The sequence below is a fragment of the Mycobacterium sp. NGS64 genome (assembly GCF_059812245.1).
Genome location: NZ_JCALCI010000003.1, coordinates 676187 through 788167 on the forward strand (window position 1 = coordinate 676187; position 111981 = coordinate 788167).

The window sequence follows — 111981 nt, forward strand, 5'->3', positions numbered from 1 at the left end:
TGATCGACAAAGGCGTCGCCTTCGCGCTGAGCCGCCTCGGCGAGGGTCCAGCCGCCCCGGCGGGTCCCGCGGCGCCGACGACGGTCGTCGCGTCGCCGAGCGGCGGGGGCTTCGGCAGCTGAGCGGACCGGGATTAGTCCCTGACAAATCCCTTGTTGCGCATCAGGAAATCGGCCAGAAACCCGTCGTGCGGGATTTCGGGGGCCGCGTAGAAGGTCGGGTGGTGCCCGGCGTAGACGTTGGCGACCGTCGGTTCGGCGAGCAGCTCGTCGACGAGCCGCTCGTCGTCGGTGATGGCGGTGACCACCAGTGAATGCCGCAGCGGCGCGATGCCCGCGGCGCGCGGCCACGGCGCCACCCACACGCACGGAAACGGCAACTCGGTGTTGATCTTGTCGCTGAGCTGGCCGGAGCCGGGTTCGGTCAGCAGGTGCACCGCCGGACGCAGCGCCGCGCAGCCGTCGCCGATCGGGGCGACCACCTGATCGGCGCCCAGCAGCGGCGTCGTTCCGGCGGCCTTGGCGGCCAGATAGGCCGCAAGCGCCTGAGCCTTTTCCAGGGGCTGGGTGGGCAGGATCGCGCGCTCGTCCTCGCTGGGCAGCGGCTCGATGGCGGCCAACCGCTCGGCGATGGCGTGCGCCAACGGGGCGGGGTCGCCCTCGTAGAGCACCGCGGTGGCGTTGACACACGCCATCCCACCCAGGTTGGCGATCGAGTCGACGATGAGGTCGAGGTGGTCGCGCCAGTCCCGGTCCGCCGTGATGAGGATCTTCGTGCGGCCGGGACCGTTCACCATCACGGCGGGATCGTCGGCGTACTTGTCCACCACGTCCTGGCCGCCGTACACCATCGCCAGGTCGGCCGAGCGGATGATCTCGTCGGCGCCGCCGTGGTCGGTAGGCAGATAGGCCACATCTTCGGCACGAAATCCCGCCTGGCGCAGGGCATTCACCAGCCGGTGTCCGGTCAGCGGCTCACGGCGCGACGGGCGCACCGCCACCCGGTATCCCAGCGCGAGCGCTTGGGGCCACAGGGCATGCACCCCCGGGCCGTTGCCCGCCGCGTGCACCGCGAACACCTCCCCGCGCCGCGCCCACACCGCACCGCCGCGGCGGATGCGCTCCTCGCGCCAGTCGAGGGTGGCGCCGGCGGGCCGAGCCGCGCGCACCGCGTCGAAGGCCGAGGCGACGGCGTCGGCCACCCCCCGTGCCCCGGCCCGGGCGACCGCGATCGGCAGGCCGGAAATGCCACTGGCCAGCCGCACGTACTCCTCGAAGTGCAGCCCGCCGATGACCGCGTTGGCAAACAGACGGGCCGCGTCGGCCAGCGCCGCTTCGCGCTGCCCGGCGGGCAGCGGCGCGGCCTTCCGCTGGGCGCCGATGGTGCGCGAAACATACAGCGGCGGAACGATGCTCAGCTCGGCTACGGGGGCGCCCGCGGTGTTCATGATGACCTCGCGGTTGCGGGTGCGATACTCGCCGCCGGGACCGAGCGCGTCGAGTTGCGCCAAATCGGTTGTGAGGCCGGAACTTTGCCCTCCCACGGTCAGTACACGCCTTCGATGACGGCCTCGCCCTCGAAGGTGGTGACGGGCCGCACCTCGCTGACGGAATCGCTGCGTTCGCCCGCCGGCCCCGGCATCCGGATGGCCAGGTCCCGCTCCAGGTTGTTGGGGATGAACATGCCCCGGCTGATGTGGTTCATCACTACCTGGCCTCGTTGCCCGTACGGCACTCGCTCTCCGGTGTCGGGATCGACGACCCAGAACACGACATACGGTGTGCGCGGGTCGAAGACGAACGAGTCGCCGTCGGTGGTGCGGGTGACCGCTTGGGAGAGCACCATGGTGCTGCCGAAGGCCATGGTGATGGTCGTGTCGGGGAAGATGTCGCGCAGCAGGTCGAGCGTGTCGGCGTCCACGTGGGCACCGCTGAGCAACAAATAGCGGACCTTGTCGTTGACCAGGTCGACCACGCGGTCGTCTCGGGCGATGGCCTCGAGTAGTGGCGGGGTGGTGTGCAGATTGGCGACGTTCTGGGTCTGCAGCACGAACACCGCCTGCTCGACGACGTGGTCGATGTAGGCGGCAACTTCATCGGCGGCGTTGCGGGCCGCGAGCTTCTTCACCCAGCGGGGGTCGATGTCGATCGCGTGAAAGACCGCGCCCAGCCGTTGGGAGACCAAGCGGGAGAAGTAGCCCACCCCGTGCGGCCCGCTCGGCATCAGGCACAAAAAGCCCCGGTCCCGAACAAAGCCGCCCCCCGCGAAGTCCTCGGTTTGCCATTCGACGACCTGCGCGACCCAATCCGGCATCTGCACAGTGCGTTTCGGTGCGCCGGTGGTGCCGCCGGACTCGAATATCTGGGGCAGCGGCGCGGGCGACCCGTAACCGCGCGGGATGAGGTCCTCGACCGGCGTGACGCGCAACTCGTTGACGAGGTTGGGGAACAGGCGCAAGTCCGCAAAGCTTTTCACGTCGGTCAACGGGTCGAAGTTCAGCGTCCGGGCGGTTCGCAACCAGAAGCGGGAACCGGTGTCCTCGCCGAAGTGCCACGCCATGGCGGCGCGCAGGTACGCCTCGGGGTCGGCGACCGGAGCCGATCGGGGAACATCCAACAGCGAAAAGTCGCCCATGCCGTCGATCCTGTCGCATCGCTGACCCGCCCGACAACCGTGCCGGAGCGCGCCGGGCATACGGGCGTTGAACGTTGCCCGATCCCGCGGCGAACTCTTTGTGACCGGCCCGTTTTCAGCCGTTCCGCGATTGAGCGACGGCCGCCACCATCGCCTCGTTCAGGGCGGCAAAGGTGTCCGGATAGACGCCGTCGCGCTCTGCGCAGCGGAACGGCCTGACACGCTCGACGATGATCTCGTCGGCCTCCGGTTGCGTCTCCAACAGCTTTATCGTCTCGGCGATGTATTCGTCCAAGGGCATCGCCCTGGGGTCGCTGGTGTCGAATCCCCGGCCGCGCTGCAGCTCCGTCTGCACGTGCGGCGGGATTATCTCGATCACCTGGACCGCGGTTCCGCGGAGCTGGAAGCGCAGCGACTCGGTGTAGGAATGCAGCGCCGCTTTGGTGGCGCAATACGTCGGCGTCACGGCGCTGGGGACGAAGGCGAGGCCCGAGGTGACGTTGAGGATGGCGGCCCGCGGCTTCTTCAGCAGCGACGGCAGCAACGCCGCCGTCAGCCGGATCGGACCCAGCAGGTTGATGGCGACCGTCAGCTCCGCCACGCTGGGGCCGGTCGTGGTGAGGTTCTCGAAGCGCTGGACGCCGGCGTTGTTGACGACGACGTTGACGTCCCGGTAGTGGTCGGTCAGCTCGGTGGCGAACCGGCGGATGTCGGCGGGATCGCCCTGATCCAGCGACAACGTCCGAATGCCCGGGTTGGCCTTCGCGACGTCCTGCAGCAGCTCACGGCGCCGTCCGGCGATGACAACCGTATTTCCGAGTCGGTGAAACGCCTCGGCAAGGCCGCGACCGATCCCGCTGCCGCCTCCGGTTACCAGCACCGTGTTGCCCGTCATCTGCATGGCCGCTCCCCTCCTTCGGTTTCGCCTACCCCCTCACTTTCGTGCTTTCGGGCACCGATGGGTAGACCCCAGGGCGGATTGGCGCGCAGACCGCGCAATACTGCACGTCATGCCCGACCACGGATGAGGGAGGCCGATGCGTTACATCGCGTTGGAGGAAGCGTTTTTCGTCACCGAACTGGCCGACCTGCAGCCGGCCCATCAACGACTGATGCAGCTGCTGAAACCCGAATTCGCCGAGCGGTACGAACGCCGGCTGCCCGACTTCACCGAATACCGGCTGGCGGAGATGGACGAGGCCGGCATCGACATGCAGGTCTTGTCGCTGACATCCCCGGGCCTGCAGGTCGACATCGACGCCGAGCGGGCGCGCACCAACGCCCGGTTCGCCAACGACTACCTGGCGAAAGTCATTGCCCAGCATCCCGATCGGTTCCGCGGCTTCGCCGCCTTGCCGCTACAGGACCCGGCGGCCGCGGCGGCGGAACTGGAGCGCGCCGTCGCCGAGGACGGGTTGTGCGGTGCACTGGTCAACGATTGCATCAGCGGGCCCGGCGGGCGGTATCTGGACGCGCCCGAATACGACGAGTTGTGGTCCGCGGTGGAATCCCTTGGGGTGCCGATGTATTTGCACCCGGGCGCACCGCAGGCGGATCGCTGGCGCGTGATCGACGGGCGCCCGGAACTGTACGGCGCGACCTGGAGCTGGGCCGCCGAGGTCAGCGGGCACGCGCTGCGGCTGGTGTTCGGCGGGGTGTTCGACCGGCATCCAGGAGCGACGCTGATCCTGGGGCACATGGGTGAGTTCCTGCCGTTTCAGCGCAGCCGGCTGGACTCCCGCTACGCCACGATCGCGACGACGAATCCGCTGCAGCGCCCGCCGTCGGCGTACCTCGGCACCAACATCGTCTTCACCAACAGCGGGGTGTTCTCCCCGGCGGTGATGCTGGGAGCGGTGCTGGAGGTCGGCGCCGACGCCGTGATGTTCTCGGTCGACTATCCCTACGAGTCGTCCCGGGAGGCGGTCCAGGGATTCGAGCGGACGACGCTGTCCGCGGCCGACCGGGAGAAGATCGCTCACGGCAACGCCGAACGGCTGCTGCGCCTCGGTTAAGCCGCCCGTTCGGAAGGGAAATTGTGTAGCTTGCGCGGGTCGACGCCCGCGCGGCGCCACGCCGCGGCCGCCCACGGCAGGTAGATGAACGACACGGGCAGCCTGTTGATCAGCGGATTGAGTGCGCGTACCGCGGCGGCGAACCGCTGAAATCGCTTCTCCTTCTTGGCATCCCACTGCAGCCGGCACACCTCGCGCATCTGCGGCGGCAGGGTGCCGACGAGCACCAGTCGGGTGTAGGCGTTGAGCGGCGCTGACAACACCTTCCAGACCGGCTTGGGAATCCAGCGCGGACCCGGGATCCCCTTGCGGATGTAACCCGTGCCGTACAAGACGGTCTTGTGCGGGACGAACCGCTCGAGCATCTCGTCCCAATAGGCGACGAACTCGTCGTACGTCTGCGGCTGGCCGCGGTCGCTCACCCCGTACAGGCCGTACCAGACCTTGCCCTCGTTGAAGATCTGCTCCTTCTCCGCGCGGGACAACCGGCGGATGAACGTGTCGGCCGTGTAGATGACCTGATCGACGAAGGTGGCGTGCGCCCAATAGAACAGTTCCGGGTTGAGCGCGTGATATCTCGAGCCGTCGCTGATGGTGCCCTTGATCGGCTTGTGGAAGTCCCGGACCTTGCGGCCCCACTCGTGCGGGTCGGCGGAGTAGACGGTCTTCATCAGGGGCGGCGCCGTCCGCTTGGCCCGGCCCAACGTGTCGCTGAAGATCACCGAGTGATCGAGCACGCCCTGAGCGAGCTGCTCGATGCAGTTCTCCACGCCGGCCGTGCGCTGAAACCCGAAGAACTGGGTGCGGTGATCACCGTAGAACTTCCACGTCAACGACTCTGGCCCGAGGCGGGGAGCCGAGTCGGCGACGTCGTCGTCGACCGGCATGGGCACCGCCTCGCGTACGCCGGCGTCGAAATCCTGCTCGGCCCATTGCGCCGTCATCCCGACCTCCTCGCCCCCAAAAAATCGGGTTGTGAACCACAGAAACAAATGCGTATCTTTGTGTCACGCTAGCACGCTCCGCCGAGATCGCCCTGGGGGTCGTCATTGATGCAGAATCACGTCCGCGACGGCAATCTCGGCGAGCTCACCGACGTCGACCGCACCATCCTGGAGACCGCGCGAACGGTCTTCGAGACCTACGGCGTGCGCCGGGCCAACATCGAAGACGTCGCGGCCCGCGCCGGAGTCAGCCGCAGCACCATCTACCGGCGCTTTCCGACCAAGGACGACCTGTTCGAACACGTCGTGCGGCGCGAGGCCGAAACCTTCTTCGGCACGCTCCACCGGGCGACCGAGGGCTGCACACCGCAAGAGGCCGTGATCGAGGCGTTCACGCTCGGGGTGCGCCTCGTCGGAGACTCCCGCCTCTATTCGCGGATCGTCGACAGCGAGCCCGAGCTGCTCGGCCTGTTTTCCCGGTCCCACGTGTTCCCGATTCGCCAATTCGCCGACGGGATCGCGCACACGCTGCGCCGTTGCGGGGCCGAGATCCCCGACGCCGAGCTGGCCGACATCGCCGACGTCCTGCTGCGCGTCGCCCTGGGCATCATCGTGTTCCCGACCGACCGGCTCGACACCTCGGACCAGACGGCCGTGCGCGACTACGCCGCCCGCTACCTGGTCCCGATCATCGGCCGCTAGCGGGGCCAGCTCTTGTCGGTGGCTTGCACTAGCCTTTGAATCGTGGCTGGGTTTCCTGGGGCACCACGAACCCGGTACGCCAGTTGCGGCGACACGGACATCGCCTATCAGGTGTTCGGCGATGGACCGATCGACCTGCTGCTGCTTCCGGGGCCCTCGATTCCGATCGACTCGGTCGACGTCGAGCCGTCGATGTACCGCTTCCATCGACGGCTGGCGGCATTCGCCCGGGTGATCCGGCTCGACCAGCGCGGGATCGGGCTGTCGTCGCGCGTGCCGTCGATCGACGAGATCGGGCCGCAGTTCTGGGCGAAGGACGTCGTCGCGGTGATGAACGCGGTGGGATGCGAGCGGGCCGCCATCGTGGCGCCGAGCTTCACGTCGATGACCGGGTTGACGCTGGCGGCCGAGTACCCGGAACGGGTGAGCAGCCTGGTGATCGTCAACGGCGCGGCCCGCACCCTGTACGCCCCTGACTACCCGATCGGCGCCAAGATCGAGGACCTCGACCCGTATACGACCCTCGCGATCGACCCGGACGCCGTCGAGCAGGGCTTCGACATGCTCGGCATGATCGCGCCCAGCGTCGCGCGCGACGACGCCTTCCGGGCCTGGTGGGACGCCGCCGGCAACCGGGCCGCCTCGCCCAGCATGGCCCGCGCGATGATCCTGGCCATCCGCAAGGCCGACGTGCGCGACGCGCTGCCGCGCATCACCGCGCCGACGCTGATCCTGCATCGCGTCGACTCCGAGTTCACCCCGGTGGCGCACGGCCGGTACCTGGCCGACAACATCGCCGGTTCGCGCTTCGTGGAGCTACCGGGCGAAGACACCCTGTACTGGGTCGGCGAGACCGCCACGATGCTCGACGAGATCGAGGAGTTCATCACCGGGATGCGGGGCGGTTCGGAAGCCGAGCGCCTGCTGACCACCATCGTGTTCACCGACATCGTCGGCTCGACCGAGCGGGCCGCGCTGCTCGGCGACGGCCGCTGGCGCGACCTGCTGGACAACCACGACACCATCATTCGGCACGAGCTGCAGCGGTTCGGGGGGCGTGAGGTCAACACCGCCGGCGACGGGTTCGTCGCCACCTTCTCCAGCCCCAGCGCCGCGCTCGCCTGCGCCGACGAAATCGTCGACGCGGTACGGGTGCTGGGCATCGAGGTGCGGGTGGGCATTCACGCCGGCGAGGTCGAGGTGCGCGGGTCGGACGTCGCCGGCATGGCGGTGCACATCGGTGCGCGGGTGGCGGCGCACGCCGAAGCCAGCGAGGTGCTGGTGTCCTCGACCGTGCGCGACATCGTCACCGGCTCGCGCCACAGGTTCGCCGACCGCGGCGCAGGCGAGCTCAAAGGCGTGCCGGGCCGGTGGCAGCTCTGTGCCCTGGTGCGCGAGCGCACCCCGGCCCGGCGGTAACGAAACCCACATCCCGAGCGGTCGAGGCGCCCCTCGGCTCGGCGTAGGCTCGCCAGCGAGCCCCGAATTCGATTCCCGCTGCGGGGCTTTGATTATTGATCGAAGGAGTACGCGTGACCGACGTGCACGTCTCGCTGCCGCCCGCGCTGCGCCGCGCGCTGGATCTACTCGCCGATCCGCCCGCGGACCCGGACGTCAGCAGGGGCTACCTGGATCTGCTCGGCGCCGGATCGGCCGAGGACGACGCCGTCGAAAAGAACACCGGCCCGATACAGGCGGCCTGGGCATCACCCATCGGGTCGATGCTGTATGACAACGCACAAGCCCTGTCGCGCCGGCTGATCAGCGCGTGGCAACTGCCCATCGACTGGTTGAGCATCCCGCCGGGCGGAGTGGCGCTCGACGTCGGTTCGGGCCCGGGCAACGTCACCGCGTCGCTGGCGCGCGCGGCCGGTCCCGAGGGACTGGCCCTGGGTGTCGACATCTCCGAGGCGATGCTGGCCCGCGCCGTCCGCAACGAAGCCGGGCCGCAGGTCGGCTTCATCAAGGCCGACGCGCAACGACTTCCGCTGCGCGACAACGTCGTTGACGCAGTGGTTTCGATGGCCGTGCTGCAGCTGGTTCCGAATCCGGCGGCGGCACTGGCCGAGATGGCCCGGGTGTTGCGGCCGGGCGCCCGGCTGGCCATCATGGTGCCCACCGTCGGGCAGGCCGCCAGGTTTTGGCAAAAGCTGCCGAACGTGGGGGCGCACGTGTTCGACGACGACGAAATCGGCGACATCCTGGAGGACAACGGATTCGTCAGCGTGCGGGTCAAGAACTACGGCACGTTCCAGTGGGTGCGCGGCAAGAACGGCTGAGCCTCAGCCCCGTTTGAAGGCCGGATGCCCGCGCCTCAGCACCGGCAGCAGCAGCTCGGGGGGCGCGACCCGGAAGAAGGCGGACGCCACCCGGTTGACTCGGCCGGGCACAACGACGGCCTTGCCGGCCGCGAGCCCATCGATTCCGGCCTGGGCCACCTTGTCGGCGGGCACCCACATCACCCGCGGCAGCGCCGATTCGGCCTCCTCCTTGGAGAAACCGGCCGCCTCGCCGAATCCGGTGTCCACCGGCCCCGGGCACAGCGCCGTCGCGCCGACCCCGGTGCCGCGCAACTCACCGCGCAGGCTGTGGGTGTAGGACAACACGAACGCCTTGGCGGCGCCGTACGCCGCCTGGCCCGGCAGCGGACCGAACCCGGCCACCGATGCCACGTTCAGCACGGCGCCCCGATGGCGCTCGACCATTCCGGGCAGGAGCCGGCTGCACAGGTCCACCACCGCGGCGACGTCGACCTCGACGAGGTTGAGTTCTTGCTCCGGAACGGATTTCGCGACCAGACCGAGCGTCGAGAGGCCGGCGTTGTTGACCAGGATGTCCGGAATCAGACCGAGGGCCGCGATGCGGTCTGGCAGGGCAGCCCGTTCGCTTCGATCGGACAGGTTCGCCGGCAGCGGGTGCGCCTGCGCGCCCAACTGCGCGGCCAGCGCCTCGAGACGGTCGGCCCTGCGGGCCACCAGCACCACCTGATAGCCGCGCCGCGCGAGTATCCCGGCGAACTGTTCGCCGATACCCGACGATGCGCCGGTGACGATCGCGGCGCTGTCGGCGCCCGGCGGCGGGAGGGCCATGTCAGCCGTCGCTTGCCTGGGCGAGCGTGGCGAGCCGGTCGATCGACTCGCGCAGCATGTCGGAAGTCGTCGAGCTCGCCCTCTCGATCCGGGCGCGGTCGGTCAGCTCCGTCCAGTCGTAGGTGTGCGTCACGCTGGTGAGCGTCGCGTTGATCGGCTGCAGTTCCCAGCGCCACAGGTGGCCGGGCGGCAGCTTCTTGGGTTCCGCTGGACGCCAGGCGATTTTCGTGCCTTCGATGAACTCCACCACGTGGTTCTCCCGCACGGCGCCGTTGGTCAGCGTCATCTTGAACACGTCGCCGACCTGGCGGACCCGTTGACCGGGGGCGGCCGAGGCGAGGTTGTTGTTACCGTCCCAGCTCGGCTGCTGAGCGGGATCGGCGATCAGTTCGAAAATCCGCTCGGCGCTCGCCGATATCACGCGGGTTGCGCTCACGATGCGTTCCGGTTCCATGTCGCCATCCAAACATGCCCGCCCGGGCGGAGTGGATGTGACTTTCGGCCGGCCGCCTTCGGGACCTTCGGCCGTCGTGGCGCTAGCGGTTGGGCTGACATCGTGATCGGTGCCGGGACAACCCGGTGGCCTGTCCGAAGTGCAGCAAGCCCATTTTTGGGTGAGGCCCCCACGGCCTGCTTGACCCACCGTCACAAGACGGGGATCTGCCTTCGGACAGGCCATTTACGCGCCCGCCTCGGTTAGCCGACCCGGAGCGCCTCGACCGGTCCGGACAGCGCCGCCTTCATGTAACGGGTGTCGTCGTCGGCCAGCACCTCTGCGTCGCCCCGCTCGATACCGTCGACGATCTGCCGCGCGACGTCGCGTGGGTCGTTCTTCGGCGCGTCGAAGCCGGCGGCCATGTCGGTGTCGGTGAAGCTCAGGTGCGCGCCGGTGACCAGGGTTCCCTGCTTTTCCAGCTCGATGCGCAGCGAGTTCGTCGCCGCCCACAGGGCCGCCTTGGAGTCGCCGTAGCCGCCGAAGCCCGCGACCCAGGACAGGATCGAAAGGGTGTTGACCAGGGCTCCGCCGCCGTTGTCGGCCAGGATCGGGGCGAACGCCTTGGCGACCCGAAGGGCGCCGAAGTAATTCGTCTCGAACACCTCGCGCACCTCCTCGATGTCGCTGCCGAGCAACTTCGACGCACCGATGATTCCGGCGTTGTTGATGACGATGTCAGCGTCGGACGCCGTAGCAGCCAGCGCCGCAACGGAATCCGGCTTGGTGACGTCCAGCTCGAGGGCGACCACCCGCGGGTCCTCGCCGGGCTTGGGCGCCCTCGCCGTGGCGTACACCTTCGCCGCGCCCCGCTGCAGGAACTCCTCGACGATGGCCTTGCCAAGCCCGCGCTGCCCGCCGGTTACCACGACCGTCGAGCCATTGATGTTAACCATGATGCGTACTCCTTGACGTAGTTGAAAGCGTTTTGCCTCTGTCACCGTAGTTGACCATCTCGACATAGGCAAGTACCTTTTGAGTATGTCTACCGAATGGCGTGCATCACAGCGCTACCAGCTCGCTCCGGCGCCCGGCGGTCTGGGCCTGGTCCAGGACTTCCTCAACACGGTGGGCATCGGAGAATACGGCCCGGACCTGCTTGCCGACGCGGCCGTTGCGGGCGACTGGGCGGCCGGCGCCGTCCGGACATGGGCGACCGCGCGCGGGCTGGACGTGCAGCCGCCGCCGCTCGGCGACGCGGACGTGGCGAAGCTTCGCGCCCTGCGCGACACGATCGCGCGGCTGGTCGCGGGGGAGCCGCAGGCCGGACGTGCGGCGGGCGTGGCCTCGGCCTCGTTGACGCTGTCGGAGACCGGCGAGGTACGGCTCGAGCCCGCCGGAACCGGCTGGCGATGGCTGGCGTCGGCCCTGTGGGGAGAGATTCTGCTCAGCCAGCGCGACGGCACGTGGCGGCGGATCAAGCAATGCCACAACCCCGGCTGCGCGTCGACGTTTTACGACCGCTCGAAGAACAACAGCGGGGTGTGGCACGACGTGAAGACGTGCGGGAACGCCGCAAATTTGCGGGCTTCGCGGGCGCGCCGACGCGAACGGGATCGCGCCAACAGCTAGTCCAGTGCGCCGGCCCTCAGCAGCGCTCGACCCCCTTCGGCATGATCCGCGCGGGTGAACCCGCTTGGCGCGGCCTGCTTCTCAGCACCGCCTGCAGGGCGTCGCACGCCCGCGCCTTGATGGGGGTGACTACGTCGAGGCTGGTCGGGCTCCGGCTCATCCAGTGCTGCAGTGTTGGCACAGTTGCCGTCCTTGTCCGTCCCTTGTCCATTCGGCCAGTTGCCGACTCATTGAATTGCACCCCAGCGGTTTTACGGGCGCGCCGCGCCGCGGTAAACGTCGCGAAAAGCCGCGTTGTGGCGTGAGGCACATACGCAGTGCCGAAACGGGCACGTCACATGCCGGTCCTGAACCGCCGCAGATAGCCGAACAGCCGGCGCGCCGGCAGGGCCTTCGGCCAGTCGTCGGCGCGGAAGTACGCGTCGGTCCCGCCGTCGACGAAAACGATGCTGCCGCAAAGGAAGTCGGCCGAATCGGACAGCATGAAACGCATCCAGTCGGCCAACTGCCCGGCGTCTCCGAACCCGCCGACCGGCACCGGGAATGATCGGACCGCTTTGGCCTGTCTGGGGTCCGCCAGCTGCTCTCGCAGCATCGGCGTCTTGATGGCGCCCGGCGCCAGGGCATTCAGGCGCACCCCCGAGCCGGCCCACTCCCGCCTCACCGCGTGGCGTCGCACCCAACGTGCCACGGCGATTTTCGAGGCCGCATACATCATCGTCGGCGCGGCCGGCCCGAAGGGCCGCACGGATCGCACCGCCCGCTCGGCATCGTGCGCGAGCAATGCCCGTACGGTTCGCCCAGGCACTGCGGGCACCGTCGTCGTGGAATTGCTGGAGACCACGACGACCTTGGCGCGGTCAGCCGCGGCCAGCGCGGGGCGCAATGCGACGAGCAATTCCACCACGCCGAGGTAGTTGACCTGGGCGATCAGGCGGGCCCGATCACGGCCCCGGCTCGGGCCCAGGCCGGCGGCCAGCACGGCGCCCTCGAGCCTGCCGCCGCTGGCCGCCAGTATTCCGTCGGCGGCCGACTCGCGGCCGTGCGCCGTCGACAAGTCGGCGACGACGTCGGCGTCCTTCACGTCGACGCCGATCACGGTGTGCCCGTCGGCCCGGAGCCGCCGCGTGGCCTCGCGGCCCATCCCGGACGCCGATCCGGTGATCGCGTAGGTGCCCATTCAGGTCGCGGTGGCGGCGCGCTCGACGTCGAGCAGCTGCTCGCCGCGGCGCTCCTCGTCGTAGGCCTTGCGACCGCCCCGCAGGCCGAACAGCCGCTTCGACACCAGCAGATAGATCACGGCGGCCACGTTGATCGTGAAGGTGACCAGGCGGGTCATCGTGATGCCCTTGGTGAGGTCATGGATTTCCAAGGGCAAAAAGACCGAGGTGGCCACCACCGCGAAATACTCGCCCCAGCGCTTCAGCAACCAGAGGCCGACGCCCTCGATGACCTCGATCAGCGCGTAGCCCACCAGCATCAACGTCAGCAGCGCCAGGGTGGACGGCTTGGCGGCCAGCGCCTTTTCCAGCTCGTGCACGATCGTCATCTGATCGACCTTGAACCCGGCCGCGCGGAAGATCGGCAGGTCACGGTCCAGGGTGGCCTGGATGGCCCCGCGCGCGCCGCGGAATTTCCAGACGGCATACGCGGCCAGCGCGATCACCACGGCCCGGAACAGCCGTTCGACCGCGAGCGCGCGGATGATGATGGCCTGGCGTAAAGCCTTGCCGCGCATGATCATCGGGGCGTCGTCGGCGTGGCCGCGGCCGTGTGGTTCGCCGACGGTGAATTCACCGCAGCGCAGGCAACGCCAGACTTCGCCCAGTCCGGTGGTGCCGCTGAGCCGCTCAGCCAGCCCCTTCTCGTCCGGCGCGTACGTCACATGCCCCACGAGCGCGCAGGTGACCAGTTCCCACCGGTTGATGCCGCGATCTTTGCGCATGGCCGATCATTGAACGCCCGCAGCGGACCACGCAAGGGGACGCGCGCAGCGCGCGTCAGAAGCGTGCCCTGCTGCGGCGACGTCGGGCGCTCGGGCTGACCGCGCCGAGGAGGGCCGCGAACTCGGCGACGGGGATCTCGTCCAGGCGATCGACCGCGGCGACGATGTCGTCGCGCAGTGCCTCGTCGCAGAACGGCTCGGCGAGCCAACCGAACTTGTCGACGACACGCTGCCAGGACATCGGCCGGGTGGGCGATCCCTCGTAATCGCTCTGCTCGCGGCTGAATTCCCGCCCGTCGCGCGTGAGCACGTGCACGCGGGCCGCGGTGCGTTGCGGGTAGTCCGCGGTCAGGTCGGGCGCGGGCTTGACGTCGACCCGGGCCAGCAGGTCCTGAACGTCGCCGCGCAACAGGCGTTCCGACTCGATCTGTCCGGGACCGACGCCCCCGTCGAGCAGCGCAACCGCGCTCAGGTATTTCAGGTTGTAGTCGGCCTGTTCCTTGGTCAGCGGGTGGTCCTTCGCGCCGTACGCTCCCCCGCCGGCGAAGTCGTAGGCGCCCTGGAAGACCTCGAGCCTCACCCGCGCGACGTCCTCGCCGCGCAGGTCGTTATCGCCGCGGATCGCCAAGACCGCGTCAATGATGGCCTGCCCGTGGATAAGTGAGCAGTACTGCTTCAGGTAGGTCTGTTCGACGCAGGCGAGCGCGCGGTCGGCGGTGTGCAAGTCGATGGGCTGGTCGAAGAGCTGCACCAGGCCGTGCGGGCCCTCGAACAGCGATTTGGGCCCGGTGACGCCGCGGGCGGCCAACATCGTCGCGTACACCGCGCGCATGCCGGTGATGGCGGGCGAGATGCCCTTCCAGTTCGAGACCGGTTCGGCGTGCACGGCCGCCAGTGACACGTTGTCGGCGGTGGCGGCGGCGATCGCGTTGGCGGTTTGCTCGGCGTCGAGCCCCAACAGTTTGGCCGATCCCGCCGCGACCGACATCGCCAGTTGCAGTGCGTGATTGAGCCCGCGCGCCATCACGGGAACCTGGGCGCTGAACCGGCATTGGATCTCGTAGGCGACCGCGAGCGCCAGCAGGAAATCCGCCCCGGTGGCGTTGACATGCTCGGCCACCGCGAGGATCGCACCGAAGTTGTCGGCCGGATGGCACAGTCCGCCCACCGTCAGATAGGTGTCGAGCAGATCCGGGTAGCGCACCAGGACCGCGTTGAAGAACGCCGCCTGATCGACCGAGGCCCGGCCGCCACCGACGAGCGTCGCGGTGGGGACTCCGCTGAACTGGTCGGTGTGTTCGCGAATCGCGGTGATCAGCTCACCGTCCAGCGAGCCGACGGCGCAGGCAACGCTGTCCAGCACGTTGCGTTTCAGCAAGGCCCGGGGTTGCCCGCTCAGGTCCTCTTGTTGGGCGCCGACGACGAAGCCGGCGAGCTCGTCGACAATGTAGTTATGTGCCATGGGGTTTGGTCCTCCCGTCGTTGACTCCACTGAAACGCCGCAACGACACGGAAGTCCAGGACCGATCTCTTACCACTGGTCGACGGGAGTTCCTACCGCAGTTCGGCGCCCGAGGCGAGGGCGTCGCGGTGCGGGTCGTCGGCTGGAGCCCACCACCGGTCGGTGGGCGGGGTGAGCCAACCACGCCCGCGCGCGGTTGTCAGCAGCGCGTCCACCAGCCCACGCACACCGGCCCGATCATCGTCTTGGCGGTGCAACAACGACCACGTCCACAGGGGTGTCGGCGCGGCGACGGGACGCTCGCCCAGGCTGGGTGGAATGACCGCGGTATGTCGCTTCGGTGAAGCGAGCACCGGGGCGCCGATCCTGCGCACATGGGCGTAAAAGGCGTCACCGGTGACGCCGCCGTCGTCAATCCTGACGATCCGCGCACCCGTGTGGGCCGCGAACTCCTCGGCGAACCGATTCCACGACGACCATGCCGACTCGTCGGCGTCGACGAGGACCTTGACCCGTTGCGCGGCAATCGGTTCCGGCGATCCAACGCCGGGAAGCACGGCCTGCAGGGGTTCGGCACGCAGCAGGTGCGCCGTCAGCCCGCGTTGCTTGACCTGCTCGGCGGTCACCCACGCCAGTGCAACGTCGAGCGTGCCCTCCGCCACTCGGTCGGCCTGCGCGTGCGACGGCAGCACCCATTCATCGACTCGCAGCGCCACCTCGGGCCCGAGCAAGCTGGTGATGTCGTCGGGCAGCCAGCTGACGTAACCGAGCCGCACCGGCGTGCTTTCGGCCGCCGCCAGCTGCAGTCGACGCTTGGCGTCGTCGGCCAGGGCCAATATCCTGCGCGCGTCCGGCAGCAGGGTGCGTCCGGCTTCCGTGAGCCGGACGCTGCGCCGGTCTCGCGCGAACAGCTCGGCGCCCAACTCGCGCTCGAGGGCGATGATCTGTTGGGAGAGAGCCGGTCCCGAGATGTGTTTCCGCCTGGCGGCCCGACCGAAGTGCAACTCCTCGGCAACCGCCACGAAGTAGCCCAGCTGCCGCAGTTCCATGAGACGAGCTTAAGTGGCTCTACCTGCGGTAGGAAGCGTGACTTAGCACTGGTCGAAAGCTCGTCGTGGACACGTCGGCGTTCCGGGGATTGGCTGGGCTGAACGAGCCGCGATCACGTGAGGAGGGAGCCGGTGCGACTTCCGCTGTTGCCACCGAGCGGTTTGACCGCCGCACAGCAAGACCTGTATGTCGATATGCGCGCCGTCATCGACAGCGGCTTCGGTGAACTCATTGCCTACCGCGGCGACGGGGCGCTGGTCGGGCCGTTCAACGGTTGGCTCCATTTTCCCCAATTCGGCTCGCCGGCTTGGGCTCTCAACCGATCGCTGTGGGAGCATGCCCTGCTGCCCGGCAGCGTCCATCAATTGGTCATCCTGGTCACCGCCGCGAAGTTCGGGGCGCGGTACGAGATCTACGGACATGAGTACTTCGCACGCCGAGCGGGGCTGTCCGACGACAAGATCGCCACCGTCGCCGCCGGTGAGCGCCCCGCCGACCTGACCGGCGACGAACGCGTCGCGTACGACATGGCGGCCGCGCTCAACCGCGGCGGTGTCCTGCCCGAGAGCACCTATCGACGTGCCGTCGCGCGGTTCGGCGAGCAAGGGGCCGCCGAGATCGTTTTTCTGGTGGGCTGCTTCTCCATGGTTGCCGTGACGCTCAACGCCTTCGACGCGGGAGTTCCTGGCCGCGAGGAGATATAGCGCCCATCAGGCCGGGAGACAGCGGCTCGGCAGGCCGGGATGACGACGAGACGGGCTGTGCTGCAGGTGTTTTGGTGATGACGCTCTGATATCCGGATGGCGAACTTAGACGGCGCGATCCACCGCATGCCGTTGGGATCGCGTGATCGCCGCCGTTTCGTCGGTGAGCTTCTCGCCGATGAGCCGGATCTGCCGCGCGCTGAGCGGGCACAACGGATGCACGGCCAGCATCAGGGCGGCTTGCCCACGATGGTCGAAAACCGGCGCGGCGATCGTGACCACGGGTTGCTTGCGCCGGCCGGGGTTGTCGTCGGAGAGGAAGCCGATGGTGGTGAACTCGACCAGCAGCTGATCCAGGATGTGCCGCACGGGAGTCGGCATCTCGTGCTGGTCCAGCGTCCCGACCGCCTGGACGGCCTGCGCCAGTGCGGGCGTCGTCCAGTCGACGTCGAAGCCCCGCTCCCGCGTGTGCTCCAGGACGCGTTCGAGGCGCTGAGTGCGATCGACGTTGTCGCCGGCGCCGCGACGGATCCATGCCCGTTGCTCCTCCTCGCCGTCCCACGCCGCGAGGGCGACGCCGAACGGCGGGGCGTAGGGGATCCGATCGCCCGGGATGCCCGCGGGCTGCGTCGCGGGGTCGCCCTCGAAGGCGGTCACCACCAACGAGTCACCGAATCGCTCGACCACAGAACCGGCGTAGCCGACTTCACGGGAGAGTCGCAGCGCCGCGGAACGCGCGGCGTGCGCCAGGGGACGCGCGGTGTCGGTCCGCGCCGCCACCACGGCCAGCGCGGGACCCAGGGTGAACGTCTTCGTGACGGGGTCGCGGCTGACCCAGCCCCGGTCGCACAGCGTCTTGAGGATCGCGTGGGCCGTCGCCTGGGTGAGATCCAACTCGCGCACCACATCGGAGAAGCGCAGCGGCGCATCCGGGGACCGGGCCAGGAACTCGATTACGTCGAGCACGCGGGCGGTCGGCGCCGACGGCGATCCGCGAATGTCTTGACTCCTTTACGCCGGGGTTCATATGGTTACACCGATCATTCGAGACTCTATATCGATTATTCGAGAAAATAAACGAGGCTGATGCGTTGCGCGCCGTGGTGTTGAGGGACGGCCGGCTGCAGGTACGCGAAACGGCGGACCCGGCGCCGGGGCAGGGCGAGTTGTTGCTGCGCACACTGAGTACCGCGATCTGCGCGTCCGATGTGCATTTCATGGACCATCCGGAACTGGCCGTCGACGATCCGACCGGCCGTTCGCTCTACGATCCCGACCGCGACATCGTGCTCGGCCACGAGTTCGTCGGTGAGGTCATCGGGCACGGACCCGGCTGCACGGATCAGTTCGCCGTCGGCGACCGGGTGACGGCGATGCCGGTGCGCCTCGTCGACGGTGGCGCCGGCGGCATGCGCATCATCGGTCAGCACCCGGAGGCGCAGGGGAGTTTCGGTGAGCTGCTGGTGGTTTCGGAGGCGGCGGCGAAACCGGTCCCGGGCGACGTCGCCAGCGACGCGGTCGCGCTGACCGACGCGTTCGCCGTCGGTGAGTTCTACGTCAGGTCGGCGCAGATCCAACCGGGTGAAATCGCGATCGTGATCGGCGCGGGGGCGGTCGGGCTCTCGGCGGTCGCCGCCCTGGCCGCCCGCGGCGTCGAGCCGATCATCGTCGCCGACTACCAGCCCGAGCGCCGCAGGCTGGCCCGCGACCGCTTCGGGGCGCACGTCGTGGTCGATCCCGCCGAGAAGCCGTGGTTCGACGCGTTCCGCGAGGCTCGCGCGCAACGCGGATTGCCCGGCCCGGCCGTGGTGTTCGAGTGCGTCGGCGCCGCCGGGCTCATTCAGAGCATCATCGAATCGGCCGAGGTGGCCACCCGGATCTATTGCGCGGGCGGCTGGTACACCGGTGACACCCTGGACATCACCACCGCCACCCGGCAGGGCGTCACGATCCAGTTCGGCGGGGGCCCGCACCCGCAGGACTGGTACGGAACCCTCGACGCCATCGCGTCGGGGCGGCTGGACCCACTGCCGAGCGTCGGCAAGGTCATCGGCCTGGACGACGTCCCGGGGGCGCTCGAGTTGGCCCGCAAGTCCGACGGCCCACCACGCATCGTGGTTCACCCGAATGGAGACGTCCGATGACCGAAAACGGCGACCGGCAGGAGATTTCGGATCTGCTCGTTCGTTACGCGACGGGGATCGACCGACGCGACTGGCCGCTGTTTCGAACGGTGTTCACCGAGGACTGCCAGCTCTACTACGGCGAGATCGGCGCATGGAGCGGCGTTGACGCCGTCACGGACTTCATGGAGAAGACGCACGCCTTGGCGGGGCACACGCTGCACCGGTTGACCAACCAGGTCATCACGATCGACGGGGACAAGGCCACGGCGCGTACCTATGTCGATGCGCTGATCATGTTCGCCGACAACCAATCCGGTGCCAACGGGATCGGCTTTTACGACGACGACATGGTCCGCACCGCCGACGGATGGCGCATCGCGCGGCGGCGGTTCACCGTGGTGCGGGTGGCTACAGTGGGGAGCCCTTAGATGACATTCGCAACCAAGTACGGGCCGTGGGCGCTGGTCGCCGGGGCTTCCGACGGTCTGGGCGCCGCGTTCGCCGCGGGGCTCGCTGAGCGCGGCGTCAACGTCGTGCTGCTGGCCCGCCGCCAATCGGCATTGGATCACGTTGCGGCGGAGATCACTTCCAGGACGTCGGTCGAAACGCGCACCCTTGCGATCGACCTCGCGGGGCCGGGCGCGGCGTCGGCGATCGCGGCGGCGACCAGCGATCTGGAGATCGGCTTCCTCGTGTACTGCGCCGGTGCCGACCCGAATTATGAACCGTTCCTTGCCAACCCGATCGAGGCCGCCGAGGCGATGGTGCAACGCAACTGCATGGTGCCGATGCAGTTGTGTCACCACTTCGCGCCCGCCATGGTCGAGCGGGGCAGCGGCGGCATCGTCATCTTCGGGTCCGGCGCCGGGCTGGCCGGCGGGGCGAACATGGTCGCCTACGGCGCATCCAAGGCGTTCGACATGGTCTTCGCCGAGGCGTTGTGGGCCGAGTTGCACGACAAGGGCGTCGACGTGGTGGGCCTGATCCTCGGCAAGACCGACACGCCCGCGCTGCGCCGGCTCGAGCACAGCCGCGGCCAGATCAGTTCGCCCGACGAGACCCCACCGGGATCCGTCGCCGTGGAGGACGTGATCGCGGAGGCGTTCGACAACCTCGCGAACGGCCCAACCTGGTTCGTCGGCGACGTCATGCGCGCCGCCGAGCAGCTCACGAGTTCACTGACGCGCAAGCAGGCCGTCGAACTGTTCGCACAGGCCGCGGCCGCGGCGATGGGCCCGCCGGCCTAGCCGGGGGCGCGCCACAAGATCAGCACCCCGCACCCGACGTCGAGCACCCGTCGGGCTCCGCCGGGAACCTTGGACTCCAGCAACGCGTCGTAGTGAATATCGATGTTCCACGGCTGTCCGGCGGAGTGCACTTCCCCGAAGTTGATCGAGCTATCTGTGCACCCGTCGACACATCCGTGTCCGAGACGCACCCGCCCGCGGCGTAGGGCAACTCAAAACGGCACCACAACGCCCAAAAGGTTTGCCAAAGTTTCAGATCAGCCGGCCCGAACTTTCCCCCTCGAACGGCGTGGCCAGCGAAGACGGAATCGGTGGTACGGCTCCTTCGCCGATCCGGTCGCGTTGCTGGCCCATGGTTTCGCGGGTAGGTTTGGGAGCAGTTCGCCAGGGCATACGAGCCACGCACCCACCACTGATCGGCACCCCTCTTCGAGCTGAAGGATGACGATGCCGGCCACAGACTCACCCGCCGCCACGGTCGCGGCGTCATCGCGGGCGCGGCGGTTCACCCTGACCCGTTCGGCGCTGATCACCGCAATCTTCATCGCCCCGGCGGTCATCATCCGAATCATCGGCCTGCGGCTGGACCCGGTCGCCGCGCTGCTGATCTACGGGTCCGCGGTGGTCGCCGCCAGCTTCCTGCTCGCGTGGGCCGCCGAGACCGCGCAGATCGACGTCTCCGGCGGCCTGGCGATCGCGGTGCTGGCGCTGGTGGCGGTGCTGCCCGAATACGCCGTCGACCTCTACTACGCCTACGTGTCCGGCCACAATCCGGATTACACCCAGTACGCCGCCGCCAACATGACCGGGTCCAACCGGCTCCTGATGGGGCTGGGCTGGCCGGTCGTGGTACTGGTCAGCATCATGGTGGCGCGAAAAGCGGGCAGGCCCAAATCCCGCGGCGTGACCCTGGAGCCCGCCAATCGCGTCGAACTCGGCTTCCTGCTCGTCGCCGGGGTAGTCGCGTTCGTGATGCCCGCGACCGGCCAGATCCACCTGGCCCTTGGGCTGGTGCTGCTGGCCTGGTTCGGCTTTTACCTGTACAAGATCGGCCACGGCGACGTGGAGGAGCCCGATCTCATCGGTACCGCGGCCGCCCTCGGGGAGCTGCCCGACCGCACCCGACGCATCGCCGTGATCGGCCTGTTCGTCACGTCGGGCGCCGTGATCCTGCTGTGCGCCAAGCCCTTCGCCGACAACCTCGTCACGGCCGGCACCGAACTCGGCATCGACCGGTTCCTGCTCGTCCAGTGGCTCGCGCCGCTGGCCTCGGAGGCGCCCGAGTTCATCATCGCGGTCATCTTCGCCTCCCGCGGCAAGGGCACGGCGGCGATCGCCACGCTCATCTCCTCCAAGGTCAACCAGTGGACGCTGCTGATCGGATCGTTGCCCGTGGCCCACCTCCTCGGCGGCGGCGGGTTCGCGTTGGTGCTCGACTCCCGACAGGTCGAGGAAGTGCTGCTGACGGCCACCCAGACGCTGATGGGGGTGGCGCTGATATTGGGGCTGCGTTTCGGGCGGCTCGCGGCGTGCGCGCTGCTGGCGTTGTTCTTCGTCCAGTTCCCGTTGGTCTCGACACAGGAGCGGTTGCTGCTCTGCGGTGTCTATACCGCGATGGCGGTCGTCGGCCTGATCATCAACCGCAGCCACCTGATCGACACGTTCCGGGCGCCATTCGTCGGCCGGGCGATCCGCCACACCGGCCACCCCCATCATCAGGTGGAGCGCCCCACACTCCCGGGCTAGCGCGCGAATAACCCGGCTCGCGCCTGCAGCGCGCCGTGCGTATACGGTCCCCCTATGAATCGAGTGTCGGTAATCACGGGCGGCGCCGGTGGCATGGGTTTGCCCACGGCCAAGATCCTCGGCCGCGACCACACCGTGGTCCTCTGCGACGTGCGCCAGGACCGCCTGAAAGCCGCGACCGCGGCCCTGGAAGGCCTCGGGATGACTCCCACGGCCGTCCACTGCGACGTCACCGACCGGGGCGCGGTCGCCGACCTGCTCGACACCGCAACCAAGCTCGGGACGCTCGCCTCGGTCATCCACACCGCCGGGGTCAGTCCGAGCATGGGCGCCGCCGACTACGTCATGCGGACCAACGCGGTCGGCACGGTCAACGTCAACGAGGCGTTTTACACGATCGCCGGTGAGGGCGCGGTGATCGTCAACGTGGCGTCCATGTCGGCCTACATGCTCCCCGCGGAAATCGTTCCGGCACATCAATTTCCGCTGGCCCTGCAAGACCCCGAGGCCTTCATGGGGGCCATGCTGACGGCCTGCGACATCGCGCCCGAGGAGGCCCGGCCGGGCCTCGCCTACGCGCTGAGCAAAACCTTCGTCAAGTGGTACAGCCAGGCACAGGCGGAGCGATTCAATGCGCGCGGGCTGCGCATCGTCTCCGTCTCGCCGGGGTCGACCGACACCGAGATGGGCCGGCTGGAGGAGCAGGCCGGGGCCGGCGCCATGGTCGCGGATGCCGCCGTGCCGCGCTGGGGCAAGCCCGAGGAGATGGCGGAGCTACTCGCGTTCTGCGCCAGCGACAAGGCGGGTTACCTCACCGGGACGGACATCCTCAACGACGGCGGGGTGATCGCCTCGATGACCGAGCGAGCCAGGGTGGCCGCGGCCAAGGGCTGACGCTCAGACCAGGTAGTACAACTCGGCCGGCGGGGCCGGTTCCGCCAGCCCGCTGTGCGCATAGCGCACCGCTTTGAGCGTCGCGGAGTATTCCTCGTCTTCCTCGGGGAAGACGTGCTCTGCGGGGAACCAGCCTTGGAAGCCAACGTTTTTCAGCAGCGTGAGCGTATCGGCGCGCACTCCGGCGAGCAGGACGGTGACACCGCGCGCCGCCTCCTCGCGCAGGAAGTGCTCGATGCGCTCGATGCAGACGACATCGGGATGGCGCACCCGCTTGAGCCGCAACACCACGAACCGGATGTCGTCGCTCTCGACCCGCTGCCTGATCTCCGATAGGTAGCGATCCAATTCCGGTGCGGCGCCGAAGAACAGCTCGCCTTCCACGTCGTAGATGACGATCGAGGGATCGGCCGGGTCGCCGGGGATTCGTTCGCGGACCACGCGTTCGGGGGTCACGATCAGCTCTTTGGCCTTCAGCTTCGCCGCGCGGGGCACGAACAGCAGGATCGACAGGATCACGCCCAACAGAACCGACTTGTCGAGGTCGATCGCCACTCCCGTGAACGCGGTGACGAGCACCAGGCCGGCGTCATAGCGGGACGCCTTGAGCGTGTAGATCAGGCGCTTGAAGTCGACGAGCCGGGCGGCGGTGACTAGCAGCAGCCCAGCCAGCGCCGCCTGGGGCACATAGCGCAACAGCGGCGCAAACAACAGCAGTGCCGCGGCAACCGTTGCGGCCGAGACGATCCCGGAGAACCGGGTCAACCCGCCGGACTGGAAGTTGATCGCCGATCGCGACAGTGAGCCCGAGCCCGGCAGGCTCTGAAAGAAGCCGCCGGTGAGGTTGGCCAGACCCTCGGCCATGATCTGCCGGTTGTAGTCGATCTGCTGCTGCGTTTGGTAGGCAATGGCTTTGGCGATCGACAGTGCCTCGATGATGCCGACGAACGCGATCGCCAGCGCGCCGGATGACAGCTCGGGCAGCCAGTCGATGTGGACCTCCGGGATGTGCGGGGCGGGCAGGCTGCGCGGGATCTTCGCGGCCACCGCGACCGCGGTATGCCCGTTGGCGCCCGGAATCGACCACCCCGCCACGTAGGCGATCAGTGCGGTGACGATCAGCACGGCGAGCATGTCGACCTGCGGCCAGCCGTAGCGTCGGACCAGCTTGCGCAGCACGACCGCCAGGACCACCGCGGCGACGCTGAGCGTCAGGGCGCGGTAGTTGATCGCGTCGCCGTGGGTCAGGGTGAGCCAGACCCGGCGCAAGACCTGCATGTGCCCGTTTCCCTTGTCGCGCACCCCGAGTGCGTTGCCCAGCTGCCCGGCGGCGAGCAGAAACGCCGCCGCCGCCATGAAGCCGATGATCACCGACTCGGAGATGTAGCGGGTCAGGTTGCCGAGCTTGAACAGGCTGATCACGATCTGGAATCCGCCGACCAGCACGGCCAGCAGGAACAACCCCTCGAAGAGTTGGGTGCTGTTCTCCGAATCGATGAATGCCAGGGCGCCGAAGACCAGCAGCGAGATGGCGCTCGTCGGCCCGTTGATCAAATGCGACGACGAGCCGAAGATCGACGCGACGATCGTCACGACGATCGCCGAGTAGACCCCGAATCTCGGGTCCACGCCCGCGATCAACGCGTACGCCATCGCCTGGGGGAACGAGATGGCGGCGACGGTCAGGCCGGCGATCAGGTCGTGCCGGCCCTTCACCAGGTCGTAATTCAGCGCCAAGCCCACGGTGCGTTCGGTCTTTCCGTTAAGTGGCCGACGCCGCACCCGGCGGCGCGGAGATGGTGTCGAGGATTCCGTTGACGCCGAAGAACTGCTCGCGCGCGTCGCTCCAGTCCTTGGCGATGGCGGTGATCGGGAACAGCGTGAGCGGCGGCAGCCGGTCGGCATGTTTGGCCAGGATCTCCGGCTTGTACGGGCGGTAACCGTATTGCGCCACCTGTTCTTGCGCGGCGTCGGTGAACAGGTAGTCGACGTACGCCTTGGCGTAGGTCGCATTCTTCGGATCGGTGAGGTTCGCGTCGACCCAGGCCACGGCGGGTTCGGCGAGGATGCTGACCGGTGGATACACCAGCTGCAGTTCGTCTTTGTTGGCGGCGACCTCGCGCAGCGCCTCGTTCTCCCAGGTCAGCTGGACGTCGCCGATCTTCGCCAGGGTGAAGCTGTCGCCGGCACCGCGCGCCCCGGCGTCCGAGACCGCCACGTGGTGCAACAGCGAGCGCACGTAGTCGGTCGCCTGGGCCGCGCTGCCGCCCCGGGTGGTCACCGAGCCCCAGGCCGCGAGGACGCTGAGCTGGCCGTTGCCCGAGCTGCGCGGGTTGGGGCTCACCACGGACACGTCGCCCTTGATCAGGTCGGGCCAGTCGTGGATGGCCTTGGGATTGCCCTTGCGGACAACGAAGACGATGGTCGACGTGTACGGCACCGAGTTGTGCGGCAGCCGCCGTTGCCAGTCGGGCGCGACCAGCCCCCGCTTGCTCAGCGTCTCGACGTCGCTGATCAGCGCCAGCGACACCACGCTGGCCTTCTGGCTGCCGTCGAGGACGCTGCGCAGCTGGCGGCCCGAACCGCCGTGAGATTCCTTGATGTCCAAGCTGATTCCGGTGTGCGCGCGATATTGCGGGATGAATGCCTTGTCGATCGCCGCGTACAACTCACGCGTCGGGTCGTAGGAGACGTTGAGGATCTGGTTGGTTCCCGCCCCGGGAGCGTTCTTGACGACGATCGCGGTGGCGGCCAGGACGAGGGCAACCACCCCGACGACGTTGAGCCAGCCGATGCGCAACCGGGGGCGGAAACGCTCGAACGCCGGACGCGCTTTCAACATCCAGGCGTCCTCTCGCAGCAAACGCCGGACCATTTCGTCCGGCACCAATACGTTCAAGGATGTTAACGATCAGGCCACTTCGGCACAGCGTTGAGAATCACCCTGAAGCTAACTGCAAAACGTGCACCGTACCTATGCTGAGCAGATGCCGCAGCGGGCCTTGCGTGACCGCCTGATCGAACTGGAAGTGCCCAGCGAGGATGTGGCGCGCGGACGGGCGCTGCGCAAGACGGCTCCCCGGAGCGCTCTCGCCCAATTGACTCCGTCTCACCGAACGGCCACGGAAATTCTCGTCGAGCAAAACGCCGGCCGGCTGCCCGAACTCGTCCCCCTGCGTTTTGCCCGGATGCTCACCGACCCCTTCTCGTTCTATCGGGGTTCGGCGGCGGTCATGGCCGCCGACCTCGCCGCCAGCCCAACGAGCGGGATCGAAATCATGTGTTGCGGTGACGCGCACATCTCGAATTTCGGGGTATACGCCGCGCCCGATCGCTCAATAGTGTTCGACCTGAACGATTTTGACGAGGCCGCGGTGGCGCCGGCCGAGTGGGACGTCAAGCGCCTGATCACCAGCGCGATCGTCGGGGGGCGCCACGCCGGATACCCGGCCAAGGCGATCCGCCGTTGCGTCGAACAGGCGGTGGTGGGTTACCAAACCAGCCTGACGGCGATGCTCGAGGAGATGAACGTTCTGGACCGCTACTACCTGCGGGTGGAACCCGAGCACTACACCGGGAACGTGTCCAAGGGCCTGCAGGCGGTGATTCAGAAGACGATATCCCGGGCGCGCACCCGAACGTCGGCGCGAGTCTTCAAGCGGATCATGGAGATTGGGCCCGACGGAACACCGCGCCTGCGGGAGGCGCCCCCGGTGCTCCAACATGTCGACGAGGAGACCGAAGAGCCGTTGGTGGAGGCGGTTCAGGAGTATCTGACCGCCGTCCCGGCCGACGTTGCGCTGCTGCTGTCGCACTTCCGTATCACCGATGTCGCGCTGCGCGTGGTCGGTGTCGGCAGCGTCGGCACCCGGTGTTATCTGGTCATCCTGGTGGGGCCCGATGGCACGCCGCTGATCCTGCAGATCAAAGAGGCCACTCGATCGGTGCTCGAGGAGTACGGGCGGTGGGCTCAACCGGAGAGCCTCAACGCGGCCGTCGAGGCGAGCGGCCAGGGTTTGCGCGTCATCGATGGCCAGCAGATCCTGCAGGCGATGTCGGACGTGTTCCTCGGAACGACGCGCAAGGACGGCCGCGACTACTACGTGCGTCAATTCCACGACATGAAGGGCTCCGTCGAAACCGAAGGCATGTCGCCTTCGACGTTCAGCGACTATGTCAGTGCCTGCGCGGTGCTGCTGGCGCGGGCGCACTCGCAGAGCGCCAACGCGTCGATACTGCGCGGCTACGCGGGCACCGGCGACACCTTGCATCAGGCGGTCGCCGAGTGGAGCTACTCATACGCCGACAAGTCGCTCGACGACTTCCATCAACTGCGCGCGGCGGCCAAGGCCGGCGACATCGAGGTGGCCGACGATCCCGCCCGTTGAGCGGGCTCCAATTACGTTCCCCGGGCATCGGTCTCGGCATGCACGCGTTCCGCAGGGCGATAACCAACGTGGCGGGCTGGATCGGCGTGCCGACGAGGCCTCGGAAGCGGCGAAGCCGCTCTGGAGCGGTGCCACCAATCACGGGACCGCAGCCGCCAGGTGCGCCGCGCGTATTCCAGCTCGGTATAGGGCCATTGGGTCACGATGCGGCCGGTGGGAGATCGGAAGTAGCTGTCGCACTGGGTCCACACGGTGCGATCGAGATCCGCGGAAAGCGCTTCGTTGTAGCGCCTTTCGGCCTCCGGGCGCACGTCGACGTAGCCGCCCCGGCGCGCCACCCGGCTGACTGCGCTGGCCACCAGCCGCGCGCCCGCCTCCAGGATGTAGACGATCGAGTTGCCGCCCTGGTTGGTGTTAGGGCCGTAGAGCATGAAAAAGTTCGGGAAGCCCGCGACGGCCACCCCCAGATAGGCGCTCGGGTCGGCGCCCCAGTGCTCGTGCAGCCGTTGACCGTCGACGCCGACCACCTCGATCCCCGACAGGTAGCGCGACGTTTCGAAGCCGGTCGCCAGCACGATCGCGTCGACGTCGGCGGTCCGGCCGGCCGTGGTCAGCACCGACGTCTCGGTGACCCGCGCGATGGGATCGGTGACCAGCTCGACGTTGTCCGCCTGCAATGCGCGGTAATACTCGTCGCCCAGCAGCACCCGCTTGCAGCGGAATGGATAGTCCGGCGTCAGCGCGCGGCGCAGCCGCCCATCGGCCACGGTGCGCTCCAAGAACGACGTCGCGACGTGCGTGCGCGCGGCGACCACCGGGTCGTCGGCGAAGGTGGCGGTGTTGTCGTGCTGGAATTTCCAGATCTGCCAACGGGCGCGGCGCACCGCCAGGGGATCACGCCGAAAGCGCGCCAATTCGGCCGGGCTGTAAGGCCGGTCGTCCTTGGGCACCATCCAGGGCGGGGTCCGCTGGAACACCGTCACGCGTTCCGCGGTCTTCGCGAGCTCTGGGACCACCTGCACCCCGCTGGCGCCGGTGCCGATCACCGCCACCTTCTTGCCGGCCAGCTCGATGCCGTGATCCCACTGCGCGGTGTGCATCAGCGAGCCGCCGAAGTCGGTCAGCCCCGCGATGTCGGGACGCTTCGGCGATCCGAACAATCCGACCGCGCAGACGACGACGTCGGCGCTCAGCGTCTCGGCTTGCCCCGCGCGGTCCACTTCGCAGTCCCAGCACCACGCATCGGAATTCCATTGGACCGAACGCACCTTGGTGCCGAGCATGAGATGGCGGCGCAGGTCGAAGTCGTCGGCCACGGACTCGAGGTAGGCCAGGATCTCGGGCTGACGAGCGTAGGTGCGGCTCCAGGACTTGTTGGGCGCGAAGGAAAAGGAGTACAGGTGGCTCTGGATGTCGCAGGCGGCGCCGGGATAGGTGTTGCGTCGCCAGGTGCCGCCGACCCCGTCGCCGGCCTCGATGATGACCAGGTCGTCGAGGCCGGCGCGGCGTAGCGCCACCGCCGCGCCGAGGCCGCCGAAGCCGGCCCCGATGATCGCTACCTTGGGTGGGCGCCCGCGGCGCGTGGCCGCCCGCAGCCGCCCGACCGCATAGCGCCGGCGGGCGCCTCGGCTCGTCACGGCCCGGCCTTTCCGCCGCGGACCTCGTACCCTTCCAGGTCCCCCTTCGCCCGCCAGGCCTGCAGCAGGTCCGCGTACTCGGTCGGTGCGCCGATGAAGAAGCTGCCCTGCCGAGTCTTGGCGTCCGCCTTGCCTTCCCGGTTGTAGTAGCCGGGGGTGCAGGTCCTGGCCCGCTCGGCGGTCGCCGTCGAGCGGGCCACCACCAGGTCGACCCACGCGGCTTCGGCCTCGTGTGACGCCTCGATCTCGCTGACGCCGCGCTCCAGCGCCCACGCGATGATCCACGCGGCGTGGCTGGCCTGCACGTCCAGCAGATAGGGGAAGTTCACGGTGAGCCCCGCCTGGGCGATGCTTTCGATGAAGCAGTTCGGAAACCCGTTGGCGCACAAGCCCTGGAACGTGCGCACTCCGTCGCGCCACCGGTCGGTCAGCGTCACGCCGTCGCGGCCGATCAGCTCGAACCCGGTGCGCCGGCAGTAGTCGGTGCCGACCTCGAAACCGGTCGCGAAGATCAGGCAGTCGAGTTCGTACGTCGTTCCGTCGACGACAACGCCGGCCTCGGTGATGCGCTCGACCCCGCGGCCGCGGGTGTCGACCAGCGTGACGTTGTCGCGGTTGAAGGTCTGCAGATATTCGTCGTGGAAACACGGCCGCTTACAGAAGTAGCCGTACCACGGTTTGAGCGCCTCGGCGGTCGCGAGATCGATCACGATCTCGTCGACGCGCGCCCGGATCTCCTCCATCTTGGCGAAGTCGGCCAGTTCGATGTTCGGGGCGGGGCCGGCGCCGTCCTGGCGCATGACGGGAAGTTTGCGGGTGATGCTCGTCCACGCGTCGGCGACCAGATCCTCCTCGGCCTGACCGCCCGCCGTCAGGATCTGGAAGTTGCGGATGCGCTCGGCCTGCCAGCCCGGCTGTAATGCGTTGGCCCACTGCGGGTCCGTGGGCCGATTGGCCCGCACGTCGACGGATGACGGCGTGCGCTGGAACACGTAGAGATGCCGCGCCGCCGCGGCGAGGTGCGGCACGCACTGGATGGCGGTGGCGCCGGTGCCGATGATCCCGACGCGCTTTGTCGCCAGGTGCTCCAGCTTTTCGCCGGTGTAGCGGTAGTCCCACCGGCTGGTGTGGAAGGTCGGCCCGCGAAAACTGCCGAGGCCGGCGATCCCGGGCAGCTTGGGCTTGGCCTGGTAACCATTGGCCATGGAGACGAACTTGGCCCGCATCTCGTCCCCGTGGTTGGTCCGGATGATCCAGCGTGAAGCATTTGAATCCCAGCGGATCTCGTGTACGTCGGTTTGCAGGCAGGCGTCGCGGTAGAGGTCGTAGTGCTCGGCGATGCGCTGGCAATGGGCGAAGATCTCCGAACCCCGGGCGTACTTGTCCGCCGGAACGTAGCCGAGCTCCTCCAATAGCGGCATGTACACGTAGCTTTCGACGTCGCAGGCGATCCCCGGGTACCGGTTCCAGTACCAGGTGCCGCCCACGTCGGCTGCCCGGTCGATCAGCCGCACGCTTTGGACGCCGAGCTCGCGCAGCCGGGCGCCCGTCAACAGGCCGCCGAAGCCAGCACCGATGACCGCGACGTCGACGTCGTCGGTGAGCGGCTCGCGGGTGAACGTGCCGTCCACCCATGGGTCTTCGGCGAATCGCGCGAAGGCACCCGCCGTTTCCACGTACTGCGCGATTCCGTCCGGGCGCAGTCGCCGAGCCCGCTCTTCGGCGTATTTGCGGCGCAGCGCGTCGACGTCGAACGTCACCCCAACGGTCGCAGGCCTTGGCATCGGCTCCCTCATCGTGACTCCACGGGCGACTATATAATCAATCAGTTGATCATATCAATGGCTTCGCGTGGATCGCGCCTGCGCTCAGCGCGCGAATTGTGGCCGAGCCACGCTCTGGCCGCAGTCTCGATGCCGCCGGCCGCCCTCAGCGAAACAGCGTGCCCCTGATCAGGCGCTTGGCCGAACCCAGCGCCGCGTGGTAGTCCTCTGGCGGCAGCGTGGCCGCCAGCTCGGTCAGCCCGTAGATCAGCGAGTAGATGGCTTCCACCGAGCCCGGCTTGCCGGCGTCCGCCACGATGCCCTCGATGATCTCGCGGAAGGCCTGGAATCCGGTGCCGCCCTCCCGAGGGTCGATCGCACCTTCGGCGCGGAGCGCCCACTCGAAAGCGGCGAGGTCGGGGTATTCGCGCATCAACCGGCCCGATTCGTCGAGCACCGCTTCGATCCGGTCCGTGACGTCGCCGGGCCCCTCGGCGGCCTCACGCAGGCGCGGCAACGCGACGTCGGTTCTGGCCGCGACGGCGGCCTTAATCAGCTCCGACTTGTTGGGGAAGTAGTTGTACAGGCTTGCGCTGGTCACCTCCGCGGTGCGGGCGATCTCGCGGATGGTCGCGCGCGAATAGCCCGCCCTGGCCACGCAGCGCATGGTGGCGACGATGATCCGACGGCGGGTCTCCTCGCCGCTGGCGCCGACCGGGCGGCCTAGCATGCCGTCGAATATAATCGGCCGATCAATTTAGGTACCGGTTCCGTAGCGAGGCGCGCCGCATGAACGCCGCGCGGGCACAGTTGGGGCGCCCGGTGGGCGCCAGCGGCGAGCGGACCCGCGCTCGAATAATCGACGCGGCGATGCGCTGCGTGGCGGAGGTCGGGTATTCCCGCGCAAGCATTCGAGAGATCGCCAAGGCCGCCGAGATGACCAGCGGCAGCCTGTATCACTATTTTCCGAACAAGTGCGAACTGCTGACGGCCACCGTCACCGAAATCGACGAGATCGCGCTGCCACGGCTGCGTTCCGCCGCGGCCCGCTGCGACGACGTCGTCGATTGCCTCGAGGCGATGCTGGACGAGCTGGACAGGTTGCTGCGCGAGTATCCGCACCTGGCCGCGTTCGAGCGAGCCATGCGTGGGCGTGCCGGGCCAAAAGGGTTGCGCGACACCATCGACGAGATCGTCCGGGACGCCCAAGCGCGGGGAGCGCTGTCGCCCGATACCGACCCGGGCGCCGCGGTCAACGCGCTTTACGCGCTGGCTCGTGGGCTGACGGACCGGGCGGCCAACCTGACTCCGGATGCCTACGCCGCCACGCTGGCATCGGCCAAGGAATTGCTCAGGGGAACTCTTTTCGTGCCGCGAGCGAGTCGCCGCACGTCCACAGCGCAACGCCGATCAAAACCAGGTCCTTGAGCAGGAATTGGCCCGGCAGGGCGGACAACACCGGGATGCCGGCGGCGTGGGTCGAGACCACCCCGGGTGTGGTGAACAAGAAGCTCAGCGTTCCCATGAAGAGCACCACGGCAAGGGCGCTGCCCGCGGCGGACGCGCGCGGCCACACCGGTCGCAGCGCAATGAGAAGCGCCGCAACGATTTCCATCGTTCCCAGTCCGCGTGCCACCGTGGTGACGGAGGCCACGTGATAAATCCAGCTCATCAGCGGGCTGTGCTCGATGAGCACCCGGGATTCCATCTTCACGTACTTGCCGAATCCGATCCAGGCCAAGACCACGACCAGTCCGTAACGGCTGACCAGCTGTCCGGTGCGGGTCAGCAATCCGGCCACGCGGGGCGGCGTGATGGCGGGGGACAGGGTGCGGTCGATCATGCGGAGCGGATCCTTCCTTCGGAGCGGCGCGTTCCTCAGCAGGGTTAACGATTCGCCTCCCGATTGGGTTCAATGACCCAGTTCCTCGAGTCCGGCGACGATGAGTCGCAGCCCGTACGCGAATTCCTCTTCCAACGGAACGGGTAAATCGGCGGCGACCGCGACCGTCGCGGGATAGCGGGACGGATCAAGGTCATGGAACGCGGCCGTCAGTTCGTCATCCCGGGCAGTCGTCGATCCGGAGAGTTGAATCCCGAAGCCGAGGACATAACGCGCCAGTGTCGCGTAGGAGTGAGCGGCAACAACTGGGGAAAATCCGTTGGCGAGAAGGACCGACAGGACGAGCTCGCGCTGAGCAAGCGCATTGGGCCCCATCGGCACGTGCCCGATGAGTAGCGATGCAGCATTGCCATGTCGGGCCAGCGTGTCGAACATGTTCTGTGCGAACGATATACAGGTCCGCTGCCAGGGGAGTGTCGCGGCGGTTTTGGGATCGAACTCGATCTCACCGAGCAGGCGATCGACCATCATGGCCACCAGCTCCGACCGGTCGGCGAAGTGACGGTACAGGGTGGCGGTACCAGACCCCAGGCGCTGCGCCAGGGAACGCATTGACAGCGCATCGGCCCCGTGCTCGTCGACGAGCTCGATGGCCGCGGCGAGGATCCGGTCCAGCGGCACGGGCGGGCGCCCGCGGGCGCGTCCCGATGGCTGCTCGTTCGGCACTGTGCGCATCTCCGAAATGCCTAGGCGGCTCTATGGTTTGACAGCCGGACAATTTATGGGCACACTGTATCCATTAATTGAATCGGGGTCAACCTCCGGCAACAGACAAGGACGTCCGCCATGCTGCTTCCCTTGGCATCGACGCCGTACGTAACTCCCACCGACCGCGACATGCTTCCCTCCGAGCGTCGCGAATTCGTCCGTACGCATCGGACCTGTGTATACGGTTACCGCCGGCGGAAGGACGGCCCCGCGATGTCGATCGTCTACTACATCCCCACCGACACCGATGAACTGCTGGTGTCCACCATGGCCGGCCGCGGGAAGGCCCGAGTCATCGAACGCGACGGCAAGATCAGTCTGTGCGTCCTGGACGAACGGTGGCCGTTTGCCTACCTACAGGTGTACGCGGACGCGACGCTTGACGACGACCGTGACCTTGCCGTGGACGTCATGATGGCGGTCGCCTGGCGAATGTCAGGTCAACCGCTCGGCGAGGAGGCACGCCCGTTCGTCCAGGAGATGTGCGACCGGGAGAACCGCGTCGTCATCCGGTGCCGGCCTTACTCCACCTTCGCAACACCGCCGCGCCACCTGCACCGCAACGATGAGGTTGACCAGTTGAGCCATTGGGTGTCCGGCGTGATCCCGTGGGACGCGCCCGATCCGTCATGACGTCGCGTAGCGATCGCGCAGTTTGGCCAGCGTCGCCTCGATGCCTTCCGCGTTGGCTTTGCGGAAACCCATCCGCTCGTAGTACTTCAGCGCGTTCTTGATCGCGCCGGCCTCGCGGTAGTCGAACGTCTCGGTGACCCGCGTCCTCGTCGGTGACAGCGACTCGAATTCCCAGCGCCACCGGTGTCCTACGGGGTGGCGCCATTCGATCAGCTCGTTCGGCTTGAGGGCCGTCACCCTGCTGGTGATGCGGTACGGCACGCCGTACATCTTCATCTTCGTCGAAAACTTCGATCCGACAGCCATTTCCGCGGGGACACTGATGTTGTCGCCCACCGTGCCCGATCCGTCCAGTTCGTGGTGGCGCCGCGGGTCGGCGGCCATCGCGTACAGCTCGGCGGCCGGGGCGCCCACTTCGATCGAGCGGCTCACCTGTCGGGGACCCGCGTCGACATGGTTGACGGTCATGACGGTCTCCTTCCGGTGTCCGGCAGCGCGACGTCGACGCTACGCTTCGCCGGATTGAACTTTTATAACTGTTCGAACGACCTTCAGCGGGGAGCGGTTCGGTGAGCCAGTCGATACCGGGAAGGGTGGCCGGCGCTCGCCACATCATCGACGGGGGCCGCGGCGGCTCGATCATCCTCATCGGATCCGCCGCCGGCATCAACATGCAGTCGTTCATGATCCACTACACGGCGAGCAAACATGCCGTCGTCGGGATGGCGCGCGCCTTCGCCGCCGAACTCGGCCGCTACAACATCCGGGTCAACAGTTTGAACCCGGGAGCGGTCGCCACCCCGATGGGCACCGGCCGGATGCGCGACGCGCTTCGATCGGCCGCCGACAGCTACCCACACCTGCGGGGCATGCACAAACCGCTGCTGCCCGACGGCATCGCCCAGCCCGAAGACATTTCCGATGCGGTCGCGTGGCTGGTCTCCGACCAGTCCAGGCTGGTCACCGCCAGTCAGGTGTCGGTCGACATCGGCGTGGGCTACGTCTGATCGCAGCCGAGCCAGGTCCGCGCGCGCCCCATCCCGCCGTCCAGGCACAATCGTGTTGCCTCCTGCCTGACGGGGAATCCCCCGGGGAAATCGGTGTATCGGCGTGTATCGGTCCTGCCTATACCGCACGGGGCGTACGGAAAGGAGCGTCGTGACCACGCGCGAGTATCAAGTGAGCGGGATGAGCTGCGGGCACTGCGCGGCCGCCGTGAAGGACGAGGTGGGCCGGATCCCCGGTGTGGAGGGCGTGGACGTCGACGCCGGCACGGGCAGGCTCGTCGTGCGGAGCTCCCTTCCGGTCGACGCGAGCGCGGTGCTGCAAGCGGTCGACGAGGCAGGCTATCGGGCGGTCCTGGTCGCGTGACGACGGACGCTAACACGGCCAACAACGTCGAGCTGGAAATCGGGGGCATGAGCTGCGCCTCGTGCGCGGCGCGGATCGAAAAGAAACTGAACAGGCTGGACGGCGTCAGCGCCCAGGTCAACTACGCGACCGAGAAGGCGGCCGTCAGTCTCCCCCTCGGATACGACGCGCGGGAGCTGATCGCGGAGGTCGAAAGGGCCGGCTTCACCGCCGCGCTCCCGCAACCAGCATCCGCCGCCGAAACGCCCGCGCCTGCGGACGACGACGAGCTGGCGGCGCTGCGCACCCGCCTGGTCGGCGCGATCGTGCTCGCCGTCCCGGTGATCGCGCTGGCGATGCTGCCCGCCATGCAGTTCCGCGGCTGGCAATGGGTGTCGTTGGCCCTCACCGCCCCGGCCGTCGCGTGGGCGGGCCGCCCGTTTCACGCGGGCGCGTGGGCCAGCCTCAAGCACGGCACCGCCACGATGGACACACTCATTTCGGTCGGGACGCTCTCGGCCTTCCTGGGCTCGCTGTACGCCTTGCTCCTCGGGACCGGACACGTCTACCTCGAAGTGGCCGCGGGCGTCACCATGTTCGTCCTGGCCGGCCGCTACTTCGAGAAGCGCGCCAAGCGGCGCGCGGGAGCGGCGCTGCGGGCCCTGGTCGAGCTCGGCGCCAAGGACGTCGCCGTGCTGCGGGACGGGTCGGAGACCCGGCTGCCCGTCAGCCAGCTGGCGGTTGGCGACGTGTTCGTGGTGCGCCCGGGCGAAAAGATCGCCACCGACGGAATCGTCGTCTCCGGCTCCTCCGCCGTCGATGCCTCGATGCTCACCGGTGAGTCCATCCCCGTCGAGGTCGGTGAGGGCGGCGCCGTCACCGGCGCCACCGTCAACGCCGGGGGGCGTCTGGTCGTGCGGGCCACCCGCGTGGGCGATGACACCCAGCTGGCGCAGATGGCCAGGCTCGTCGAAGCGGTGCAATCGGGCAAGGCCGGAGTGCAGCGGCTGGCCGACCGCGTCTCCGGCGTGTTCGTCCCGGCCGTCATGGTCGTCGCGGTGGCCACCCTCGCGACATGGCTGGCTGCGGGCGCTTCCGTACCCGCCGCGGTGACCGCCGCGCTCGCGGTGCTGATCATCGCCTGCCCGTGTGCGCTCGGGTTGGCGACGCCGACCGCCCTGCTGGTCGGCGCCGGCCGGGCGGCCGAGCTCGGCGTGCTGATCAGGGGACCCGAGGCGTTGGAGTCGACGCGCAAGGTCGACACGATCGTGCTCGACAAGACCGGCACCGTCACCACCGGCAGGATGACCCTGGTCGACGTCATTGCCGGGCCGCACACGGACCGCGAAACGCTGCTGCGCTATGCCGGCGCCGTGGAGGACGCCTCGGAACATCCCGTCGCGCAGGCGATCGCCACCGCCGCCCGGGCGGAACTCGGCGCCCTGCCCGCGGCCCGGGATTTCGTGGCGGTGGGCGGGCAAGGCGTGCACGGGACGGTGGACGGCCATGCCGTCGTCGTCGGGCGGGAAGACCTGCTGGCCGACCGGGCCCAGCAGCTCGACGCGCAGCTGTCGGGTGCCAAAACCCGCGCCGAGGCCGAAGGCAAAATCGCCGTCGCCATCGGGTGGGACGGCCGCGCACACGGGATCCTGGTGGTCGCCGATGCCGTCCGGCCCACCAGCGCCGAGGCGGTCCGGCGCTTCACGGCCCTGGGACTCACGCCCGTGCTGCTGACCGGCGACGACCAGACCGTCGCCCGGCGCGTGGCGGAGCAGGTCGGCATCGCGCACGTCGTCGCCGGGGTGACGCCCGCAGGCAAGGTGGCCGCCGTCGAACGCCTGCAATCCGAGGGCAGGGTGGTCGCCATGGTCGGCGACGGCGTCAACGACGCCGCGGCCCTGACCCGCGCCGATCTGGGGCTCGCCATGGGGACGGGCACCGACGTGGCGATAGAAGCCGCGGATCTGACCCTGGTGCGCGGCGATCTGTGCGCCGCGGTGGACGCGATCCGGCTGTCCCGGCGGACCCTGCGCACCATCAAGGCGAACCTGTTCTGGGCCTTCGGCTACAACGCCGCCGCGATCCCGCTGGCGGCGCTCGGCCTGCTCAATCCGATGGTGGCGGGCGCCGCGATGGCGTTCTCCAGCGCGTTCGTCGTCGGCAACAGCCTGCGACTGCGCAGCTTCGCGGGCACGATGCGCACGGATCCTGTGGGATAGTTGATCTGGCCTACCGCGTTCTTCAAGCCTTGGCCGGTGGGTTATTCGCAACCAGATTTGATTTAGCGAAGGTCACCGCCGTTGCCCCCATTCGTCGAACAGCTGTCCTTGCTGCATGGCTGGCTGCCGGTGGCGGTGCAAGCGCTCGCGCTGCTGGTCGTCGTCGGCGCGATCGGTGTGACGAGGCGCCGTTGGCGCGGCTGGGCGCTTCCGGTGGCGCTGGGCGTCGCGGGCCTGGCCACCGCGCTGTCGTACTGGTACATCACGTCGATCGGTGTGGCCGGGGACCCAGCCCCGGTGACGCTGTGGCTGTGGATCGCGATGAGCGGGCTGGCGGTCGCGGTGCTGGCCCTCGGCTGGCCGGGCGCCCGCTGGTGGCGACGCGGCCTGGCAGTGGTTTCGGTGCCGCTGTGCACGCTGTGCGCGGCCCTCGCGTTGAACGGCTGGGTCGGCTACTTCCCCACCGTGGCGGCGGCCTGGGACCAGCTGACCTCGCAGCCCCTGCCCGATCAAATCGATCGGCTCAGGGTCACCGCGATGCAGCTCGAGGGGACCAAGCCCGCCAAGGGCGTCGTGGTGCCCGTGACGATCAGCGCCGACGCGTCGCACTTCCCGCACCGCCAGGAACTGGTCTATCTGCCCCCGGCGTGGTTCAACAGCAATCCGCCGCCCCGGCTGCCGGCGGTGATGATGATCAGCTCGGCGTTCAACACCCCCGCCGACTGGCTACGCCCCGGCGGCGCCTTCACCGCCATCGACGACTTTGCGGCCCAGCATCACGGCTTCGCCCCGGTGCTCGTGTTCGTCGATCCCACCGGCACGTTCGACAACGACACCGAATGCGTCAACGGCACCCGCGGTAACGCCGCCGATCACCTGACGAAGGACGTCGTGCCCTTCGTCGTCTCGAACTTCGGGGTGAGCGCCGACCGCGCCAACTGGGGCGTCGCCGGATGGTCGATGGGCGGCACCTGCGCGGTCGACCTGGCGGTCATGCATCCCGAGCTGTTCAGCGCGTTCGTCGACATCGCCGGCGACCGCAGCCCCAGCATCGGGTCGAAGGACCAGACCGTCGCCCGGTTGTTCGGCGGCGACAGCGCCGCCTGGGCCGCCTTTGACCCCACCACCGTCATGACCCGACACGGCCACTACACCGGGCTGTCGGGGTGGTTCGACGTTCCCTCGTCGCCCGGTCCGCACGCCGTCGCCGAGGAAGCCAACTCCGCCATCGCCGGCCCCAGCGTCGATCCCGCCGCCAACCCCGAAGGCCAGGACGCCGCCGCCAACGCGCTTTGCGACGTCGCGACCGCCAACGGGATCACCTGCGCGGTGGTCACCCAGCCCGGCAGGCACGACTGGCCGTTTGCCGCGCAGGCGTTCGCCGCGTCGTTGCCCTGGTTGGCCGGGACGCTGGGGACTCCCGGCACCGAGCCCGTCGCGTTGCCGCAGCGCGGTGGCGGCGCGCCGCACTGACGCCAGCTATGCAAGACCGTTACCTTTTCGAGCCCCAATTCACAGCTGAACCTCCTGTAACGAACCCGGCATATTGAAACCGGCACTGGTACCGTTCGCTGCTGTGGCGGCGGAGTTTGGCAACACAGGAATCCGGGGTACCGGGTCGCGTGTGCCGACATCCCACCGCAAAAGACCCGAGAGGCGCGTGACGTTCGCCCTCCCGAGTATCGGCGGCGGCACCGCGCCGGAGCTGAGCCGGCGCCGTTTCCTGGGGGCGCTGGCCGCGGCGACCGTGGCCGGCGTGGGCGCAGCTCGCCTGGTGGTCGACCCACAACCCCGGACGTTCGCCCAGGCGCCGCCAGCGAACGTCGCGACGTCCGGCCCGACGGCCCCGTCGGCCCTGTTGCCGCCCCCACCGCCGAGCGCGCGCATCGCGCTGCCGGGCGGCGGCGCGCTGACCAAGATCCCCGGAGAGGGCGATCTGCTCGCGTTAACCGTCGACGACGGCGTCAACAGCGAGGTGGTGCGCGCCTACACGCAGTTCGCCAAGGACACCGGGATTCGGCTGACGTTCTTCGTCAACGGGGTCTACGACTCCTGGACTGAGAACCTGGACCTACTGCGGCCGCTGGTCGACTCCGGGCAGATCCAACTGGGCAACCACACCTGGTCGCACCCGGACCTGACCACGCTGCCCAAGGACCAGATCGCCCAGCAGCTCACCCGCAACGACCAATTCTTGAAGAAGACCTACGGCATCGGCGCGAAACCGTACTGGCGGCCGCCGTACGCGAAGCGCAACGCCGCCGTTGACGCGGTGGCCGCCGACCTCGGCTACACCGTGCCGACCTTGTGGTCGGGGTCGCTGTCGGATTCCACGCTGATCCACGAGGACTACATCGTGAAGATGGCCGATGAGTACTTCACCCCGCAGTCCATCGTGATCGGCCACCTCAACCACCCGCCCGTCACGCACGTCTATCCGCAACTCGTCGACATCATCCGCGACCGAGATCTGCGCACGGTCACCCTGAACGACGTCTTCCTCAAGACGCCGTAATAGTGCAGGCGCCGGATCCGCGGCGGCTTGGCGGGCCTTGCGACTCCTAGCGGGCCATCGCGGCAAGGCGCTCATCAAGCGTGGCGTGAAAGTGGCCGATCGCGCTCTCGTGCCGGCCGAACTCCACGAATTCGTTAGCGCCCGAACGCAGTCCGCGCTGCACGCCCTCGGACATCTCGTTGTCCTCGACCGCGCCCCGCGCGATCAAGCTGCCGGCGCCCGCCGGGTTACCGGGTCGATCGGATGACCCGCGGCCGGCCTTGTCGGGGTTGACCATCGTGTAGACGACGAGCGTGCTGTGGTCGATGTCCACCGGGTCGACCACGATCACGAGCACCAGGTCCGGGAACGTCGCCACCATGACGTTGGGGAACAGCTGATACACGTACGTCACCCGCGCGTCCGTCGTCCAGCTGCTCTCCGGGCGCTCGCGCAGCCGTTCGATGTTGCGGTACGGGAAGGTGATTCGGCTGTTCGGACCGAATGTCTCGACCACGTTGAGGTCGTCGTATTGCACCGGGAAGAAGGTGCCCTTGTGCGTCGACCGGATGTGATAGCCCTCGAGGAACTGTTCGACGAGAACCTTCCAATTCATCGCCTTCGGGGTGGACTCCACGTACACGCACTGGCGCGCCGGCACCAATTTGTCCCGCCAGGCGGTCCCGTTCGTCAGCGCGCCCAGCTCCTCGTCGGCCCGGATTCCCTCGCCCGCATGCGAATCCAGCGCGCCGATGACCACGAGACCGTCCACCTCGTGACTGGGCACCTCGACCAAACCGCGGGTCGGTGCGTCCAAGCCGGGGAACGCCTCGGCGTTGGGCACATGCGAGAGCGAACCGTCCAGGCGGTAGGTCCAGCCGTGGTAGCGACACACCAGGGCGTGCGAGCAGCCGGCTTCCTCGACGAGCGCGAAACCGCGATGCCGGCACGCGTTGCGGAACACCCGCGCCCGGCTGTCGCGACCCCGCACGGCGAAGAGGGGCACGCCGAAGGCGGTCCGCTCGACGTGGTCGCCCGGATTGGGGATCGCTGCCGAGGGCACGAAGACGCTCGGCATCGCGCGAAGCAGACGGAGCTCCTCGGCGAATCGGCTTGGGCTCAAATAGTTTTCGACCGGCTCGCGCCAGGCGTCACCCTCGTCGGTGGTACCGGCGTCGATATGGGCAAGGACGCGCCGGACGATCTCCACATCGTCGGCGAGCACCGACTTGGTCGGCAAGCTCATGCGTGTCAGTATCACACCATCGTCGTCACGCGTCAATGATTTGGTGATACCGTTGGCAGCCATGCCCGCCCTGCCCCGATCTCGAGCGAGCGACCTGATCGATCGCCGGCCGCTGAGCGCGCGTTCCGTGCTGGCGTCCGCGCTGCTGGGGTCCGACCGGGGCCGCCTCACGGTGGCGGAACTGGTGGCGGTTGCCTCGCTGTTCGGCATCAGCCCCGGCGCGGCCCGCACCTGCCTGTGGCGGATGGTGTCCGCGGGTGAACTGACCGCCGACGACGGCAGTTACGCACTCGCGGGCCGGCTGTCGGATCGCCGCCAGCGCGTCGACGAGGCGGCCCGGCTCGACGACACGGCCGCCCACCGATGGGACGGAACGTGGGAACTCGCGATCGTCGCGCTGGAGCGCAGATCGGCGACCGATCGCCTGGAGCTGCGAAAGGCCGCGACAGCCCTGCACCTGGCCGAGCTCCGGGAGGGCGTCTGGGTCCGCCCGGACAACCTTGATCCGCAACGGTTTCCGGCCCTCAGGGCCGTTTTGGACCAGCAGTGCACCCGCTTTCACGGCGCCGCCACCGACATCACGGCGGCGTACGCGCGAGCGCTGTTTTACCTCGACGAATGGGCCGACAACGCCCGGGCGCTCATCGAGGCCATGGATGCCGCGCTCGACGCCGACACGCGTGACGATTCGACCGAAAGCTTCACCTACGAGTTCGCGCTGTCGATCGCCGTGGTGCGCCATCTTCAGCTCGACCCGCTGCTGCCCGCCGAACTCGCGGGCGCCAACTGGCCGGGCCAGGACTTGCGCCGCGACTACCGGCGTTTCGATCGCGCCTTCAAGCGGCGGATGAACGGTGCTTTTCGCCGGCAGTAGCCGACCTACAGGTTGTCGACGATGTCTTTCGCCTCGCGCAACCCCGCGCCGGTCAGCTCGCGATACAGCTTGATCGCGGCAATGGCGTTCCCGGAGCGGGCGAGGGCGACGACTTCCGAGGGCACACCGTTCTCGAGCACCCCCGATGTGGCGCCGACGTCACTGCCGAACGTCGGGCACGGAACCCCGAGCCGATCCGACAGCAGCCGCACCTGCTGTTCGAGCAGCGCGAGGCGGCGGTAGATATGGGGATCTTCCATCACCCGATGATTATGGACGCCGGACCCCCGCCCGTGCCTGTTGCGCCGCTCCGACGCCTAAGCGGTGCCAGGCGACCCGGCCGGCAGGATGTTCTGGTTGATGTGGAACATGTTGGCCGGATCGTATTCGGCCTTGATCTCGCTGAGCCGCTGGTAATTCGGGCCGTAGGTGGCGCGGACCCGGTCCTGGCCCTCGTCCATCATGAAGTTGACGTAGGCGCCGCCGGCCGAGTACGGGTGGATGGCTTCCCAGTACTCCTTCGTCCAGCGCTTCAACGCCTCGGCGTTGGCCGGATCGGGGTCGACGCCCGCGATGACCTGAGAGAAGTTCACATCGCGGTAGGCCCAGGGGGTGTCGGTCTGGCCGACCCGGTGCACCACACCGTCGATCGGGTAGAGGTGCATCGTGGAGTGCATCGTCGGCAGCTCCTCGGTGAAGCGGGCATGGGCCGCGACGGCGGCGTCGGGGATCGTGCGGATGAAGTCGCCGCGCCAATACCACTGCAGCCCTTTGGGATACAGCGCATCGAAGGTGGAGTTCAGCGCGGGATAGGGCGCCGCCATGAGGCCCTCGAAGGCCGGCCGCATCTGGCGGACCGGCGCGAACGCCTCATCGGCACCGCCGGGATCGCCGGTGTAGCACCAGATCACCGCGCACGCCTTCTGCAGGTGGAACGCCTCGGGGAACGGCGGCGCGGGCGGGACGGTCATGGTCGCGAAGAAGCCGTAGAGGTCCTCGTCCTGGGCGGGCATGAAGTCGCGGTACCAGCTGAGGATGTCGGCGGTGGCCGATGCGGGCCACGCCGTGGGACCGCACAGCACGGTGTGCTCCCGGTGCAGGCGGAACGTGAACGAGCTGACCACGCCGAAGTTTCCGCCGCCACCGCGCAACGCCCAGAACAGGTCGGGGTGCTCGGATTCGGACGCCGTCACCACCCGGCCGTCGGCCAGCACGACCTCGGCCTCCAGAAGGTTGTCGATGGTCAGGCCGTACTTGCGGGTCAGGTAGCCGTGGCCGCCGCCCAGGGTCAGCCCACCGACACCGGTGCTCGAGATGATGCCCGACGGCATCGCCAGGCCGTGCGCGTAGGTCGCCGCGTCCACCTGCGCCCACGTCGCCCCGCCCTGGACGCGAGCGGTCCGCCGATCGGGGTCCACGTGGACGCGGTTCATCGGCGACAGGTCGATGACGAGACCGCCCTCGACGCAACCGAAGCCGGGTCCGTTGTGGCCGCCCCCGCGGACGGCGACCTCCAGGTTCGACGCCGTGGCGAACTCGAGGGCGCCGACGACGTCGCCGGTGGTTCCGCAGCGCACGATCACCGCGGGCCGCTTGTCGATCATCGCGTTGTGCAGCGCACGGGCCTCGTCGTAGCCGGCGTCGTGGGGCAGGATCACCTGTGCCCCGAACCGGCTGCGTAGTTCGTCGGTTGCGGTTGTCACGCTCATCGCCCGCACCTCCTCTGGTTGCCTCGAAGGTTTGATGCCGCGACGCTACGAGGCGGCGAGGCCGCGCGTCATGACCACAACGAAGCATTTGCCAGGCCTCCAACGATAGTCAGATCTGACTATCGACCGGCCAAATCGGCGCGGTTACCTTGATTCCATGGCCCAGTGGGTGCCACCACCCCTTCCGGCGGATCTGTTGGCGCGTCGGCGCGGCCCGCTCGTCGGCCGCGCCGCGGAGCTGGCCGCGTTCGAGCAGGCGTGGGAACGCGTCGAAGGCGGCACCCGCCAGGCGGTATTCATCGGCGGTGAACCCGGGGCGGGCAAGACCCGCCTGGCGGCCGAGGTGGCCGGAACGCTGGCCGACCACCGCGTCCCGGTGCTCGTCGGGAGCTCGACGGCCGACGCGGACGTGCCGTACGCGCCGTTCGCCGAGGCGCTGGACCGGCTGCTGCTCGCGGCCCCGCCCGGTTCGCTGGCCGACACCCTGGCCGACGCCGGAGCGCAACTGCGCCGGCTGTCCACCCAAGTCGATCGGCATTTGCCCGACATCGGCCCGGCAGACGAGGTCGGGGCGCCCAGGCAGGCACTTTTCGACGCCCTTACGGGTTTCCTGCGGCGCCTGGCCGCCGACCGTCCGATCGCGTTGATCCTCGATGATCTGCATTGGGCGCAGCTGCCCACCCTCGTGATGCTCGAACGCGTCGTGATCGGCTGCGCCGACGTCCGAATGCTGGTGGTCGCCACCTTCCGGTCGACCGAACCGGACCGTTCCGACGAGCTCACCACCCGGCTGGCCGAGCTGCACCGCTTCGACGGGGTGCGGCGCCTGGATCTCGCGGGGCTGGACACCGAGGCGATCGCCGAGTTCGTCAGGCGGACCCAGCAGCTGGCTCCCGCGTCGGCGCGCACGGCCGCCGCCTTGCTGCGCGACAAGACCGGTGGCAATCCGTTCTTCCTGACCGAGCTGGTCGGCGACCTTGAAGCCCGGGGTGGGCTGGCCACGCTCGGTGTGCAGCAGACCGTGCCGGCATCGATCGGGGACGCCATTGCCCGTCGGCTCAGCGGGTTGGGCGCCGGCGTCCGGGTCGTCATCGAACAGGCGGCGGTGCTCGGCGAGACGTTCGACCTGCCCGCGCTGATCGCCGCCAGCGAAACCGATCTCGCCGCGACGCTGGCGGCGGTCGATTCGGCCGAGGGCGTCGGCCTGATCCGGCCGGTTCGCGACTCCGACGGCGAGTTCGCGTTCGTGCACGCGCTCACCCGCGAGGCCGTGGTCGGCGGAATGGCGGCGTCCCGGCTGCGGATCATGCACGCGCGGGCCGCCGAAGCGCTCGAGGGCCGGGCGGACGCGTCGCTCATCCCCCGGCTGGCAAACCACTACCTACGGGCCCACGTGCTCGGCTACCACGAGCAGGCGCTGCGGTACGCCCACCAGGCGGCCCGGATGGCCGAACAAAGCCTGGCCTACGAGGACGCCGCGAGGTGGTTCGAGCGGGCGGCGTCGCTGCCGGAGCTGAGCCGCACCGATCGGGCGCGGCTGGACCTCGATGCGGCCGCCAACCACGTGCGGGCCGGCGATTTCGCGCGGTCGCGGGCGATTTATGGGCGCCTGAGCGCGATGGACGATCCACTCATCCGGCTGGGGGCGGCCGTCGGCTACGAGGAAGCGAATTGGCGTCGCGGACAGTCGGATTCGACGGCAGCCGACCTGCTGGCGTCGGCGCTGGAATCCTGCGGGCTGGAGACCGACGACCTGCGCTACCTGCAGGCACTCGGCAGCTTTGGGCGCGCGCTCGCCTTCGCCGGGGAGGCGGCGCGAGCGCGCGAGGTGGGCAACAACGCCATCGACCGCGCGCGGGCCACCGGGGATCAGGCGGTGCTGATGCACACGCTCAAGACGAGCCTGTGGCACGGGCTCACCCCGGAGCTGTGCGAAGTCCAGGCGGAGCGGTCGGCCGAGGTATCCCGCATGGCGCTGGAGCGCCGCGACTACGAGGTGCTCGGGGCGTCCTCGCACTTTCGCGCCATGGTCAGTTACCTGGCCGGCCGGCCCGATGACCTGGCCGCGTCGACCGCGGACATGCGCCGCGCGGGAAAAGCCATCGGGCAACCGGTCTTCGGGTTCGTCGGTGCGTGCGTCGAGCAGGCGCTGGCCTATCTGCGCGGCGACTTCACCGGCGCCGAACGGTGGGCCGACATCGCTTTGCGCGCAGGCGATTTGTTCGACGCGGACGACACCGAGGGTTCCAACGGCGTCCAGATGTTCATGATCCGCCGGGAGACTTCGGACCTGAAGAGGTTCGCCGGGTTCATCGACGGCAGCGAGACATTCGCCGGACGTTGGGTGCCCGGCCTGCTTGCGCTGTACACCGAGCTCAACTGCGAAGCGGGCATGATCCGAGCCCTCAACCACCTGCTCAACCGCAAACTCGGCGATCGCACCGACGAGGCGCAGTGGCCGATGGAGCTGGCGTTCATGGTCGAGGCGGCGCTGGAGCTCGGCAACCGCGAGGCTCTGCATTCGCTGCGTCCGTACATAGGTCGCTATGCCGGCAAGAACCTGGTCGCCGGCCAGTTCGTCGCCTTGTTCGGCAGCGCCGACCGTTACCTCGCCCGGATCGCGGCACTCGACGGCGACACCGCAGCGGCCGAGCGGCATTTCGTCGCGGCGCTCGAGATGGACCGCCGCATGGGCTCGGTGGTTCACATCGCCGAGACACTGGCCCGGCACGCGTTGTTCGCGGCGTCACGCGGGCGCACGGAGGAAGCCCGGCGCCTCGCCGACGAGGCACGCGCGATCGCCACGCCGATCGGTCAGAACCGCGTCGTCGAGCTGGTGGATGCGGTGCTGGTGACGGGCCCGGACGGCTTGACGGACCGGGAGGTCGAGGTGTTGCGGCTGCTCGCCGAGGGGCTGAGCAATCGGGCGATCGGCGAACGCCTCTACATCAGCACCAACACGGCCGCCAACCACGTGCGCAACATCCTGATCAAAACGGGCGCCGCGAACCGCACCCAGGCGGCGATGTACGCCGCCGACCACGAGCTGCTCGGGTGACGACCCTCAGATATCGGAGAGCTTGCCGTCGGGCATGACGCGATCGCGGACCTCGACGATCACGTCGGCGGGCAGGCCAGCCCTCGCGGCCGCCGTCCTGATGGCCTCGGGTGAGGGCGCCTCGTAAAGGCAGTAGGTCTTGCGCTTGTCCGCCGACAGGAACGAGTACATCCAGCGAACACCCTCGAGGTCGTTGATCCGGTTGATGCCGTCGGCGACCTCCAAGGTCGGTTCCATGTCCTCGGCAAAGTTGCGCTCGACCATGAAGATGGGCACGGCGGACTCCTGTCATTGTCTTGCGTCGAACTTACGCCGTGTCATTCGCGCCCCGCGTCGACCTCGCTGGCGAGCAACGTCTGCAGGGTGTCGCGCAATTCGCCCAGCCGCTCGGGGCCCAGCAGCTGTTCCCACCGCTTCTCCAAAGCAACTGCGTTGGAACGCATCACGCGCAGCGCCTGGCGACCGCGTGGCGTCAGCTCGATGATCCTGGCCCGGGCGTCTTCGGGATCGGCCACTCGGGTGACATAGCCGTGCCGCTCCAGGCTGGCGATCCCCTGGGCCACCGCCTGGCGACTCACGTTGAGCCGGTCGGCCAGATCCGACGCGTGCAGGCCGCCGCCCGCCAGCGGCACCAGCGCAACCGCCTGCGCCGGCCGGATCCCGTCGAGGCCGGCCGCGGCGAACGCGGCCCGCAGGCGGGGCGCACCCGAGGCGGCCACCAGGTTCACCAGCGCCGGGACGGTGGGCTTCCAGAGGCCGTCCGCAACACGTCGCATGGGAAGAGTGTGCCACCTGAAGGCATTTTGACAAGTAACTTGTCAAAATGTCGGCCGGCTGCCACGATGGGTTCATGCGATCGCTGTGCGCTCGGGGGTTCGGTGTCTGTCTCGCTTCGATTTTGGTCGTGGTGCTCGGCGGGTGCGTCGGCGGCGGTCATGCCTTGGGAACGCCTGGCGCCCAACCGATTCCGGTCGGGCAGTCCACGCAGTCCATCGATTCCGGCGGCGTCAGCAGGACCTATCACCTGTACCGACCGCAGGGGTTGCCCGACGCGGCGCCCCTGGTGGTGATGCTGCACGGCGGCTTCGGCAACGGCGCGCAGGCCGAGCGGTCCTACAACTGGGACGCCGAGGCGGACGCCGGGCATTTCCTGGTCGCCTATCCCGACGGGCTCAACCGCGCCTGGAATGCCGGGACCTGCTGCGGCGAACCGCAGCGCGCGGATACGGACGACGTCGGTTTCCTCACCGCGATGGTGGGGGCCATCGAGCAGGAGATCCCCGTCGATCGCGCGCGCGTCTACGCCACCGGCATGTCGAACGGGGCCATGATGGCGCTGCGGCTGGGCTGCCAGAGCGACACCTTCGCGGCGATCGCCCCCGTCGCCGGCACGCTGCTGACCGATTGCTCCCAAGCGCGACCGACATCGGTGCTGCAGATACACGGCACCGCCGACGACCGGGTGCCCTATAACGGCGGACCCGGAAAGGCCTTCGCCATCAACGGGAATCCACGCGTCGACGGCCCCTCGGTGGAGTCGGTCAACGCCACGTGGCGATCCATCGACGGATGCGGACCCCCGACCTCGACCACCGCCGGCAGCGTGACCACGCAGACGGCCGGGTGTCCCGACGGGCGCACCGTCGAGTTGATCTCGGTGGCCGGGGCCGGCCATCAATGGCCCGGCGGCCAGCCGAGCCCGCTCGCCGAACTCGCCGGCATCCCCGAACCGTCGACGGCGCTCAACGCTACCGACACCATCTGGCAGTTCTTCGCCCAGAGCCACCGCTGAGCATCTGTCCAGCGTCGACTTGTTCGGGCGATCGTCGCGTTTTCGGTGCAACAATTCGACGCTCGCCGGTTTACTTGTCACGTGGAGCGCTTGCTGGAGCGCGAGGCCGTCCTCGCGAAGCTGGCCGCACTGGCCCGCGCCGTGCGAAAGGGCAAGGGCCAGGCGGTGTTGCTGCGCGGTGAAGCCGGCGTGGGCAAGACCGCGGTGATCACCCGCTTCTCCGCGGGCCTCGACGAGATGCGGGTGCTGCGCGGCTGGTGCGACCCGCTGGCCGCGCCACGGCCGCTGGGCCCGCTACTGGACGCGCTGGGCGGGGTGGGTCCCACGGCGGCTCGGGCTCTGGATGACGCGATCGAATCGGGTGATACGGGCGCGCTGTACCGGCGGCTGCTGACGATGTTGCGCGACGGACATCGCTGGGTCTGGCTGATCGAGGACGCTCATTGGGCCGACGGAGCGACCCTCGATCTCATGCGATTCCTGGCCCGGCGCATCGACTCGCTACGGCTGCTGCTGGTGGTGTCCTATCGCGACGACCAGCTCGACCGGCAGCACCCGCTTTCGGTCGCGCTCGGGGATATCGCGACGTGCGCGGGAGTCAGCCGCGTCGGATTGGAGCCGCTGAGCCGGGAAGCGGTCGCGGTGCTCTCCGCCGGCAGCGGTGTCAACGCGGACCAACTGTACGAACTCACCGGCGGGAACCCGTTCTACGCCACGGAAGTGCTGGCGGCCGGGGCACAAGCGCTGCGGCGAAATGCGTTGCCGCGCACAGTGACCGAGGCCGTCTGGGGCCGCCTGGGGCGGCTGTCGCCCGCGGCGCGCGAGACCGCGCACGCGGTGGCCGTCTGCGGCCCACGGGTGCACCCGGCGGTGCTGGACAAGGCATGCCCGGCCGGCAGCGCGGGGCTGGCCGAATGCCTCGACGCCGGGGTGCTGCACACGGAGTGGGACGCGATCGGGTTTCGGCACGAGCTGGCCCGGCGCGCGACCATTGACCAAATCCCCGCCCATGAGCGCAAGGCCCTGCACGCCCGCGCACTGGACGCCCTCGCCGAACCGCCGATCGACCCGAACACGTTCGCAGCGTTGGCTTTTCACGCCGATCAGGTCGACGACGCCGACGCCGTGATCCGCTACGGCGTGGCCGGGGCCGAACGCGCCGCGGCCCTCGGAGCACCGCGGCAGGCCGCCGACCTGCTCACACTCGCGCTGCGGCGCGCCGACACCGAACCGGCCGACAAAAGGGTCCAGTGGCTCGAGCAACACGCGGTGGCGTGCTACCTCTGCGGGCGCGGCGAGGCCGCCGTGTCGTCCTGGCGCGAGGCGATCGCGCTGCGCCAGGCGATGGGCGACCGGCTGGGTGAGGGCGACGACTTGCGCTGGCTGTCGCACGGATTGTGGGGCCTGGGCCGGGTCAGCGAATCCGCCGACGCGGCACGCGCCTCCCTGCGCCTGTTGGAGGGCGCTCAAGCGTGTCCACAGCTGGCCTGGTCGTTGGTCAACATGGCCGAGCAGGGCCTGTGGAATTTCGACCCGGACTGCGCCGACTACGCGGCTCGGGCGATCACGATCGGCGGCCAACTCGGCGACGACGCGGTGGTTGTCCGCGCGCGCGGCTACACCGCGTTGGCCAATGTGGTGCGCACCGACACAGGGTGGGACGAACTGGAGGCGGTCTGGCATCAAGCGAAGGACGCCGACGCCCGCGGCGAGACCGCCGCCTTCTTCGGGGCGGTGAACGGCTACATCGCGGCGATGCACTACGACCCCGATCGGGCGGATCGCTACATCGCCGACACCGTCGCCTACTGCCGCGACCGCGGCATCTACCTCTTCGAGGGAATCGCCGACGGCGCCGACATGTTGGCGGGCTTGCATCGCGGCCAGTGGGATCGCACCATCGCGCGCGCCGAGGATCTGCTGACCCGCCCCGGGCTCACGCTGGTTAACTGGATTTCGCCGCGGATCACCCTGGCCTTGATCCACGCCCGCCGGGGCGAACAACCCGTCGCCTCGCTGCTCGACGACTTGGAATCCGACTACGAGCTAGAGCAACAGCGGTTCTTCCCGATCTGGGCAGCGCGCGCCGAGGCCGCATGGCTGGCCGGTGACGACGACCTCGCCCGCAGCGTGGCGCAACGTTCACTAGTCAAGATGGGCGCCGACCGGAATCCCTGGCTGATCTGGCAACTCCGCCGGTGGGCGCGGCTTCCCGGTGGCCCAGCGGAGCCCATCACGAACAGCGACCCATTCACCCCGTTCCAGCTGGAGATCGGCGGCGACTGGCGCGGCGCCGCTTCGGCGTGGGAACGGCGCGGCTGCCCCTACGACGCGGCCATCGCCCAGCTCGACGGGGACATCCCCGCCGCCGAATCGGCGCTGGCCACCTTCCGCAGCCTCGGAGCACGAGCAGCGGCCCGCCGCGCTCAGCAGCGCCTGACAACGCTGCGCGGTGATGCTCGTCGCGGACGGGGCGCGGGCACCGTTTCCGACCCGGACGGACTGACCCGGCGGCAACGCGAGGTCCTCACATTGATCGCCGCCGGACACAGCGACGCCGAAGTGGCCACCAAACTGTCCATCAGCCCCAAGACCGTCGGCCACCACGTCGCCGCGATCCTGGCCAAGCTCGGAGTCGAGAACCGCACCCAGGCCGCGGCACGCGCCCGAGACGCCGCATCTCAGGCCCCGCAAATATAGGGAAAATTCCCGATTCGCGGGGGTCGCTCCTCAACGCACATTCGATAGCGATGCGATCCATCGCGGCGCCCGGGCACGCGGCAATCGGTGGCAGCGGACGCTACGGCTAGGAAGGCACGGTGATGAGCTTTTTGGTGTTGCCGCCCGAAATCACTTCCGTACTGATGTTCGCCGGGGCCGGTTCGGCACCCATGCTCGAGGCGGCAGCGGCCTGGGAAGGCTTGGCCGCCGAATTGGGCAGCGCCGCTTCGTCATTCGGGTCGGTGACGTCGGGGCTGGCGGGTCAGGGTTGGCAGGGGCGGGCGTCGCAGGCGATGGCGGCCGCAGCCGCCCCGTACACGGGATGGCTAAGCCACGCGGCGACGCAGGCGGCCACAGCAGCCGGGCAGGCCCGCGCGGTGGTGAGCGCATTCGAGGCGGCGCAGGCGGCCACGGTGCAGCCGGTCCTGGTGGACCTCAACCGGAATTCGTTGGTGCGGATGGCGATGTCCAACTGGTTCGGCCTCAATGCCCCGGCGATCGCTCAGCTCGAGGGCGAGTACGAGGAGATGTGGGCGCAGGACGTGACGGCGATGTCCGGCTATTACTCGGGGGCGTCGGCGGCGGCCGCCGCGCTAACCCCCGCGCAGACGCTGCAAGAGCTGCTGGCCGGCCTGCCCAACCTCGGGATCGGCAACAAGGGCAACGCCAACCTCGGCAGCGGCAACACAGGCAGCGGCAACGCCGGCAACGGAAACACCGGCAGCTCCAACCTGGGCGGCGGGAACATCGGCAACCAGAACGTCGGCGACGGAAATGCCGGCAACCGCAACTTTGGCTCTGGGAACACCGGTTTCGGCAACATCGGCTTCGGAAACGCCGGCGGCACGCCGACCACCGGCCAGAACGTGGGCATGGGCAATAGCGGCAACAACAACTTCGGCCTTGGCAACAGCGGCGCGGGCAACTACGGCGGCGGAAACAACGGCAACGGGAACATCGGCGCCGGGAACACCGGCAACGCCAACATCGGATTCGGGCTCACCGGTAACAACGAGATCGGAATCGGGGACACGTATTTCGACAGGGCAACCAACCAGTTCCACTTCGGCACGCTGAACTCGGGCAGCGGCAACATCGGCTTCGGCAACTCCGGCACCAACAACATCGGCTTCTTCAACTCGGGCAGCGGCAACGTCGGCATCTTCAACACGGGCAGCAATGTTCTGGTGTCAGGGGCCCCGAACAACTTCGGCGTCGGAAACTCCGGCATCGGGAACTTCGGCTTCGGAAATTCCGGAGCGGTAAACACTGGCATTGGGAACGCCGGCGAGCTCAACACCGGTTTCTGGAATTCGGGCCAGTACGACACGGGGGCCGGCAACACGGGCTCCGCCGATACGGGCTTCGGCAACTCGGGCGGTTTCAACACCGGCAATGGGAATTCGGGCGACACCAACACGGGTTTGTGGAATTCGGGCAGCGTGAACACGGGCTTCGGTTCCACCACGGACACCGGCCTGGCCAACTCGGGCTTCAACAACACGGGCACAGGAGACTCGGGCTTTTTCAACACCGGCCCGGTGATGTCGGGGTTCGGCAACACGGCCACCGGCGGCATTGAAGACGGAGCGATGTCGGGCTTCTTCAACAGGGCCACCGGTGGTTCCGACATCAACGGCGCGACTTCGGGCTTTTTCAACATCGGCATCGCCGCTCCCATCGCCGCCTTCCCGAGCGGCACCTTCAGCGGCGCGAACTCGGGCCTGTTCAACATCGGCACCGGGATCGCCGGGCTGTTGAACCTGGCCCGCCTGTAACGGGGCGGCTCACGCCGCCGCGCCCTCCGCGCAGCAGCGACATTAAGGCCGAACGCTATTCGCTCAGCATCGCGTCGATGAGCCGGTGCAGCACCTCCCCGGTCTCCCGGCGGGCGCGTTTCGGGTCGTCAGCGGTGGCGATGACCATGGCCGCCTCGTCGAGCGCGCCGATCAGGATGTGGGCCAACGGCCGCATCGGTTGCTCGGCCAACTGCCCGGCCTTGACGGCCTCGGTGAGCAGCTGTTCGGTCATACCCAGGCTGTAGCGCTGCGCGACGTCCCGGAACGCCGGCCACCCGAGCACGCTGGGTGCGTCGAGCAGGATCAGCTGGCGTACCTCGGGATCGCCGGAAACGTCGAGCCAGGCATCGACGGCGGCCCGGATCGCCTCGGCGGGCGTCGTCGCCCCTGACTCGGCCACGATCGTGCCCATCCGGGCCATCACATCCTGCTCGACGGCCTCGACGACCTCGGCGAAAAGCGTTGCCTTGTCGGCGAACTGGTGGTACATCGCGCCACGGGTAACGCCGGCGGCCATCGCAATCTCCGGCGTGCCCACGTCCGCGTAACCGCGCAGGCCCCACAGCCTGCGGGCGGCCGAGATCAGCGCGTCGCGGGTCGCCGCGGAGCGCTCCTCCTGGGTCCGTCTCTTGATTTCCATACAGCCTGTTGGTAACTTACGAACAGACAGCCTGTTTGTAACTGTACCTTTCAACGTAGGAGTCAGCCATGTCGACGATCGACATTAGTGCCGGGACCATCCACTACGAAGCAACCGGACCCGAGAACGGCAGGCCTGTCGTCTTCGTGCACGGCTACATGATGGGCAGCCAACTGTGGCGCCAGGTCGGCGTCCGCCTCGCCGATCTCGGCCTGCGCTGCATCGCCCCCACCTGGCCCCTGGGCGCGCACCCCCAGCCGCTGCGACCGGGCGCCGACCGCACCATCTACGGCGTCGCCGGCATGGTCGCGGAGATGCTCGGCGCCCTCGATCTCGAGGACGTGGTGCTGGTCGGCAACGACACCGGCGGGGTCGTCACCCAACTCGTCGCGGTGCACCATCCCGAGCGGCTCGGGGCGCTGGTGCTCACCAGTTGCGATGCGTTCGAACACTTTCCGCCGCCGATCCTCAAGCCGGTGATCCTGGCGGCCAAGTCCAAGACGATGTTCAAGACCGTCGCCCAGGCCATGCGCGCGCCGGCCGCGCGCAAGCGCGCGTTCGACGGCCTCGCATATACCAACATCGACGACCTGACCGAGGCATGGGTGCGCCCGGGGCTGTCCGACCCGGCGATCGCCGAAGACCTGCGCCAGTTCAGCCTCTCGATGCGCACGGAGGTCACCACCGGCGTCGCCGCGCGACTGCACGAATTCGACAAGCCCACGCTCATCGCCTGGTCGGCCGACGACGTGTTCTTCGAGCTCGCGGACGGCGAACGGCTGGCCGCGACCATCCCCAACGCCCGCCTCGAGGTGATCGAGAAAGCGCGCACGTTCTCGATGCTTGACCAGCCGGAGCGGCTCGCCGATCTGCTGTCGTCGATTGCGGTGCGCACCTAGCTCGGGACAGCGCTTGGCGGGCGCTACGCTCGCGGCATGCAAAAGGCGCTGCAAGGCAGGCGGATCCTGGTAACCGGTGGAGCCACCGGTATCGGCGCGGCCGCCATCGGAGTCCTCACCGACGCGGGGGCCGAGGTGGTCGGCACCTACCACAAGACCCCGCCGCCGGATGGGCTGGCGAACACCTGGCTGCAGTGCGATGCGCGGGACGCCGACGCCGTTACGGCGATGACGCGGCAGGCCGCGGATCACCTCGGCGGGCTCGACGTCCTGGTGAACGCCGCGGGGCTGTGGCAGGCCGGGATCCCGGGCTACATCGGCGCCGACGACATCTCGTTCCTGCTGGACACCAACGTGAAGGCCACCATCCTGACCAATCAGGCCGCCTACTCGGTGATGAAAGAGCAGAACCCCAAGGGCGGCAGGATCATCAACTTCGGGTCGTCCGAAGCCGTGCAGGGCAGCGCGATCTCGGCGGTCTACGCCGCGACGAAGGGCGCGGTGCAGGCCTGGACACGATCGGCCGCGAAAGCCTGGGGCGCCGACAACGTCACCGTCAACGCGTTGGCTCCGGCGGTGCAGACACCGGGCTCCGACCGTTTTCGGGATTTCCTCGGTCCCGATGCGAGCGCCCTCATCGATCAGCAGATGCAGCTGATGATCCCGATCGGCGGGAAACTCGGAGAGCCCGCGCGAGACGTCGGACCCATGCTCGTGTTCCTGGCCGGCACCGGCTCGGGCTTCATCACCGGGCAACTGCTGGCCGTCGACGGCGGACTGATGATGGTGGGCGGCTAGGACCCGGGGCTGGGGACCCCGCCGCTAAGATAAGACGGACCGTCTCGTCTCGTAACCGAAGGTGGACCGCTGCGATGGCCGACGACACGATTCAAGCGCTGCTGCGTAAGCGCCTGACGGACCCTGCCGTCGCCATCAAACACGGCCATTTGCAATGGACTTGGGATCAATACCTCACCGAGGCGACGGCGCGGGCCGCGGCCCTGATCGCCGCCGCCGACCCGCGGCGACCGATGCACGTCGGCGCCCTGCTGGGAAACACGCCGGAGATGCTGGCCCAGATGGCGGCGGCCGGGCTCGGAGGCTACGTGCTGTGCGGAGTGAACACGACGCGGCGCGGCGAGGCTCTGGCCGCCGACATCCGGCGGGCCGACTGTCAGTTCGTGGTCACCGATCCCGAGCATCGGCCGCTGCTCGACGGCCTGGACCTCGGGGGAACGCAAATCCTGGACACCTCGACGCCGCAGTGGGACGAATTCCTCAGGGGCACCGGCGATTTGGTCCCCTACCGCGAGGTCACCGCGACGGACGCGTTCATGATGATCTTCACGTCGGGAACCAGCGGTAATCCGAAGGCGGTCCAGGTATCGCACCTGATGGCGGTGGTCGCCGGGCTCAGCCTGATGGGGCGATTCGGGCTGACCGAGCAAGACACCTGCTACGTGTCCATGCCGCTGTTTCACTCCAACGCGGTTGTCGCCGGTTGGGCGCCCGCGGTGGCCTCCGGCGCCGCGATCGTCCCGGCGAAGTTCTCGGCGAGCAACTTCCTGGACGACATCCGCCGCTACGGGGCCACGTACATGAACTACGTCGGCAAGCCCCTGGCCTACATCCTCGCCACCCCCGAACGCGACGACGACGCCGACAACCCGCTGCGGGTGGCGTTCGGCAACGAGGCCAACGACAAGGACATCGAGGAGTTCGCCCGCCGATTCGGCGTTCAGGTCGAAGACGGCTTCGGCTCCACCGAGAACGCGGTCATCGTGATCCGCGAACCCGGGACACCGAAGGGGTCGATCGGCCGCGGCGTCGACGGGGTCGCAATCTACAACAGCGAGACCGTCACCGAATGCGCCGTCGCACGCTTCGACGCCAACGGGGCGCTGGCCAACGCCGACGAGGCGGTGGGCGAGTTGGTCAACACCGCGGGCTCAGGGTTCTTCACCGGCTACTACAACGATCCCGAGGCCAACGCCGAACGCATGCGCCACGGCATGTACTGGTCGGGGGACCTGGCCTACCGCGACGCCGACGGCTGGATCTACCTGGCCGGGCGCACCGCCGATTGGATGCGCGTGGACGGCGAGAACCTGGCCGCGGCTCCCATCGAGCGGATTTTGTTGCGGGACAGCGCCATCAATCGCGCCACGGTGTACGCCGTCCCGGACGAACGGGTGGGAGATCAGGTGATGGCCGCGATCGTCCTCAACGACGGCGCCGAGCTCGACCCGAATGCGTTCGAAGCCTTCCTCCGCGCGCAACCCGACCTGTCCCCGAAGGCCTGGCCGCGATACGTGCGCATCGCCGCCGACCTGCCCAGCACCGCCACCCACAAGGTGCTCAAACGCCAGCTGATCGCCGAAGGCGCGTCCGCCGGACAGGGCGAAATCCTTTGGGAGCGTGACGGGCGTGGCACCACTTATCGGCAGGCCGCGTCTAACGCGGGTTCCGCGGTGCCCGACGGCGGATCTGCCCCTTCGCCCGTCGCACCCGTTTGACCGGATCTCGGCTGGTGCCGCCGGCGATTTCGTCGCGGAGCTGCGCGATGTTGGAGATCTCCGCATACAAACCGCGAATCGCGTAGTCGAGCACCGCGAACGAGCAACGCTGGTCCGGGTCATCGGCCAGACCGAGGTCGCGAGAGCGCTGCCGCGACCACAGCGCCTCGTCCAGCCGGGCGCGGCTTGCCTCGAGGTGGCGGTCCAGCGTGTCGACGAGGTGTTCCGGATTTTCGCCGCGTGCGAGCCAGGTCTTGAGGATGACGGGGTGTTTGATGACCACCCGATCCTGGGCCGGGAAGTGCTGGACCCACCGGCGCAGCGCGTCCAGGCCCGAATCGGTGGTCTCGTACAAGGTGATCGCGCGCTTGCCGGATTGGGCGCCGATCTCGCTGACCATGCCCCGCTCCAACAAGCGGTTCAGCTCGCGCCGCACGTGGCTCACCGACGGGGACCAGTAGAAGTGGCCGACCGAAAGTTCGGCACGCATCTTGATCTCACCGGCGGTGAGTTGCTCGTCGTTGGCGGCCAACACGCCCAGCACCAGGTAGGCCGTCACCGGCAGGCCATTGCTGGTGCGGGCGGGACTCATTGCAACCCAGTGAAATACGGCAGGGTGACGTCGGCGCCGACGGCGTGGAATTGCACCCGAACGCGCATGCCGATCGCCAGCTCGCCCGGGTCCACCCCGACGACGTTGGTCAGCATCTGGTAGCCCTCGTCCAGCGTGACAATCGCCGGCGCATAGGGCGGCTCGAATTCCGCGGTGACCGGGCGATGCACCACCGTCCAGCTGTAGATCTCGCCGAGCCCGCCGCTGCACTCCCACCGCAGTTCGGCCGAAAGGCACTGGCGGCAATGCTCGGTCGGCGGAAAGTTCGACAGGCCACACGCTTCGCACCGTTGGTAACGCAACTCCCCCGCCCCACAGCCCTGCCAGAAGGGGACGCTGAGTTCGCTGCTGGCGTGGGGCACCGGGCCGGTCTGGGGCCGCAACGGTTCGGATGTCATAACGGCTCGTCTCCCAGGATCAGCACTGTGGTGAACAGGGCTCCCGCACCCCCGTTGCTGCAGAACGCGATGTGCGCGTCGGGCACCTGGAGGTCACCGGCCTGGCCGCGCAGCTGCTGAACGGCCCGGACGGCCCGCTGCATCATCTGCGGATTGGAGCCGGCGTGGCTGAACGACATGGTCCCCCCGTCGGTGGTGACCGGATGGCTGCCGTCGATCGCGATGTGGCCGTCGGCGACGAACGGGCCGCCCTCGCCGTCGCCGCAGAAGCCGAAAGCCTCTAGCTGGCGGATGATTTCGAAGGAGAACGGATCGTAGAGCTCCAGCACGTCGACGTCGTCGGGCCGCAGGCCGGCGTGGGCGAAGGCCCGCTCGGCCGCGCGCCTGCCCACGACGCCATTGACGTAGTGGCCGCGATCGCCGCGCCGGCCGGCGAGGTCCCAAGCGGGCGGGTGCTGATACGACGGGCCGTGAAAGTCCGCGCCGCTGCCCAACGCGTAGATCGGTTGGCCGGCGACGTCCACCTGGTCGATGTTGGCCACGACGAGGGCGCAGCCGCCCTCGGAGGTGGTGGCGCAATCGAGGAGATGAAACGGGTCGGCGATCGGCCGCGACGCGGTGATGTCGTCCGGCGCGAACGGACCCCGTTGGTAGTAAACGGCTTCGGGGTTTCGCGATCCGTTGTTGCGAATGGTCGCCGCGACTATCGACAGTTGTTCGCGGGTGGTGCCGTAGACGTGCATGTGGCGCCGGGCGATCAGCGCGAACTCGGCGGTGGTGAACATTCCCCAGGGCGCGACGAATTCGTTCTCGGGCCGGGTCCACGGAGCAGTGGCCTGGTGGTCGCGGTATTCACCGGCTTGTGCGGCGACCAGGACGACGACGTCGGCCATGCCGTGCTCGATCGCGGCCGCCGCCTCGGTGATCATGCCGACCCCGAACGCCAGTCCCTGCCAGGCCGGCCCGAGGCGCAGGTCGTAGATCAGCGCGGTGGACAGCGGGCCCGCGCTGATCCCGTCGACGTCCTCGAGGCTCAGGCCGGCGTCGGCGAGCGCCCCGTGAATGGCCTTGAGCGCCAGGCTTCGTGACGTTTCGCCGTCCAGCCGGCGGCCCTGCCGGGTGTTGTGCACTCCGACGATCGCCGCGGTCCGCTTCGCCGGGCTAGTTTTCATCCGCGACAACTCCCAGGTAGGTTCCGACGACGTCGTATTCTTGCCCGTCGCGCTCGATGGTGCCGATCGTCGTGGTCCGCGCGCCGCGGGGTGCGGCACCGGTTTCGATCACGTCGATCCGCACGTCGATCGGCCTTGCCGATTGCGGATCGGTGATCTCGACGACCATCGCGACCGCCCGTTCGCTCTCGTCCCACTCGACACCGGTGATCCGGTGGCGGGCGGTCAGCTCCATCACCACGGAGTCCTGGCGCACCAGGAACCGGACCGGGGCGCAGGGCTCGCCGGCCCGCGGCGGGACGCACAGCGTGACCGCCACGTCAGAGGCCCGCCGGCCGTGCGCTGGTGGCCCCCGAGGCGCGCAGCTGCATCAGATCCCGTTGACTGCGCCCAAGAATTCCCGTCAGCACCTCGTCAGTGTGCTGGCCATACAACGGGGGCACCCGCCGAAGCCACCTTCGCGGCTTCCCGACGAAGGCGAAGGGCATGCCGGTGCACAGGAAGGAACCTGCGACCGGGTGGTCGATCTCTTCCCAGAAGCCTCGGGCGAGCAGTTGCGGGTCGCTCAGCAGCTCCGCGGCCGGCGTGACGCGCGCCGCCGCCAGCCCGCCGGCGCGCAGCGCCGCCACCGCGTCGGTCGCCGAACGCCGGGCGGTCCAGCCGGAAATGAGCTTGTCGATTTCGTCGGCCCCTTCGCGCCAGGCGGCGCTGTCCGGGCCGAGGTCGGGTCGCTCGATGAGCGCCGCCAACGACGCGCGAGCGGCGTCTCCCAGGGCGGCGAGCGCGACCCATTCGTCGTCGCCACGGCACGGATACACGCCCTGGGGCGTCGCGCCCGGGCCCCGGTTCCCGTTGCGGCGCAACTCGATCCCGTTGCGCGAGTACTCGACCACCACCTCGGCCGCCACGTTCAGCGCGGCCTCGACCATCGTCGACTCGACATGCATCCCGGTCCCGTCCCGGTCGCGAACCACGAGCGCCGCAACCGCGGCGAACGCGGCATGCAGCCCCGCCATCGGGTCGCATACCCCACGCGGGATCACCGGCGGGCCGTCGGCGTGTCCGGTCACCCACGCCATTCCCGTCGCCTGCTCCATCGTCTGGGCGAAGCCCACGCGATCGCGCCACGGGCCGTCGAGGCCAAACGCGGGCATCCGCACCATGATCGCGCGCGGATTGGCCGCGGTCACGGCATCCCAGTCCAGGCCGAAATTCTCCATCACCCGCGGTGAGAAGTTCTCGATCACCAGGTCGCTCGCGGCGATGAGCTCCAAGGCGACGGCGCGCCCTGCGTCGACGCTGAGTTCGGTGCTGATGCCGCGCTTGTTGTTGTTGCTGCACAAGAACACCGGGCCCCACTCCCACCACTGGTCCCAGTCGGGTGGGCGGCCGGCGGAGAGCCGCATGCCGTCGGGCCGGCGGACCCCCTCGAGCTTGATCACGTCGGCGCCGAGGGAGCCCAGGAATTGGGTGGCGACCGGTCCCGCCCAGAACGCGGTGAGGTCGGTTATCCGTATGTCGGACAACGGGAGTGCGCCCGCGTCGGCGGCTTGCGGCCGGTGGGGCCGCGGCGGCCAGTGGACACCGCCGTTGTCCGCGCCCAGCAGCGGGGGCCTGCCGGGCGGCCTGGTCGCGATCGCGTCGCTGCGATACGGCACCCGCGGTTGCACGCCGCCGGGTCCCGATTCGACGAAGACGCCGCGTTCGACGAAGTGGTCGACCATCGGCACCGTGGCCGGGGTGCCGATGGGGGCCACCGGGATGCGGAAGGCCACGGCGAGGTCGATGATCTCTTGCGTGGTGCGGGTTTCTGTCCACTGCGTGACCATGCCGAGGAATTCGTCACGGCGCTTAACCCGCCCGACGAACGACGCGAGCTCGGCGTCGTCGAGCAGGTCGGCGCGATCGATCATCACCAGAAAGTCTTGGAACTGTTGCGCGGTGATGGTGCAGAAGCCGACCATGCCGTCGGCCGTGGGAACGATCGACGGCAGCTCCAGGCTGCGTTGCTGTTGAAGGGAATCCGCGCCCAGCACGCTGGCCGACATCGCGGACAGGCCGCCCATCGCGATCGCCATCGCCTCGTAGGTCGAGACGTCGATGACCTCCCCGCCTCCGCCCCGGGCGGCGCGGCGGGCCGTCGCGGCGGCGACGGGCGCGGCGAACGAGCCGGCCAGCCACTCGCCGAGCCGCCCGCCCGCCTGCACCGGTTCGTCGCCCGGCCAACCGCGGCCGTCGATCGAGCCGCACAGCGCCTGCAGGATGAACTCGTTGGCCACCACCTGTTCTTCGAAGTAGGGCCCGGTGGTGCCGAACGGCGTCACCGCCACGATCACCGCCGACGGTCCGGTGTGCGCGGTGATGTCGTCGAGGGTCCAGCCGTCGGTCAGGTCGGTGAGCACGATGTCGGCGCCGGCCAGCAGCGCCGCCGCCCGCCCACGGTCGTTCACCGACTTCTTGCCGGCAGCCAGGTAGCCGAACAGTGCGCCAGCGGGCCCGCCGGCCGACCAGCTCCGCATCGAATCGCCCTGCGGCGACTCGAGTTTCACGACCTCGGCGCCGGCATCGACGAACATCTTGCCGCAGTAGGACACCGCAATGCCGTTGGACAACTCCAGCACCCGCCAGTCGGCGAACGGTGCCCGGGCGGCCACTCAGTTGCCCAGGGTGGTGGCGCGCCCGGCGATACCCGTTATCTCGACCGTCGGCGGCGGCTGCCCCTGCGCCAGGGCCTGCAGACCGGCCTGCGTCATCCGGGTCCACGCGTCGAGGTCGCGCTGGCCGGCCGGGCGACCGACGTGTGTGACGACGTCGACGTCGCTGGCCTGCGAGCGCAGGTAGCCGGCGCGGGCGTGCTCCTTGGGGATGTATCGGAAGGGGTCGAATGAGTATGCGGCCATGGCGTTTTCGTGCGTGATCTTGTCGATGACCGAGTCGTCCAGGTGCCCCATGGTCTCGATGACGTCCTCCGGCGCGAACGGCCAGTTGCTGTCGGAATGCGGGAAGTCGGACTCCCAGCACAGCATGTCCTCGTTGAACCAGTCCATGTTGTGCACGCCGACCTTGTCGCTGATGAAGCAGGTGTAGAAGTGGCGCTTGAACACATCGCTGGGTCCGGCATAGCCGGGTGGAAATTTCGCCAGCGTCCAGCCCGAGTGGCGGTTGTAGACGTGCTCGGCGCGCCAGAGGAAGTAGGGAATCCAGCCGACATCACCCTCGGTGAGCGAGAACTTCAGCTGCGGGAAGTCGGCCCAGAATTCGGCCCAGATCAGCTCGGTGAATGTGAACATGCTCATCATCGACGACGCCGTCATCTGCACGCTGGGCGGCGCGTCCGTCGACACCTGAGGAGAGCGAGACGCCGAGCCGACATGGGTGCACAGCACGGTCTTGTTCTCGCAGACGGCCTCGAACAGCGGATACCAGTATTTGGTGTGAATGCTGGGCATTTGCAAGGCTTCCGGGTTCTCCGAGAATGTCACCGCGTGGCAGCCCTTGTCGGCCAGCCGCTTGACCTCCTTGGCGGCCTCGGCGACGTCGAAGAGCGGCAGGATGCCGCAGGGGATGAACCGGCCCGGGTAGGCCGCACACCACTCGTCGACGTGCCAGTCGTTGTAGGCCTTGATCATCACCAGGTTCACGTCACGGTCGGGGCCCTGGTTGAGCACCTGGCCCGAGAAGCCGGTGAAATTGGGGAAGTTCAGGCCCGCCAGCTGGCCGCCGGCGTTCATGTCGCGGACACGCTCGTCGACGTTGAAGCAGCCCGGCCGCATCTCGTCGTAGCGCGAGGCGTCGATGTTGTACATCTCGCGGGGCTTTCCGGCGACTGCGTTCAGGCCCATGTTGCGTCCGCGAACCTCGCCGTAGTACCACTGCTGGGCGCCGTCCGGTTCGAGGACCACCCGGGGCGCCAGGTCCCTATATTTCGCGGGGACGTGCGCGTCGAACATGTCGGCCGGCTCGGCGATGTGGTCGTCCACGCTGATCAGGATCAGGTCGTCCTTGTTCATGCCGCACTCCTCTGCCGATATAGCGACTAGTAGACAATGATTCCTGTCACAGAGTCAACGGCGCCGTGTGACATGGCCGAACGGCAAATACACGCTGGCACCGCCATTATTCGGCAACTTCATTCGTCCGCCCGCCATGCAGTCCGAGCCAATGGTAAGGGACTATTAGTCCAGCGCTGCAGGTGAGCTCGGACAGGGCCACGCGTCCCACGTGGGTCGCCCTCCCGATATTCGGGCGAATCGGCGCCCGGAGGCTGACGCATCGTCTATGCATGTGGCTATGGCTGAAACCCAGGCTCCGAAGGCGCGCGCCGCGTGGCAGTTCTTCCAGCAGATGCTGGCCGACGTCACCAAGATCGTGACCGAGGACGCCGAATCTGAACGGGAACTCCTCGAGGGGCTGCGCGTCATCGCCCGCGTGTCGTCGCTGTGTTCGCAACTGTCCGTCGAGGCCGACCCCGACCGGCCCGCGTTCTTCGATATGTGTTCTCCGACAAGGATGGTCGGCGGGCCCAACCCCGACGGCAACTATTACCTGGCGATGATCCGCGGTGATCGGAGCTACCGGATCACCGGCACCCGGGGCACCAGCGCCTATCTCGGGTTTCAGATCCTGGCCGGCACCGGCCTGACCCCACGCCGGATGGCCAACTACGTCAGCGACACCGGCCTGACGCTAAGCGGCGACGAGTTCGCGCTGGTGCTCTCTTCGGAAGAACCCGCCGATCTCGCCGGCGCGCAATGGGTGCAGATCCCCGAGGACGCGTCCTCGGTCGTCGTCCGCGAGTACATCGGCGATCCCGCCTCCGAGGCGTTGGCCACCATGCGCATCGACGCCCTGGACCCCGATCCCGTCGCACCGCTGACCGACGACGAACTCGCCGACCAGTTCACGGCGATGGCGTGGTCGCTGATGAAGCTGGTCACGCTGCACCGCACCATCAAGCCCGAGCTGCTGGAGACGCCCAACACGCTGCTGACCGCCGAGGCCGCCGATCTGGGTGCCGCCGACACCACGCCGGACAACCTGTACATGATGGGGACATTCCGGCTCGATCCCGGGCAGGCGCTGGTTCTCGACATCGAGCCTCCCGACACCCGCTACTGGAACGTGACGCTGGAAAGCCTCTGGCACGAGTGCCTGGAGCCGCGCCGCCGGCACAGCTCGGTGACCAGTCGCGCGGTGCAGCCCGACGCGGACGGTCGGGTGCGGATCGCCATCTCGGCGGAGGACTTCGGCTTCGGCCACTGGCTCGACACCGGCGGCCGGCCCCGCGGGTTCGTGGTGGTGCGCTGGCTGGACAACCCCAGTCCGCCCGACGTCTCGGTGTCGGTCCACGAGGGAAAGGTCCGGGCATGACGCTGCAGGAGCGATTCGCCCCGGAGCGGCTGATCGCCACCGCCTGCGAGGAGGCCGGGAGTGACGACTTCGGCGACGACGGGTGGCAGGCCGGGCTGCAGCGCCTGACCGACGGGCTGGTCAACGAGGCGCGTTTGTCGGCGATCGGGGTGGAGATCGCCTACCTCGACCTCATGCGCGCCCTGAAGAACCGGCTCGGCGTAATCGACTGGCGCAAGCAACATCCGGAGGTCGCCGACAAGCCGATCACGGCGCCGATCTTCATCGTGGGCCAGCCGCGCAGCGGCACCACGATCCTCTATGACCTGCTCGCCCAGGACCCCGACCTGCGGGCGCCGCTGACGTGGGAGGTGGATGCGCCCTGTCCGGTCCCGCAGCCCGAGACCTATCACGACGACCCGCGGATCGCGCAGACGCAGGCCAGCATCGAACTCTCCGAGCAGATCATCCCGGGATTCTTGGCATTTCACCCGATGGGGGCACTCGTCGGGCAGGAGTGTGTCCGCATCACGGCCAGCGAGTTCACCAGCATGATCTTCTCGGTGCAATACCGGCTGCCGAGCTACTACCGCTGGCTGCTGTACGAGGCCGACCACGCCGGCGCCTACCGCTTCCACCGAATCTTTCTGCAGCACCTGCAGTCCGGCGTCCCCGGTCAGTGGCTCCTGAAATCGCCGGCGCACCTGTGGCACCTCGACACCCTGCTCGCCGAATATCCGGACGCGCTGATCGTGCAGACCCACCGCGATCCGCTCAACGTCATCTCGTCGATCGCCGCGCTGACCCACCACCTGCGGCGGATGGGCAGCGACGAATCCGACATCGCCGAGTGCGCGGCCCAGTCCTACGAAGAAGTGGTCGTCGGCCTCGAGCGCGGGATGGCCCTGCGCGACAGCGGCGCGGTCCCACCCGGCCGCGTCGTGGACGTGCTGTTCACCGATTTCATGAACGACCCGTGGACCACGATCAAGGACATCTACCAAAAGCTGGGCCGCGAGCTGAAACCCGAGGCCGCACAGCGGATGCGCGACTTCCTGGCCGCCCACCCCGGCGACGGCGGGGGCAGCCGATACACCTGGTCGGACACCGCCCTGGACGCCGCCGAGGTCCGCGACCGGGTGAGCGCCTATCAGGACCGCTACGGGGTGCCGACCGAGCAACTGAAGTGACTCGTTGCCGCCCGGTCACATCCGGCACATACGTCACCGATTTCTGGCACATGTCGAAGTGCCCGCCTCGCAGCGACAATCCGTGAACGCGGCTGTCTCGAAGGCCGGTTGTCGCTGCGAGGCGGGCAGGTCGAACATCCTTGCCCGCACATGCCACTGTGGCGGCTGTGACGCGGCTGTTACTCCGCCGGCTCGTAACGCAGCATGGTGACGTCGTGCTCGGGATAGTCGCAGAACACTGGGCGCACCCGCATCCCGATCCTCAGGTCCGCCGGGTCGACGTTCACCATCTCGGTGGAAAACCTTGGCCCCTCATCCCATTCGACGATCGCCAGCAGCTGCGGAACCGCGTCGGCGAAGTGCGGGCCGACTGGGCGGCGGGCCACCGTGAACGAGTACAGCGTTCCCATCCCGGATATCTCGCGCCATTCCAGGTCGTCGGCCAGGGTGTGCGGGGCACGCACCCGCGGATAGAACACGTAGCTCTGCGACGACGGCGAATACTGAATGACGACGCGATGTTCGGCCAGCGCATCCCAAAAAGGTGTGGTGGTAGGCGTTTTGACGGGCATCGGCCGCTCTAAGGTCATCGTCAGTCTCCCTGCAGGATGAGCGTCGTCTGCTCGGACAGGATTCCTCCGTTGCCGGAGACGAAGGCGCGGTTGCAGTCGGCGACCTGAGCCGCGCCGGCGCGCCCCATGATCTGGCGGGTGGCGTCGCATACGTGGTGCATGCCGCCCGCCAACCCGGCCTGGCCGAAACCGAGTTGGCCACCGGCGGTGTTGAGCGGGAAGTCGCCGCGGAAGGTCAGGTCGTGGTTGGCGACGAACTCCATGCCCTTGCCCTTCTCGCAGAACCCCGCGTCCTCCAGCGACAGCAGCACGGTGATGGTGTAGCAGTCATAGATCGACACCATGTCAATGTCGTCGCGGGTCAGATCGGTCATGGCGAAGGCGGTGTCCGCGGCCTCCGCGATCGGGGTGTGCAGCAGATCCTTTGCGTAGGTCGGGGTTTTGAACGGCACGTGTTCGCCGAATCCCCTGATCCACACCGGACGATTGCGCGAGCGCCGCGCCAGGTCGGCGTTCGCGACGACGACGGCGGCGCCCCCGACGCAGGGCATCACGATCTCCAGCATGTGCAGCGGGTCGGCGATCACCGGGCTGGCGAGGACGTCCTCCACGGTGAGCGGCTTGTCCTTCCAGATCGCGCCCTCGGTGTGGTTGGCGTTGACCCGCTGGTCGACGACGATCTTGGCCATCGCCCGCTCGTCGTAGCCGTAGACGGCCGCGTAGCGCTGGGTGACCTGACCGTACGGGCCGTTCTGGCCGAGGTTGCCGTACGGGATCTCGAATTCCGCCTGCGGGGAGCCGTATTGGTTGCTCGATGACCCGAAGTACAGGGCGTCGCCGTAGGTTTTGGGCTTCTTCTTGGACATGGGAGTGATGTAGCGGGCGGGCAGTGCGCACAGGACCGCCTCGCAGATGCCGAGTTCGACGGCGGCGGCCGCCCGCCACACCATCGCCGCGGCGCTGGCCCCGCCGAGGTCGACGTGCTCGGCGAATCTCGCTCCGACGCCCAGGTATTCGGCGATCGTGGACGGGACGAAGATCTCCGACTCGGCCAGATGCGAGGCCACGATGCCGTCGACGACCTCGAACGGCAGTCCGGCGTCACCCAGCGCAGCTGCGCCGAGCTCGGCCCATTGTTCGATGGCGAACGGTGCGGGAGACGCCTTGCTCATGCGCTCGGGCGGCAGCTCGACGTACCCGACGATCGCGGCTTCTCCACGTAATCCCATGCGGTGTCCTTATTTCCGGGGCAAACCGAGAATCATCTGCGCGATGATGTTCAGCTGGATCTCCCTCGTCCCACCGCCGATCAGCTCGGCCGGCAGGTGCAGATAGGGTTCCACGACCGCGGCGTCGGGGTCATCGACCATCGCCACCTGCCCGGTCAGCTGCAGCGTGGCCTCGAAGGTGCGGCGCAGCAACACGTTCATCGCCACCTTGGCGATGCTCGAAGCCGGACCGGACGCCTGCCCGTCGAGTAGCCGGATGGTTTCCCGCACGCCGAGCGCCCGGATGGCATTGGTGTAGGCGTCGAGTTCGCCAAGCTCACGCAAGGCGTCGTCACGATCCGGCCCCGGTTGTGCGGCGAGGCGGCGGAGCGCGACGGCCCGGTCGAACTTGACGTATCCGCTGATGGCCGAACGCTCTTCGGCCATCGTGGCGATCGCCAGGCTCCAGCCGTCGGTGGGACCGCCCAGCAACATCTCGTCGGGAACGAAGACGTCGTTGAAGAACACCTCGTTGAAGTGCGCCTGCCCGGTCGCCGTCTTGATGGGCTGGATTTCGATTCCGGGCGATCGCATGTCAATGATGAAGTAGCCGATGCCGCGGTGCTTGCTGGCCTCGGGGTCGGTGCGCGCCAGCAGCGCGCCCAGGTCGGCGTACTGCGCCAACGAGGTCCAGATCTTGTGGCCGTTGATCCGCCAGCCGCCGTCGACCTTGGTCGCCCGGGTGGCCAGCGACGCCAGGTCGGAGCCCGCACCAGGCTCGCTGAACAGCTGGCACCAATGGATCTCGCCGCGCTGGGTCGCCGGGATCAGCTTCTCCTGGAGCTCTTTTGGTGCGGCGGTCAGCACCGAGGGCAGGATCCATTCGGCGATGTTCAGCGATGGCCGCACCAATGCGGGCCGCTTAGCGAACTCCTCGTCGATGATGAGCTGTTTGAGCGGGCCCGCGTCGACGCCCCATGGCGCGGGCCAGTGCGGCGCCATCAGTCCGGCGTCCGCGAGCAGCGTGCGCTGCGGCCCGGAGGCCTGGTCCGGGTAGTCGCCGTGCGGCGCGGGCGTGTCATTGCGCAACTGCATTGCCGCGTCGAGGGTTTCGGCGACCCAGGCACGAAACTCGGATTCCGCGTCACCCAGATTGACCGACATGTCGCGGGTCTGGATGCAGGTGAGCTCGCCCAGCCGCCGGGCCCAGCGATTCGCCGGACCGATCGATCCCGCCAGGCTGATGGCCCGGCGCCAGTACAGGTGCACGTCGTGTTCCCAGGTGAAGCCGATGGCGCCGAGCATCGTCAGCGCGTCGAGCACCAGGTCCGGAATCGGCGAGACGGCGATCGTCGCCGCCCCGCCCGCGGCGAGGCGGTGCTGGTCGAGTGGTTCGTCCACGGCGCGGACCGCGTCCCAGGCCGCGGCGGTCGCCAACTCCGTGTTGACGAGCAGCATTGCCGCGCTGTGCTGCAGAGCCTGAAAGGTACCGATCACCTTGCCGAACTGCTCGCGGATTCGCAGGTGCGCGGTGACCGCGTCGACACACCACTGAGCGATGCCGGCCATCACGCTGGCCACCAATCCGACGGCGACGCACTCGGCGCGGTCGGCATCGAGCCCGCCGAGCACGTCGGATTCGGCGGCGACGTATTCGCTCAGCCGCAGGCGCCCCACGTCGGTCACCAGGTCGGTGCCGCGCACGGATTCGACTGCCGCCGTCGGCTTTGTGGTGTCAACCGCCACCCAGACGTCATCGTCTTCCCCGGTCCGAGCGCACACCAGGACGACCCGCGCCGAACAGACGCCCGCGGTCACGTCCGACGCGCCGTTGACCACCCAGCCTTGGCCGTCGCGACGCGCGCGGAAGTCACCGCCACCGGGAAGGACGACCGCCGCGGGCAAGCCGGACGCCAGGTCGCGCACCAGTGACTCCGCCGTCGGGTTCGGATCAGCCAGCAGCGCAACGGCTCCCGCGGTCACGGTGGGCAGGAGAGGGCCGGGCAGCAACGCCTTGCCGGCCGATTCCAGCACACACGCCGCGTCGATGAGCCGTCCGCCCTGGCCCCCGAGGCGCTCGGGCAGGTGCACCGCGTGAAAGCCGTTGGCAACCAGTGCGTCCCACCACGCCGGAAGGTGTCCCGCGGCCAGGTCGTCGAAGCTCTCGCGAGTCGCGGCGATCGGGGCGTGCCGGCCGGCGAACTGGGCGACGGCGTCGCTAAGGTCCTGTTGTTCCGGGGTCAGTCCCAGCGTCATGACCGCGACCCCGCGCGGCTGAGGCGACACGCCATCGAAGACCGCTGCCCTTTCCTTACAAGACGAACCGTCTCGTCTTGTGGCAGACTACGGGGCGGGTCAGGATATGTAAAGCGGACGCGACCCGGCGCGCGACAGGAGAGACCTGGGGAGATGAGGATCACTTAGATGCCAACCGATCTCACCCAGGCAAGCTATCCGAGGCGCCGCAGCGAGAAATCACGCACGGCCATCGTCACGGCGACCAGAGAACTGCTTCTCGAGCGCGGATTCGACGGCCTGACCATCGAGGCGGTCGCCGCCCGGGCCGGCGTGGGAAAGCAGACCATCTATCGCTGGTGGCCCAGCCGCCCCGTGCTGGTCGCCGACGTCATGCTCGAGGACGCGGACAAGATCCTGGCGTCGGTCGACCACACCGAGGACCTGGCGGCCGACCTCGTCGGGTGGGTACGCAAACTCGCCGCAACCCTGACGACACCGCGGGGCTCGGCGATGCTGCGGATCCTGACCGTCGCCTGCATGGAGCACCCGGAAACCGCCGCCAAACTGCGGGCCGGGTTCAGTTTGCCGCTGCACCAAAGCGTCCGCAGCCGGCTTCTCGCGGACGGTATCGACGAGGCAACGGCCGAGTCGGCGGCCGACGCCATCGTCGGCGGCGTGGTGTATCCGATACTCTCTGACGCACAGTCATATTCACGACGCCGAGCCGAGCGCACCACCCGCATCATCGTCGAGGCGCTCGGGGCCCGCCGCTGACCAAGAGTGCAGAGGACGCAGCAACGAATTCTTCTTGTAGTAGTGCTCCGCCATTCTGCGCATGATGTTGTCGAGCACGGTCACCGCCTCGGGCAGGTAAGGGCCCTTGTTCAGCATCACGCATTCGGCCCGCTCGCTCATCGCCGCATCGCTGATCTCGGCGCGCGACGGCAGACCCGTCTTGGCCAGCTGCTCGAGCACCTGCGTCGCCCAGATCACCGGCAGGTGCGCCGCCTCGCACAACCACAGAATCTCCTCCTGCAGCTCGGCCATCCGCTCGTAACCGCACTCGACCGCCAGATCGCCCCGCGCGATCATCACCCCGACCCGCGGCCGGCGCATCGCGGTGAGCAGCAGCTGCGGTAGGTGTTCGAAGGCGCGCCGGGTTTCGACCTTGAGCACGATGCCCAGCTCGCCAGCGCCGAGGCGATCGAGCTCGTCCAGCAGCCGCTCGACATCCGCCGGGCTGCGAACGAACGACATGTCCACCAAGTCGGCCAGTTCGGCGACGACGGCAAGGTCGGTGACGTCGCGGTCGGTGATCGCCGAAATCGGCAACTCGGTGTCCGGCATGTTGATGCCCTTGGCGGCCCTGAGGCGAGCCTCACCCTGTTCGGGATGGTCGATGCGCACGGTGATGACGTCACGGTCGACGGACATCACCCGCCCGCCGATCCTGCCGTCGTCGAAATGGATCGCATCCCCGGGGTGGGCATGGTCGAACGCCTCGGGCAGCGTGCAACCGATTCGCGCGACGGGTTGAGCACCGTCGACCGGGGCCGGCGAACAGTCGCGGGTCAGCCGCAGCAGGTCTCCGGCGCGCAGCACCAGGCTCTGCTCCTTCGCCGGGAGCGGACCCACTTCGGCCGGCTTTCCGCCGTCTCCGGCGTGCAGGGCCGTACCGGTCACCAGGTAGGTGGTCTGCTGGGCGGTCAGCACGAATCCGCCTGGAGCGCCGACGGTCTCGAGTCCCAGCCGCCGCCTGGATCCGCGCGCGTCCCGCAATACCAGTACGTCGCCGCCGTCGCGGTTGGCCAGCCACCGTCGCGGGACCGTGATGACCGCCATACCGGGCTGGGGCGGGCCGGTCGGCTCCTCGGTCGACGTCAGCCAGGCGCGTGCCGGCGCGACGACCTGACCGAGGGGATTTCGGTGTGGACGCAGCTTGATGACGCGGGGACCCGGCTCCAGCGGCCCGGTACGCAGCTTCGGTCCCGCGAGATCCATTGCCACCAGGCAGGTTTCGCCGGCGCGGGCGGCCGCGTCCCGGACGTGGTGCGCCATCGCGCGCCACGCCGGCGCGTCGTCGTGCGCGCAGTTGATCCGCGCGATGTTCATGCCGCGTCGCACCAGCCCGCGAACCAGGTCGGCGTCGGTGGCGGCCTCCGACGGCAGCGTGACCATGATGCGGGTCGCGCGATGCGGCGGGCGTGGGCCCAGCAGGTCCACGGTACGTTGCCGCAGTATCTCCGGGCCTCGATTGATGGGTACCACCGAGGGCGGCGGCGGCTCCCACCTGCCTCCCACGATGGCGGCGATGGCCGCGCGAACCGCCGAAAGCGTGGCGTGAACATGTGATTCGCTGCGGCCCAGCGACGAAAGCCCGAACTCCGCCAGGTCCGCCTGCAGCTCCCGCAAGTCGCATTGCCGAATGGCCCAGTAGTGGACCAGGTTTCGCGCGCTCGACCGATGCTCGGGCGCCACGGTGGTCAGCCAGTCCGCCCACGCGCGTTCGGCCTCGGACAACCTGGTCAACAAGCCGTCGATCCGGTCGAGCAAACCCGCCAGTCGCCGCAGGTCACCTCCCCCGGCGATGCGCTCAGGAAGCACGACGACTCCTTCGTGGTTTTGCGGCCACATGGTGTTAACGTCCGCGTAACGGTAACGACGCGAAACATCAAGGCACACACCAAATTAGCGGCCGCCGGGGATCCCAGAGCAGAGGAATTGGTCCCAAATCCGGGCGGCGCGGATCCGATGGGTAAGATCCCGCACGGCGACGGGAGCGGGCATGGACGAGGACTGTCTGAAGCTCAGTGCCTATCTGGCGGAACGCCGGCGGACCGGCGAGGGCTTCGTCTCCGACGTCCTGCTCGACCTCTACCAACAACACCGGATCGCCAGCAGCGTCGTGCTGCGCGGCATCGGCGGATTCGGGACGGGTCGGCACCTGCGAACCGACGAGTCGCTGACGCTGTCCGAGGACCCGCCCGTGGTGATCGTCGCCGTGGACACGCGCAAATCGATCGAGGCCCTGATCGACCCGGTGCTCGCGATCAAACAGCGCGGCCTGATCACGCTGGAGCGCGCGCGGCTGCTGCGCGAGGACGTCAGGTTGCCGGAGCTACCCGACGACTTGCGCGAGGCCGTCAAGCTGACGATCTACCTCGGCCGCAAGGAGCGGGCCCAGGGAGTGCCGGCCTACGTCGCGGTCTGCGATCTGATGCACCGGCGCCACATCGCCGGCGCCTCGGTCTTCCTGGCCGTCGACGGCCTCATCCACGGACAACGGCACCGCGCCCACTTTTTCGGTCGCAACGCCGACGTACCGATGATGGTCGTCGCGGTCGGGTCCGGCGATCGGATCGCTCGGGTGCTGCCGGAGCTCGGCGACCTGCTCCACCGGCCCATGCTCACGCTGGAACGCGTCCGCGTGTGCAAGCGCGACGGCGAATTGCTGGAACGGCCGCATGCCCTGCCGGGCGTTGACGAACACGGCCTGCCCCTGTGGCAGAAGCTGATGGTCTACACCTCCGAATCGGCGCTGCACGACGGGGTGCCGATTCACCGCGCCATCGTCCAGCGGCTTCGTCAGCGCGAATCGCCGGACGGCGCGACGGTGGTCCGCGGCATCTGGGGTTATCACGGGGACCACCGACCCCACGGGGACAAGCTGCTCTCGCTGAGGCGTCGCGTGCCGGCGGTCACAATCGTCATCGACACCCCGGCCAACATCGCCGAATGCTTCGACGTCGTCGACGAACTCACGCAGCACGATGGGCTGGTCACCAGCGAGATGGTGCCCGCGTTGGTGTCGGACGAAGGCGAACCCGGCCGGGGCGGCCCGCCCATGGCCAACCACCGCTATTAAGAACCCGGGCGTCAGCCCGCGACGGACGCGTCGTAGATCGACTGGATCGACTTGTCCAGCGTGGCGTTGAACTGCTCGTCGGACTGGTCGACCGAAAGCCCCTCGGTCAGCGCGCGGCTGAAGCTGGCGATCAGCCCGGTGTTCTTCGCCAGCAGCTCGTTGGCCTCGTCGCGCGAGTAGCCACCGGACAGCGCGACCACGCGCATCACCTTGGGGTGCTCGATCAGCGGACGGTAGAAGTTGACCTCGGTGGGCAGGCTCAGCTTGATCATCACGCGCTGACCGTCCGGCACGGTTTCGAGTTGCTTGGTGATCTCGTCCCGCAAGATGGCCTCGGCCTCGGCCTTGTCCGGGATCGAGATGGTGACCTCGGGCTCGAGGATGGGCACCAGGCCGTGCGACAGCACCTGATGGCCGACCTCGAACTGCTGGGCGACGATCGCCGCGATGCCCGCCGCGTTGGCCCCGCCGATCACCGACCGCTCCTTGGTGCCGAACACGCCTTTGCTCACGGCCCGCTCCAGCAGCTCGTCCAGTCCCGGCATCGGCTTCATCAGCTGGACGTCGTCGGACGCCTCCGCCAGGCCCTTGTCGATCTTCAGGATGGGCACCACGCCCTTGGTCTCCCAGAGGTACGTGGTCGACGGCACACCCTCGATGTCCCGGTCCATGGTCTGTTCGAACAGGATCGCCGCCAGCACCCGGTCGCCGTTGAACGCCGGGGAGGTGATGATCCGCGAACGCATCTGGTGGATGAGGTCGAACATCTCCGCGTCGGAGGAATACGCGTCCTCTTGAATTCCATATAGACGCAGAGCCTTGGGCGTCGAGCCGCCGCTTTGGTCAAGCGCTGCAATGAACCCCTTGCCCGACGTCATCCGGTCGGCCTGCTGCTGGTTCGGCATGGAACTTCCCCACTCCTTCGTGGCACTGTCGGGTGCCGATCATATTCGTCCGATCGGGGCGCGAGCGGGCAGGTCGTCAGTCGCCGGTGCACGTCGCGAAGTGCCGCGATCAGCATGATCAGACGCTACCGCCGTCACTTCGGCGCGTTGCCAGCGCTCCACGTCGGTCATGGTCGCACGACACGGCCGTCACGCCACGGTGTCGTCCTGCCGCGGGGCGCGGCGTTTGGTGGGCCACACCGCCATGCGATCGAGCAGCCCGTCGCGCAGCACCAGTGTGTGAAACAGCACGGCGCAGACGTGAGCGGTGAACGTCAGGAAGAGCAGGAAGGCGAACACGTTGTGGGCCTGCCGGAGCACCGCGTACAGATCGAGGTCGTGCGGCGCGATGCCCGGTAGCCGCAGCGGCCCCGCCAGGGTGATCGGGAATCCTGCGGCCGACAGCATCGCCCACCCGATCAGCGGCTGGATGAGCAGCAGCGCGTAAAGCAGGTATTCCGACCACGACGCGATGCGGCGTTCGGCCGGGCCCATCGTCGCCAGGAACGGGGGCAGCCGGTGGGTGAGCCGGTTCACCAAACGCACCACGGCGAAGACGAGGATCAACACCCCCAGCGGGCGATGGATGGCCAGCAGCAGCGGGTAGTAGCTCAGCGATGCGATCATGGTCACGCCGATCACCAGCTGGACGATGACCATCGGCGCCATCAGCCAGTGCAGAATTCGGGAGGGGACAGCGAAACGTGCTGGGGCGCTGGTGGTTTCGCTTGCGGTTCCGGTCATGACAGCACCTTGGTCACGTTGACCTCGCTGGGCGATTTGGGTTCCTCGGCGCGACGGGTGAAGGAGCGTGCGTAGACGGCCGACCTCGCCGGCGGCAGCGGGTCGTCCGATGCGGTGATGCCGTCCGGCAGGACCAGCGGGTCGAAGTTGATATCGCGCGCGTTGCCGGCTTCCTCGGTCTGCACCGCGGTGATGGTGATGGTGCCGGCGTCGATGGTCCGCCGCGACTGCGGCCACGGCTTGGTGGCGTCGTGGGTCGGATCGCCGGGCTCGCCGACCGTAAGCACCAGCCGCCAGCTCAGTGGCCGCTGCGACGCCGCGCGGATGAGGTCATCGAAAAGGTAGTCCTTGCCGTGCGGCGGCTGCGGGCCCCCGCCGCCGCCGGCGTCCACTGGCACCACCGACCAGCGCACCGGAACGGTGGCGCCGGCGCTGTTGGTGAACCAGAACGCGTTCAACCCGTAATACGTACTGTCCGCGAACCCCGCGGTGGGCGGGGACTGCTTGATGATCTTCATCGCCGCAACGGTTTCGGGATGGCGATCGAGGAACGCGGCCAGCTTTTGCGGGTCGGGCTTGCCGGTTTCGGGCAGCGGCTTGGACGCCAGCAACCGCTCGTAAAACCCCTCCGGGGTGCTGTCCGTGAACACGGGAAAGTTGATCATCGCGGTGCGCCACTGCTGCCCGTGGGCCTCGAACAGCAGCCCGAGGCCGCGGACGGTGTCGGGCTTGTCCGCCTGGTCCGGCAGGCCGCCGCCCAGCGAGAACCGGCCGACGACCGGCACGGTTCCGGGCCGGAAGACCGCGGCCCGGCAGATGGCCGCGCCCGCCCCGTTGCTCGCAAACGACGCCGTCGCGCTGAGTCCTTTGGCATGGTTTCGCCGAAATCCGTCGTGGCGGCCGAAGACGTGCTCGAAGCGATCGGCGAACCGGGGCGGGGTGAGCGTGTCCGGCCTCAACCAGCCGCCGGCATAGGCAAACCCGCCCACGTCCACCGCCGCGAAGCCGGCGACGGCGCCCATGCCGAGCAGCGCGGCCCGCCGATTCAGCGCGAAGCGGCGCGGATGTTCGGCCTGGGTCGCGTCAACGTCGTCGTCCGGGACGCCATCCTGATCACCGGCCTCCATGCCCACCGTCCTTTCCCGCTTTTCGGGGCCAGCCGCGCAGCCTGGGAACGACACTCGGTGGACGCAATTCATCCACCCGGGGCTGCCGTGCGCAACACCTGCGGCGGTCCTCGCGCACACTGCGACCACGTCGCGGCGCCCGAATACGTTCAGTAATCGCCTACTGACAACCGACGTTGCCAGCGCACCTCCCGGGCCGGAGCATCGGTATCGACGTCCCGTGGCTTAGGATCGAATGATCACGTGCGGCTGCGCTCCGCCTAGCGGCGCAGGATCGATGGAGTATTTGTCCTCTACATGGGCGTGTTACGCGGGTTGAGTCGACAGCCCCGGCTTGGCGGTAGCTGTTGATTTCTCTGTCCCCGCACCGGACGAATGTGAGTGATGAACCATGATCGAACAATCTGGCGACTCGACCGATCCGATCGCCTTCGAGGTAGGAAAACGGCAGGTAGACCAGACGGTCGTACTCACCGTCTCGGGCGAAGTGGACATGCTCAGCGCGCCGCAACTCGCCGAGGCGATACACACCGAGCTGGCCACCGGACCGGCGGGACTCGTCGTAGACCTGTCCAAAGTGGACTTCCTGGCCTCGGCCGGGATGACCGTCCTGGTGTCCGCGCAGGCGGACGTCGCGCCGCCCACTCGGTTCGCGGTCGTCGCGAATGGCCCGGCCACCAGCCGGCCGATCAAGCTCATGGGTTTGGACAACGTGCTGTCGCTGTACAGCACGCTCGACAGCGCGCTGTGCCGGGTCTCCGAAGGTTCAACCTCGGAAGAGCTCGCCTGACGCGCTAAGTGGCGGGCGCCAGGACCTGCTGAATGCGTTCGTCGCGTGGCAGCACGGGACCGTCGTCGAGAGCTTCGTCGACGCCCAGCTCGGTCAGGCCGGCTTTGGTCATCAGCGAGGTGCCGTAGGCGGCGAGCGCGAGCTTTTGGTCGTCGCTGTGGCCATCCTCGATGAGCATCGCGCCGATCAGGCAGATGACGGCCATCTTGTAGGCGTTGAACGCGCGATACCACGCGCGGTTGCAGACCGTGATCCCGCTGACCGACTCGTAGTGCGCCAGCAGGGCGTCGATGCCCAGCGCCGCCGGGTGGGTGTTGATGCCGACGGGCTGCATCCACAACATCTCGAGCCAACCGATGTCGGTCAATGGATCGCCCACGGTCGTCATCTCCCAATCGAACACGGCGCTGACCTCGCCGTCGCGAAAGGCGAAGTTGCCCGGTTTGGCATCGCCGTGCACCAGCCTGACCTTCGGGCAGGGCCGGGGCTTGCCGGCGCGCAGCACCTCGTAGAGCCGTTCCAGCGCGGGTAGCCGGTCGCGCTTGACCCGGTTCATCTCCGCAACCCAGTGGTCTAGTTCGCGGTCGAGATGACTGCGACCGTCGTCCAGCGCGTCGAGCCCGGTCTGCGCCAGGTCGACGGCGTGGATCGCCGCGAGTTGTTCGACCAGGCTCTGACACATCCGCACCACGGTCGAGTCCGCGACGCCGGCCGGCGCCTCCATTTCGTAGACCTGACCGGCGGCCCGTTCCATCACGAAGAAGGGGCGGCCGAGCACGTCGCCGGTTTCTTCGAGCCACAGCGCCCGCGGGACACGGACCGCGGAGTCCGCCAACGCCCGCAGGATCGCGAACTGGCGGGCGAGATCGTAGGGCTCCAGCAGGGCGGGTGGTTTGGGCCGCAGCCGCAGCACCGCCTCTTGGCGGGTGTGCCGGTCACCGTGCCGGGTGACGACGCTCAGCATCATCATCTCGGCGGAATGTCCGAAGTCCACCCGGTCCAGCCCCTCGGCACGGACGTCGTCAGCGTCGGGTACTTGCGTGCGCAGCCAGGCCGTCAGGCGCTCTTCGGAGTTGGCGTCCAGTGTCATTGGCGGACCGGATCGTCTTCTCCGGGCAGCCGGTCGACGGGTGTCTTGTCCTGGGTGAACGCCGACATGTCCATAGCCGTCCAGTTCGGATAGCGTTGGTAGCCCTGCCCGCCGAGCAGCAATTCGAAGACGCCCCAACCGATGTCGCCATCGATCTCGAACCGCATCAACTGGTCGAGCGCCATCGATTTGCCCTCGGTCTCCGCGAGCTGCTCGGGATCGGTGCTGTCCCAATTGAAATGGATAAAGTACGCTCCGTCGCCCAGGTCCTCGTATTGGCAGTGCGCCATCGGAAGGCCGTAGTAGGCGTTGACTTCCTGGTGGGCGGCGTCGGCGAAGACACGGTAGGCCTTGCCGTCTTCGTCGGTGAAGACCAGTGTCGCGCGGGCGGGCCGCTTTCTGTCGCCGTCGAATTCCACCTCGTGCTCGATCTCGACGAATCGCTTCGACAGGGTGCCGTCGGCGTGAGTGATCCCGCCGTCGACGTAATTGACTGCGCCGTCCGAGGATTCGATGACCCACGCCTCGATGGCGCGGTCGTCGAATCCGGCGTCGAGCCACAACCAGAAGTCGATCTTGTCCGAGACGCGCACGCCGAACGTGCGGTCGCGCCCGCCGTGGAACCCGTCCACGCTGATGCGCTCGCCGTCGATCGTGACCCAGCCGCTCCATCGTCCGGGTTCCTTCATGTGATACATGTCGGCCAGCAGCTGGCCATCCGCACCATGCACCTTCATCGGCAGCAGCTCCCACATCGGGGCGGTGGGCTCGTAGTAGAGCTCCCACTCGATGCCGGACTTGTTGGGGGCGACGTCGAGCCTCCACTTCTTCAGCGGCTCGACGCAGGTCCAGCTCATCGGCCCAGCGCGCAGGTCGGCGCGGTCGGCGCCGGTCACGGGCCGGCCCGCCAAAAGGTCCCAGTGCCGGCCGTCCGCGAGGCTGACCTTGACATATCCCAGCGCGGTTCGGGTGTTGGGGTTGTTGCCGTAGCCGCTGGCCAACAGCATGGTGCCGTCGGGCGACGCGGCGAAGAAGTAGCACCGGTCCGACCACGTCGGATCGGGATCGTGCACCCGGTCGAAGGTTGTCGGGAGCTGGTGGGTGAACGACTCGTCGGCAGCAGAGTAGCCCATCATCGCCCTCTCTGTCGGGTTGATGGCCTGGGCCACAAGAAGATTCGATGCATCGCGACTGCACCGCGGTTGCCCGTGGCATCAGATACCGAAGTAGCACAACGCATCCCGTACCATCGGCGAGATGGAACCGAGCCGGTGGTGGGGCGCCGACCGCGCGATCCTCGACGACGAGGAGGCCCGCAGGCGAATCCTCGACGCCGCGGGGCGCTGCATCGTCCGCCGGGGGAACTCTCAGTTCCGGATGGGTGAGGTGGCCGACGAGGCCGGGGTGTCGCGGTCGACGGTGTACCGGTACTTCCCCGGCCGCGACGATGTGTTGCTTGGCCTAATGCTGATGCGGGTCGACAAAGCGCTTGGTGATCTGGTGCGCTCGCTGCCCGCGCCGGACGACCCGGTTCGGTCGGTGCCCGAGATGGTGTTGGCGCGGGTCGAGTCGGTGGCCGGCAATCCACTGAACGAGGCGATGTTCGCCGCGGAGAGCACCGCGGTGGCCGCGGCCCTGGAGAAGGGCTCGGAGCCCTTCGTGGAGCTACTGCTGCGGCACTATGAACCCCTGCTGAATCAGTGGAAGCGGGCGGGGCGCCTCTACGACGACCTCGACTTTCGCTCGATCGTCCAGTGGTTGCACACCACCACGTTGTTTCTGCTGGGGCCGTCGTGGCGCTATCGCCCGGCCGCCGACAAACGCCAGTTCGTCGAGCAGTTCGTGGTGCGGGCGCTGGTGCCACAAATCAGACAATAATCACGTATTGTCTGATGTCCAGACGTTCGGGTATTTTTGTCTGACGGGACCCCGCGCCGGTTGAGTGACCCCTCCCGCCGGCACGGGGATCCCGAACCAGAACGGATGCACATGAAAAACGTTGCGGAACAGGCTTTTTCCCTCGTCGGCTTGGCCGCTCATCTGGGCCAGGGGGTCCGCCGGGTGGCCGCCGACGCCGTGGTGGGGGCCCGGCTGGGGTTGCCCCGGACGGTCGCTGACATCGACGCTGGCGTCCTGTCCAAGCTGATGGGGACCGCCGTCAGGTCGGTCCGCGTGCTCGACCGGGACGCCGGGACCTCGTCGCGAGCCCGGCTCGTGCTGACCGGCAAGAACGTCCCCGAGTCGGTGTTCGTCAAGGTCGCCGCCGAAACCACCGCCACCCGCCTGATGGGCGAGCTCGGCCGCCTCGGACACACCGAGGTGCGCTTCTACAACGAACTGGCACCGCAACTGCACGGCCTGCCGCAGGCCTACGGCGCGGCGTTCGACACCTGGACGGGCCGTTACCTGCTGGTTCTGGAAGACCTGCCCGCCGGGTCGTGCGAATTCCCCGACACCCTCCACCCGCTGTCCCCCGACCAGGCCAGCCTCATCGTCGACTTGCTGGCCGATCTGCACGCCACCTTCTGGGACCGCCTCCCGCGGGACCGCAACGGCCCGCTGGGCTGGCTCTACACCCCGTCTGACGACGTCACGTCGTTGTTGACCGGTTCGCTGATGCACGCCTCGATCAAGCGGCTCGCGGGACGCACCGAAATCCCCGTCGAGAACGGCGCCTTCATCGCCGACAACTACCGTGCCGTCGCCGCGCTGATCGACACGCCCCCGCACACCGTCATGCACGGCGACGCACACCCCGGCAACATGTATTTCGACGGCGGCAAGGCAGGACTGCTGGACTGGCAGGCGGTGCGGCGCGGACACCCCTCCCGCGAGCTGGCGTACACGCTGATCACCAGCTTGACCCCGGAGGACCGCGTGGCGAACCAACGGGAGCTGCTCGACGACTACCGACGCGCCCTGGCGGCGGCCGGCGGACCGGACCTCGACCGCGACGAGCTGTGGCGGCGCTACCGGCAGGGCGCGCTGTATGCGTATGTGGCCCCGCTGATCACCGCGGGGATGGGCGGAATGCAGGTGGAAGGCATCGCGATGGAGGGCCTGCGGCGCGGCGTTGCAGCGCTGGACGACCTGGAAACCATTGCGGCACTGAAGAGTTGTCTTTAACCCGAAGTTCGCAGGATTCATTGACTGAAGGTGCCGGGAGGAATATCGTCAGTACTTACGCTACGCGGCGTAGCGTAATGCGGCGGAGAGGTCTCTCATGTTCGATCTCAAGATCACCGGTGGCACTGTCGTCGACGGCACCGGCGCCGACCGCTATCGGGCCGACGTCGGCATCAAGGACGGCGTGATCGTCGACGTCGTCCGCCGCGGCGCCGACGACCCACCGATGGCCGGTGAAGCCGCCGAAACCATCGATGCGACAGGGCATCTGGTGGCCCCCGGGTTTGTCGACATCCACACCCATTACGACGGCCAGGTGAGCTGGGACGGCCTGCTCGAGCCGTCCAGCGGCCACGGCGTCACGACGATCGTGACCGGCAACTGCGGGGTCGGCTTCGCCCCCGTGCGGCCCGGCAGCGAGCAGTGGCTGATCGAGTTGATGGAGGGCGTCGAGGACATCCCCGGCACCGCGCTCACCGAGGGCATCACCTGGGGCTGGGAAACCTACCCCGAGTACCTCGACGCGATCGGCAAGCAGAAGTTCGCGATCGACGTGGGCAGCCAGGTGGCCCATGGGGCCATCCGCGCCTACGCGATGGGCGAGCGGGGCGCCCGCAACGAGCCGGCCACGCCCGACGACATCGCGGCCATGTCGCGGCTGGTCACCGAGGCCATCGAGGCCGGCGCGCTCGGATTTTCGACGTCGCGCACGATGGGCCACCGCGCGATGGACGGCGAGCCGGTGCCCGGCACCTTCGCCGCCGAGGAGGAACTGTTCGGCCTGGGCCGGGCCATGGCCGCCGGCGGTCAGGCCGTGTTCGAGCTGGCCCCGCAGGGGGCCGCGGGCGAGGACATCATCGGCCCGAAGAAGGAATTGGACTGGATGCGCCGGCTGAGCGCCGAGATCGACCGCCCGGTGTCGTTCGCCCTCATTCAGGTGGACGCCGACCCGAAGCTGTGGCGCGAGATGCTCGACCTCTCCGCGGATGCGCACGCGGCGGGCGCACGGCTGCACCCGCAGATCGCGGCACGGCCGTTCGGCATGATGATCGGCTTCCAAGGACATCACGGCTTCAGCCATCGGCCGACGTATCGCAGGCTCGCGGCCGAATGCAGCCGCGCCGAGCTCGCGCAGCGCCTCGCCGATCCCGCGGTGAAGGCGGCGATCCTTTCCGAGGACGACCTGCCGGTGGACCCGACGCTGCTGTTCGACGGGATGTTCGCCTTGGTGCAGCACTCGCTGCACCGCCTCTACGCGCTGGGCAACCCGCCCGACTACGAGCCGACCCCCGACCGCACCGTCGCCGCGATCGCCAAGGAACGCGGCGAGGACCCGCTGGCCACCCTCTACGACCTCATGCTCGAGGCGAACGCGACCAACATGTTGATGCTGCCGCTGTTCAACTACGCCGACGGCAACTGCGACGCGATCCGGGAGATGATGCTGCACCCGGCCGGCGTGCTGGGCCTCTCCGACGGCGGCGCACACTGCGGAATGATCTGTGACGCTTCCTATCCCACCTTCCTGCTGACGCACTGGGCCCGGGACCGCCGGCGGGGCGAGAAGCTGCCGCTCGAGTACGTGATCCGCAAGCAGTCCCGCGACACCGCGCACCTGTTCGGCCTCACCGACCGCGGCACCATCGAACCCGGCAAGAAGGCCGACATCAACGTGATCGACATGGACGCCCTGCGACTGCATCCGGCGGCGATGGCCTTCGACCTGCCGGCCGGCGGCCATCGGATTCTGCAGGGCGCGAGCGGCTACGCCGCCACGATCGTCGGCGGGACGGTGACCCGCCGCAACGACGTCGACACCGGGGCGCGCCCCGGCCGCCTGGTGCGCGGAGCGCGTTAGGGTTCCGCGCGTGAATGCGTCAGTGGGCAACCCGGCTCGACCCCGCCCCCACGCCCAAGAGGACGCAATCGGGACCCCGCCCCCCTGCCCGACCATGGTGCCGGCCGAGCGCTACTACTCACCGGCGTTCGCCCAACTCGAGGTCGAACGGATGTGGCCGAAGGTGTGGCAGCTCGCCTGCATGGTCGACCACGTCGCCGAGCCGGGCGATTACTTCGAGTACCGCTGCGGCCCCTACGGGGTGCTGATCGTGCGCGGCGCGGACGGCGTCTTGCGCGCGTTCCAGAATGCCTGCCGCCATCGCGGCAACTCGCTGTGCACCGGTTCGGGTTCCGGGCTGCGCGAGCTCAAGTGCGGGTATCACGGGTGGACCTGGGACCTCGCCGGCACGCTGAAGCGGGTGCCCGACCGCAAGGGCTTCGGCTCCCTGCGGATGTCCGACTTCCCGCTGATACCCGCCCGGGTCGACACCTGGGAAGGGCTGGTCTTCGTCAACCTCGATGTCGGCGCGATGCCGCTGCTGGAGTACCTGGAGGCGGTGCCCGACGACATCGCGTGGTGCCACCTGAGCGACTTCCGCTGCTACGCGACGCTGACCATCGACGTCGACGCCAACTGGAAGACGATCGCCGACGGCTACAGCGAGACCTACCACATCCAGACGCTGCATCCCGAGCTGCTGCGCTGCGTCGACGACGTCCATGCGCCCCAACAGATCTGGGGCCACACCGGCAAGTCGGACCAGCCCTACGGCGTGCAGAGCCCGCGCTTCGGGGGCGCGCTGAGCGACGAAGAGGTCTGGGACGCCTACGTCTACACGCAGGGCGCGCTGATGGGCGCGGCCGAAGGCACGCCGTTCCCCGCGGACGAGCGCCGGCCCGGGCAGACCGTCCAGGACTTGATCGCGGCGCGCACCCGCGCCTTCGCGGCCAGCCGCGGGGTGGACCTCGAGTGGGCCGACACCGACCGGGTCACCCGGCTGCACCAGTACAACGTGTTCCCCAACATGACATTTCTGGCCAACGCCGACCACCTGACGCTGATGTGCTCGCGGCCGGGCGCCGACCCCGATCACGGCGAAATGGTCATCTTCTTGATGACCCGGATGGCGCCGGGGGCACCGCGGTGCAAGCCGGCGGACGTGCGAAGCACCGCCGGGGAGGCCGAACCGGGCTTGGTGCTGACCCAGGACATCCGGCTGCTCGCGGGCTTACAGCGCGGCCTGCACCAACCCGGGTTCACCCACCTGGCGCTCTCCAGCGAGGAACGGCGCGTCATCAACATGCATCGCAACCTCGAGCGCTACCTGGACCTGCCCGAGTCCGAGCGGATAAGCGGCGGCGAAAAGGTGCCAACGGAATTCGATTAGACCTCCCGAAATCGGGTAGGCGCGCATTAGACTCCCGGCTTGTGACGAGTCCGTCCGATGCCTGGGGCTACGAACGGCGGCAACTCTTGCATCAGGTACAGATGCGATGTCAGGCACTCGGTCGCAGGCGGGCGCGGCGGCTGTGTCACCACTTCGAGCGCGTCGGCGTCCACACCGCCCCCGAACGCCTGCGCCAGATGGTGGCAGGGGGGCCCGTCGCCGACGATGAAGTGACGGATGTGAATTTCGCGTTGATCGCGATTCAGCTCAATCGCGAGGCCCGGGGCGCGAGGGTCAAGCGCCTCAAGCGCCAGGGCACCCGCTCGCTGCTGTTCATGGGCTTGGTCCTGGTGGTACTCAACTTCCTCTTCTGCATCGCCTACGTCTTGCTGAACCTGGCCCAACAGGCCACCCCACTGTGAATTTGGGCTAATAGGTCACCATCAGTGCTCGACCGTGCGGCTGGACGCACGCTCGCGGGTAGGCGTGGCGGGCCGGCCTGCTCAGGATGACGGTACGGCGTCGAGCCGGAACACCGCGCATCGGCCGGCGAGGGCTTCGAACTCGTCGGCGGTTCCTTGCTGCACCAGACCCGAGCGCTTGTAGAACCCGACGCCGCGCGGCACTTTTTCGGGAAAAGCGCGCAGCACCGGCCGGGCTTGCTCCGCGGAGAGCTCTGCGAAGGCCACGCGCTCGGCCTTGCGGCCCCGCATGATGGTCCCGGTGCTGGCGGCCCGGGCGTTGAGAACCCAATCGGCGCGCGGGTATCCGACGAGATAGCGGCTGTCATCAAACATGAACGGCGTGACAGGCGTGCTGCGCGGTTGCCCCGATTTGCGGCCTGGCACCGTGAGCACCCGTACCGGCCCGGCGACGACACCAGCTTTCTGCATCTGCATCATCACCTTGTTCATCGCCTTCAGCCAGGCCGGCGGTTTCGGATCAGGCATTTCGTCCCCGCTCACTCGTTAGCGAATCGGTGTGGCGACACTTCCTAGTGTGATATCAACGTGGCTGATTTATGTCAAGCGGCCTGATACCAGCTTGGCCTCAGTCGCGATCGTGGTGGCAGACGGCCTCCAGCCTGAGACCGAACGGGTCGTACCAAAAGGTGGCGTAATAGTGGCCGGCGTATTGCGGGAAGTGCTGCGGGGGATGGATGACCGTGCCGCCGATCCGAAGGACATGATCGTGTACGGCGTGCACCGAGGACCGGCGCCGCACCATGAACGCCAGGTGCTGCAGGCCGGTCCGCTCTGCCGAGTACTCGCCCGGTTGGCCCGACGGGTAGAAGAACAGGTACGTCCCGGGCTTGTTGTCCGCGGGTTTGTAGGCGAATTCGTCGACGGCATCAAGGAAGGGCTCGAATCCGACCAAGGGCATCAGCGCGTCGTAGTACCGCTTCGCGGCCCGGAGGTCCGGCACATTGACACCGACGTGGCCGAGCATCGCGTCAGCCGGCCGGCCCGCGCCCGTCACCGGCCAGCCGGAGCAAAAGACGCGTGCCGCCCAACGGACTGGAGTGCAGGGACGCTGTCCCTCCGTGTAGTTCGGCCTGCTGGGCGACGAGGGCCAGTCCGAGACCCGACCCGGAACGGGAAGCGGTAGACCCGCGCGAGAAGCGTTCGAAGACGGCGGTGCGCTCGGACTCGGGCACCCCGGTGCCGTTGTCGTCGATGGCGATTTCCACGCCCTCGCCGGAACTTGTTACGTAGAGCCGGATTTCGTTGGCGCTCCCGTGCTTGACGGCGTTGGCGATCGCGTTGTCGATCACCAGCCGCAGCCCGGTGGGCAACCCCACCATCAACACCGTGGGCGACGGCACCAGCGACACCTGCACATCCGGGTACACGCGAAGCGCGTCGTGCGCGGCACGGTCCAGAAGCTCGGTGACGTCGAACGGAACAAAGTCGTCGACCGTGGTCAGGTCGCCCTGCGCGAGCCGTTCCAGCGCCGTCAGCGTCGCTTCGATCCGGCTCTGGGTGCGGATGACGTCACCGATCACCTCTTGGCGTTGTTCCCGCGGTATTTCCAAGGTGGACAACACTTCCAGGTTGGTGCGCATGGCGGTCAGCGGGGTGCGCAGCTCGTGCGACGCGACGGCGGCGAAGTCGCGCGCCGACTCCAGCGCCGCCTTGGTGCGCTGTTGCTCGTTGCCGATGCGAGCGAGCATGCCTTCGACCGCTTCTGCGATCTCCACGGCCTCGCGCACGCCCCGAACCTGGACTTCGTCGGGGCTGGATTGGGCGTTGATGGCGCGGGCCTGCTGCGCCAGCAACAGGAACGGATTGACCATGATCAACGAGATCACCCAGCCGACGAGGATCGTGCCGCCGATGACGCTGCCACAGATCAGCAACACGCGCATGTGTAGTTCGTTGATCCGGTGTTGCGCTTCGGCCAGTGGGGCGGCGAGCGCGATCGAGGCGGGGCCCGCGCTGAAGGTGCGGACGCGGTACTGCACGCCGTTGATGGTGGTGTTGGCGTATCCGTTCGGGAGCTTCGGCAAAACGATATTGCCCGGAACGGACACCGTGACGTCCCCGATGCGCGCGGTGCGCACTAGGTTGCCGTCCGGCGTCGGCCGATCGGGATTGGCGAGCTGGCCGCTGTTGATCAGCGTGTTGATATCTCCCAAACTGCTCACCGAATCCAGCCGGCGGTCGAGCTGGCTGTACTGATCGTTGGTGACGCCGATCCACACCCACGCGCCCAGAAGGACGACCAGCGTGATCACCGAGAGCGCGGCGACGATGAGGATGGTGCGCAGCGACAGCACCTTCATCGGCAACCGCAGACGATGAAGCGGAGGCCTATCGGTCGCCATCACTCACACCGTCCGCGGCAGCGGCCGAACTTCTCGTGACATCTTGCCTTCCGTCTTGGCCCTGGCTTGACCAACGAGCTCAGGATATAGGCGCGATGTTTGAGGTTAGCGGTTCACACGCGCGGCGCTACGAGCGCCGGCGCAGCGGTCAGCTCCCTTCGGCCGATGCCGTCTTGGGATGGACCAGGGTCAGCTGGGCACCGCCGCGCTCGACGTTTGCGGCTTCACCGTCGGACCGACCGGTCCCGTCCGGCTCGCTGATGCCGTGGATGCGTACCGTGCCGCCGGTATGCCGATAGTGGCTCAGCCAGTCGCTAATCGCCTGGTGCGCGGCGTGATCGAGGTAGCTGGCCGCGACGTTGACGGTCACCTTCGCGCCCGCCGGGACGGACGCCAGCACGCGGGTCAGCCGGGGCAGGGCGAGAAAGGTGCATGCACCCCCGACGTCGATCGTCCATTCGTCAGCCACGCGCGCGGCGTCGACCCTGGCCCGTATCACCCGCCAGCCGGTCAGCGCCACCGCGACCGCAAGGCCGATCATGACGCCGTGCAGCAGATTGAGGAAGACAACAGCGAGTGCGGTGACGATATAGACGCCGAGATCTCCGGTGCGGCGCGCGGTCTCGATATGGGCCGGCTTGAGTAGCTGAACTCCGATGACGATCAGCAGGCCGGCTAGCGCCGCGCTCGGAATCTGCTCGACGAGCTCCGCGAACGGGAGTGTGAACAGCAGGATCCAGACGCCGTGCATGACCGTCGAGGCACGGGATTTTGCGCCCGCGTTGACATTAGCCGCGCTGCGCACGATGACACCGCTGATCGGCAGGCCACCGATCGCGCCCGACACGATGTTCGCGGCGCCCTGTCCGATCAGCTCGCGATCGAAGTCGGTCCGCGCTCCGTTGTGCATCCTGTCGATCGACACTGCGGTCAGCAGGCTCTGAACGCTGGTGACAAGCGCGACCGTCAGTACACCCACCGCGACGGCGCCCCAACCGCCGTCGGGCAGTTCCGGCAGCTGCAGCGCGTCCAAAACGGATCCCTCGAGCTCGATCCGAGGCACGTCGAACGGAAAGACCAGCGAAATAACCGTCACGGTAACGATGGCGACGAGCGCGCCGGGTATGCGGGCGACTTTGGCGGGCGCCCACCGCCATCCGATCAGAATCAAAACCACCAGCACGCCCAGGATCACGCCGGGTCGGTGCGCGCCGAGCACCTGGTCCGGTAGGCCGGTAACGTTTTGCCAGGCAGTGCTTTTGGATTTGCCGCCCAACAAGACATGAACCTGTTGAAGTGCGATGGTGATTCCGATTCCCGCCAGCATGGCGTGCACGACGACCGGTGAAATCGCCAGCGCTGACCGCGCGACGCGGCTCATGCCCAGCAAGACCTGCAGGAAGCCGGCGGCGACGGTGATCAAACATGTCACCCCCCAACCGAAGTGGGACACCAGGTCGGCGACGATGACAGTGAGCCCGGCCGCGGGACCGCTCACCTGCAGTGGCGATCCTCCGATCAACCCGGCGACGATCCCACCGACGATCGCGGCGATCAGGCCGGCGAGCACTGGAGCGTTGGATGCGATGGCGATGCCGAGCGACAAGGGCAGAGCCACCAGGAACACAACCAGCGACGCCGGCAGGTCGCTGCGAATCATGGAGCGCAACCGGTCGTTTCGTTCGCGTCGCGAAGCTTGAGCGCGGCCGACGCCTCGCTCTGGTGATTCTTCGACTTGCTGCATTGCTCGCCTTCTTGTTGGGTGTTGACTTGTGCGTCGCGCTCTTCGGCGCCGACGCCTGCGTAATACGTTGGGGCTTAGCGGTTTACATGACTCGCGGTGTCGTCATTCGGATGCGAATTTCCCGGCCCCTGTCGTGAAAGGTAATTGGGGTGTTGGGAGCCGGGCAACCCGACGGGCCCGGCGCTTATCGAATGCAAATGTTCCCGCGGGCCCATTTCGTCGCCGGCGACTTCCCCCGGCGCGAGATGTGAACTTCGCAACACAGATATGGCCACGGCATAGGTGAGTGAGTACTCTCTCACCTATGCAACCTTCGGGGCGCGACCGACTGCTGGGCGAGGCGCTGCGGCTTTTCGCCGACAAGGGTTACGCCGCCACGTCGGTGGCCGACATCCAACGGGCGTCCGGCCTGGCGCCGGGGTCGGGCGCGCTCTACAAGCACTTCGGCTCCAAGCGGGAGCTGCTCGAGGCCGCCGTCGCGCACCGAATCGACAGCATCGTGGCCGCCCGGGAGCAGTACGACGCCGGAGAGCCCGCCAGCGTCGAGCAGGCGGTGCGAACGGCGGGCCAGTTGATCTGGAGCAACCTCAAGAAGAGCGAGGACTTGCTCAAGGTCATGCTGCGCGAACCCGACGAGCTCGGCGATCTCGGCGAGAAGACCTGGCAGGTCATCACCGACAACGCCTACCAGCGGTTCGCCGACGAACTGGCCACGTTGAATCGATCGGGCCGCACCGAGATACCCGATCCCGCGGCGACCGCGGCCGTGGCGATCGGGTCGTTGTCCTACGCCGCGACGTTGCAGTCGCTGACCGGGCGCCTGCCCGGCAATATCGCCGAGGACCGCTACATCGAGGCGTGGGTGAACCAGACGCTCAGCGTCCTCAAGCAATATCGCAAGCCGGAAAAGCCGGAAAGCTGAAATCCACCAACCTATTTCAGGAGCCAACCCGTGACATTCTCACTGCAATTGAGCGACGACGTGATCGAGGTGCGCGATTGGGTGCACAAGTTTGCGGCCGAAGTGATCCGCCCCGCCGCATCGGAATGGGACGAGCGGGAGGAAACCCCGTGGCCCGTGATCCAGGAGGCCGCGAAGGTCGGCCTGTACTCCCCCGACTTCTTCGCCCAGCAGGCGGCCGAGCCGAGCGGACTGGGCTTCCTCACCACGTTCGAGGAGATGTTCTGGGGTGACGCCGGCATCGCGCTGTCCATCCTGGGCACCGGTCTGGCCGCGGCGGCGTTGGCGGGCAACGGAACTCCGGAACAGCTGGGTCGCTGGCTTCCCGAGATGTTCGGCACGCCCGACGAACCCAAACTCGGCGCGTTCTGCTCCTCGGAGCCCGACGCGGGCTCGGACGTCGGCGCCATCCGCACCCGCGCGCGCTACGACGAGGCCGCCGGCGAATGGGTGCTCAACGGCACCAAGACGTGGGCGACCAACGGCGGCATCGCCAATGTCCACATCGTGGTGGCCTCGGTCTATCCCGAGCTCGGCACCCGCGGCCAGGCCACGTTCGTCATCCCGCCGGACACCCACGGCCTGTCGCAGGGGCAGAAATTCAAAAAGCACGGGATCCGCGCCTCGCATACCGCCGAAGTGGTGCTGGACAACGTCCGGCTGCCCCAGGACGCGATTCTGGGCGGACGGGAGAAGTTCGAGGAGCGCATCGCCCGGGTCAAGTCCGGCGCCTCGTCGCGCGGGCAGGCCGCGATGAAGACCTTCGAGCGCACCAGGCCCACGGTCGGCGCGATGGCCGTCGGGGTGGCCCGGGCCGCCTATGAATACGCCCTCGAATACGCCTGCCAGCGCGAGCAGTTCGGCCGCAAGATCGGCGAGTTCCAGGCGATCGCGTTCAAACTGGCAGACATGAAGAGCCGCATCGACGCGGCGCGGATGCTGGTGTGGCGGGCCGGCTGGATGGCCCGCAACAACCAGAGCTTCGACTCGGCGGAGGGCTCGATGGCCAAGCTGGTGGCCAGCGAGACCGCGGTCTACGTCACCGACGAGGCCATCCAGATTCTGGGCGGCAACGGGTACACCCGCGACTACCCGGTGGAGCGAATGCACCGCGACGCGAAGATCTTCACCATCTTCGAGGGAACGAGCGAGATTCAGCGCCTGGTCATTTCGCGAGCGGTGACCGGCCTGCAAATCCGTTAAAGCGTGTCGAGGAACTCTTGGTTGAGTGTTCGGCACCGCCCTTCTCGGGCGTCCGTTAGTTCAGGCCGCTGGCGCGGTGTGAACGTCGGTTCCCGCGTCATCCGAGCTGGTTTCACCAACACGAGGGTGTTGGCCAGAGCCGTCTCGTCGGCGGGCATTGGTGGCCCGGCCTCCTGCTTGGGGGTCCGGGGTTCGATGAAGGTCATCGTGGTTGGTGCGGCCCCAGTGGGCCAGATTCACCGCGGCGTTGGTATCCCTGTCGGCGGTATGCCCGCACGCGCAGGTGAACACTCGATCGGCCAGCGTCATCGCTTTGTTGACCACCCCGCACTGGGGGCATCGGCGGGTCGAGGGATACCAGCGGTCAGCTTCGATCAGCTCCCCGCCGCGCCACGCCTGCTTGTATTTGAGCAGGCGGGCGAACTCGGCCCATCCCGCATCGCAGATCGCGCGAGCCAGACGGTGATTGGCCAGCATGCCTGCCACGTTGAGGTTTTCGATGACGATCCGGTCGTGGGTCTTGACCAGCTCGCCCGATACCCGGTGCAGGAAATGCCGCCGAACATTGGCGACACGATGGTGATGGCGGCCCAATCGGGCGGCGGATTCTTTGCGGTTGCGTGAACCTTTCTTCTTGCGTGACAACGACTTCGATAGCCGTCGTTGCTGTTTGATCCCGACGGCCAAGGCTTTCGGCGCATCGCTGATGCGGGCAACTTCTGTGCCGTCGGCGGTGGCGCCGACCACGAACGCTGACAGGCCGCGGTCCACACCCACCCAGCCGCCGGCGTCGTCGGTGTGAGCCGGGTGCCGCTGCAGTGGGTGCAAGTCGGCGGCCTCGACATTCACCGCGCACCACCATCGGCCCCCGTGGTAGCTGATCGTCGCAAAACAGATCCTCGCTCGGTGTTTGGCCAGTAGACGCCGCAGCCGGCGAGTGTCGTCATGCACTGCGACCTGCCCGATACCCGGCAGCGTGACCGATCGAGGCCGCGTGTTATCTCCGATACGGATCGCGGCGGGTTTGCCGATGGGGTGCTTGTTGCGCAACCGAAACGACGCGATGGCGCCGGTCTTCTTTTTAAACCGCGGGAAGCCGACACGACGACCCGCTCGCTTGCCGCAGCGGGAATCCGACCACGCTTTGAGGCCCCTGCCCAGGTCAACAGCGGCTTCCTCGAACACCTGCTGGCAGACCTCACGCCGCCACGACAAGCCCGTCACCACCACGTCAGCGGCGCCGTCACTATCGACGGTAAAGACCCGGCCGGCGTCTTGGGTCTTCTTCCACGCGTTGAATGTGTTAATCAGATCAAACCCCGTCCACGGGACATCAACGCACGGATCTGTTTTGTGGCGGGTGAGCGCAGTTTTCACCATGCGTAGACACTGGTTGAACGCGAACCGCGACGCCCCGCCATGACGAGCCAGCACCTCACTCTGCTCGACCGTCGGGTCGAGACAGAACCGGAATGTGGTGTGCCGCGTCATCAAAAATCAGCGTCTCAGAACACACTGACAAACACGCGCGCCGGCAATTGCGTCGATACCCGTGATGACGATGTGTGATCATGTGACCCGAAACCGGTCGGTGCCGCCAATACGCTCTGATATATCCGACACAGCCAATGGCGCGGTTCGACGATGCGTGCGATCCGCCGACAATCGAACGGCTGTCACCGGTGGTGGGCAAGAACCAGAAGAATCGAGGAGTCATCTGCCGTCGACGCTAGGTTCCTGCCGAGCGGAGGGCAAGCTGGGTTCTGGCCGCACTCAACTCGCGCCCGAGGGAGGTGCGGGCACTGCCGCCGACGGCACGAGACATTATGGCGACATGAGCACCGACATTCGCATCCTCGAGGGCGAGGACGATCTCATCGCCGCGGCGAACGTGTTTCGCGCCGCCATGGTGGGATTTCCCCCGCTGGCGAACCTGGCGCCCGGCCAGATCACCGAGCTGGTGGAACCCGGCCGCACGATCGGCGCTTTCGTTTCGGGGCAACTCGTCGGCACCGCCGACGCGGTGACGAGCGGACTGACGCTTCCCGGCGGCGCGATCGTGGGCCACGCCGCCGTGACCCACATCGGGGTGCTGCCGTCGTTCACCCGAAAAGGCATCGCCACCGACCTGATACATCATCAGCTGCGCGACATCGCCGCGCGGGGCGAAGCGGTCGCGACGCTGCGCGCCTCGGAGGCGACGATCTACGAGCGGTACGGCTACGGTGTAGCGAGTTCGTCGCAGACGGTCGAGGTTCAGACCGCACGGGCCGCGCTGCGCCCAGGGGTGGCGGCCGGCGGTCCGGTGCGGCTGGTGGAGGTGGGCGAATCCTGGGACCTCCTGCCCCGGATCTACGCCGAGAATCGGCCGTCCCGCCCGGGAACCATTGACCGCCCGGCGGTGTGGTGGCGCAGCCTGCGGATGCGCGCCGAATCCGCGCCGGGCGCTTCGTATGTCGCGGTGCACGGCGAACCGGGATCGGAGTCCGGATTCGCTCGCTACCGCCCCGTCGACACCGACGCATGGTTCGTCAGCGACCAGCGCACCATCGCGGTCGAGGACTTCTTCGCGCCGACGATGCAGGCCTACGTCGGGTTGCTGCGTTTCCTGCTCGGGCTCGATCTCATCGACCGGGTGGTGTTCTGGATGCTGCCCGCCGATGCTCCGCTGCCCTGGCTGCTTGTAGATCGGCGAGCCGCGCGGGTTACCGCGGTGCACGACGAGACGTGGCTGCGCGTCGTCGACGCGCGAAAGGCGTTGGCGGCGCGGGGATATATCGGGGATGGGGAGGTCACCATCGCAGTAGACGACCCCCTGTTGCCGGAGAATTCGGCCAGCTTCACCGTCACCGCCGCGGGCGCGGAGCCGACGGACCGACCGGCCCGGTTGCACACCGGAATCGAAGCGCTCGGTGCCGCGCTGCTCGGGGGCGCGACGTGGCGCGGCCTGGCCACGGCCGGGCTGGCCCGCGCCGATGACCCGCAAGCGCTCGCCGTTGCCGATCGGCTGTTCGCGGTGCCCGACGCCCCGCACGCCGGGTTTTACTTCTAGCGATGATCGTCATCGTCGGCGCGGGCATCTGTGGGCTGGCGGCCGCCTACGAGCTGTCCCGGCGCGGGGAACACCCGGTCGTGTTCGAGCGCGGTGCGCCGTTCGCGGAACAATCCGCGGGACTGGCGCGCATCTTCCGCATCGCCCATCGGCGCCCCGTGTTGTGCAGGCTCGCCATGCGGGCCCGCGACGGCTGGCAGCGCTGGGAGACCGAGTTCGGCGCCGGACGCCTCCTTGGCGCGGAGGGCTTCATCGCCGCCGACGCCGGCCCGGACATCGCGGCCGCGATGGACGATGCCGGCGCCGCTTACTTTCGGCTTGACCGGTCCGAAATCACCGCGCGAATACCGTTTTTGGCCGCGCCATGGGAAACCGGAGTGTTCGATCCGCAGGGCGGGAGCCTGCGCATCCGCCGCGCGCTCGATGCCTTGGCACGACGCGCCGCCATCGAGCGCGGCCAGGTCGTGTCGGTTGACGACGACGGCGCGACGACGCTCTCGGACGGCACCGTCGTGCACGCGGACCGCGTGCTCATCTGCGCGGGTGTCGAGACGCCGGCCCTGTTCGGACCGCTGGGCATCGAATTCGCCCCACACACCCGATTCACCTACGAGGGCGCCGAAGCGGCCGGCGCCGCATGCCTTTCCGCGCCCGAGGGATACGGGTTGCCGCTGGGCAGCACGGGGCGCTGGGCGTTCGGGCAGGAGGTGCCCGACCCCGCGACAGTGCGCGCGCTGTTTCCGTCCCTGTCGCCGGTGGGCCGGGTGGACTGCGTCACGGCTCGCGCAGCGTGGCTGGACTCGGGTGGCGATGGCTGGACGGTAGCCCGGCGGGGTCGCGTCGTCGCGTTCGTCGGCAGCAACCTGATGAAGTTCGGGCCGCTGCTCGGCGAATTGCTGGCCTATGCCGTGCTGAACGAAGAGCCGCCGAGCGAGCTCATCCTGGGCTAAGTGCGCCGCCTCACCATTCGGCGCTCGAGCGTGCCCAACGCGGCGTCACTGAGTTTGCCCAATCCGGCGAGCAGCACGATCGCCAGCAGCATCACATCCGTGCGCCCGGTGTTCTGGCTGTCGATGAGCAGGAAACCGAGCCCCTTCGACGAGGCGATCAGCTCCGCCGCCACCAGAAACAGCCACGCATTCGCCAGGCCCAATCGCAACCCGTTCACCAGGCCCGGGGCCGCCGCCGGCAGCATCACCGTCGTCAGCAACGCGGCGCCGTGCCGACCGTAGGCGCGGCCCACCTCAAGAAGCTGCGGGTCGACGTGCGTAAGTGCCGACGCCGTCGTCGTGTAGACGGGAAAGAACGCACCGATGGCGACGAGCAACACCTTCGGCGTCTCGTCGATCCCAAACCACAAGAGCAGCAACGGTACCCACGCCAACGAGGGCACCGTGCGAAGCGCCGCCACCGTGGGCGCCAGCAGGCTGCGCGCGGCACCCGACAGACCGATCAGGGAACCGAGCGCGAGCGCGGCCGCCGCGCCGGCCAGGTAGCCGAGCGCCACCCGTAACAGGCTGGCTTGCAGGTGGGTCCACAGTTCACCGTGGCGGAGCAGCCCGCCGAGGGCGGCCACCACATCGCCGGGGGGCGGCAACTGACTGGCCGAGAAAAGTCCCGCGGCAGTGACCAGTTGCCAGGTCGCCAGCAGCAGCAGCGGAACGACGAGCCCCGCCACCGGTGCGGCGCGCAACCTCAGGATGCGTGCTGGGCGTACTTCGGGTCGATGATCGTGTTCAAGGCGCCGCGCCCGGCTTCGTCGGATTTGATGTCCGAGTCCGCCACGGCGATCGGCAAGATGTTGGTCAGGACCGCGCGCTGAGGATCGCCCGGCGCGGGTTGGATGTCCAATGCCGTTCGCTGCAACTCCTCCTGGGCCACGCTCTGTGTCACCTTCGCCTGCGAGGCCAGCAACGCCGCCAACTCGTCGGGATGCGCCTTCGCCCATTTCCGGGCCTCCTCATAGCTATTGACCACGGATTGGACGAGATCCGGATGGGCGGTGATGAAGTCCTCGCGGGCGTTCAGCACGCCGTAGGAATTGAAATCCGGGTTGCGGTACAGCAACCGCGAGCCTTGTTGCTGGACGGTCTGGGCCATGAACGGGTCCAGTCCTGACCAGGCATCCACGTCGCCGCGCTCCAGGGCGGTCTTACCGTCGGCATGCTGCAGATTGATGATCTCCACGTCGGCAGGCGAAAGCCCCGCCGTCGCAAGCGATTGCAACAGGAAGAAGTACGGATCGGTCCCCTTGGTAACCGCGATCTTCTTGCCCTTCAAGTCGGCCACCGAGTTGATCGGGGAGTTCTTCGGGACAACCAGGGCCGTCCACTCCGGCTTGCTGTAGACGTCGATGATCTTGATCGGTGTGCCGTTGGCCCGCGCGACCAATGCGGCCGAACCTGCGGTCGACCCGAAGTCCAGCGCTTGTGAGCGGAGCCCCTCGTTGGCCTTGTTGCTGCCCGCCGAAAGAACCCAGGTGACGTTGTAACCCCGGCCCTCGAGCAGGTGCTGGTCCCGCACCACCAGACTCAGGGGGTTGTAATAGGCGTAGTCCAGTCGGATGTCCTTCGAAGCCGTCGGACCCGCTTTCGAACCGCAGGCGGACACGGCGGCGGCCACCGCGAAAACCGAAACCGCCGCCAGATAACGGGCCTTCATTCTGCTTTTGCCTCCTCATCGCCGGCAGCGCCGTGCCGGCGCACGCCGAGTTCGTCCAACAACCGATCGCGCAGCCCGACGATGCGCGGGTCGCCACGGTCGCGCGGCTTGGGGATGGTGATGCTGAAGGTCGCGGCAATAGTTGCGACGCCTCGGGTTTCGGCGCGGTCATCGGCGCGCAGGATCAGCACGCGGTCGGCCAGGATCACTGCCTCGTCGACGTCGTGTGTCACCAGGAGCGTGGTCGTGCCCGCCTCCTGCTGCACCGTGTCGAGCAGGTCCTGCATCCGGAGCCGAGTCAAAGCGTCGAGGGCCGCCAACGGCTCGTCGAGGAGCAGCACGCTGGGTCGCCGGGCCAGGGCGCGTGCGAGCCCCGCGCGTTGGGCCATACCGCCGGACACCTGCCGCGGATAATGGTTGCCGAATTCACGCAGCCCGACCACGTCGAGCCAATGCTGCACCACGGCCGGCCCTTTCGACCGGGTGGTGCCGCGGGGCAGGCCGAAGGCCACGTTGTCCGCCAGGTTTCGCCATGGCAGCAGTCGAGGTTCCTGAAAGACCATGGCGCAGCGCGGATCGATCCCGCGAACCGGAATGCCGTCGATCTCGATCCGCCCGCCCGTCGGACGGTCCAGGCCGGCGATGAGCCGCAACAGCGTCGACTTGCCGCTCCCGGACGATCCGAGCAACGCGACCACCTCGCCCGGCTCGATCTCGACGTCGACGTCGTCCAGCACGGCGCGCTTGCCGAACGTTCGGTTGACACCGCGCAGGGACACACGCGCCGGCGCGGGGTTGCTCGACGTCACCCGCGCAGCCTAGGAATCGGCGTCGGCCGTCACCAGGTTTGGATCGTTCGTGATTCAAACCCGGCCGCGGCTAGCCCGGTCAACCGTGTGGAGCCTCGGAGATCTTCGTGTCCGGCTTGCCCAACGTTTGGCAGTACGTCAGCGCGGACAGCCGGGTCGCCGTGATCTCCGCGTTGGTCGGATCGGACCCGTTCTTGTCCTTGAGCATCTTGCTGACCTCATCGCTCTGCTTCTTTTCGTCCTGTCCGGTGAAGTCCTTGCATTTCGTGTCGCCGCCGGTGTTGACGATCTGGGAGGCCGAGCACGCGCCGGACAGCAGCGCAACCAGCGCGATCGTGGCCGCCGCGGTTTGCTTGATCATTTGCCCTCCTAGGTCCGGTCTGAGCTGTCTGTTCACCAAACCGGCTGATTTCAAACTCACTGCGGTTTGCGCCGACGGACGTTGTGTTTGCTTGCGCCGACGCGGGAATACCTTGGTAAGTCGCTACGTCTATTCGTTCGTTGCAAAGCCCAGGGAGGACCAAGCAGTGAGCCCGTCGAACGCGTCGACGTTGGCGACGGCGGGCGAGCGCGACGCGGGCCTCGAGTCAGGCTCGAGCCGAACCGTGTTCGCCAGCGTGCTGGCCCTGCTGCTGTCGACGGGATGGGTCGCCAACCACTTCGTTGCGTTGATGCCGTCGATCAGCGACCACCAGCACCTCGGCGCGGCCCGGCTCGACGCCATATTCGGGATCTACGCGCTCGGGTTGTTGCCCGGCCTGCTTTTCGGCGGGCGCGCCTCGGACGCGCTTGGGCGCCAGTCCGTGGCGTTGGCAGGCTCGACGACCGCTCTGGTGGGCACGCTGGCCATGCTGTTCTCGCAACAATCCGACGTCTTGCTGGCGGGACGTTTGGTCGTCGGGCTCGGGGTGGGTCTCCTGATGAGCTCCTGCACCGCATGGGCGTCCGATCTGAGGGGTCCCGCCGGCGCGGCCACCGCGGGCGCGGTGTTGCTCGCCGGGTTCGCCGTCGGGCCGTTCGCCGCGGGCGTGATCGCGCGGGCCGACCAGCTGGGCATTCGGGTGTCGTTCGGGCTGGCCGCGGCCCTCGTCGTGGCGGCGATGATTTTCTCGATCCTGGCGGTGCGGAGATCGGACGAGACGGCGACGGTTGCCGCGCGCGCCTGGGAGCCCTCGACCGCGGCGCGGCGGGGAACCGCGTGGGCCCTGAGCTGGGCCATGCCGCTCGCGCCGTGGGTGTTCGCCTCGGCGACTTTGGGATTCATCGCCATCCCCAGCCGCCTGCATACCGGGCTCGCGGCCCCGATGGCCGCGGGGACCGCCACGCTGATAGTCAACGGCGTCAGCGGACTGATTCAACTGCTCGCCCGGGTGGTTCGCTGGGGACCGCACGCCGGCACCGCCGGCGCCGTTCTGGCCGCGCTCGGCTACGCGGCGACCGCGCTGGCCCCGCCGACCATGTCGGTGGCGCTGGCCGTGCCGCTGTTCTTGATCCTTGGGTGTGCGTCGGGCCTATGCCTGCGCGAGGGTTTGATCGATCTGGAAGCCGCCGCACCGCAGCGGCTGCGCGGCGCGCTGGTCGGAGTCTTCTACGTGGTGACCTACGTCGGCTTCGGCCTGCCGCTGATACTCACCACCGCCGGATCCACGGTCTCGACGACGATCTTGGCCGTCATGTCCGTGCTGGCGTTGGTGACAGCGGTGACACGCGCGGTGCGGCTGCGACGCGCTGCCCACCGCCAGAGTTGATTCTGCGGTCGGATGCCTTATGCCGCAACGATTTTGGGTCGCTCGCCGACGACGCTCAGCCCCGCCAAACGCCGCCACGAGCGAATGGCGTGGCGCGTGATCTCCACGACGCGGGCCGCTCCAGCGTCCGCGTTTGCCAATCGATGCGCTTTGAGGGCATTGCCGGTCACGGCATCCAGCGTGTCCCAGTCGTCGGTCTCGACGAGTGCCGTCGATTGAGCGGCGGTCCGGACGGCATACCTTTCGGCGGTCACCGGCGTGGTACCGATCGCGCGCGCGGCGCGGGCGGCGCCATCCCACTCGGCGATCGGCGGCATCTCGCCGGGGGCGAGCCGGCGATGCAGTTCTGCGATGTCAGTGATCGCTCCTGCCGCCGCCGCGTTCTCGGCGTAGCGAATGACACCCCACGGGGGGCTGACCAACAGCTTCGCGACCCATGGGTGCACGACGGTTCCGGCGACGTCGGCGGTGCCAACCGTCAGCCACGCCAAGTCGAGTACCAACATGCTGTCATCCGGCGCGAGATACCCGTCGGGCCCGGCAAGCAGGTCGTTGCACAACTGGACGAAGGAGGCCAGCGGCCGGGCCGAGGTTGCCGGGAAGTCGGTGATCTGCTCGTCGCCGTTGATGTACGAAATCACGTTCATTGCACAGCCTTTGCCCGATTCGGGCCGATGCGATCCTCGGGCCAGCCTCAGCGGGTGGGTGATTCGGTCCAGGTCCATTGCAGCTGCTTCCTACGGTCCGCCGGCGCGATAAACACATGCTATGGCAAGCGCGGCCTTGGTAGGGCGTGACGCCGGCGGTCAGAGCAGCTCGCGGAGCGTCTCGATCAGCTTGATCCGCTCCTGCGGCGTGCCCGCCATGGGCGCAACGTTCAGCGTGGTCACGCCCGCCTCGCGGTACGCCGCGAGGCGTTCCTTGACGAATTCGCGCGTACCGATCAAGTTGACGTCTCGCACCAGTTCGTCGGGCACCACCTTGGCCGCGCCGTCCTTGTCGCCGGCCAGGTAGAGCTCTTGGATGCGGTCCGCTTGCGGGCCGTAGCCGTACTTGGTGGCCAGGGTGTGATAGAAGTTCTTGCCCTTGGCGCCCATCCCCCCGATGTAGAGCGCCAGGTGCGGTTTGACGAATTCGCGTAGGGGCTCGACGTTTTCGCCGATGGCCAGCACCGGCCCGGCGTACACGTCGAGCGGCCCGAGCGCGGGGTCGCGCTTGGCCTGACCCGCGGCCAGCGCCTCCCCCCACACGTCGCGCGCCTTCTCGGGCAGATAAAAGATCGGCTGCCAGCCCTCGGCGATTTCGGCGGCCAGCTCGACGTTCTTGGGCCCCAGCGCAGCAACCAGGATCGGGATGCGCTCTCGGACAGGCTTGTTGATGAGCTTCAGCGGTTTGCCGAGTCCGCTGCCCTGGCCCGCGGGCAACGGGATCGTGTAGTGCTTGCCGCTGTGTTGCAGCGTTTCGCGGCGCCACACCTGGCGGCAGATGTCGATGACTTCGCGGGTGCGCGCGATCGGGGCGTCGTAGGGCACGCCGTGGAAGCCCTCGATCACCTGGGGGCCGGAGGCGCCTAAGCCGAGCGTGAACCGGCCGTCGGAGACGTAGTCGAGACCCGCGGCGGTCATGGCGGTCAGTGTGGGGGTGCGCGTGTAGAGCTGCAGGATGCCCGACGCCAGCCCAACCCGTTCGGTGCTCGCCGCCAGGTAGCCCAGCGCGCTGACCGCGTCGAACGAATACGCCTCGGGGACAAAGACGATGTCCAACCCGGCGCGTTCCAGGTCGGCCACTTCGGCCGCGACGTCCTTGAACCCGCCGGCGTAGTTGATTCCCAATCCGATCCGCATGATCCCTACCCCGACGCGGTGGCGAACTGGTTGGCCAGTTCGACGGCCTCTTGCTGGATCCGATCGAACTGCGCGGCCATCGCCTCGGATAGCGCCGTCGCGCCCGACAGCGGCCGGACCATCACCATGAAGTCGTCGATCAGCCCGTCGTCGTTGAAGTGCAGGAAGTCGCAACCGGTGATCTTCACTCCCGGCGCCCCCGCTATCCCGGTCTCGAATACCAGCGCGTGGTCACGCCCGTTGCCGTCGGCGATTTCGCGGACGTAGTGGAAGTCCTCGAAGACCCGCAGCACACCGCGCAGGATCGCGGCGGTTATCGGCTTGCCGACATAGGGCTTGAACGCCACCGGGCTGGTGAACACCACGGTGTCGGCCAGCATCGCCTGGATGGCCGCCTCGTCGCGCTCCTCGACCGCCTTGCGAAAGGGATGCTTAGCACTCATGCGACACCTCGCATAGTCAATTTGTTGAATAGGCGTGCTCGACGCTAAAGCCTGTCCGGCCGTATGTCGATGTGCGATTAATCACTTTGTTGATTATTCACATCGTTACACTGTCAGGCGTGTCCCTGCGTGATGCGGTGCTGGCCGCGCTCCTCGACGGCGAAGCCTCCGGGTACGACCTGGCCAAGGGCTTCGACGCTTCGGTGGCGAACTTCTGGATGGCCACCCCTCAGCAGCTGTATCGAGAACTCGAGCGGCTCGCCGAGCAGGGTCTCATCCGGGCGCGGGTCGTGCATCAGGATCGCCGGCCCAACAAGCGCATGTTCTCGCTGACCGAAGCCGGCTACGAAGCGATCGTGCAGTTCACCGCCCGCGCGCCGAAGCCCTCCGTGATCCGCGACGAGCTTGCGGTCAAAGTCATGGCCGTCGACGCCGGTGACGCGCGGGCCGTGCGCGACTTCATGGTGGAACGAGTGGAACGGGCGAAGGCCAAATTGCAGCGCTACGAACGCATGCGCACCCGAATGCTCGACGGACGTAGCGAGGCGGCATACCTGGCCCAGGCCGAACGGGTGGGTCCCTATTTGACGCTGCTGCGCGGAATCTCGTTCGAAAAGGAGAACATTCGCTGGGGTGAGCGCGCGCTGACGATCATCGAGCATCGGCTACCCGGCTCGCGCGCCTAGGAGCGGTGCTCGGCCTGCACCGCGTCGCCGGGCTGCTGACCGCCGATCAATTCGTCCACGCCAACCTCGGGGACATCGCCGTCGTCGGCCGTCGGCGGGTCGGCCGCGACCGCGTCGCCGGGGTGCTGCGAACCGACCAGTTCCTCATGGCCGACCTCGGGGACGTTCCCGTCGCCGTTGGACCGACCGTGCTTGGCCGACTTCTTCTTCGGCGCCTTCGCCGCCGCCGGCGCGGCCTTGGCTCGCGAGGGGCGATGACCGTTGGGCGCCAGCCCGACCGCCTCGCTGACCATCTCGATGGCCTTCTCGGTGTACACGCGATAGCCGAAATTCGGTAGGTAGCCGTGGATTTCGGGTGTGTCGAGGTCGCGCATGAACTGTAGAATCTCGCGGCTGAACACCTGACCGGGTACTAGGACCGGAAACCCTGGCGGGTAGGGCGTCACATACGTCGCCGACACGATGTCGACGCCCGCGTCCAAGCGTTCGTCGATCTGCTCGCCGGTGAGGTATTCGCAATTGGTGTCGTCGTAGGAGAGGTAGAACGCCCGGCGGACATCGCCCTCGGGCGTGGCCTCGCTTCCGCTGTGATCCAGGAACGCCGGGTGAAAGCCGCTGAAATCGGGTAGGGGCAAAGACATTTCGGTGAGCCGATAGACCGCCCGCGCGAAGTGTTCGCGCTCGCCGAGGCTCATCTCGGAGATGTTCTGGTCCAGCTCGCGGGCGATGTTGACGAGCACTTCCACCAGGAAGGCCACCGAGCTGCGGGTGGTACCGATGTTGGTCATGAACAGCACGCTGTTGCGCGACGTCTTGTTGATCTGAATTCCGTAGCGGTCCATCAACTGTTGGCGCTTGAACGTGTCGCCGTCGTATCCGGTGGGCCCGATGAATAAGGTGATTCGGGACGGATCGAGCACGAACTCGTCCTGATCCCAGGCGGCCATCATGTTGCGCAGACCGGAGCGCAGGGGCTGTTCGATGGCCGACGGCCGGAAATCCTCGGGAATCAAATCGGAGGTCCGCAGGCAGCGCATGTACTTGCTGAGCAGCGGATGGTTGTCGATCGCGTCGCGCAGCTGCATCGCGTTCTCGATCTGCCGCTGCACCAGCTCGACACCCTCCAGCGCCACCTGCCGGCGGCCGAGATCCAGCGATGCGAGGATCTGGTAGTTGGGCGAGGTGGAGGTATGCGCCATGTACGCCTCGTGGAACGGTTCCGCCACCTTCTGGTCGTAGTCCTGATCGAAGACGTGGATCATCGATCCCTGTCGCAGCGCGGTCAGGGTCTTGTGTGTCGATTGGGTCGCATAGACCCGCACCCGGGCCCGTGCCGGGTCGGGAAGCAGGCGGCGGTCCAGCAGGTCGTCATCGCTGGGCGCGCCCTCGGTTGCCAGCTCCTCCTCGAAGCGCCGCTTGTACTCGGGGTCGGTCAGCCGCTCCCGTAGCGCCCGCGCCGCCGCCATGGCCGTGCGGGTCCGATACACGGGGTGGAAGCGGGCGAACGCGAACCATGCCTCGTCCCACAGGAAAACCAGATCGGGCTTGATCGCGAGGCACTCCTCCATGACCCGCTCGACGTCGTAGACGATCCCGTCGAAGGTGCAGTTGGTCAGCGACATCATCTTGACCCGGTCGAGCTTACCGGCGCGCTTGAGCGCGAGCAGCTTCGACTTGATCTCACGCAGCGGGACCGCGCCGTACATGGAGTAGTCGTTGAGCGGATACGCCTCGAGGTAAATGACATTCGCGCCGGCGAGCATCATCCCGTAGTGATGGGACTGGTGGCAGTTGCGGTCGAGCAGCACGATGTCGCCGGGCGCCACCAACGCCTGCGTGACGATCTTGTTCGCCGTCGAGGTTCCGTTGGTGACGAAGTAGGTGTGGCGCGACCCGTAGGCCTCGGCGGCGAGCTGCTGAGATTCGCGCAGCGGCCCGGTCGGCTCGAGCAGGGAGTCCAGACCGCCACACGTCGCCGACGTCTCGGCCATGAACACGTCCAGGCCGTAAAAGCCGACCATGTCCCGGATCCAGTGCGAGTTGACGATCGACTTGCCCTGCGAAATCGGCAGGGCGTGGAAGACGCCCGTGGGCCGGTGACTGTACTGCTTGAGCGCGCTGAAGAACGGGGTGCGGTAGCGCGCCGCCACACCCTGCAGGATCGATAGGTGAAGCTCGAGCATGCCTTCCCGAGCGTGGAACACCCGGCGGAAGTACTGGCCCAACCGCCCCGCGATGTCCTCCACCTCGATCTCGGTCATCAGGTAGAGGTCGAGTTCGGGCCGCAACTTCGCCAGGGAAATCGCGAGGATCTGCGCGCGTTCCTCGGGCGACTGGTGGTCCGCCAACTCGTGCGACACCCCGGTATCGACGAACTCCGCCAGGGCCGAGAGGTCCCGGGTCGATTGGTGTGAGAAGCGCCGCCGGATCACCACCGCCTGCAGGTTGACGTTGAGCCGTGCCGCGATGAGTGCCTCATCGCCGCTGGACACCACCACCAGCTCGTAGACGAATTCGTCGTCGGGGCGCCGCCATTTGCGGACCTCGTTGCGCAGCGCCCGCTCCTGGTCTTCGGTCATCTTCTCGACGACGAGCACCTCGAAATAGGGACGGTCACGCTGGGTCGCCGGCTGATGTTCGACGAGCTGTCGCGGATCGGACGGGAACATGTCAAGGTCGTCGCTTCCGGCGTTCTCCACGTCGCCCGTACGGTACGACTCCGTGGTCAGCGCCCGGTTGATCTGCACCAGGGCCTGCGCGAATTTGTCGTAACTGCCGGCGGCGAACAGGCGCTGAACCCGGGCGAAGTGCGGCGAACCCGGATAGGCCCAGTACGGCTCGAGAGTGCTTAGCCGCGTGAGCAATTCCTGGCAGGTGTTGATGCACTTCGTCTTCAGCGCGCCCTCGGTGGTCGGGCGGGTGAGCCGATCGGCGGCCTCCTCCAACCGGCACCACGAGTCGCTACGGACCTGCCAAAGACTGTTGTAAGCGCGCAAGTGTTCCGTCATGGTCGCCCTTTCTTTTCCTCGCGGCGACTCCTCAATCCCGGAGCGTCGGTCAAGGTTCGCAGACACAATCCGCCCGCCGGTTACCAGAAGACAAATATTGCACGTCCGTCGAGTGACAGCACCCGAAGGCAGTGGTTACGGGCTCTTGGACCGCGAACGTCTAATTACGCCGGCCATCGGTTTAGGCCCGCGGCCCACGGGTAGGCCTCAGACGTCAATTCTGACGACGACCTTAAGGAGGCGCGCAATGGCGACGGGGGAAACCGGCTTCGACGACGTGACGTACGACCTTGTTTCGGTGCAGTACCACTCGTTGAAGGCCGGGCACGACTATGGACAGTACGTCCGCGATGCCAAGAACGCGGGGCTCGACGACGTGGCCTCGTTCTTCGAGGATGTCATGGCGGAGGATTCCAAGCGCGCGCAGCGCTGCCATGATTTCCTGGTGCAGCTCACCAAATGAGCTAACCTTCAATAATGTTGCGTTGCAACTTAATTGACCGCTATCGTCGCGTAGATGAGTGAAGTAACCGGTAACGACCGAATCGACGACGTCGCGCCCGGCGATGTGATCGCCGTCGACCGCGGTGCCGGCGAGCAGCCATACAAGGTGGTGTTCAAGGATTTCACCGACGGCCGCTTCGTCGTGACGCTCGAGGGCGCCGGCGAGACGTTCCAGCTCGACCTGGCACCCGGCACGCCAGTCAGGAGATCCCTCGCGGCGAAATGGGAATCTGGCCAGAGTCCCACACCGCATTCAGAAAGCTGATCGGAGTCGTTTAGATCTCGCTGCGCATATGCACCTGTGGATCTCACGATTGCCGAAGTTCATTAATGCGGCCGGCGAGAGCAGGTTGACCGGCCCCGTCGCGAACGATGCGGCGGGGCAAAAGGGGTCGAGCCGTCCGACGACCCTCTGCTGGAGTTGCGCGCCGCCGTTACCTGATCAGCGGGCGCGAGCGTCGCGCCGCGTAACGCGCCGGGAATCAAGTCGGGAGTCCCTCGGTTCATCTGAACGAACAGACATTTCGGACGGCCGATCGCCGAGGATTTCGATGAAGTTTCTACTCATCACGCTGATAACCCACCTGCCCGATCCCGTTTCGGGTGAGAAGAAGAGCCCCGCCGATCGGCTGCGCAATGTGCTCGACAAGGCAGCCCTCGCCGAAGAACTGGGCTTCGACGGTTTCGCGGTCGGTGAGCGCCACGAGGACCCGTTCATCTCCTCTTCCCCTCCGGTGGTGCTCAGCCACATCGCGGCGCGCACGTCGAAGATCGGACTGTTCACCGGGGTGACGACGTTGAGTCTGCTCGATCCGGTTCGTGCGTTCGAGGATTATTCGACGCTCGACAACCTCTCCGGCGGCCGGCTCGAACTGATCATCGGCAAGGGCAACGGTGCGGCTCAGGCCGAGCTGTTCCACGTGACCACCGCCGATCAATGGGACCGCAATCGTGAAGGCTACGAACTGTTCCGGTTGCTGTGGGAGAACGAACGCGTGACATGGTCGGGCCGCTTCCGCCCGCCACTCGTCAATGCGAAGGCACTGCCCCGGCCGCTTCAGCACCGGATTCGAATCTGGCACGGCAGCGCAACGAGTACCGATTCGGTCGACCTCGCCGCCCGCCACGGGGACCCGATTTTCTCCGCCAATGTCAGCAACACCATCGAGCCCTACGCCGACCTGGTTCGCCACTACCGGCAGCGCTGGGAATCTTACGGTCACCGGCCCGGGGACGCCCTCGTCGGGGCGGGAACCGCGGGGTTCTACATCGCCCCGACGTCGCAGGAAGCGGTGGCCACATACCGTCCGATGTTCGAGGCACGCCTGGCGGCGCAGCGCCGTGCCGGGATTCCGGTGGTATTCGAGTCGATCGAAGATTTCGTCGAGCGAAGCTCGGCGTTGGTAGGTAGCCCGGAACAAGTGATCGACAAGGTGGGGCGCTACCACGAGCGGCTCGGACACGAAGTGATGCACCTCAGTGCGGACACCGACGGGGTGACGGCCGCCCTGCAGCGCCGTAGCCTCGAGCTGTTTCAGTCCGAAGTCGCGCCCATTCTCCGCGAGCTGATTCCGAGCCGACCGCTCGTTTCACAGCTGGCGGCCAAAGAGTTTGTCAGTTAAGCGGTTTCGGCCGTCCTAGGCGGCCGCGGTGGTCGCCGGGTGCACCGGCGTCACCTCGGAGTGGAGGTGACCGCAAGCGCCGCATCGCACTTCGTACTCGAGTTTGTGGTCAGCGAGTTCAAGAAATTGGTACTCGGCCCACGCCGCGCACCGCGGGCACCGCGCCCGTCCACGTTCCACCGCCATCAGAATCTCGTCCCCCATTACTCGCTGCACAACCTCGACAGAGACATACCCATTCGGGAATCGGCCGAATCACCCGTTCGCCGGCGAGAGGCACCGGCGCCTATTTCCAGGCGAACACCGGCTGTTCCAACTCGTCCACCCGGTCGTCACGGCCTTCCAGGCACAGCCACCGCAGCTGCAGGAGCACGGCGCCGGTCGGGGCATGGATGAGGTCGTTCCCCAGCGGGATCTGTACGACCGGTCGTGGGCTCTCCGGAATGCTGATGAACCTCGGCGAATCGTCCCGCTGCAGTTGGTGCAGGCCCACCCGGTACACCGCCAGGACCTCCGCGGGCGCGGGCCGCGGGTCCAGCCGTCCGCCTCCCCAGATCACCACCGGGGTGATGACGTAGCCCGACCGGGTCGGGTAATCGTCGAGCAAACCCAACACCGCCTCGTCGCGCAGTTCGATGCCGACCTCCTCGCGCAATTCGCGCAGCGCCGCGTCGACGGCCGTCTCACCCGGATCGACCCGGCCACCGGGCAGCGCCCACTGCGCCGCATGAGAAGCGAGGCGAGATGCCCTGCGGCACAGCAGGAAAGCCGCGCCACCGGACACATCGACCATGCGGCCGTCGAGGTCGGTCTCCAACCCCGGGCCCGCGGCGATCCAGTCGTCCAGCGGCGCCGGATCGACCCTGTCCTCCCCGAGCTCCGAGTCGACCAAGACCACCGCGACGGCCGCGTGCCGCTTCGTCGGGTCGGTGACCGTGCGCCGGTCATGGGCGGCCAAGTGTGCCTGGATCCGGTCGCGCAGGCCTTCGTCATAGGAGATCGTCACTTGTCGAGCCTAAGCAGCGGCCGGTTGAACTCTGGCTCGGCATGGAACACGATGGCCGAAGGCGTAGCGGTCCGAGAGGTTAGGAGCCGGCATGGCTGATATCACGGTCCTGATCCAGACCGACCACGACTGGTTCCGCGAGCAGTTCGCCAGGCTCGAGTCGCTGCGGACGCAGGCGCCGGTCAACAACTCGGCACTCGAGCGGGTGTGGCGCCCGCTCGCCGACAAGCTGGACGTGCACGCCTACATCGAGGAGAAGATCTTCTACCCGCAGCTGCTGAAGCGCGGTACCAACGATCCCGAAGGCGAGACGCTCGACGCCATCGGTGATCACAACGACATTCGGGACGGGGTGCGCGACGCCAACGCGGCTCGGGTCGGCACGGACGAGTGGTGGGCCGCCGTCGGCCGCACCCGATCGGCGAACGACGACCACATGGGCGAGGAGGAGCGGGACGGGCTGCCCGATTTTCGTCGCAACGCCCCAATCGGTCTGCGCGAGGCGCTCGGGCGGCAATACAGCGAGTTCATGGCCGAGCATCCGACCACCGAGGGGTTGCCGATCGTCGACCGCGACCCCGAACGCTATGTCGACACGCTTGAAGGCGATTCGCCGCCCAAACGCACGGACTTTTCACTTCGGATCGGCAGCCTGAAAGGCCAGTGAGCCCGTGGCTGCGCACGGCCGCGGGGTGTCCTCGGGACGGCTCCCGACGAGCGGCGTGGTTAACTGCGAACGTGCGTAGAGAACCGGCGTTGGCGCGACGCTTCTTCGACCGATTCGAGCCGGTGCATGCAGTCACCTACTTCGCGCCGGAGGCGCGGGCGGCGCTCGACGCGCTGGGTTACCGCGGCTTCTGGATGGGCTACTTCGCCGCCAGATCGGCGCCGTTGGGCATGGTGCCGCGCGAAGTAGTCACCGCGATCTTCTACAACTTCGCCCCCGAGCGCGTCGCGAAGGCGCTGCCCGCGGCGTGGGAGATCGCCGGTCCCGAGGCCGCGTTGCGTGCCCGGCAGGAATCGGCGGTCGCGGCCCTGCGCCGATACGGCGTCGAGGCTGATGAAAACGTCGCCGTCGCATCCGAATTGGCGGCCAAGGCCGCCCGAGGGGCGCCGCTCGACGGGCGACCGCTGTTCGCCGCGAATCTGGCGCTGCCCTGGCCGGACGAACCGCTGACCGCGCTTTGGCATGCCGCGACCCTGCTGCGTGAGCAGCGCGGCGATGGGCACGTGGCGGTGCTGGCGGCCGCCGGTGTCTCGGGGCGGGAATCCAACGTGCTGCACGCGGCGACCGGCCGGGTGGAGCCCGACTACATCGCCCGCACCCGCGATTACGACGAAGCGGCGTGGCGCCACCACGAGCAACAGCTCGCCGAGCGGGGACTGCTCAACGGCGACGGCACGGTGACCGCGGCCGGGAGGGAGCTGAAGGACCGCATCGAATCGAGCACCGACGCGCTCGCACTGTCTGCCCTCGATGCCCTCAGCGACGACGAGGTGGAAACGCTGTTTCGGGCGCTCACCCCGATCACCCGCGCGGTGGTCGCCGGCGGGGACATTCCGGCCAAGACGCCGATGGCCCTACGCCGCGACGAATTGGATGACAGCGGTGCGCATTTGGGGCGGCACTAGCGAAATTCAGTAAACTCACATGCCGCCGGCTGAGCCGCTGATCGGTTGCGCCGCAATGTGATCCATCGGGGGCCCGTCACCGTTGGAGGTGCCACGGTCCGCGACGGCGGTGGCCAGCGCGGTGCCGCCCTCGATCGTCCCGACGATGTCCACTTGCTCGTTGACGGTGAAATGTGAAGCGCCGGCACGGGGTTGGCCGCCGTCACGGGAAATGACGGTGGTATCCGGGGTGACGCGGTAGGTCTGTGTGTAGCCGTTGGGGCTGCGGGCAGTCACCGAGTCCCCGGACACGGCGATGACGGTCCCCTGCTGGCGTACCGGGTGGGAGGCCGGCGGCGGCCCCAGCGTCGACTCGACGGTTGGCTTGTCGGGCTGGACGTAGGCAAACAGGCCCGCCAGGCTGGCGGCACACAACATCGACGCGGAGACGATCTCGCATGCCATCGCCACGCCGGACAACCCGCGCCGCGCACGCCAGCCGGTCGCATGGGTTCTTTGCTCCGATAACTCGCTCGCTTGGCGCCTGGCGTCCACGGTCAGTTCCTTCCTGCGGATTTGCACCATGCAGCCTCGGTCCCTACCGCATCAGGTCGTTGCTCGTGGTGTTACCCGCAGGGATGCGCCGATAAACCGCGCCGCGTAGGCGCGGCCGGTTTCAGCCACCCGCAAGGGGCGTGACGTCAGCCCTTCGCGAGGGTGAATTGCGCGACGTCCGTGTAGCCGTCGCGGAACAGGTCGGCGCAACCGGTCAGGTACTTCATGTACCGGTCGTAGACCTCTTCGGACTGAACCGCGATGGCCTCGTCGCGGCGCGACTCGAGCGCGGCTGCCCACGTGTCGAGCGTCCGGGCGTAGTGCAGGCGCAGCTGCTGGATCCGCTCGACGGCGAAGCCGGCCCGCTCGGCGTGCTCGACGACGCCCTTGGCTTGTGGCAGGTCCCCGCCGGGAAAGATCTCGTCCATGATGAATTTCATGAACCGGATTTTGGTCATGGTGATGGGCAGTCCGCGCTCGCTGAACTCCTCGTCGCTGGGCTTGATGATGGTGTGCAACAGCATCACACCGTCGGCGGGGAGTGCCTCGTAGGCCATCTTGAAAAAGTCGGGGTACCGGTCGCGTCCAAAGTGTTCGAAGGCGCCGATCGACACGATGCGGTCCACCTTCTCGTCGAATTGCTCCCAGCCCCGCAGCAGCACGCGCTTGCTCCGGGCGGACGGGTGCCGGTCGAGGCGCTGCTGGACATGCGCCTGCTGGTTGCGGCTCAGGGTGAGCCCCACGACGTTGACGTCGTAGCGCTCGAGCGCGCGGATGATCGTGGTGCCCCAGCCGCAGCCGATGTCGAGCAGCGTCATGCCCGGCTGCAATCCGAGCTTGCCCAGCGAGAGGTCGACCTTGGCGATCTGCGCCTCTTCGAGGGTCATGTCGTCGCGCTCGAAATACGCGCAGCTGTAAGTGCGCGTGGGATCCAGGAATAGCGCGAAGAACTCGTCGGACAGGTCGTAGTGCGCCTGCACGTCCTCGAAGTGCGGCTCCAAGCCGACAGCTTCGGTCTGATTCTCAGGCATGGCACTTCCCCCGGACGTGAATTTATTGGGCTCAGCGGCGT

General features: G+C 67.9%; 106 protein-coding genes and 2 pseudogenes (1 of these 108 running past the window's edge). 49 read left to right on the forward strand and 59 right to left on the reverse strand.

What is annotated here, in order from left to right; translation table 11 throughout:
- Positions 1-122: the 3' portion of a cutinase family protein gene (locus AC5Y4S_RS17075; protein ID WP_085184704.1), read on the forward strand. The gene continues 640 nt to the left of window position 1, outside the view; the window shows 122 of its 762 coding nt (coding positions 641-762); the start codon falls outside the window, past its left edge; the stop codon is at positions 120-122.
- A gap of 11 nt (positions 123-133) precedes the next feature.
- On the opposite strand, the gene AC5Y4S_RS17080 is transcribed toward AC5Y4S_RS17075, so the two are convergent.
- From AC5Y4S_RS17080 to AC5Y4S_RS17090, 3 genes are all read right to left on the reverse strand, one after another.
- Complete coding sequence (locus AC5Y4S_RS17080) at positions 134-1510, reverse strand: aldehyde dehydrogenase family protein (protein WP_500034048.1); 1377 nt, start codon at positions 1508-1510, stop codon at positions 134-136.
- A gap of 35 nt (positions 1511-1545) precedes the next feature.
- Positions 1546-2634 carry an AMP-binding protein gene (locus AC5Y4S_RS17085; RefSeq protein ID WP_500033853.1) on the reverse strand — a complete coding sequence of 363 codons (1089 nt, stop codon included), beginning with the start codon at positions 2632-2634 and terminating at the stop codon, positions 1546-1548.
- A gap of 115 nt (positions 2635-2749) precedes the next feature.
- Complete coding sequence (locus AC5Y4S_RS17090) at positions 2750-3535, reverse strand: SDR family oxidoreductase (protein WP_500033854.1); 786 nt, start codon at positions 3533-3535, stop codon at positions 2750-2752.
- 136 nt (positions 3536-3671) lie between these two features.
- Here AC5Y4S_RS17090 and AC5Y4S_RS17095 point away from each other — a divergent pair, with 136 nt between their 5' ends.
- Positions 3672-4649 carry an amidohydrolase family protein gene (locus tag AC5Y4S_RS17095; protein WP_500033855.1) on the forward strand — a complete coding sequence of 326 codons (978 nt, stop codon included), beginning with the start codon at positions 3672-3674 and terminating at the stop codon, positions 4647-4649.
- On the opposite strand, the gene AC5Y4S_RS17100 is transcribed toward AC5Y4S_RS17095, so the two are convergent.
- On the reverse strand, positions 4646-5593 hold the full coding sequence (locus AC5Y4S_RS17100; protein WP_500033856.1) for an oxygenase MpaB family protein: 948 nt from the start codon (positions 5591-5593) through the stop codon (positions 4646-4648). The genes AC5Y4S_RS17095 and AC5Y4S_RS17100 overlap by 4 nt on opposite strands.
- 108 nt (positions 5594-5701) lie before the next feature.
- Here AC5Y4S_RS17100 and AC5Y4S_RS17105 point away from each other — a divergent pair, with 108 nt between their 5' ends.
- From AC5Y4S_RS17105 to AC5Y4S_RS17115, 3 genes are all read left to right on the forward strand, one after another.
- A complete protein-coding gene (locus AC5Y4S_RS17105; RefSeq protein WP_500033857.1) occupies positions 5702-6295 on the forward strand; it encodes a TetR/AcrR family transcriptional regulator in 594 nt (197 codons plus the stop codon).
- Positions 6296-6337: 42 nt separating this feature from the next.
- A complete protein-coding gene (gene lipJ, locus AC5Y4S_RS17110) occupies positions 6338-7714 on the forward strand; it encodes a bifunctional lipase/adenylate cyclase LipJ (protein WP_500033858.1) in 1377 nt (458 codons plus the stop codon).
- Between the two features lie 113 nt (positions 7715-7827).
- Positions 7828-8574: a methyltransferase domain-containing protein gene (locus AC5Y4S_RS17115; protein WP_500033859.1), complete on the forward strand. Its 747-nt coding sequence runs from the start codon at positions 7828-7830 to the stop codon at positions 8572-8574.
- 3 nt (positions 8575-8577) lie between these two features.
- On the opposite strand, the gene AC5Y4S_RS17120 is transcribed toward AC5Y4S_RS17115, so the two are convergent.
- The 3 genes from AC5Y4S_RS17120 to AC5Y4S_RS17130 form a co-directional block, all read right to left on the reverse strand.
- The gene (locus AC5Y4S_RS17120) at positions 8578-9384 is read right to left on the reverse strand and encodes an SDR family NAD(P)-dependent oxidoreductase (RefSeq protein ID WP_500033860.1); all 807 of its coding nucleotides are present in this window, start codon (positions 9382-9384) and stop codon (positions 8578-8580) included.
- Position 9385: 1 nt separating this feature from the next.
- Positions 9386-9838 (reverse strand): SRPBCC family protein, encoded by a 453-nt coding sequence (locus AC5Y4S_RS17125; protein ID WP_085184712.1) that lies wholly within the window; start codon positions 9836-9838, stop codon positions 9386-9388.
- Positions 9839-10080: 242 nt separating this feature from the next.
- Entirely contained in the window at positions 10081-10773 is a 693-nt protein-coding gene (locus tag AC5Y4S_RS17130; protein ID WP_500033861.1) for an SDR family oxidoreductase, read from the reverse strand.
- An 85-nt stretch (positions 10774-10858) separates the two neighbouring features.
- Between AC5Y4S_RS17130 and AC5Y4S_RS17135 the strand changes: the two genes are divergently transcribed.
- On the forward strand, positions 10859-11449 hold the full coding sequence (locus AC5Y4S_RS17135) for a CGNR zinc finger domain-containing protein (RefSeq protein ID WP_500033862.1): 591 nt from the start codon (positions 10859-10861) through the stop codon (positions 11447-11449).
- Positions 11450-11465: 16 nt separating this feature from the next.
- Here AC5Y4S_RS17135 and AC5Y4S_RS17140 read toward each other — a convergent pair whose 3' ends face one another.
- The 5 genes from AC5Y4S_RS17140 to AC5Y4S_RS17160 all read right to left on the reverse strand — a co-directional run bounded on the left by AC5Y4S_RS17140 (position 11466) and on the right by AC5Y4S_RS17160 (position 15905).
- Positions 11466-11630, reverse strand: coding sequence for a hypothetical protein (locus AC5Y4S_RS17140; protein ID WP_500033863.1), 165 nt, complete (start codon positions 11628-11630; stop codon positions 11466-11468).
- A 153-nt stretch (positions 11631-11783) separates the two neighbouring features.
- Positions 11784-12629, reverse strand: a complete 846-nt coding sequence (locus AC5Y4S_RS17145; protein ID WP_500033864.1) for an SDR family oxidoreductase — start codon at positions 12627-12629, stop codon at positions 11784-11786.
- The gene (locus AC5Y4S_RS17150) at positions 12630-13394 is read right to left on the reverse strand and encodes a DUF2127 domain-containing protein (protein ID WP_500033865.1); all 765 of its coding nucleotides are present in this window, start codon (positions 13392-13394) and stop codon (positions 12630-12632) included.
- A gap of 55 nt (positions 13395-13449) precedes the next feature.
- Positions 13450-14856, reverse strand: a complete 1407-nt coding sequence (locus tag AC5Y4S_RS17155) for an MmgE/PrpD family protein (protein ID WP_500033866.1) — start codon at positions 14854-14856, stop codon at positions 13450-13452.
- A gap of 92 nt (positions 14857-14948) precedes the next feature.
- On the reverse strand, positions 14949-15905 hold the full coding sequence (locus AC5Y4S_RS17160) for a LysR family transcriptional regulator (protein ID WP_500033867.1): 957 nt from the start codon (positions 15903-15905) through the stop codon (positions 14949-14951).
- Between the two features lie 132 nt (positions 15906-16037).
- Between AC5Y4S_RS17160 and AC5Y4S_RS17165 the strand changes: the two genes are divergently transcribed.
- Positions 16038-16610 carry a carboxymuconolactone decarboxylase family protein gene (locus AC5Y4S_RS17165; RefSeq protein ID WP_500033868.1) on the forward strand — a complete coding sequence of 191 codons (573 nt, stop codon included), beginning with the start codon at positions 16038-16040 and terminating at the stop codon, positions 16608-16610.
- A 105-nt stretch (positions 16611-16715) separates the two neighbouring features.
- Here the strand turns inward: AC5Y4S_RS17165 and AC5Y4S_RS17170 are convergent, their stop codons facing one another.
- Complete coding sequence (locus tag AC5Y4S_RS17170) at positions 16716-17576, reverse strand: IclR family transcriptional regulator (RefSeq protein ID WP_500033869.1); 861 nt, start codon at positions 17574-17576, stop codon at positions 16716-16718.
- Positions 17577-17710: 134 nt separating this feature from the next.
- Between AC5Y4S_RS17170 and AC5Y4S_RS17175 the strand changes: the two genes are divergently transcribed.
- The 3 genes from AC5Y4S_RS17175 to AC5Y4S_RS17185 are packed head-to-tail and all read left to right on the forward strand — an operon-like array spanning position 17711 to position 19983.
- Positions 17711-18754, forward strand: a complete 1044-nt coding sequence (locus tag AC5Y4S_RS17175; RefSeq protein ID WP_500033870.1) for a zinc-binding dehydrogenase — start codon at positions 17711-17713, stop codon at positions 18752-18754.
- Positions 18751-19164: a nuclear transport factor 2 family protein gene (locus AC5Y4S_RS17180; RefSeq protein WP_500033871.1), complete on the forward strand. Its 414-nt coding sequence runs from the start codon at positions 18751-18753 to the stop codon at positions 19162-19164. Before AC5Y4S_RS17175 ends, AC5Y4S_RS17180 begins: the two co-directional genes overlap by 4 nt.
- Positions 19165-19983 (forward strand): SDR family NAD(P)-dependent oxidoreductase, encoded by an 819-nt coding sequence (locus AC5Y4S_RS17185; RefSeq protein WP_500033872.1) that lies wholly within the window; start codon positions 19165-19167, stop codon positions 19981-19983.
- 26 nt (positions 19984-20009) lie between these two features.
- Here the strand turns inward: AC5Y4S_RS17185 and AC5Y4S_RS17190 are convergent.
- Positions 20010-20114 (reverse strand): annotated as a pseudogene (locus AC5Y4S_RS17190) (SAM-dependent methyltransferase); the annotation flags it as partial.
- A 316-nt stretch (positions 20115-20430) separates the two neighbouring features.
- On the opposite strand from AC5Y4S_RS17190, the gene AC5Y4S_RS17195 reads away from it, so the two are divergent.
- Complete coding sequence (locus tag AC5Y4S_RS17195; protein WP_500033873.1) at positions 20431-21729, forward strand: calcium:cation antiporter family protein; 1299 nt, start codon at positions 20431-20433, stop codon at positions 21727-21729.
- 54 nt (positions 21730-21783) lie between these two features.
- Positions 21784-22623 (forward strand): SDR family oxidoreductase, encoded by an 840-nt coding sequence (locus tag AC5Y4S_RS17200; protein ID WP_500033874.1) that lies wholly within the window; start codon positions 21784-21786, stop codon positions 22621-22623.
- A gap of 3 nt (positions 22624-22626) precedes the next feature.
- Here AC5Y4S_RS17200 and AC5Y4S_RS17205 read toward each other — a convergent pair whose 3' ends face one another.
- Entirely contained in the window at positions 22627-24366 is a 1740-nt protein-coding gene (locus AC5Y4S_RS17205) for a SulP family inorganic anion transporter (protein WP_500033875.1), read from the reverse strand.
- Positions 24367-24385: 19 nt separating this feature from the next.
- Positions 24386-25465: a sulfate ABC transporter substrate-binding protein gene (locus tag AC5Y4S_RS17210; RefSeq protein ID WP_500033876.1), complete on the reverse strand. Its 1080-nt coding sequence runs from the start codon at positions 25463-25465 to the stop codon at positions 24386-24388.
- Between the two features lie 145 nt (positions 25466-25610).
- Here AC5Y4S_RS17210 and AC5Y4S_RS17215 point away from each other — a divergent pair, with 145 nt between their 5' ends.
- Complete coding sequence (locus AC5Y4S_RS17215) at positions 25611-27011, forward strand: DUF2252 domain-containing protein (RefSeq protein ID WP_500033877.1); 1401 nt, start codon at positions 25611-25613, stop codon at positions 27009-27011.
- A gap of 11 nt (positions 27012-27022) precedes the next feature.
- On the opposite strand, the gene AC5Y4S_RS17220 is transcribed toward AC5Y4S_RS17215, so the two are convergent.
- From AC5Y4S_RS17220 to AC5Y4S_RS17230, 3 genes are all read right to left on the reverse strand, one after another.
- Entirely contained in the window at positions 27023-28648 is a 1626-nt protein-coding gene (locus AC5Y4S_RS17220; RefSeq protein ID WP_500033878.1) for a flavin-containing monooxygenase, read from the reverse strand.
- Positions 28645-30432: a flavin-containing monooxygenase gene (locus tag AC5Y4S_RS17225; protein ID WP_500033879.1), complete on the reverse strand. Its 1788-nt coding sequence runs from the start codon at positions 30430-30432 to the stop codon at positions 28645-28647. Before AC5Y4S_RS17225 ends, AC5Y4S_RS17220 begins: the two co-directional genes overlap by 4 nt.
- Positions 30433-30577: 145 nt before the next feature.
- Positions 30578-31141 (reverse strand): TetR/AcrR family transcriptional regulator, encoded by a 564-nt coding sequence (locus AC5Y4S_RS17230; RefSeq protein WP_500033880.1) that lies wholly within the window; start codon positions 31139-31141, stop codon positions 30578-30580.
- Positions 31142-31200: 59 nt separating this feature from the next.
- On the opposite strand from AC5Y4S_RS17230, the gene AC5Y4S_RS17235 reads away from it, so the two are divergent.
- The gene (locus tag AC5Y4S_RS17235) at positions 31201-31839 is read left to right on the forward strand and encodes a TetR/AcrR family transcriptional regulator (protein ID WP_500033881.1); all 639 of its coding nucleotides are present in this window, start codon (positions 31201-31203) and stop codon (positions 31837-31839) included.
- On the opposite strand, the gene AC5Y4S_RS17240 is transcribed toward AC5Y4S_RS17235, so the two are convergent.
- On the reverse strand, positions 31763-32254 hold the full coding sequence (locus tag AC5Y4S_RS17240; protein ID WP_500033882.1) for a DUF417 family protein: 492 nt from the start codon (positions 32252-32254) through the stop codon (positions 31763-31765). The genes AC5Y4S_RS17235 and AC5Y4S_RS17240 overlap by 77 nt on opposite strands.
- A gap of 69 nt (positions 32255-32323) precedes the next feature.
- The gene (locus AC5Y4S_RS17245) at positions 32324-32929 is read right to left on the reverse strand and encodes a TetR/AcrR family transcriptional regulator (RefSeq protein WP_500034049.1); all 606 of its coding nucleotides are present in this window, start codon (positions 32927-32929) and stop codon (positions 32324-32326) included.
- Positions 32930-33100: 171 nt separating this feature from the next.
- Here AC5Y4S_RS17245 and AC5Y4S_RS17250 point away from each other — a divergent pair, with 171 nt between their 5' ends.
- Entirely contained in the window at positions 33101-33655 is a 555-nt protein-coding gene (locus AC5Y4S_RS17250) for a pyridoxamine 5'-phosphate oxidase family protein (RefSeq protein ID WP_500033883.1), read from the forward strand.
- Here AC5Y4S_RS17250 and AC5Y4S_RS17255 read toward each other — a convergent pair.
- Positions 33650-34123: an SRPBCC family protein gene (locus tag AC5Y4S_RS17255; RefSeq protein WP_500033884.1), complete on the reverse strand. Its 474-nt coding sequence runs from the start codon at positions 34121-34123 to the stop codon at positions 33650-33652. The genes AC5Y4S_RS17250 and AC5Y4S_RS17255 overlap by 6 nt on opposite strands.
- Before the next feature lie 125 nt (positions 34124-34248).
- On the opposite strand from AC5Y4S_RS17255, the pseudogene AC5Y4S_RS17260 reads away from it, so the two are divergent.
- The 5 genes and pseudogenes from AC5Y4S_RS17260 to AC5Y4S_RS17280 form a co-directional block, all read left to right on the forward strand.
- Positions 34249-34662: pseudogene (locus AC5Y4S_RS17260) on the forward strand (SDR family oxidoreductase); the annotation flags it as partial.
- Between the two features lie 151 nt (positions 34663-34813).
- On the forward strand, positions 34814-35026 hold the full coding sequence (locus AC5Y4S_RS17265) for a heavy-metal-associated domain-containing protein (protein WP_500033885.1): 213 nt from the start codon (positions 34814-34816) through the stop codon (positions 35024-35026).
- Entirely contained in the window at positions 35023-37224 is a 2202-nt protein-coding gene (locus AC5Y4S_RS17270; protein WP_500033886.1) for a heavy metal translocating P-type ATPase, read from the forward strand. Before AC5Y4S_RS17265 ends, AC5Y4S_RS17270 begins: the two co-directional genes overlap by 4 nt.
- A gap of 81 nt (positions 37225-37305) precedes the next feature.
- Positions 37306-38697 carry an alpha/beta hydrolase gene (locus tag AC5Y4S_RS17275; protein WP_500033887.1) on the forward strand — a complete coding sequence of 464 codons (1392 nt, stop codon included), beginning with the start codon at positions 37306-37308 and terminating at the stop codon, positions 38695-38697.
- Between the two features lie 232 nt (positions 38698-38929).
- The gene (locus AC5Y4S_RS17280; RefSeq protein WP_068181097.1) at positions 38930-39739 is read left to right on the forward strand and encodes a polysaccharide deacetylase family protein; all 810 of its coding nucleotides are present in this window, start codon (positions 38930-38932) and stop codon (positions 39737-39739) included.
- Between the two features lie 46 nt (positions 39740-39785).
- Here the strand turns inward: AC5Y4S_RS17280 and AC5Y4S_RS17285 are convergent, their stop codons facing one another.
- Positions 39786-40964, reverse strand: coding sequence for an aromatic ring-hydroxylating oxygenase subunit alpha (locus AC5Y4S_RS17285; RefSeq protein ID WP_500033888.1), 1179 nt, complete (start codon positions 40962-40964; stop codon positions 39786-39788).
- A gap of 61 nt (positions 40965-41025) precedes the next feature.
- Between AC5Y4S_RS17285 and AC5Y4S_RS17290 the strand changes: the two genes are divergently transcribed.
- Positions 41026-41838, forward strand: a complete 813-nt coding sequence (locus tag AC5Y4S_RS17290) for a PaaX family transcriptional regulator C-terminal domain-containing protein (RefSeq protein WP_500033889.1) — start codon at positions 41026-41028, stop codon at positions 41836-41838.
- Between the two features lie 5 nt (positions 41839-41843).
- Here the strand turns inward: AC5Y4S_RS17290 and AC5Y4S_RS17295 are convergent, their stop codons facing one another.
- Both AC5Y4S_RS17295 and AC5Y4S_RS17300 read right to left on the reverse strand, forming a co-directional pair.
- Positions 41844-42098, reverse strand: a complete 255-nt coding sequence (locus tag AC5Y4S_RS17295) for a ribosomal protein L7/L12 (protein ID WP_068111648.1) — start codon at positions 42096-42098, stop codon at positions 41844-41846.
- Positions 42099-42155: 57 nt separating this feature from the next.
- Positions 42156-43547 (reverse strand): FAD-binding oxidoreductase, encoded by a 1392-nt coding sequence (locus tag AC5Y4S_RS17300; RefSeq protein WP_500033890.1) that lies wholly within the window; start codon positions 43545-43547, stop codon positions 42156-42158.
- Positions 43548-43704: 157 nt separating this feature from the next.
- On the opposite strand from AC5Y4S_RS17300, the gene AC5Y4S_RS17305 reads away from it, so the two are divergent.
- The gene (locus tag AC5Y4S_RS17305; protein ID WP_500033891.1) at positions 43705-46605 is read left to right on the forward strand and encodes a helix-turn-helix transcriptional regulator; all 2901 of its coding nucleotides are present in this window, start codon (positions 43705-43707) and stop codon (positions 46603-46605) included.
- Between the two features lie 6 nt (positions 46606-46611).
- Here the strand turns inward: AC5Y4S_RS17305 and AC5Y4S_RS17310 are convergent, their stop codons facing one another.
- Positions 46612-46881: a DUF4242 domain-containing protein gene (locus AC5Y4S_RS17310; RefSeq protein WP_500033892.1), complete on the reverse strand. Its 270-nt coding sequence runs from the start codon at positions 46879-46881 to the stop codon at positions 46612-46614.
- 41 nt (positions 46882-46922) lie between these two features.
- Positions 46923-47381, reverse strand: coding sequence for a MarR family winged helix-turn-helix transcriptional regulator (locus AC5Y4S_RS17315; protein ID WP_500033893.1), 459 nt, complete (start codon positions 47379-47381; stop codon positions 46923-46925).
- Positions 47382-47455: 74 nt separating this feature from the next.
- On the opposite strand from AC5Y4S_RS17315, the gene AC5Y4S_RS17320 reads away from it, so the two are divergent.
- From AC5Y4S_RS17320 to AC5Y4S_RS17330, 3 genes are all read left to right on the forward strand, one after another.
- A complete protein-coding gene (locus AC5Y4S_RS17320) occupies positions 47456-48397 on the forward strand; it encodes a CE1 family esterase (RefSeq protein WP_500033894.1) in 942 nt (313 codons plus the stop codon).
- Between the two features lie 81 nt (positions 48398-48478).
- A complete protein-coding gene (locus tag AC5Y4S_RS17325) occupies positions 48479-51097 on the forward strand; it encodes a helix-turn-helix transcriptional regulator (protein WP_500033895.1) in 2619 nt (872 codons plus the stop codon).
- Between the two features lie 119 nt (positions 51098-51216).
- Complete coding sequence (locus tag AC5Y4S_RS17330) at positions 51217-52896, forward strand: PPE domain-containing protein (RefSeq protein ID WP_500033896.1); 1680 nt, start codon at positions 51217-51219, stop codon at positions 52894-52896.
- 55 nt (positions 52897-52951) lie between these two features.
- Here the strand turns inward: AC5Y4S_RS17330 and AC5Y4S_RS17335 are convergent, their stop codons facing one another.
- Positions 52952-53557 carry a TetR/AcrR family transcriptional regulator gene (locus AC5Y4S_RS17335; RefSeq protein ID WP_500033897.1) on the reverse strand — a complete coding sequence of 202 codons (606 nt, stop codon included), beginning with the start codon at positions 53555-53557 and terminating at the stop codon, positions 52952-52954.
- A gap of 68 nt (positions 53558-53625) precedes the next feature.
- Between AC5Y4S_RS17335 and AC5Y4S_RS17340 the strand changes: the two genes are divergently transcribed.
- From AC5Y4S_RS17340 to fadD1, 3 genes are all read left to right on the forward strand, one after another.
- A complete protein-coding gene (locus tag AC5Y4S_RS17340) occupies positions 53626-54456 on the forward strand; it encodes an alpha/beta fold hydrolase (RefSeq protein WP_500033898.1) in 831 nt (276 codons plus the stop codon).
- A gap of 36 nt (positions 54457-54492) precedes the next feature.
- Complete coding sequence (locus AC5Y4S_RS17345) at positions 54493-55254, forward strand: SDR family NAD(P)-dependent oxidoreductase (protein ID WP_500033899.1); 762 nt, start codon at positions 54493-54495, stop codon at positions 55252-55254.
- A 74-nt stretch (positions 55255-55328) separates the two neighbouring features.
- Positions 55329-56972: a fatty-acid--CoA ligase FadD1 gene (gene fadD1 / locus AC5Y4S_RS17350; RefSeq protein WP_500033900.1), complete on the forward strand. Its 1644-nt coding sequence runs from the start codon at positions 55329-55331 to the stop codon at positions 56970-56972.
- Here fadD1 and AC5Y4S_RS17355 read toward each other — a convergent pair.
- From AC5Y4S_RS17355 to AC5Y4S_RS17380, 6 genes are read right to left on the reverse strand one after another with little or no spacing between them, the layout of a single operon-like run.
- Positions 56911-57564, reverse strand: coding sequence for a PadR family transcriptional regulator (locus AC5Y4S_RS17355; protein ID WP_500033901.1), 654 nt, complete (start codon positions 57562-57564; stop codon positions 56911-56913). The genes fadD1 and AC5Y4S_RS17355 overlap by 62 nt on opposite strands.
- Positions 57561-57983: a Zn-ribbon domain-containing OB-fold protein gene (locus tag AC5Y4S_RS17360; RefSeq protein WP_500033902.1), complete on the reverse strand. Its 423-nt coding sequence runs from the start codon at positions 57981-57983 to the stop codon at positions 57561-57563. Before AC5Y4S_RS17360 ends, AC5Y4S_RS17355 begins: the two co-directional genes overlap by 4 nt.
- On the reverse strand, positions 57980-59155 hold the full coding sequence (locus AC5Y4S_RS17365) for a thiolase family protein (RefSeq protein WP_500033903.1): 1176 nt from the start codon (positions 59153-59155) through the stop codon (positions 57980-57982). The genes AC5Y4S_RS17360 and AC5Y4S_RS17365 overlap by 4 nt, the downstream gene beginning before the upstream one ends.
- The gene (locus AC5Y4S_RS17370; RefSeq protein WP_500033904.1) at positions 59145-59474 is read right to left on the reverse strand and encodes a hypothetical protein; all 330 of its coding nucleotides are present in this window, start codon (positions 59472-59474) and stop codon (positions 59145-59147) included. Before AC5Y4S_RS17370 ends, AC5Y4S_RS17365 begins: the two co-directional genes overlap by 11 nt.
- A gap of 1 nt (position 59475) precedes the next feature.
- Positions 59476-61809, reverse strand: a complete 2334-nt coding sequence (locus AC5Y4S_RS17375) for a CaiB/BaiF CoA-transferase family protein (protein ID WP_500033905.1) — start codon at positions 61807-61809, stop codon at positions 59476-59478.
- Entirely contained in the window at positions 61810-63165 is a 1356-nt protein-coding gene (locus AC5Y4S_RS17380; RefSeq protein ID WP_500033906.1) for an amidohydrolase family protein, read from the reverse strand.
- A gap of 280 nt (positions 63166-63445) precedes the next feature.
- On the opposite strand from AC5Y4S_RS17380, the gene AC5Y4S_RS17385 reads away from it, so the two are divergent.
- Both AC5Y4S_RS17385 and AC5Y4S_RS17390 read left to right on the forward strand, forming a co-directional pair.
- Positions 63446-64525, forward strand: a complete 1080-nt coding sequence (locus AC5Y4S_RS17385; protein WP_500033907.1) for a DUF1214 domain-containing protein — start codon at positions 63446-63448, stop codon at positions 64523-64525.
- On the forward strand, positions 64522-65694 hold the full coding sequence (locus AC5Y4S_RS17390) for a sulfotransferase family protein (protein WP_500033908.1): 1173 nt from the start codon (positions 64522-64524) through the stop codon (positions 65692-65694). The genes AC5Y4S_RS17385 and AC5Y4S_RS17390 overlap by 4 nt, the downstream gene beginning before the upstream one ends.
- A gap of 179 nt (positions 65695-65873) precedes the next feature.
- Here the strand turns inward: AC5Y4S_RS17390 and AC5Y4S_RS17395 are convergent, their stop codons facing one another.
- From AC5Y4S_RS17395 to AC5Y4S_RS17405, 3 genes are read right to left on the reverse strand one after another with little or no spacing between them, the layout of a single operon-like run.
- Positions 65874-66284, reverse strand: coding sequence for a Zn-ribbon domain-containing OB-fold protein (locus tag AC5Y4S_RS17395; protein ID WP_500033909.1), 411 nt, complete (start codon positions 66282-66284; stop codon positions 65874-65876).
- 2 nt (positions 66285-66286) lie between these two features.
- Positions 66287-67495, reverse strand: coding sequence for a thiolase family protein (locus AC5Y4S_RS17400; RefSeq protein ID WP_500033910.1), 1209 nt, complete (start codon positions 67493-67495; stop codon positions 66287-66289).
- A gap of 9 nt (positions 67496-67504) precedes the next feature.
- Positions 67505-69730, reverse strand: a complete 2226-nt coding sequence (locus AC5Y4S_RS17405; RefSeq protein WP_500033911.1) for an acyl-CoA dehydrogenase family protein — start codon at positions 69728-69730, stop codon at positions 67505-67507.
- A 168-nt stretch (positions 69731-69898) separates the two neighbouring features.
- Between AC5Y4S_RS17405 and AC5Y4S_RS17410 the strand changes: the two genes are divergently transcribed.
- Positions 69899-70486 carry a TetR/AcrR family transcriptional regulator gene (locus tag AC5Y4S_RS17410; protein WP_500033912.1) on the forward strand — a complete coding sequence of 196 codons (588 nt, stop codon included), beginning with the start codon at positions 69899-69901 and terminating at the stop codon, positions 70484-70486.
- On the opposite strand, the gene AC5Y4S_RS17415 is transcribed toward AC5Y4S_RS17410, so the two are convergent.
- On the reverse strand, positions 70424-72316 hold the full coding sequence (locus AC5Y4S_RS17415; RefSeq protein ID WP_500033913.1) for a pyruvate kinase: 1893 nt from the start codon (positions 72314-72316) through the stop codon (positions 70424-70426). The genes AC5Y4S_RS17410 and AC5Y4S_RS17415 overlap by 63 nt on opposite strands.
- A gap of 181 nt (positions 72317-72497) precedes the next feature.
- Here AC5Y4S_RS17415 and AC5Y4S_RS17420 point away from each other — a divergent pair, with 181 nt between their 5' ends.
- Entirely contained in the window at positions 72498-73577 is a 1080-nt protein-coding gene (locus AC5Y4S_RS17420) for a DUF190 domain-containing protein (protein WP_500033914.1), read from the forward strand.
- A gap of 11 nt (positions 73578-73588) precedes the next feature.
- Here the strand turns inward: AC5Y4S_RS17420 and AC5Y4S_RS17425 are convergent, their stop codons facing one another.
- The 3 genes from AC5Y4S_RS17425 to AC5Y4S_RS17435 all read right to left on the reverse strand — a co-directional run bounded on the left by AC5Y4S_RS17425 (position 73589) and on the right by AC5Y4S_RS17435 (position 76392).
- Positions 73589-74482 (reverse strand): fructose bisphosphate aldolase, encoded by an 894-nt coding sequence (locus AC5Y4S_RS17425; protein ID WP_500033915.1) that lies wholly within the window; start codon positions 74480-74482, stop codon positions 73589-73591.
- Between the two features lie 189 nt (positions 74483-74671).
- On the reverse strand, positions 74672-75265 hold the full coding sequence (locus AC5Y4S_RS17430; RefSeq protein WP_500033916.1) for a cytochrome b: 594 nt from the start codon (positions 75263-75265) through the stop codon (positions 74672-74674).
- Positions 75262-76392 (reverse strand): catalase family peroxidase, encoded by a 1131-nt coding sequence (locus AC5Y4S_RS17435; protein WP_500033917.1) that lies wholly within the window; start codon positions 76390-76392, stop codon positions 75262-75264. Before AC5Y4S_RS17435 ends, AC5Y4S_RS17430 begins: the two co-directional genes overlap by 4 nt.
- A 391-nt stretch (positions 76393-76783) precedes the next feature.
- Between AC5Y4S_RS17435 and AC5Y4S_RS17440 the strand changes: the two genes are divergently transcribed.
- Positions 76784-77182 (forward strand): STAS domain-containing protein, encoded by a 399-nt coding sequence (locus AC5Y4S_RS17440; RefSeq protein WP_500033918.1) that lies wholly within the window; start codon positions 76784-76786, stop codon positions 77180-77182.
- Between the two features lie 4 nt (positions 77183-77186).
- Here AC5Y4S_RS17440 and AC5Y4S_RS17445 read toward each other — a convergent pair whose 3' ends face one another.
- Positions 77187-78272, reverse strand: a complete 1086-nt coding sequence (locus AC5Y4S_RS17445) for a phosphotransferase family protein (RefSeq protein WP_500033919.1) — start codon at positions 78270-78272, stop codon at positions 77187-77189.
- Positions 78269-79405: an Rv3169 family protein gene (locus AC5Y4S_RS17450; RefSeq protein WP_500034050.1), complete on the reverse strand. Its 1137-nt coding sequence runs from the start codon at positions 79403-79405 to the stop codon at positions 78269-78271. The genes AC5Y4S_RS17445 and AC5Y4S_RS17450 overlap by 4 nt, the downstream gene beginning before the upstream one ends.
- A 124-nt stretch (positions 79406-79529) precedes the next feature.
- On the opposite strand from AC5Y4S_RS17450, the gene AC5Y4S_RS17455 reads away from it, so the two are divergent.
- From AC5Y4S_RS17455 to AC5Y4S_RS17475, 5 genes are all read left to right on the forward strand, one after another.
- Complete coding sequence (locus AC5Y4S_RS17455) at positions 79530-80150, forward strand: TetR/AcrR family transcriptional regulator (protein ID WP_500033920.1); 621 nt, start codon at positions 79530-79532, stop codon at positions 80148-80150.
- Positions 80151-80261: 111 nt separating this feature from the next.
- Entirely contained in the window at positions 80262-81398 is a 1137-nt protein-coding gene (locus AC5Y4S_RS17460) for a phosphotransferase (RefSeq protein WP_500033921.1), read from the forward strand.
- Positions 81399-81495: 97 nt separating this feature from the next.
- Positions 81496-83256 carry an N-acyl-D-amino-acid deacylase family protein gene (locus tag AC5Y4S_RS17465; RefSeq protein WP_500033922.1) on the forward strand — a complete coding sequence of 587 codons (1761 nt, stop codon included), beginning with the start codon at positions 81496-81498 and terminating at the stop codon, positions 83254-83256.
- Between the two features lie 10 nt (positions 83257-83266).
- On the forward strand, positions 83267-84625 hold the full coding sequence (locus AC5Y4S_RS17470) for an aromatic ring-hydroxylating oxygenase subunit alpha (protein ID WP_500033923.1): 1359 nt from the start codon (positions 83267-83269) through the stop codon (positions 84623-84625).
- A 41-nt stretch (positions 84626-84666) separates the two neighbouring features.
- Positions 84667-85047, forward strand: a complete 381-nt coding sequence (locus tag AC5Y4S_RS17475) for a hypothetical protein (protein WP_500033924.1) — start codon at positions 84667-84669, stop codon at positions 85045-85047.
- Positions 85048-85128: 81 nt separating this feature from the next.
- On the opposite strand, the gene AC5Y4S_RS17480 is transcribed toward AC5Y4S_RS17475, so the two are convergent.
- From AC5Y4S_RS17480 to AC5Y4S_RS17495, 4 genes are all read right to left on the reverse strand, one after another.
- The gene (locus tag AC5Y4S_RS17480; protein WP_500033925.1) at positions 85129-85575 is read right to left on the reverse strand and encodes a nitroreductase family deazaflavin-dependent oxidoreductase; all 447 of its coding nucleotides are present in this window, start codon (positions 85573-85575) and stop codon (positions 85129-85131) included.
- A gap of 100 nt (positions 85576-85675) precedes the next feature.
- Positions 85676-86074: a VOC family protein gene (locus AC5Y4S_RS17485; RefSeq protein WP_500033926.1), complete on the reverse strand. Its 399-nt coding sequence runs from the start codon at positions 86072-86074 to the stop codon at positions 85676-85678.
- 4 nt (positions 86075-86078) lie between these two features.
- A complete protein-coding gene (locus tag AC5Y4S_RS17490) occupies positions 86079-87410 on the reverse strand; it encodes a sensor histidine kinase (protein WP_500034051.1) in 1332 nt (443 codons plus the stop codon).
- Between the two features lie 190 nt (positions 87411-87600).
- Entirely contained in the window at positions 87601-89112 is a 1512-nt protein-coding gene (locus AC5Y4S_RS17495; protein ID WP_500033927.1) for a SulP family inorganic anion transporter, read from the reverse strand.
- 388 nt (positions 89113-89500) lie between these two features.
- On the opposite strand from AC5Y4S_RS17495, the gene AC5Y4S_RS17500 reads away from it, so the two are divergent.
- Positions 89501-90118 (forward strand): TetR/AcrR family transcriptional regulator, encoded by a 618-nt coding sequence (locus AC5Y4S_RS17500; RefSeq protein ID WP_500033928.1) that lies wholly within the window; start codon positions 89501-89503, stop codon positions 90116-90118.
- A 30-nt stretch (positions 90119-90148) separates the two neighbouring features.
- Positions 90149-91360, forward strand: a complete 1212-nt coding sequence (locus AC5Y4S_RS17505; protein WP_500033929.1) for an acyl-CoA dehydrogenase family protein — start codon at positions 90149-90151, stop codon at positions 91358-91360.
- A gap of 60 nt (positions 91361-91420) precedes the next feature.
- Here AC5Y4S_RS17505 and AC5Y4S_RS17510 read toward each other — a convergent pair whose 3' ends face one another.
- Positions 91421-92851 carry an RNA-guided endonuclease InsQ/TnpB family protein gene (locus AC5Y4S_RS17510; protein ID WP_500033930.1) on the reverse strand — a complete coding sequence of 477 codons (1431 nt, stop codon included), beginning with the start codon at positions 92849-92851 and terminating at the stop codon, positions 91421-91423.
- 343 nt (positions 92852-93194) lie between these two features.
- On the opposite strand from AC5Y4S_RS17510, the gene AC5Y4S_RS17515 reads away from it, so the two are divergent.
- Together AC5Y4S_RS17515 and AC5Y4S_RS17520 are read left to right on the forward strand one after the other, a co-directional pair.
- On the forward strand, positions 93195-94412 hold the full coding sequence (locus AC5Y4S_RS17515; RefSeq protein ID WP_500033931.1) for a GNAT family N-acetyltransferase: 1218 nt from the start codon (positions 93195-93197) through the stop codon (positions 94410-94412).
- A gap of 2 nt (positions 94413-94414) precedes the next feature.
- Positions 94415-95362: an NAD(P)/FAD-dependent oxidoreductase gene (locus AC5Y4S_RS17520; RefSeq protein ID WP_500033932.1), complete on the forward strand. Its 948-nt coding sequence runs from the start codon at positions 94415-94417 to the stop codon at positions 95360-95362.
- Here AC5Y4S_RS17520 and AC5Y4S_RS17525 read toward each other — a convergent pair.
- The 4 genes from AC5Y4S_RS17525 to AC5Y4S_RS17540 form a co-directional block, all read right to left on the reverse strand.
- Positions 95359-96069 (reverse strand): ABC transporter permease, encoded by a 711-nt coding sequence (locus AC5Y4S_RS17525; protein ID WP_500034052.1) that lies wholly within the window; start codon positions 96067-96069, stop codon positions 95359-95361. The genes AC5Y4S_RS17520 and AC5Y4S_RS17525 overlap by 4 nt on opposite strands.
- 38 nt (positions 96070-96107) lie before the next feature.
- Entirely contained in the window at positions 96108-97073 is a 966-nt protein-coding gene (locus AC5Y4S_RS17530; RefSeq protein ID WP_500033933.1) for an aliphatic sulfonate ABC transporter substrate-binding protein, read from the reverse strand.
- Entirely contained in the window at positions 97070-97852 is a 783-nt protein-coding gene (locus tag AC5Y4S_RS17535) for an ABC transporter ATP-binding protein (RefSeq protein ID WP_500034053.1), read from the reverse strand. The genes AC5Y4S_RS17530 and AC5Y4S_RS17535 overlap by 4 nt, the downstream gene beginning before the upstream one ends.
- Positions 97853-97961: 109 nt before the next feature.
- Positions 97962-98243, reverse strand: a complete 282-nt coding sequence (locus AC5Y4S_RS17540) for a hypothetical protein (protein WP_500033934.1) — start codon at positions 98241-98243, stop codon at positions 97962-97964.
- Between the two features lie 190 nt (positions 98244-98433).
- Between AC5Y4S_RS17540 and AC5Y4S_RS17545 the strand changes: the two genes are divergently transcribed.
- Positions 98434-99630 (forward strand): MFS transporter, encoded by a 1197-nt coding sequence (locus AC5Y4S_RS17545; RefSeq protein WP_500034054.1) that lies wholly within the window; start codon positions 98434-98436, stop codon positions 99628-99630.
- A 17-nt stretch (positions 99631-99647) separates the two neighbouring features.
- Here the strand turns inward: AC5Y4S_RS17545 and AC5Y4S_RS17550 are convergent, their stop codons facing one another.
- From AC5Y4S_RS17550 to AC5Y4S_RS17560, 3 genes are all read right to left on the reverse strand, one after another.
- Complete coding sequence (locus AC5Y4S_RS17550; protein ID WP_500033935.1) at positions 99648-100277, reverse strand: hypothetical protein; 630 nt, start codon at positions 100275-100277, stop codon at positions 99648-99650.
- A gap of 159 nt (positions 100278-100436) precedes the next feature.
- Positions 100437-101474, reverse strand: coding sequence for an LLM class F420-dependent oxidoreductase (locus AC5Y4S_RS17555; RefSeq protein ID WP_500033936.1), 1038 nt, complete (start codon positions 101472-101474; stop codon positions 100437-100439).
- Positions 101475-101479: 5 nt separating this feature from the next.
- Complete coding sequence (locus AC5Y4S_RS17560) at positions 101480-101917, reverse strand: nuclear transport factor 2 family protein (protein ID WP_500033937.1); 438 nt, start codon at positions 101915-101917, stop codon at positions 101480-101482.
- 119 nt (positions 101918-102036) lie between these two features.
- Here AC5Y4S_RS17560 and AC5Y4S_RS17565 point away from each other — a divergent pair, with 119 nt between their 5' ends.
- A complete protein-coding gene (locus AC5Y4S_RS17565; protein ID WP_500033938.1) occupies positions 102037-102603 on the forward strand; it encodes a PadR family transcriptional regulator in 567 nt (188 codons plus the stop codon).
- On the opposite strand, the gene AC5Y4S_RS17570 is transcribed toward AC5Y4S_RS17565, so the two are convergent.
- The gene (locus AC5Y4S_RS17570; RefSeq protein WP_500033939.1) at positions 102600-105611 is read right to left on the reverse strand and encodes an aminotransferase class I/II-fold pyridoxal phosphate-dependent enzyme; all 3012 of its coding nucleotides are present in this window, start codon (positions 105609-105611) and stop codon (positions 102600-102602) included. The genes AC5Y4S_RS17565 and AC5Y4S_RS17570 overlap by 4 nt on opposite strands.
- A gap of 247 nt (positions 105612-105858) precedes the next feature.
- Here AC5Y4S_RS17570 and AC5Y4S_RS17575 point away from each other — a divergent pair, with 247 nt between their 5' ends.
- The 3 genes from AC5Y4S_RS17575 (at position 105859) to AC5Y4S_RS17585 (ending at position 107737) form a co-directional block, all read left to right on the forward strand.
- Complete coding sequence (locus AC5Y4S_RS17575; RefSeq protein WP_066935553.1) at positions 105859-106074, forward strand: acyl carrier protein; 216 nt, start codon at positions 105859-105861, stop codon at positions 106072-106074.
- A gap of 54 nt (positions 106075-106128) precedes the next feature.
- Entirely contained in the window at positions 106129-106380 is a 252-nt protein-coding gene (locus tag AC5Y4S_RS17580) for a hypothetical protein (protein WP_500033940.1), read from the forward strand.
- Positions 106381-106666: 286 nt separating this feature from the next.
- Positions 106667-107737: an LLM class flavin-dependent oxidoreductase gene (locus AC5Y4S_RS17585; RefSeq protein WP_500034055.1), complete on the forward strand. Its 1071-nt coding sequence runs from the start codon at positions 106667-106669 to the stop codon at positions 107735-107737.
- 286 nt (positions 107738-108023) lie between these two features.
- Here the strand turns inward: AC5Y4S_RS17585 and AC5Y4S_RS17590 are convergent, their stop codons facing one another.
- Complete coding sequence (locus AC5Y4S_RS17590) at positions 108024-108743, reverse strand: NUDIX hydrolase (RefSeq protein ID WP_500033941.1); 720 nt, start codon at positions 108741-108743, stop codon at positions 108024-108026.
- A 91-nt stretch (positions 108744-108834) separates the two neighbouring features.
- Between AC5Y4S_RS17590 and AC5Y4S_RS17595 the strand changes: the two genes are divergently transcribed.
- Together AC5Y4S_RS17595 and AC5Y4S_RS17600 are read left to right on the forward strand one after the other, a co-directional pair.
- Entirely contained in the window at positions 108835-109410 is a 576-nt protein-coding gene (locus AC5Y4S_RS17595) for a hemerythrin domain-containing protein (protein ID WP_500033942.1), read from the forward strand.
- Between the two features lie 71 nt (positions 109411-109481).
- Entirely contained in the window at positions 109482-110375 is an 894-nt protein-coding gene (locus AC5Y4S_RS17600; protein WP_500033943.1) for an SCO6745 family protein, read from the forward strand.
- 15 nt (positions 110376-110390) lie between these two features.
- Here AC5Y4S_RS17600 and AC5Y4S_RS17605 read toward each other — a convergent pair whose 3' ends face one another.
- Complete coding sequence (locus tag AC5Y4S_RS17605) at positions 110391-110909, reverse strand: hypothetical protein (protein ID WP_500033944.1); 519 nt, start codon at positions 110907-110909, stop codon at positions 110391-110393.
- 146 nt (positions 110910-111055) lie between these two features.
- Positions 111056-111940, reverse strand: coding sequence for a cyclopropane mycolic acid synthase family methyltransferase (locus tag AC5Y4S_RS17610; protein WP_500033945.1), 885 nt, complete (start codon positions 111938-111940; stop codon positions 111056-111058).
- Positions 111941-111981: the final 41 nt, after the last annotated feature.

Coding starts and splice junctions, on each gene's coding strand:
- AC5Y4S_RS17085 (WP_500033853.1), bottom strand. CDS start 2,634: ATGGGCGACTTTTCGCTGTTGGATGTTCCCCGATCGGCTCCGGTCGCC.
- AC5Y4S_RS17090 (WP_500033854.1), bottom strand. CDS start 3,535: ATGCAGATGACGGGCAACACGGTGCTGGTAACCGGAGGCGGCAGCGGG.
- AC5Y4S_RS17095 (WP_500033855.1), top strand. CDS start 3,672: ATGCGTTACATCGCGTTGGAGGAAGCGTTTTTCGTCACCGAACTGGCC.
- AC5Y4S_RS17100 (WP_500033856.1), bottom strand. CDS start 5,593: ATGACGGCGCAATGGGCCGAGCAGGATTTCGACGCCGGCGTACGCGAG.
- AC5Y4S_RS17105 (WP_500033857.1), top strand. CDS start 5,702: ATGCAGAATCACGTCCGCGACGGCAATCTCGGCGAGCTCACCGACGTC.
- AC5Y4S_RS17120 (WP_500033860.1), bottom strand. CDS start 9,384: ATGGCCCTCCCGCCGCCGGGCGCCGACAGCGCCGCGATCGTCACCGGC.
- AC5Y4S_RS17125 (WP_085184712.1), bottom strand. CDS start 9,838: ATGGAACCGGAACGCATCGTGAGCGCAACCCGCGTGATATCGGCGAGC.
- AC5Y4S_RS17130 (WP_500033861.1), bottom strand. CDS start 10,773: ATGGTTAACATCAATGGCTCGACGGTCGTGGTAACCGGCGGGCAGCGC.
- AC5Y4S_RS17135 (WP_500033862.1), top strand. CDS start 10,859: ATGTCTACCGAATGGCGTGCATCACAGCGCTACCAGCTCGCTCCGGCG.
- AC5Y4S_RS17145 (WP_500033864.1), bottom strand. CDS start 12,629: ATGGGCACCTACGCGATCACCGGATCGGCGTCCGGGATGGGCCGCGAG.
- AC5Y4S_RS17150 (WP_500033865.1), bottom strand. CDS start 13,394: ATGCGCAAAGATCGCGGCATCAACCGGTGGGAACTGGTCACCTGCGCG.
- AC5Y4S_RS17155 (WP_500033866.1), bottom strand. CDS start 14,856: ATGGCACATAACTACATTGTCGACGAGCTCGCCGGCTTCGTCGTCGGC.
- AC5Y4S_RS17160 (WP_500033867.1), bottom strand. CDS start 15,905: ATGGAACTGCGGCAGCTGGGCTACTTCGTGGCGGTTGCCGAGGAGTTG.
- AC5Y4S_RS17180 (WP_500033871.1), top strand. CDS start 18,751: ATGACCGAAAACGGCGACCGGCAGGAGATTTCGGATCTGCTCGTTCGT.
- AC5Y4S_RS17185 (WP_500033872.1), top strand. CDS start 19,165: ATGACATTCGCAACCAAGTACGGGCCGTGGGCGCTGGTCGCCGGGGCT.
- AC5Y4S_RS17195 (WP_500033873.1), top strand. CDS start 20,431: ATGCCGGCCACAGACTCACCCGCCGCCACGGTCGCGGCGTCATCGCGG.
- AC5Y4S_RS17200 (WP_500033874.1), top strand. CDS start 21,784: ATGAATCGAGTGTCGGTAATCACGGGCGGCGCCGGTGGCATGGGTTTG.
- AC5Y4S_RS17210 (WP_500033876.1), bottom strand. CDS start 25,465: ATGTTGAAAGCGCGTCCGGCGTTCGAGCGTTTCCGCCCCCGGTTGCGC.
- AC5Y4S_RS17215 (WP_500033877.1), top strand. CDS start 25,611: ATGCCGCAGCGGGCCTTGCGTGACCGCCTGATCGAACTGGAAGTGCCC.
- AC5Y4S_RS17225 (WP_500033879.1), bottom strand. CDS start 30,432: ATGCCAAGGCCTGCGACCGTTGGGGTGACGTTCGACGTCGACGCGCTG.
- AC5Y4S_RS17230 (WP_500033880.1), bottom strand. CDS start 31,141: ATGCTAGGCCGCCCGGTCGGCGCCAGCGGCGAGGAGACCCGCCGTCGG.
- AC5Y4S_RS17235 (WP_500033881.1), top strand. CDS start 31,201: ATGAACGCCGCGCGGGCACAGTTGGGGCGCCCGGTGGGCGCCAGCGGC.
- AC5Y4S_RS17240 (WP_500033882.1), bottom strand. CDS start 32,254: ATGATCGACCGCACCCTGTCCCCCGCCATCACGCCGCCCCGCGTGGCC.
- AC5Y4S_RS17250 (WP_500033883.1), top strand. CDS start 33,101: ATGCTGCTTCCCTTGGCATCGACGCCGTACGTAACTCCCACCGACCGC.
- AC5Y4S_RS17255 (WP_500033884.1), bottom strand. CDS start 34,123: ATGACCGTCAACCATGTCGACGCGGGTCCCCGACAGGTGAGCCGCTCG.
- AC5Y4S_RS17285 (WP_500033888.1), bottom strand. CDS start 40,964: ATGAGCTTGCCGACCAAGTCGGTGCTCGCCGACGATGTGGAGATCGTC.
- AC5Y4S_RS17290 (WP_500033889.1), top strand. CDS start 41,026: ATGCCCGCCCTGCCCCGATCTCGAGCGAGCGACCTGATCGATCGCCGG.
- AC5Y4S_RS17295 (WP_068111648.1), bottom strand. CDS start 42,098: ATGGAAGATCCCCATATCTACCGCCGCCTCGCGCTGCTCGAACAGCAG.
- AC5Y4S_RS17300 (WP_500033890.1), bottom strand. CDS start 43,547: ATGAGCGTGACAACCGCAACCGACGAACTACGCAGCCGGTTCGGGGCA.
- AC5Y4S_RS17305 (WP_500033891.1), top strand. CDS start 43,705: ATGGCCCAGTGGGTGCCACCACCCCTTCCGGCGGATCTGTTGGCGCGT.
- AC5Y4S_RS17315 (WP_500033893.1), bottom strand. CDS start 47,381: ATGCGACGTGTTGCGGACGGCCTCTGGAAGCCCACCGTCCCGGCGCTG.
- AC5Y4S_RS17320 (WP_500033894.1), top strand. CDS start 47,456: ATGCGATCGCTGTGCGCTCGGGGGTTCGGTGTCTGTCTCGCTTCGATT.
- AC5Y4S_RS17335 (WP_500033897.1), bottom strand. CDS start 53,557: ATGGAAATCAAGAGACGGACCCAGGAGGAGCGCTCCGCGGCGACCCGC.
- AC5Y4S_RS17340 (WP_500033898.1), top strand. CDS start 53,626: ATGTCGACGATCGACATTAGTGCCGGGACCATCCACTACGAAGCAACC.
- AC5Y4S_RS17345 (WP_500033899.1), top strand. CDS start 54,493: ATGCAAAAGGCGCTGCAAGGCAGGCGGATCCTGGTAACCGGTGGAGCC.
- fadD1 (WP_500033900.1), top strand. CDS start 55,329: ATGGCCGACGACACGATTCAAGCGCTGCTGCGTAAGCGCCTGACGGAC.
- AC5Y4S_RS17355 (WP_500033901.1), bottom strand. CDS start 57,564: ATGAGTCCCGCCCGCACCAGCAATGGCCTGCCGGTGACGGCCTACCTG.
- AC5Y4S_RS17360 (WP_500033902.1), bottom strand. CDS start 57,983: ATGACATCCGAACCGTTGCGGCCCCAGACCGGCCCGGTGCCCCACGCC.
- AC5Y4S_RS17365 (WP_500033903.1), bottom strand. CDS start 59,155: ATGAAAACTAGCCCGGCGAAGCGGACCGCGGCGATCGTCGGAGTGCAC.
- AC5Y4S_RS17380 (WP_500033906.1), bottom strand. CDS start 63,165: ATGAACAAGGACGACCTGATCCTGATCAGCGTGGACGACCACATCGCC.
- AC5Y4S_RS17385 (WP_500033907.1), top strand. CDS start 63,446: ATGGCTGAAACCCAGGCTCCGAAGGCGCGCGCCGCGTGGCAGTTCTTC.
- AC5Y4S_RS17390 (WP_500033908.1), top strand. CDS start 64,522: ATGACGCTGCAGGAGCGATTCGCCCCGGAGCGGCTGATCGCCACCGCC.
- AC5Y4S_RS17395 (WP_500033909.1), bottom strand. CDS start 66,284: ATGACCTTAGAGCGGCCGATGCCCGTCAAAACGCCTACCACCACACCT.
- AC5Y4S_RS17400 (WP_500033910.1), bottom strand. CDS start 67,495: ATGGGATTACGTGGAGAAGCCGCGATCGTCGGGTACGTCGAGCTGCCG.
- AC5Y4S_RS17405 (WP_500033911.1), bottom strand. CDS start 69,730: ATGACGCTGGGACTGACCCCGGAACAACAGGACCTTAGCGACGCCGTC.
- AC5Y4S_RS17410 (WP_500033912.1), top strand. CDS start 69,899: ATGCCAACCGATCTCACCCAGGCAAGCTATCCGAGGCGCCGCAGCGAG.
- AC5Y4S_RS17420 (WP_500033914.1), top strand. CDS start 72,498: ATGGACGAGGACTGTCTGAAGCTCAGTGCCTATCTGGCGGAACGCCGG.
- AC5Y4S_RS17425 (WP_500033915.1), bottom strand. CDS start 74,482: ATGCCGAACCAGCAGCAGGCCGACCGGATGACGTCGGGCAAGGGGTTC.
- AC5Y4S_RS17430 (WP_500033916.1), bottom strand. CDS start 75,265: ATGACCGGAACCGCAAGCGAAACCACCAGCGCCCCAGCACGTTTCGCT.
- AC5Y4S_RS17435 (WP_500033917.1), bottom strand. CDS start 76,392: ATGGAGGCCGGTGATCAGGATGGCGTCCCGGACGACGACGTTGACGCG.
- AC5Y4S_RS17440 (WP_500033918.1), top strand. CDS start 76,784: ATGATCGAACAATCTGGCGACTCGACCGATCCGATCGCCTTCGAGGTA.
- AC5Y4S_RS17445 (WP_500033919.1), bottom strand. CDS start 78,272: ATGACACTGGACGCCAACTCCGAAGAGCGCCTGACGGCCTGGCTGCGC.
- AC5Y4S_RS17450 (WP_500034050.1), bottom strand. CDS start 79,405: ATGGGCTACTCTGCTGCCGACGAGTCGTTCACCCACCAGCTCCCGACA.
- AC5Y4S_RS17455 (WP_500033920.1), top strand. CDS start 79,530: ATGGAACCGAGCCGGTGGTGGGGCGCCGACCGCGCGATCCTCGACGAC.
- AC5Y4S_RS17460 (WP_500033921.1), top strand. CDS start 80,262: ATGAAAAACGTTGCGGAACAGGCTTTTTCCCTCGTCGGCTTGGCCGCT.
- AC5Y4S_RS17465 (WP_500033922.1), top strand. CDS start 81,496: ATGTTCGATCTCAAGATCACCGGTGGCACTGTCGTCGACGGCACCGGC.
- AC5Y4S_RS17480 (WP_500033925.1), bottom strand. CDS start 85,575: ATGCCTGATCCGAAACCGCCGGCCTGGCTGAAGGCGATGAACAAGGTG.
- AC5Y4S_RS17485 (WP_500033926.1), bottom strand. CDS start 86,074: ATGCTCGGCCACGTCGGTGTCAATGTGCCGGACCTCCGGGCCGCGAAG.
- AC5Y4S_RS17490 (WP_500034051.1), bottom strand. CDS start 87,410: ATGAAGGTGCTGTCGCTGCGCACCATCCTCATCGTCGCCGCGCTCTCG.
- AC5Y4S_RS17495 (WP_500033927.1), bottom strand. CDS start 89,112: ATGATTCGCAGCGACCTGCCGGCGTCGCTGGTTGTGTTCCTGGTGGCT.
- AC5Y4S_RS17500 (WP_500033928.1), top strand. CDS start 89,501: ATGCAACCTTCGGGGCGCGACCGACTGCTGGGCGAGGCGCTGCGGCTT.
- AC5Y4S_RS17510 (WP_500033930.1), bottom strand. CDS start 92,851: ATGACGCGGCACACCACATTCCGGTTCTGTCTCGACCCGACGGTCGAG.
- AC5Y4S_RS17515 (WP_500033931.1), top strand. CDS start 93,195: ATGAGCACCGACATTCGCATCCTCGAGGGCGAGGACGATCTCATCGCC.
- AC5Y4S_RS17520 (WP_500033932.1), top strand. CDS start 94,415: ATGATCGTCATCGTCGGCGCGGGCATCTGTGGGCTGGCGGCCGCCTAC.
- AC5Y4S_RS17530 (WP_500033933.1), bottom strand. CDS start 97,073: ATGAAGGCCCGTTATCTGGCGGCGGTTTCGGTTTTCGCGGTGGCCGCC.
- AC5Y4S_RS17540 (WP_500033934.1), bottom strand. CDS start 98,243: ATGATCAAGCAAACCGCGGCGGCCACGATCGCGCTGGTTGCGCTGCTG.
- AC5Y4S_RS17550 (WP_500033935.1), bottom strand. CDS start 100,277: ATGAACGTGATTTCGTACATCAACGGCGACGAGCAGATCACCGACTTC.
- AC5Y4S_RS17555 (WP_500033936.1), bottom strand. CDS start 101,474: ATGCGGATCGGATTGGGAATCAACTACGCCGGCGGGTTCAAGGACGTC.
- AC5Y4S_RS17560 (WP_500033937.1), bottom strand. CDS start 101,917: ATGAGTGCTAAGCATCCCTTTCGCAAGGCGGTCGAGGAGCGCGACGAG.
- AC5Y4S_RS17570 (WP_500033939.1), bottom strand. CDS start 105,611: ATGACGGAACACTTGCGCGCTTACAACAGTCTTTGGCAGGTCCGTAGC.
- AC5Y4S_RS17575 (WP_066935553.1), top strand. CDS start 105,859: ATGGCGACGGGGGAAACCGGCTTCGACGACGTGACGTACGACCTTGTT.
- AC5Y4S_RS17580 (WP_500033940.1), top strand. CDS start 106,129: ATGAGTGAAGTAACCGGTAACGACCGAATCGACGACGTCGCGCCCGGC.
- AC5Y4S_RS17585 (WP_500034055.1), top strand. CDS start 106,667: ATGAAGTTTCTACTCATCACGCTGATAACCCACCTGCCCGATCCCGTT.
- AC5Y4S_RS17595 (WP_500033942.1), top strand. CDS start 108,835: ATGGCTGATATCACGGTCCTGATCCAGACCGACCACGACTGGTTCCGC.
- AC5Y4S_RS17610 (WP_500033945.1), bottom strand. CDS start 111,940: ATGCCTGAGAATCAGACCGAAGCTGTCGGCTTGGAGCCGCACTTCGAG.